Annotated in this window: 118 protein-coding genes, 2 tRNA genes and 1 pseudogene (1 of these 121 only partly in view); 60 read left to right on the top strand and 61 right to left on the bottom strand. The window is 58.1% G+C overall.

What is annotated here, in order from left to right; all coding sequences use genetic code 11:
• A protein-coding gene (locus SHM7688_RS08825; protein ID WP_058239567.1) for a class I SAM-dependent methyltransferase crosses the window boundary here: on the top strand, positions 1-588 show its 3' portion. It extends 153 nt beyond the left edge of the window; the window shows 588 of its 741 coding nt (coding positions 154-741); its start codon lies off the left edge, out of view; its stop codon occupies positions 586-588.
• A 15-nt stretch (positions 589-603) separates the two neighbouring features.
• Here SHM7688_RS08825 and SHM7688_RS08820 read toward each other — a convergent pair whose 3' ends face one another.
• The gene (locus SHM7688_RS08820) at positions 604-2,202 is read right to left on the bottom strand and encodes a hypothetical protein (protein WP_058239566.1); all 1,599 of its coding nucleotides are present in this window, start codon (positions 2,200-2,202) and stop codon (positions 604-606) included.
• A gap of 443 nt (positions 2,203-2,645) precedes the next feature.
• Between SHM7688_RS08820 and SHM7688_RS08815 the strand changes: the two genes are divergently transcribed.
• From SHM7688_RS08815 to SHM7688_RS08765, 11 genes are all read left to right on the top strand, one after another.
• The gene (locus tag SHM7688_RS08815; RefSeq protein ID WP_058239565.1) at positions 2,646-3,206 is read left to right on the top strand and encodes a F0F1 ATP synthase subunit delta; all 561 of its coding nucleotides are present in this window, start codon (positions 2,646-2,648) and stop codon (positions 3,204-3,206) included.
• Positions 3,206-4,744 (top strand): F0F1 ATP synthase subunit alpha, encoded by a 1,539-nt coding sequence (atpA, locus tag SHM7688_RS08810; protein ID WP_058239564.1) that lies wholly within the window; start codon positions 3,206-3,208, stop codon positions 4,742-4,744. The genes SHM7688_RS08815 and atpA overlap by 1 nt, the downstream gene beginning before the upstream one ends.
• A 12-nt stretch (positions 4,745-4,756) precedes the next feature.
• On the top strand, positions 4,757-5,629 hold the full coding sequence (locus tag SHM7688_RS08805; protein WP_058239563.1) for a F0F1 ATP synthase subunit gamma: 873 nt from the start codon (positions 4,757-4,759) through the stop codon (positions 5,627-5,629).
• Between the two features lie 16 nt (positions 5,630-5,645).
• A complete protein-coding gene (atpD, locus tag SHM7688_RS08800) occupies positions 5,646-7,070 on the top strand; it encodes a F0F1 ATP synthase subunit beta (protein ID WP_058239562.1) in 1,425 nt (474 codons plus the stop codon).
• A 110-nt stretch (positions 7,071-7,180) separates the two neighbouring features.
• Entirely contained in the window at positions 7,181-7,576 is a 396-nt protein-coding gene (locus SHM7688_RS08795) for a F0F1 ATP synthase subunit epsilon (protein ID WP_058239561.1), read from the top strand.
• 114 nt (positions 7,577-7,690) lie between these two features.
• On the top strand, positions 7,691-8,044 hold the full coding sequence (locus SHM7688_RS08790) for an H-type lectin domain-containing protein (RefSeq protein ID WP_058239560.1): 354 nt from the start codon (positions 7,691-7,693) through the stop codon (positions 8,042-8,044).
• Positions 8,045-8,326: 282 nt separating this feature from the next.
• The gene (locus tag SHM7688_RS08785; protein WP_058239559.1) at positions 8,327-9,088 is read left to right on the top strand and encodes an SDR family NAD(P)-dependent oxidoreductase; all 762 of its coding nucleotides are present in this window, start codon (positions 8,327-8,329) and stop codon (positions 9,086-9,088) included.
• 3 nt (positions 9,089-9,091) lie between these two features.
• The gene (locus SHM7688_RS08780; protein ID WP_058239558.1) at positions 9,092-9,982 is read left to right on the top strand and encodes a 2-dehydro-3-deoxygalactonokinase; all 891 of its coding nucleotides are present in this window, start codon (positions 9,092-9,094) and stop codon (positions 9,980-9,982) included.
• Positions 9,983-10,151: 169 nt separating this feature from the next.
• A complete protein-coding gene (locus SHM7688_RS08775; protein ID WP_058239557.1) occupies positions 10,152-11,012 on the top strand; it encodes an SMP-30/gluconolactonase/LRE family protein in 861 nt (286 codons plus the stop codon).
• Between the two features lie 97 nt (positions 11,013-11,109).
• Positions 11,110-11,577, top strand: coding sequence for a MarR family winged helix-turn-helix transcriptional regulator (locus SHM7688_RS08770; protein ID WP_058239556.1), 468 nt, complete (start codon positions 11,110-11,112; stop codon positions 11,575-11,577).
• Entirely contained in the window at positions 11,577-12,473 is an 897-nt protein-coding gene (locus SHM7688_RS08765; protein ID WP_058239555.1) for an alpha/beta hydrolase family protein, read from the top strand. Before SHM7688_RS08770 ends, SHM7688_RS08765 begins: the two co-directional genes overlap by 1 nt.
• 108 nt (positions 12,474-12,581) lie before the next feature.
• On the opposite strand, the gene SHM7688_RS08760 is transcribed toward SHM7688_RS08765, so the two are convergent.
• Together SHM7688_RS08760 and SHM7688_RS08755 are read right to left on the bottom strand one after the other, a co-directional pair.
• A complete protein-coding gene (locus SHM7688_RS08760) occupies positions 12,582-13,496 on the bottom strand; it encodes a manganese-dependent inorganic pyrophosphatase (RefSeq protein ID WP_058239554.1) in 915 nt (304 codons plus the stop codon).
• Positions 13,497-13,621: 125 nt separating this feature from the next.
• Positions 13,622-14,623 carry a TraB/GumN family protein gene (locus tag SHM7688_RS08755; RefSeq protein ID WP_058239553.1) on the bottom strand — a complete coding sequence of 334 codons (1,002 nt, stop codon included), beginning with the start codon at positions 14,621-14,623 and terminating at the stop codon, positions 13,622-13,624.
• A gap of 95 nt (positions 14,624-14,718) precedes the next feature.
• Here SHM7688_RS08755 and SHM7688_RS08750 point away from each other — a divergent pair, with 95 nt between their 5' ends.
• Positions 14,719-15,378 carry a DUF2161 domain-containing phosphodiesterase gene (locus SHM7688_RS08750; protein WP_058239552.1) on the top strand — a complete coding sequence of 220 codons (660 nt, stop codon included), beginning with the start codon at positions 14,719-14,721 and terminating at the stop codon, positions 15,376-15,378.
• A gap of 209 nt (positions 15,379-15,587) precedes the next feature.
• On the opposite strand, the gene SHM7688_RS08745 is transcribed toward SHM7688_RS08750, so the two are convergent.
• The 6 genes from SHM7688_RS08745 to SHM7688_RS08720 form a co-directional block, all read right to left on the bottom strand.
• Complete coding sequence (locus SHM7688_RS08745) at positions 15,588-15,968, bottom strand: VOC family protein (RefSeq protein WP_058239551.1); 381 nt, start codon at positions 15,966-15,968, stop codon at positions 15,588-15,590.
• A gap of 67 nt (positions 15,969-16,035) precedes the next feature.
• Complete coding sequence (locus SHM7688_RS08740) at positions 16,036-16,776, bottom strand: helix-turn-helix domain-containing protein (RefSeq protein WP_058239550.1); 741 nt, start codon at positions 16,774-16,776, stop codon at positions 16,036-16,038.
• 67 nt (positions 16,777-16,843) lie between these two features.
• Positions 16,844-17,038, bottom strand: coding sequence for a DUF1289 domain-containing protein (locus SHM7688_RS08735; RefSeq protein ID WP_058239706.1), 195 nt, complete (start codon positions 17,036-17,038; stop codon positions 16,844-16,846).
• 192 nt (positions 17,039-17,230) lie between these two features.
• Complete coding sequence (gene groL / locus SHM7688_RS08730) at positions 17,231-18,874, bottom strand: chaperonin GroEL (RefSeq protein ID WP_058239549.1); 1,644 nt, start codon at positions 18,872-18,874, stop codon at positions 17,231-17,233.
• 38 nt (positions 18,875-18,912) lie between these two features.
• A complete protein-coding gene (locus SHM7688_RS08725) occupies positions 18,913-19,200 on the bottom strand; it encodes a co-chaperone GroES (RefSeq protein ID WP_058239548.1) in 288 nt (95 codons plus the stop codon).
• A gap of 226 nt (positions 19,201-19,426) precedes the next feature.
• Entirely contained in the window at positions 19,427-19,642 is a 216-nt protein-coding gene (locus tag SHM7688_RS08720) for a hypothetical protein (protein ID WP_144432530.1), read from the bottom strand.
• A gap of 627 nt (positions 19,643-20,269) precedes the next feature.
• Here SHM7688_RS08720 and SHM7688_RS08715 point away from each other — a divergent pair.
• From SHM7688_RS08715 to SHM7688_RS08690, 6 genes and pseudogenes are all read left to right on the top strand, one after another.
• Positions 20,270-21,154, top strand: a complete 885-nt coding sequence (locus tag SHM7688_RS08715) for an alpha/beta fold hydrolase (RefSeq protein WP_058239546.1) — start codon at positions 20,270-20,272, stop codon at positions 21,152-21,154.
• 204 nt (positions 21,155-21,358) lie between these two features.
• Positions 21,359-22,459 carry a ribosome small subunit-dependent GTPase A gene (gene rsgA / locus SHM7688_RS08710; RefSeq protein ID WP_058239545.1) on the top strand — a complete coding sequence of 367 codons (1,101 nt, stop codon included), beginning with the start codon at positions 21,359-21,361 and terminating at the stop codon, positions 22,457-22,459.
• 135 nt (positions 22,460-22,594) lie between these two features.
• Positions 22,595-23,161, top strand: coding sequence for a chalcone isomerase family protein (locus SHM7688_RS08705; protein ID WP_144432529.1), 567 nt, complete (start codon positions 22,595-22,597; stop codon positions 23,159-23,161).
• Between the two features lie 185 nt (positions 23,162-23,346).
• Entirely contained in the window at positions 23,347-24,192 is an 846-nt protein-coding gene (locus SHM7688_RS08700) for a DMT family transporter (protein ID WP_058239705.1), read from the top strand.
• A 200-nt stretch (positions 24,193-24,392) separates the two neighbouring features.
• Positions 24,393-25,040 (top strand): annotated as a pseudogene (locus SHM7688_RS08695) (alpha/beta hydrolase); the annotation flags it as partial.
• 175 nt (positions 25,041-25,215) lie between these two features.
• Positions 25,216-26,355 carry an alpha-D-ribose 1-methylphosphonate 5-triphosphate diphosphatase gene (locus tag SHM7688_RS08690; protein WP_083498999.1) on the top strand — a complete coding sequence of 380 codons (1,140 nt, stop codon included), beginning with the start codon at positions 25,216-25,218 and terminating at the stop codon, positions 26,353-26,355.
• Positions 26,356-26,447: 92 nt separating this feature from the next.
• Here the strand turns inward: SHM7688_RS08690 and SHM7688_RS08685 are convergent, their stop codons facing one another.
• From SHM7688_RS08685 to lgt, 6 genes are all read right to left on the bottom strand, one after another.
• Positions 26,448-27,521: a 5-(carboxyamino)imidazole ribonucleotide synthase gene (locus SHM7688_RS08685; RefSeq protein ID WP_058239543.1), complete on the bottom strand. Its 1,074-nt coding sequence runs from the start codon at positions 27,519-27,521 to the stop codon at positions 26,448-26,450.
• Positions 27,514-28,005 carry a 5-(carboxyamino)imidazole ribonucleotide mutase gene (gene purE, locus SHM7688_RS08680; RefSeq protein ID WP_058239542.1) on the bottom strand — a complete coding sequence of 164 codons (492 nt, stop codon included), beginning with the start codon at positions 28,003-28,005 and terminating at the stop codon, positions 27,514-27,516. Before purE ends, SHM7688_RS08685 begins: the two co-directional genes overlap by 8 nt.
• A gap of 172 nt (positions 28,006-28,177) precedes the next feature.
• Positions 28,178-28,318 carry a hypothetical protein gene (locus SHM7688_RS19860; RefSeq protein ID WP_188128115.1) on the bottom strand — a complete coding sequence of 47 codons (141 nt, stop codon included), beginning with the start codon at positions 28,316-28,318 and terminating at the stop codon, positions 28,178-28,180.
• 160 nt (positions 28,319-28,478) lie between these two features.
• A complete protein-coding gene (gene pgeF, locus SHM7688_RS08675) occupies positions 28,479-29,237 on the bottom strand; it encodes a peptidoglycan editing factor PgeF (protein ID WP_058239703.1) in 759 nt (252 codons plus the stop codon).
• Positions 29,234-30,292 carry a class I SAM-dependent methyltransferase gene (locus SHM7688_RS08670; protein WP_058239541.1) on the bottom strand — a complete coding sequence of 353 codons (1,059 nt, stop codon included), beginning with the start codon at positions 30,290-30,292 and terminating at the stop codon, positions 29,234-29,236. The genes pgeF and SHM7688_RS08670 overlap by 4 nt, the downstream gene beginning before the upstream one ends.
• Positions 30,289-31,158, bottom strand: coding sequence for a prolipoprotein diacylglyceryl transferase (gene lgt / locus SHM7688_RS08665; RefSeq protein WP_058239540.1), 870 nt, complete (start codon positions 31,156-31,158; stop codon positions 30,289-30,291). The genes SHM7688_RS08670 and lgt overlap by 4 nt, the downstream gene beginning before the upstream one ends.
• A gap of 121 nt (positions 31,159-31,279) precedes the next feature.
• Here lgt and SHM7688_RS08660 point away from each other — a divergent pair, with 121 nt between their 5' ends.
• Positions 31,280-31,519: an accessory factor UbiK family protein gene (locus SHM7688_RS08660; RefSeq protein ID WP_058239539.1), complete on the top strand. Its 240-nt coding sequence runs from the start codon at positions 31,280-31,282 to the stop codon at positions 31,517-31,519.
• 62 nt (positions 31,520-31,581) lie between these two features.
• Here SHM7688_RS08660 and SHM7688_RS08655 read toward each other — a convergent pair whose 3' ends face one another.
• Positions 31,582-32,409 carry a PhzF family phenazine biosynthesis protein gene (locus SHM7688_RS08655; protein WP_058239538.1) on the bottom strand — a complete coding sequence of 276 codons (828 nt, stop codon included), beginning with the start codon at positions 32,407-32,409 and terminating at the stop codon, positions 31,582-31,584.
• Positions 32,410-32,672: 263 nt separating this feature from the next.
• Here SHM7688_RS08655 and SHM7688_RS08650 point away from each other — a divergent pair, with 263 nt between their 5' ends.
• Genes SHM7688_RS08650 through SHM7688_RS08635 form a run of 4 tightly spaced genes read left to right on the top strand, consistent with a single transcriptional unit; the run spans position 32,673 to position 35,317 of the window.
• Positions 32,673-33,173, top strand: coding sequence for a type III secretion system chaperone family protein (locus SHM7688_RS08650; protein WP_058239537.1), 501 nt, complete (start codon positions 32,673-32,675; stop codon positions 33,171-33,173).
• Between the two features lie 32 nt (positions 33,174-33,205).
• Positions 33,206-34,021 carry a pyrroline-5-carboxylate reductase gene (gene proC / locus SHM7688_RS08645; RefSeq protein WP_058239536.1) on the top strand — a complete coding sequence of 272 codons (816 nt, stop codon included), beginning with the start codon at positions 33,206-33,208 and terminating at the stop codon, positions 34,019-34,021.
• Positions 34,014-34,367 (top strand): tRNA-binding protein, encoded by a 354-nt coding sequence (locus tag SHM7688_RS08640; RefSeq protein WP_058239535.1) that lies wholly within the window; start codon positions 34,014-34,016, stop codon positions 34,365-34,367. Before proC ends, SHM7688_RS08640 begins: the two co-directional genes overlap by 8 nt.
• Positions 34,364-35,317, top strand: coding sequence for a 2-hydroxyacid dehydrogenase (locus SHM7688_RS08635; RefSeq protein ID WP_058239534.1), 954 nt, complete (start codon positions 34,364-34,366; stop codon positions 35,315-35,317). The genes SHM7688_RS08640 and SHM7688_RS08635 overlap by 4 nt, the downstream gene beginning before the upstream one ends.
• 29 nt (positions 35,318-35,346) lie before the next feature.
• Here the strand turns inward: SHM7688_RS08635 and SHM7688_RS08630 are convergent, their stop codons facing one another.
• Entirely contained in the window at positions 35,347-35,964 is a 618-nt protein-coding gene (locus SHM7688_RS08630) for a thymidine kinase (protein WP_058239702.1), read from the bottom strand.
• 392 nt (positions 35,965-36,356) lie between these two features.
• On the opposite strand from SHM7688_RS08630, the gene SHM7688_RS08625 reads away from it, so the two are divergent.
• Together SHM7688_RS08625 and SHM7688_RS08620 are read left to right on the top strand one after the other, a co-directional pair.
• Positions 36,357-36,815, top strand: a complete 459-nt coding sequence (locus tag SHM7688_RS08625) for a hypothetical protein (RefSeq protein ID WP_058239533.1) — start codon at positions 36,357-36,359, stop codon at positions 36,813-36,815.
• Between the two features lie 3 nt (positions 36,816-36,818).
• Positions 36,819-37,694, top strand: a complete 876-nt coding sequence (locus SHM7688_RS08620) for a helix-turn-helix transcriptional regulator (protein WP_058239532.1) — start codon at positions 36,819-36,821, stop codon at positions 37,692-37,694.
• Between the two features lie 414 nt (positions 37,695-38,108).
• On the opposite strand, the gene SHM7688_RS08615 is transcribed toward SHM7688_RS08620, so the two are convergent.
• Together SHM7688_RS08615 and truA are read right to left on the bottom strand one after the other, a co-directional pair.
• Positions 38,109-39,230, bottom strand: a complete 1,122-nt coding sequence (locus SHM7688_RS08615; protein ID WP_058239531.1) for a beta-ketoacyl-ACP synthase III — start codon at positions 39,228-39,230, stop codon at positions 38,109-38,111.
• 249 nt (positions 39,231-39,479) lie between these two features.
• Positions 39,480-40,244 carry a tRNA pseudouridine(38-40) synthase TruA gene (gene truA / locus SHM7688_RS08605; protein ID WP_058239529.1) on the bottom strand — a complete coding sequence of 255 codons (765 nt, stop codon included), beginning with the start codon at positions 40,242-40,244 and terminating at the stop codon, positions 39,480-39,482.
• Positions 40,245-40,391: 147 nt separating this feature from the next.
• Here truA and SHM7688_RS08600 point away from each other — a divergent pair, with 147 nt between their 5' ends.
• Both SHM7688_RS08600 and SHM7688_RS08595 read left to right on the top strand, forming a co-directional pair.
• Positions 40,392-41,804, top strand: a complete 1,413-nt coding sequence (locus SHM7688_RS08600) for a YcjX family GTP-binding protein (RefSeq protein WP_058239528.1) — start codon at positions 40,392-40,394, stop codon at positions 41,802-41,804.
• Positions 41,801-42,805, top strand: a complete 1,005-nt coding sequence (locus SHM7688_RS08595; RefSeq protein ID WP_058239527.1) for a YcjF family protein — start codon at positions 41,801-41,803, stop codon at positions 42,803-42,805. The genes SHM7688_RS08600 and SHM7688_RS08595 overlap by 4 nt, the downstream gene beginning before the upstream one ends.
• Before the next feature lie 6 nt (positions 42,806-42,811).
• Here the strand turns inward: SHM7688_RS08595 and SHM7688_RS08590 are convergent, their stop codons facing one another.
• Positions 42,812-43,219 (bottom strand): group III truncated hemoglobin, encoded by a 408-nt coding sequence (locus tag SHM7688_RS08590; protein ID WP_058239526.1) that lies wholly within the window; start codon positions 43,217-43,219, stop codon positions 42,812-42,814.
• 310 nt (positions 43,220-43,529) lie between these two features.
• On the opposite strand from SHM7688_RS08590, the gene SHM7688_RS08585 reads away from it, so the two are divergent.
• The 3 genes from SHM7688_RS08585 (at position 43,530) to SHM7688_RS08575 (ending at position 47,556) form a co-directional block, all read left to right on the top strand.
• Positions 43,530-43,727 carry a hypothetical protein gene (locus tag SHM7688_RS08585; protein ID WP_058239525.1) on the top strand — a complete coding sequence of 66 codons (198 nt, stop codon included), beginning with the start codon at positions 43,530-43,532 and terminating at the stop codon, positions 43,725-43,727.
• Between the two features lie 364 nt (positions 43,728-44,091).
• Positions 44,092-46,992 carry an isoleucine--tRNA ligase gene (gene ileS, locus SHM7688_RS08580; RefSeq protein ID WP_058239701.1) on the top strand — a complete coding sequence of 967 codons (2,901 nt, stop codon included), beginning with the start codon at positions 44,092-44,094 and terminating at the stop codon, positions 46,990-46,992.
• A gap of 111 nt (positions 46,993-47,103) precedes the next feature.
• Positions 47,104-47,556 (top strand): methylated-DNA--[protein]-cysteine S-methyltransferase, encoded by a 453-nt coding sequence (locus SHM7688_RS08575; RefSeq protein ID WP_058239524.1) that lies wholly within the window; start codon positions 47,104-47,106, stop codon positions 47,554-47,556.
• Here SHM7688_RS08575 and SHM7688_RS08570 read toward each other — a convergent pair whose 3' ends face one another.
• From SHM7688_RS08570 to SHM7688_RS08450, 25 genes are all read right to left on the bottom strand, one after another.
• Positions 47,557-48,252: a CDP-alcohol phosphatidyltransferase family protein gene (locus SHM7688_RS08570; protein ID WP_058239700.1), complete on the bottom strand. Its 696-nt coding sequence runs from the start codon at positions 48,250-48,252 to the stop codon at positions 47,557-47,559.
• 123 nt (positions 48,253-48,375) lie between these two features.
• A complete protein-coding gene (locus SHM7688_RS08565) occupies positions 48,376-49,200 on the bottom strand; it encodes an NAD(P)-dependent oxidoreductase (RefSeq protein ID WP_058239699.1) in 825 nt (274 codons plus the stop codon).
• A 38-nt stretch (positions 49,201-49,238) separates the two neighbouring features.
• Positions 49,239-50,639, bottom strand: coding sequence for a PepSY-associated TM helix domain-containing protein (locus SHM7688_RS08560; RefSeq protein WP_058239523.1), 1,401 nt, complete (start codon positions 50,637-50,639; stop codon positions 49,239-49,241).
• Positions 50,640-50,714: 75 nt separating this feature from the next.
• Positions 50,715-51,080, bottom strand: coding sequence for a hypothetical protein (locus SHM7688_RS08555; protein ID WP_058239522.1), 366 nt, complete (start codon positions 51,078-51,080; stop codon positions 50,715-50,717).
• 3 nt (positions 51,081-51,083) lie between these two features.
• Positions 51,084-51,737 (bottom strand): ribosome biogenesis GTP-binding protein YihA/YsxC, encoded by a 654-nt coding sequence (gene yihA / locus SHM7688_RS08550; protein WP_058239521.1) that lies wholly within the window; start codon positions 51,735-51,737, stop codon positions 51,084-51,086.
• Complete coding sequence (locus SHM7688_RS08545; RefSeq protein ID WP_188128114.1) at positions 51,737-52,480, bottom strand: MOSC domain-containing protein; 744 nt, start codon at positions 52,478-52,480, stop codon at positions 51,737-51,739. Before SHM7688_RS08545 ends, yihA begins: the two co-directional genes overlap by 1 nt.
• On the bottom strand, positions 52,480-54,297 hold the full coding sequence (yidC, locus tag SHM7688_RS08540) for a membrane protein insertase YidC (RefSeq protein WP_058239519.1): 1,818 nt from the start codon (positions 54,295-54,297) through the stop codon (positions 52,480-52,482). The genes SHM7688_RS08545 and yidC overlap by 1 nt, the downstream gene beginning before the upstream one ends.
• A 161-nt stretch (positions 54,298-54,458) precedes the next feature.
• Complete coding sequence (locus tag SHM7688_RS08535) at positions 54,459-56,012, bottom strand: putative bifunctional diguanylate cyclase/phosphodiesterase (RefSeq protein ID WP_083498998.1); 1,554 nt, start codon at positions 56,010-56,012, stop codon at positions 54,459-54,461.
• 61 nt (positions 56,013-56,073) lie between these two features.
• Positions 56,074-56,943 (bottom strand): tRNA 2-thiocytidine(32) synthetase TtcA, encoded by an 870-nt coding sequence (gene ttcA, locus SHM7688_RS08530; RefSeq protein WP_058239517.1) that lies wholly within the window; start codon positions 56,941-56,943, stop codon positions 56,074-56,076.
• Positions 56,944-57,266: 323 nt separating this feature from the next.
• A complete protein-coding gene (locus tag SHM7688_RS08525; protein WP_223229225.1) occupies positions 57,267-57,770 on the bottom strand; it encodes a hypothetical protein in 504 nt (167 codons plus the stop codon).
• A 91-nt stretch (positions 57,771-57,861) separates the two neighbouring features.
• Positions 57,862-58,122, bottom strand: coding sequence for a membrane protein insertion efficiency factor YidD (gene yidD / locus SHM7688_RS08520; RefSeq protein ID WP_058239697.1), 261 nt, complete (start codon positions 58,120-58,122; stop codon positions 57,862-57,864).
• 65 nt (positions 58,123-58,187) lie between these two features.
• Positions 58,188-59,495 (bottom strand): DUF8689 domain-containing protein, encoded by a 1,308-nt coding sequence (locus tag SHM7688_RS08515; RefSeq protein WP_058239516.1) that lies wholly within the window; start codon positions 59,493-59,495, stop codon positions 58,188-58,190.
• Positions 59,496-59,618: 123 nt separating this feature from the next.
• Positions 59,619-60,152: an A24 family peptidase gene (locus tag SHM7688_RS08510; RefSeq protein WP_058239515.1), complete on the bottom strand. Its 534-nt coding sequence runs from the start codon at positions 60,150-60,152 to the stop codon at positions 59,619-59,621.
• 26 nt (positions 60,153-60,178) lie between these two features.
• Positions 60,179-61,027, bottom strand: coding sequence for a tetratricopeptide repeat protein (locus SHM7688_RS08505; protein ID WP_058239514.1), 849 nt, complete (start codon positions 61,025-61,027; stop codon positions 60,179-60,181).
• A gap of 30 nt (positions 61,028-61,057) precedes the next feature.
• Positions 61,058-61,621, bottom strand: a complete 564-nt coding sequence (locus tag SHM7688_RS08500; protein ID WP_058239513.1) for a tetratricopeptide repeat protein — start codon at positions 61,619-61,621, stop codon at positions 61,058-61,060.
• Between the two features lie 29 nt (positions 61,622-61,650).
• Positions 61,651-62,625 carry a type II secretion system F family protein gene (locus SHM7688_RS08495; RefSeq protein WP_058239512.1) on the bottom strand — a complete coding sequence of 325 codons (975 nt, stop codon included), beginning with the start codon at positions 62,623-62,625 and terminating at the stop codon, positions 61,651-61,653.
• A gap of 11 nt (positions 62,626-62,636) precedes the next feature.
• A complete protein-coding gene (locus SHM7688_RS08490; RefSeq protein ID WP_058239511.1) occupies positions 62,637-63,605 on the bottom strand; it encodes a type II secretion system F family protein in 969 nt (322 codons plus the stop codon).
• Positions 63,606-63,610: 5 nt separating this feature from the next.
• Positions 63,611-65,083, bottom strand: coding sequence for a TadA family conjugal transfer-associated ATPase (locus SHM7688_RS08485; RefSeq protein ID WP_058239510.1), 1,473 nt, complete (start codon positions 65,081-65,083; stop codon positions 63,611-63,613).
• A 15-nt stretch (positions 65,084-65,098) separates the two neighbouring features.
• On the bottom strand, positions 65,099-66,337 hold the full coding sequence (locus SHM7688_RS08480) for a CpaE/TadZ family protein (protein ID WP_058239509.1): 1,239 nt from the start codon (positions 66,335-66,337) through the stop codon (positions 65,099-65,101).
• Between the two features lie 280 nt (positions 66,338-66,617).
• Complete coding sequence (locus SHM7688_RS08475) at positions 66,618-67,274, bottom strand: OmpA family protein (RefSeq protein WP_058239508.1); 657 nt, start codon at positions 67,272-67,274, stop codon at positions 66,618-66,620.
• Positions 67,275-67,288: 14 nt separating this feature from the next.
• Positions 67,289-68,689: a type II and III secretion system protein family protein gene (locus SHM7688_RS08470; RefSeq protein WP_058239507.1), complete on the bottom strand. Its 1,401-nt coding sequence runs from the start codon at positions 68,687-68,689 to the stop codon at positions 67,289-67,291.
• Positions 68,690-68,931: 242 nt separating this feature from the next.
• Positions 68,932-69,801, bottom strand: coding sequence for a Flp pilus assembly protein CpaB (gene cpaB, locus SHM7688_RS08465; protein ID WP_058239506.1), 870 nt, complete (start codon positions 69,799-69,801; stop codon positions 68,932-68,934).
• Positions 69,802-70,069: 268 nt separating this feature from the next.
• A complete protein-coding gene (locus SHM7688_RS08460) occupies positions 70,070-70,273 on the bottom strand; it encodes a hypothetical protein (RefSeq protein ID WP_058239505.1) in 204 nt (67 codons plus the stop codon).
• 86 nt (positions 70,274-70,359) lie between these two features.
• Positions 70,360-70,575: a hypothetical protein gene (locus SHM7688_RS08455; RefSeq protein WP_058239504.1), complete on the bottom strand. Its 216-nt coding sequence runs from the start codon at positions 70,573-70,575 to the stop codon at positions 70,360-70,362.
• Positions 70,576-70,651: 76 nt separating this feature from the next.
• Positions 70,652-70,867 (bottom strand): hypothetical protein, encoded by a 216-nt coding sequence (locus SHM7688_RS08450; RefSeq protein ID WP_058239504.1) that lies wholly within the window; start codon positions 70,865-70,867, stop codon positions 70,652-70,654.
• 347 nt (positions 70,868-71,214) lie between these two features.
• Between SHM7688_RS08450 and SHM7688_RS08445 the strand changes: the two genes are divergently transcribed.
• Positions 71,215-72,051, top strand: a complete 837-nt coding sequence (locus SHM7688_RS08445; RefSeq protein WP_058239503.1) for a lytic transglycosylase domain-containing protein — start codon at positions 71,215-71,217, stop codon at positions 72,049-72,051.
• A 34-nt stretch (positions 72,052-72,085) separates the two neighbouring features.
• Here SHM7688_RS08445 and SHM7688_RS08440 read toward each other — a convergent pair whose 3' ends face one another.
• Positions 72,086-73,459, bottom strand: a complete 1,374-nt coding sequence (locus tag SHM7688_RS08440) for an L-serine ammonia-lyase (RefSeq protein ID WP_058239502.1) — start codon at positions 73,457-73,459, stop codon at positions 72,086-72,088.
• Positions 73,459-74,166: a glutathione S-transferase family protein gene (locus SHM7688_RS08435; RefSeq protein WP_058239501.1), complete on the bottom strand. Its 708-nt coding sequence runs from the start codon at positions 74,164-74,166 to the stop codon at positions 73,459-73,461. Before SHM7688_RS08435 ends, SHM7688_RS08440 begins: the two co-directional genes overlap by 1 nt.
• 219 nt (positions 74,167-74,385) lie before the next feature.
• On the opposite strand from SHM7688_RS08435, the gene rpiA reads away from it, so the two are divergent.
• The 5 genes from rpiA (at position 74,386) to SHM7688_RS08410 (ending at position 78,824) form a co-directional block, all read left to right on the top strand.
• Positions 74,386-75,174: a ribose-5-phosphate isomerase RpiA gene (gene rpiA, locus SHM7688_RS08430; protein WP_058239500.1), complete on the top strand. Its 789-nt coding sequence runs from the start codon at positions 74,386-74,388 to the stop codon at positions 75,172-75,174.
• A 14-nt stretch (positions 75,175-75,188) separates the two neighbouring features.
• The gene (gene gor / locus SHM7688_RS08425) at positions 75,189-76,544 is read left to right on the top strand and encodes a glutathione-disulfide reductase (protein ID WP_058239499.1); all 1,356 of its coding nucleotides are present in this window, start codon (positions 75,189-75,191) and stop codon (positions 76,542-76,544) included.
• A gap of 81 nt (positions 76,545-76,625) precedes the next feature.
• Complete coding sequence (hflK, locus tag SHM7688_RS08420; protein ID WP_058239498.1) at positions 76,626-77,756, top strand: FtsH protease activity modulator HflK; 1,131 nt, start codon at positions 76,626-76,628, stop codon at positions 77,754-77,756.
• A gap of 1 nt (position 77,757) precedes the next feature.
• Complete coding sequence (gene hflC / locus SHM7688_RS08415) at positions 77,758-78,627, top strand: protease modulator HflC (RefSeq protein ID WP_058239497.1); 870 nt, start codon at positions 77,758-77,760, stop codon at positions 78,625-78,627.
• Complete coding sequence (locus tag SHM7688_RS08410; protein WP_058239496.1) at positions 78,627-78,824, top strand: DUF2065 domain-containing protein; 198 nt, start codon at positions 78,627-78,629, stop codon at positions 78,822-78,824. Before hflC ends, SHM7688_RS08410 begins: the two co-directional genes overlap by 1 nt.
• 55 nt (positions 78,825-78,879) lie before the next feature.
• Here the strand turns inward: SHM7688_RS08410 and SHM7688_RS08405 are convergent, their stop codons facing one another.
• Positions 78,880-80,052, bottom strand: a complete 1,173-nt coding sequence (locus SHM7688_RS08405) for an acetyl-CoA C-acyltransferase (RefSeq protein ID WP_058239495.1) — start codon at positions 80,050-80,052, stop codon at positions 78,880-78,882.
• A gap of 191 nt (positions 80,053-80,243) precedes the next feature.
• Between SHM7688_RS08405 and SHM7688_RS08400 the strand changes: the two genes are divergently transcribed.
• The 4 genes from SHM7688_RS08400 to SHM7688_RS08385 all read left to right on the top strand — a co-directional run bounded on the left by SHM7688_RS08400 (position 80,244) and on the right by SHM7688_RS08385 (position 83,128).
• Positions 80,244-80,573 carry an STAS domain-containing protein gene (locus SHM7688_RS08400; protein WP_058239494.1) on the top strand — a complete coding sequence of 110 codons (330 nt, stop codon included), beginning with the start codon at positions 80,244-80,246 and terminating at the stop codon, positions 80,571-80,573.
• 33 nt (positions 80,574-80,606) lie between these two features.
• Positions 80,607-81,041: an ATP-binding protein gene (locus tag SHM7688_RS08395; RefSeq protein ID WP_058239493.1), complete on the top strand. Its 435-nt coding sequence runs from the start codon at positions 80,607-80,609 to the stop codon at positions 81,039-81,041.
• A gap of 119 nt (positions 81,042-81,160) precedes the next feature.
• Positions 81,161-82,738, top strand: coding sequence for a gamma-glutamyltransferase (gene ggt / locus SHM7688_RS08390; protein ID WP_058239492.1), 1,578 nt, complete (start codon positions 81,161-81,163; stop codon positions 82,736-82,738).
• 3 nt (positions 82,739-82,741) lie between these two features.
• Complete coding sequence (locus SHM7688_RS08385; RefSeq protein ID WP_058239491.1) at positions 82,742-83,128, top strand: rhodanese-like domain-containing protein; 387 nt, start codon at positions 82,742-82,744, stop codon at positions 83,126-83,128.
• A 45-nt stretch (positions 83,129-83,173) separates the two neighbouring features.
• Here SHM7688_RS08385 and hspQ read toward each other — a convergent pair whose 3' ends face one another.
• Positions 83,174-83,500, bottom strand: a complete 327-nt coding sequence (gene hspQ, locus SHM7688_RS08380; protein WP_058239490.1) for a heat shock protein HspQ — start codon at positions 83,498-83,500, stop codon at positions 83,174-83,176.
• Positions 83,501-83,583: 83 nt separating this feature from the next.
• Between hspQ and SHM7688_RS08375 the strand changes: the two genes are divergently transcribed.
• From SHM7688_RS08375 to SHM7688_RS08360, 5 genes are all read left to right on the top strand, one after another.
• Positions 83,584-84,465 (top strand): AEC family transporter, encoded by an 882-nt coding sequence (locus SHM7688_RS08375; protein WP_058239489.1) that lies wholly within the window; start codon positions 83,584-83,586, stop codon positions 84,463-84,465.
• A 74-nt stretch (positions 84,466-84,539) separates the two neighbouring features.
• Positions 84,540-85,127 (top strand): transglycosylase SLT domain-containing protein, encoded by a 588-nt coding sequence (locus tag SHM7688_RS08370; protein ID WP_058239488.1) that lies wholly within the window; start codon positions 84,540-84,542, stop codon positions 85,125-85,127.
• A 194-nt stretch (positions 85,128-85,321) separates the two neighbouring features.
• Positions 85,322-85,480, top strand: a complete 159-nt coding sequence (gene hemP / locus SHM7688_RS19410) for a hemin uptake protein HemP (RefSeq protein ID WP_144432528.1) — start codon at positions 85,322-85,324, stop codon at positions 85,478-85,480.
• 8 nt (positions 85,481-85,488) lie between these two features.
• Positions 85,489-85,992 carry a hypothetical protein gene (locus SHM7688_RS08365; RefSeq protein WP_058239487.1) on the top strand — a complete coding sequence of 168 codons (504 nt, stop codon included), beginning with the start codon at positions 85,489-85,491 and terminating at the stop codon, positions 85,990-85,992.
• A gap of 274 nt (positions 85,993-86,266) precedes the next feature.
• Positions 86,267-87,679 carry a Do family serine endopeptidase gene (locus SHM7688_RS08360; RefSeq protein ID WP_083498997.1) on the top strand — a complete coding sequence of 471 codons (1,413 nt, stop codon included), beginning with the start codon at positions 86,267-86,269 and terminating at the stop codon, positions 87,677-87,679.
• 142 nt (positions 87,680-87,821) lie between these two features.
• On the opposite strand, the gene SHM7688_RS08355 is transcribed toward SHM7688_RS08360, so the two are convergent.
• Positions 87,822-88,385 carry a peptidoglycan-binding domain-containing protein gene (locus SHM7688_RS08355; protein WP_083498996.1) on the bottom strand — a complete coding sequence of 188 codons (564 nt, stop codon included), beginning with the start codon at positions 88,383-88,385 and terminating at the stop codon, positions 87,822-87,824.
• A 270-nt stretch (positions 88,386-88,655) separates the two neighbouring features.
• On the opposite strand from SHM7688_RS08355, the gene SHM7688_RS08350 reads away from it, so the two are divergent.
• Together SHM7688_RS08350 and SHM7688_RS08345 are read left to right on the top strand one after the other, a co-directional pair.
• Positions 88,656-88,979 (top strand): 2Fe-2S iron-sulfur cluster-binding protein, encoded by a 324-nt coding sequence (locus tag SHM7688_RS08350; protein WP_058239485.1) that lies wholly within the window; start codon positions 88,656-88,658, stop codon positions 88,977-88,979.
• Between the two features lie 23 nt (positions 88,980-89,002).
• A complete protein-coding gene (locus tag SHM7688_RS08345; protein ID WP_058239484.1) occupies positions 89,003-89,710 on the top strand; it encodes an FG-GAP repeat domain-containing protein in 708 nt (235 codons plus the stop codon).
• Positions 89,711-89,781: 71 nt separating this feature from the next.
• Here SHM7688_RS08345 and SHM7688_RS08340 read toward each other — a convergent pair whose 3' ends face one another.
• Together SHM7688_RS08340 and purD are read right to left on the bottom strand one after the other, a co-directional pair.
• On the bottom strand, positions 89,782-90,393 hold the full coding sequence (locus tag SHM7688_RS08340; protein WP_058239483.1) for a LuxR C-terminal-related transcriptional regulator: 612 nt from the start codon (positions 90,391-90,393) through the stop codon (positions 89,782-89,784).
• A gap of 78 nt (positions 90,394-90,471) precedes the next feature.
• Complete coding sequence (gene purD, locus SHM7688_RS08335; RefSeq protein WP_058239482.1) at positions 90,472-91,734, bottom strand: phosphoribosylamine--glycine ligase; 1,263 nt, start codon at positions 91,732-91,734, stop codon at positions 90,472-90,474.
• A gap of 83 nt (positions 91,735-91,817) precedes the next feature.
• On the opposite strand from purD, the gene xseA reads away from it, so the two are divergent.
• Positions 91,818-93,356, top strand: a complete 1,539-nt coding sequence (gene xseA / locus SHM7688_RS08330) for an exodeoxyribonuclease VII large subunit (protein WP_058239481.1) — start codon at positions 91,818-91,820, stop codon at positions 93,354-93,356.
• Between the two features lie 3 nt (positions 93,357-93,359).
• On the opposite strand, the gene SHM7688_RS08325 is transcribed toward xseA, so the two are convergent.
• Positions 93,360-93,761, bottom strand: coding sequence for a hypothetical protein (locus SHM7688_RS08325; protein ID WP_058239480.1), 402 nt, complete (start codon positions 93,759-93,761; stop codon positions 93,360-93,362).
• Positions 93,762-93,799: 38 nt separating this feature from the next.
• Positions 93,800-94,831: an alkane 1-monooxygenase gene (locus tag SHM7688_RS08320; RefSeq protein ID WP_058239479.1), complete on the bottom strand. Its 1,032-nt coding sequence runs from the start codon at positions 94,829-94,831 to the stop codon at positions 93,800-93,802.
• A 207-nt stretch (positions 94,832-95,038) separates the two neighbouring features.
• On the opposite strand from SHM7688_RS08320, the gene rpmG reads away from it, so the two are divergent.
• Together rpmG and SHM7688_RS08310 are read left to right on the top strand one after the other, a co-directional pair.
• A complete protein-coding gene (rpmG, locus tag SHM7688_RS08315; RefSeq protein ID WP_007814563.1) occupies positions 95,039-95,206 on the top strand; it encodes a 50S ribosomal protein L33 in 168 nt (55 codons plus the stop codon).
• A 115-nt stretch (positions 95,207-95,321) separates the two neighbouring features.
• A complete protein-coding gene (locus tag SHM7688_RS08310; RefSeq protein ID WP_058239478.1) occupies positions 95,322-95,849 on the top strand; it encodes a GNAT family N-acetyltransferase in 528 nt (175 codons plus the stop codon).
• Between the two features lie 101 nt (positions 95,850-95,950).
• Here the strand turns inward: SHM7688_RS08310 and SHM7688_RS08305 are convergent, their stop codons facing one another.
• Both SHM7688_RS08305 and SHM7688_RS08300 read right to left on the bottom strand, forming a co-directional pair.
• Entirely contained in the window at positions 95,951-96,727 is a 777-nt protein-coding gene (locus SHM7688_RS08305) for a Bax inhibitor-1/YccA family protein (protein WP_058239477.1), read from the bottom strand.
• Between the two features lie 155 nt (positions 96,728-96,882).
• Positions 96,883-97,092 (bottom strand): DUF1127 domain-containing protein, encoded by a 210-nt coding sequence (locus SHM7688_RS08300; protein ID WP_058239476.1) that lies wholly within the window; start codon positions 97,090-97,092, stop codon positions 96,883-96,885.
• Positions 97,093-97,251: 159 nt separating this feature from the next.
• Here SHM7688_RS08300 and SHM7688_RS08295 point away from each other — a divergent pair, with 159 nt between their 5' ends.
• Positions 97,252-98,145 carry a LysR family transcriptional regulator gene (locus tag SHM7688_RS08295; protein WP_058239475.1) on the top strand — a complete coding sequence of 298 codons (894 nt, stop codon included), beginning with the start codon at positions 97,252-97,254 and terminating at the stop codon, positions 98,143-98,145.
• On the opposite strand, the gene SHM7688_RS08290 is transcribed toward SHM7688_RS08295, so the two are convergent.
• Positions 98,138-99,100 (bottom strand): NADPH:quinone oxidoreductase family protein, encoded by a 963-nt coding sequence (locus SHM7688_RS08290; RefSeq protein WP_058239474.1) that lies wholly within the window; start codon positions 99,098-99,100, stop codon positions 98,138-98,140. The genes SHM7688_RS08295 and SHM7688_RS08290 overlap by 8 nt on opposite strands.
• Before the next feature lie 329 nt (positions 99,101-99,429).
• Here SHM7688_RS08290 and SHM7688_RS08285 point away from each other — a divergent pair, with 329 nt between their 5' ends.
• The 3 genes from SHM7688_RS08285 (at position 99,430) to SHM7688_RS08275 (ending at position 102,145) form a co-directional block, all read left to right on the top strand.
• Positions 99,430-99,798 (top strand): helix-turn-helix domain-containing protein, encoded by a 369-nt coding sequence (locus SHM7688_RS08285; protein WP_058239473.1) that lies wholly within the window; start codon positions 99,430-99,432, stop codon positions 99,796-99,798.
• A gap of 58 nt (positions 99,799-99,856) precedes the next feature.
• Positions 99,857-100,648 (top strand): histidinol-phosphatase, encoded by a 792-nt coding sequence (gene hisN, locus SHM7688_RS08280; protein ID WP_058239695.1) that lies wholly within the window; start codon positions 99,857-99,859, stop codon positions 100,646-100,648.
• A 150-nt stretch (positions 100,649-100,798) separates the two neighbouring features.
• A complete protein-coding gene (locus SHM7688_RS08275) occupies positions 100,799-102,145 on the top strand; it encodes an 8-oxoguanine deaminase (RefSeq protein ID WP_058239472.1) in 1,347 nt (448 codons plus the stop codon).
• Between the two features lie 154 nt (positions 102,146-102,299).
• Here the strand turns inward: SHM7688_RS08275 and SHM7688_RS08270 are convergent.
• Positions 102,300-102,374 (bottom strand) — tRNA-Gly (locus SHM7688_RS08270).
• Positions 102,375-102,575: 201 nt separating this feature from the next.
• A tRNA-Gly gene (locus SHM7688_RS08265) sits at positions 102,576-102,650 on the bottom strand.
• 150 nt (positions 102,651-102,800) lie between these two features.
• Here SHM7688_RS08265 and SHM7688_RS08260 point away from each other — a divergent pair.
• From SHM7688_RS08260 to SHM7688_RS08240, 4 genes are all read left to right on the top strand, one after another.
• Positions 102,801-103,163: a hypothetical protein gene (locus tag SHM7688_RS08260; protein ID WP_144432527.1), complete on the top strand. Its 363-nt coding sequence runs from the start codon at positions 102,801-102,803 to the stop codon at positions 103,161-103,163.
• 39 nt (positions 103,164-103,202) lie between these two features.
• On the top strand, positions 103,203-104,099 hold the full coding sequence (locus SHM7688_RS08255; RefSeq protein ID WP_058239470.1) for a YHYH protein: 897 nt from the start codon (positions 103,203-103,205) through the stop codon (positions 104,097-104,099).
• 324 nt (positions 104,100-104,423) lie between these two features.
• Positions 104,424-106,097 (top strand): cytochrome c oxidase subunit I, encoded by a 1,674-nt coding sequence (ctaD, locus tag SHM7688_RS08250; protein WP_058239469.1) that lies wholly within the window; start codon positions 104,424-104,426, stop codon positions 106,095-106,097.
• Between the two features lie 316 nt (positions 106,098-106,413).
• Positions 106,414-106,914 (top strand): DUF2244 domain-containing protein, encoded by a 501-nt coding sequence (locus SHM7688_RS08240; protein WP_058239467.1) that lies wholly within the window; start codon positions 106,414-106,416, stop codon positions 106,912-106,914.
• Between the two features lie 238 nt (positions 106,915-107,152).
• Here the strand turns inward: SHM7688_RS08240 and SHM7688_RS08235 are convergent, their stop codons facing one another.
• Complete coding sequence (locus SHM7688_RS08235) at positions 107,153-108,229, bottom strand: Mrp/NBP35 family ATP-binding protein (RefSeq protein WP_058239466.1); 1,077 nt, start codon at positions 108,227-108,229, stop codon at positions 107,153-107,155.
• Between the two features lie 244 nt (positions 108,230-108,473).
• On the opposite strand from SHM7688_RS08235, the gene SHM7688_RS08230 reads away from it, so the two are divergent.
• Complete coding sequence (locus SHM7688_RS08230; protein ID WP_058239465.1) at positions 108,474-108,689, top strand: DUF1127 domain-containing protein; 216 nt, start codon at positions 108,474-108,476, stop codon at positions 108,687-108,689.
• Positions 108,690-108,879: 190 nt separating this feature from the next.
• On the opposite strand, the gene SHM7688_RS20030 is transcribed toward SHM7688_RS08230, so the two are convergent.
• On the bottom strand, positions 108,880-109,398 hold a 519-nt coding region (locus SHM7688_RS20030), incomplete at its 5' end, for a hypothetical protein (protein ID WP_233486603.1).

Below are 109,398 nucleotides of genomic sequence, written 5' to 3'. Positions count from 1 at the left end.
CGGCCTTATCTGGCAGAAGCGCGGCGGGTTGTTGGGCTGATGCCGGCACCGCAGGGGGTGATGCCCTGGCCTGCGGGCATGGCGAATGTCTCTGTGTTATGTGAGGAAACGCTCTGGCCGATTGAGACCGGACATGTGGACCGGTTGGTGATGATGCACGGGCTGGAAACCAGTGACCGACCCGGCGATGTGCTGGATGAGGCGCAGCGGGTTCTGGGCCCCGGAGGGCGGGCTTTGTTTGTGGTGCCACATCGCTCCGGCCTGTGGTCGCGCAGCGATAAAACGCCCTTTGGATTCGGTCGCCCCTATTCCACCACGCAGTTGGAAACACAGCTTAAGCGTCACGGGTTCATGCCGGAACGCCATCGCGCCACGCTTTATCAGCCGCCCAGCCACAAGCGGTTCTGGCGTAAAACAGGCGCGCTTTGGGAAGGGTTCGGCAAAACCGTGTCGCCGGTCATGGCGGGGGGCGTGTTGATCGTGGAAGCCAGCAAGCGCGTGCATGCGCCCAGCGGGCCCGGTGTACGCAGCCGTGTGGCAAAACCATTGGGGGTGCTGGCGCCGACGCCTGAGGTGGCCCCGGCCTAGGCTTGGCTATTTCGATCAGAGAGCAGCGTCGCGTATGATGGTCAGCCTTGGATCATTTTCAGCAATGCCCACCCCATTGGTGAAGTCTTCTTCCATCAATTTCAGGATGGGGGTGTCCCCAATCAGAACCTCGGAATAGACCACTTCAAAGCCATTGCTGTAGGTGTGATTGAGAATGTGCAGCTCGCCCTCAAGCTCAGGTGGTATATTGATGGTCAGGTGGTTGCCCGTGAGCGCATCAAGCACCGCAGGCCCCTGAGCGAGCGCATCCGGGTGGACATTGAGGGTCAGCGTATCTGCCCCTGCATTGCCTTCGACGTAGTGGCCAAGGCCGAATGTGATGGTGTCGTCGCCCTCGCCGCCAATCAGAGCGGTGTCGTTGTTCTGGATCTTATCAGCGGTGATCACATCGTCACCTTCGCCGCCAAAGAGCTGCGCGGCGCCGTTGTCATCGCTGTTGACGATCATAGTGTCGTTGCCTTCGCCGCCATAGGCCAAATGGCTGCCGCCGGTGATGGTGAGCGTGTCGTCACCCCCTTTGAGGGTTGTGGCGGCGCTGTCGCTTAGCGTGATGTCATCTGTCCCAGCAGTGCCTTCGATTGGGGTCAAGGCAAAGAGGCGATGGGCCGCTGCGCCGGCCGTTTCATCGTCAGAATGGGCGCTGTCAGGATCAAACACGCTGGTGAGCTGTACCGCCCCTGCGGAGAAACCTGTCACGCCATCAAGCCGCATGGTGCGGATTTCAACATTGTCGGGATTGAGCGGGTTGGTCCATTTGAAGTGGACATCGGTGTAGGCCCCATCGGGATCTTCGGTGGTGGTGACCTCTGGCATAGGCAGATCATCCACATCCTGCATGTTGGTGGCAGCGCCGATGTCGAGCAGAAGCATGTCTTCGTCAGGATCAAAATCGGTGATGCGGGCGACGATCTGATTGTCGCCTTCCGCACCGTCGCGCACAGAGATGGCGCTATCGATGTCAAGCGCATAGACGTCAGCCCCAGCGCCGCCCGTCAGGATGTGGGCGACGTTGTCTTCGGGCAGGCCAGAGAGGGGTTTCATCACGAAGGTATCATCCCCATCGCCTCCGTCAGCGACAGCCGGGCCGCTGAGCGCGGATTGCGGGGCTTTGAGAATGAAAGTGTCGTTGCCAAATCCGCCAAAGGCTGCGCCTGCGTCGGAAATGTGCATATAGTCTTCGCCGAGGCCGCCATAGCCCTTCGCCGTGCCTCCAATTTCCATCATATCGTTGCCTTCGCCCCCCAGCAGAGTGCCGGAGCCACGGGAACTCAGCGTATCGTTGCCTTCACCTGCGTCGATGTTTTGGGTGCTGCGCGCTGTGAGCTCATCGGCTTCATCGGTGCCGTGTAATGTCGGACCTTTCAGCTCTTCAGGCTGGACCGCGTTTTGCCCTGAGGATGAACCGCCGTCTTGATCTTCTTCACCGGTGTCTCCGGCGCCATCAATCGGCCCCATGCCAAGATCCTGATCTTCATCGTCATTGGTGTCATCTTTGACATCCAATGCGTCAGAGTCATCGGAGTCGCTCATCACGTCGACAAAGGCAGTTGCCGCGCCAATCCCCAGCAGCGACAGAAGTACAATCGGACCCATAGTTACCCCCAGATCTCAGAATCAGACTCATTTCCCCAAGATCAGTAGGGCGGAGGTTTCATTGATATTTCGTTGACGGCACCGCGCTGGGCAAATCTGGCGGCGCTTTTTACGGACATTTGAGCGCAGTGGGTGCGGCAAATGACCCCGAGTCACATGTGAAAAATGCGCTTAGATGGGGTGCGGATGTGCAGAAAACGAGCTTTTAAGACATATTTTTTAACGAAGGTTTAATAGGCAAAGGGTCGCACCTACGTCACAGCTTTAAAAATAAGGGCTTATGCCCGGTGTGAGAAACCTGCAAACAATGTTGCTAGCTGCGCACTCCTCTGCTACACCCGCGACGGATTTTAATGCCTCGTTAGTCCCGAGGCCATGAAACGCCCTCGTATGTCGCATACCATGGTATGCAATGTGCGAGGCCAGCAAGCGGAAGGGTGGACGTGTCCGAACCAGCTTCGATCTCCTCCGGCATTGCAGAACGCTATGCCGCTGCGGTCTTTGAGATCGCTCAAGAGAACAATGCGCTCAGCGAATTGGAAGGTAGCCTTGAAGGTTTGAGCGCGGCGTTGGCCGACAGCGAAGACCTGCGCAACCTGATTCATTCGCCGTTGATCAGCCGTGATGAGCAGGGCGCCGCAATCGCGGCTGTGGCTCAGAAAATGGGTGTGCAAGATGTGCTGGTGAATGTTCTGAGCCTGATGGCCCAGAAACGTCGCCTGTTCGTTTTGCCTCAGCTGATTGAGCACCTGCAGGCGATGATCGCCGAGCATAAGGGCGAAGTGACAGCCGATGTCACCACCGCCAAAGCTTTGACCAAAACCCAAAGCGAAAAGCTGGCAAAGACGCTGGCCGCTCGCATTGGCAAAGATGTCAAAATCAACGCGACCGTCGACGAGAGCCTCGTGGGCGGTCTTGTAGTTAAAGTGGGCTCGAAGATGATCGACACCTCGATCCGCTCCAAGCTCGCTTCCCTCCAGAATGCAATGAAAGAGGTCGGATAATGGGTATCCAAGCAGCCGAAATCTCTGCGATCCTTAAGGAGCAGATTAAAAACTTTGGCCAAGAGGCCGAAGTGGCCGAAGTCGGCCGTGTGCTTTCCGTCGGCGACGGTATTGCGCGCGTCTACGGTCTGGACAACGTTCAAGCCGGTGAGATGGTTGAATTCCCTGGTGGTATTCAAGGCATGGCGCTGAACCTTGAGAACGACAACGTTGGTGTTGTTATCTTTGGTTCTGACCGTGACATCAAAGAAGGTGACACTGTTAAGCGCACCAACTCCATCGTGGACGTTCCGACCGGTGACGGCCTGCTGGGTCGCGTTGTTGACGGTCTGGGCAACCCGCTGGACGGTAAGGGCCCAATCGAGTCCTCCACACGCGGTGTGGCCGACGTGAAAGCGCCAGGCATCATCCCACGTAAATCCGTGCACGAGCCAATGGCAACCGGCCTGAAATCCGTGGACGCGATGATCCCAATCGGCCGTGGCCAGCGTGAGCTGATCATTGGTGACCGTCAGACCGGTAAAACTGCCGTTGCTCTGGACGCGATCCTGAACCAGAAATCCTACAACGACGCCGCAGGCGACGATGAGAGCAAGAAGCTGTACTGCGTATATGTCGCAATCGGCCAGAAGCGCTCCACCGTGGCACAGCTGGTGAAGAAGCTCGAAGAAACCGGCGCGATTGAATACTCCATCGTTGTGGCTGCGACCGCTTCTGACCCTGCGCCAATGCAGTTCCTGGCACCTTATGCCGCGACCGCGATGGCCGAGTACTTCCGTGACAACGGCAAGCACGCTCTGATCATCTATGATGACCTGTCCAAGCAGGCTGTGGCCTATCGTCAGATGTCCCTGCTGCTGCGTCGTCCACCCGGCCGTGAAGCTTATCCTGGTGACGTTTTCTACCTTCACTCCCGTCTGCTGGAGCGTTCCGCGAAGCTGAACGAAGACTTCGGTGCAGGCTCGCTGACCGCGCTGCCAATCATCGAAACCCAAGGTGGCGACGTTTCCGCGTTTATTCCAACCAACGTGATCTCCATCACCGACGGTCAGATCTTCCTTGAAACAGAACTGTTCTACCAAGGTATCCGCCCTGCTGTGAACACCGGTCTGTCGGTTTCCCGTGTGGGCTCCTCCGCGCAGACTTCCGCCATGTCCTCTGTGGCTGGTCCGGTGAAACTGTCCCTCGCGCAGTATCGTGAGATGGCAGCCTTTGCTCAGTTTGGTTCCGACCTTGACGCCGCAACTCAGCAGCTGCTGAACCGTGGTGCGCGTCTGACCGAACTGATGAAGCAGCCGCAGTACTCCCCGCTGACCAACGCGGAAATCGTCTGCATCATCTTTGCAGGTGTGAACGGGTATCTGGACAAAGTGTCCGTATCTGACGTGGGCCGCTTCGAAGAAGCTCTGCTGGCGTTCCTGCGCGGCAAGCACGCGGATCTGCTTCAGTGGATCACCGACGAAGATCCGAAGATCAAAGGTGACGCAGCTGACAAAGTGAAAGCCGTTCTGGACGCGTTCGCTGCTGACTTTTCATAAGGGGTTCGGACAATGCCTAGTCTGAAGGACCTAAAAAACCGGATCGAGAGTGTGAAAAACACTCGTAAGATCACCAAAGCCATGCAGATGGTTGCCGCGGCGAAGCTTCGCCGCGCGCAGGAAGCTGCTGAGCAGTCGCGTCCTTACACAGAACGGTTCAATGCCGTTCTGGGTGGGCTCGCGGCCTCGGTCGGCGGCTCTGAAACTGCACCAAAGCTGCTTGCGGGCACCGGAAGCGATCAGACCCACCTGTTGGTGGTGATGACTGCGGAACGTGGTCTGTGCGGTGGCTTTAACGCAAACATTGCAAAGTTGGCGCGTGCGAAAGCCGCGGAGCTGAAAGCTGAAGGCAAAACCGTTAAGGTTCTGACCGTCGGCAAGAAAGGCCGTGACGCGATCAAACGTGAACTGGGTGATGACTTTGTAGGCCACGTGGACCTCACCGAGGTGAAACGCGTGGGTTACGACGACGCTCAGGGCATTGCCCGTGACATCCTCGTGCGCTTTGACGCGGGCGAATTTGATGTTGCAACGATCTTCTATGCGAAGTTCGTGAACGTTGTGAGCCAGATTCCAACCGAACAGCAGATCATCCCAGCTGCCTTTGAGGCCGCAGAAGATGGCGCAAGCTCTCTGTATGACTACGAGCCCAGCGAAGAAGCCCTTCTGGCTGACCTGCTGCCGCGCGGCGTCGCAACACAGATCTTTGCGGCCCTGCTGGAAAACGGTGCCTCTGAGCAGGGCGCGCGGATGTCCGCTATGGACAACGCAACCCGCAACGCAGGCGACATGATCGACAAGCTGACCATCGAGTTCAACCGCTCGCGTCAGGCTGTGATCACCAACGAGCTTATTGAAATCATCTCGGGCGCTGAAGCGCTCTAAGAACCGGAGACGAAACATGGCAAACGCACAAGGTAAGGTGACTCAGGTCATCGGCGCTGTTGTCGACGTACAGTTCGACGACGCTCTGCCGGAAATCCTGAACGCCCTGACCACCGAAAACAACGGTAAGAAACTGGTTCTGGAAGTATCCCAGCACCTGGGCGAAAACACTGTTCGCTGTATCGCAATGGACGCAACCGAAGGTCTGGTTCGCGGCGCAAAAGTGGAAGACACTGGCGCTCCGATCTCGATCCCGGTTGGCAACGCGACCCTCGGTCGTATTCTGAACGTGGTTGGTGAGCCCATCGACGAAAAGGGTGAAGTTGCTGCAACTGAAACCCGCGCGATCCACCAGCCAGCTCCAGAATTTGCTGAGCAGGCGACTGAATCCGAAGTTCTCGTGACTGGCATCAAAGTGATCGACCTTCTCGCACCTTACTCCAAAGGTGGTAAGATTGGTCTGTTCGGCGGTGCCGGCGTGGGTAAAACCGTTCTGATCATGGAACTGATCAACAACATCGCAAAAGTGCACTCCGGTTACTCGGTGTTCGCGGGTGTTGGTGAGCGGACCCGTGAAGGGAACGACCTGTACCACGAGATGATCGAATCCAACGTGATTAAGCCAGACAACCTCGAAGAGTCCCAAGTGGCTCTGGTGTACGGCCAGATGAACGAGCCTCCCGGTGCGCGTGCCCGTGTTGCTCTGACCGGTCTGACCCTGGCGGAACAGTTCCGTGACCAATCGGGTACCGACGTTCTGTTCTTTGTGGACAACATCTTCCGCTTCACACAGGCAGGTTCTGAGGTGTCCGCGCTTCTCGGCCGTATCCCGTCTGCTGTGGGTTACCAGCCAACACTGGCAACCGACATGGGCGCGATGCAGGAACGCATTACCTCTACCAAATCCGGTTCGATCACCTCGATCCAGGCGGTTTACGTTCCAGCGGACGACCTTACCGACCCTGCACCGGCAACCACCTTTGCTCACTTGGACGCAACCACCGTTCTGTCCCGTGCGATCTCCGAACTGGGTATCTACCCAGCTGTTGACCCGCTGGACTCCTCTTCCCGTCTGATGGATCCGTCCGTTGTGGGTGAAGAGCACTACGGTGTTGCTTCTGACGTTCAGCAGATCCTTCAGCGCTACAAGTCGCTGCAAGACATCATCGCCATCCTCGGCATGGACGAACTGAGCGAAGAAGATAAGCTGACTGTTGCGCGTGCGCGTAAGATCCAGCGCTTCCTGTCTCAGCCGTTCGACGTGGCGAAAGTCTTCACCGGTTCTGACGGTGTTCAGGTTCAGCTGGAAGACACAATCGCGTCGTTCAAAGCTGTTGTGGCTGGCGAATATGATCACCTGCCCGAAGGCGCCTTCTACATGGTTGGCGGCATCGAAGAAGTGATCGCCAAAGCCGAGAAGATGGCTGCTGAAGCGGCTTAAGCGTTGTCGATTTGAAATGAATTGGCTGGCGTTGTCTGAAATCAAGAGTTTCAAGACGCCAGCCGGTCCAAACAGTTTCAGACAATCGAAACGCTTTAAGGAGGCCCAAAATGGCAAACGTGATGCAATTTGATCTGGTTAGCCCAGAACGGAGCCTTGCTTCGTTTGAGGCGACCGCTGTGCAGATCCCTGGTGCGGAAGGCGATTTGACCGCCATGCCAGGCCACTCGCCCATGCTGACCTCACTGCGCCCTGGCGTTGTGCGCGTTCAGACGGCGGATGGTGAGAAAGACTATGTGGTGACCCGCGGTTTCGCGGAAATCTCCGCAGATTCGATCTCTGTGATCGCTGAGCATGCCCACAAAGGGGAAGAGATCACCAAAGCGGACCTTGAGGATGTCATCGCTGACGCCCGCAAGGCAGCGCAGGAAGCGCCTGAAGAGCACAAGGTTGGTGCGGAGAAATTCGTCTCTGACTTGGAGCACCTGGCGGAAAACATGGTCTGATCGCGGTATCAGAAGACATCAAGAGGCCCTGCCGCCACAGCGGTGGGGCCTTTTCTATTTAATCTGTGAATTTCCTCTTGATCGGGACGAATTTCACCTTTCACATTACGTACGATGAAACGGATTAGAAACAATCACGTCGGAGTGGATCAGGGCGATGAAGTCCTGTTCTCTGATTTTGAAGATGGCGGTGAAATGTGGACCGGCAACGGGCCGCGTGAGAGGCGCAAGCTGGTCAAATTTTCGGCCAGATACCGGGTTCCGCCATCGGTACATGTCAGCCTGTCTCTTTGGGATATGGACACTCAAGCCAACCTGCGGGCCGAAGTGGTGGCCGAGGAGGTTACCAATCTCGGGTTTCATTTGGTGTTCCGCACTTGGGGCGACAGCCGGATTGCGCGCGTGCGCATGTCCTGGCTGGCGATTGGTGAATTGGGGTTCGCGGACGATTGGGTGATTGAGGATTGACCTCAGCAGACCGACCGCGGGCGACTGGCCTGTGCTTCCCAAACGGCTGCGCGATATGCAAACTGCCCGTAACCGCAGAGGTTTTACGATTGATTTTCCGACTTTGAAGAGCGCGGCGATTTACCTGTTGCCGTACATCAGCTTCTGGTGTTGAAGACCCGTGGTGCATGAAGCCTGTGACACGCGGTGTAAGGGCTTAGGTGCTTTTTCTGCCGGAATGGGCGCGTATGCGGTGCCTTTTTCGGACAAAGTCATAGAACCCGTATTCAGGGAGAGACATTGATGAGCGGAACGATTTTTCCGGACCTTAAAGGGAAGTCAGTTTACATCACCGGTGGCGCAAGTGGGATTGGCGCTGCGTTGACCGATGGGTTTATGGCGCAGGGGGCCAAAGTAGCGGTCATTGGGCGCAGTCCAGCAGAGGCCTTCATTGCGGAAATGGAGACCAAACATGGCGCAACGCCTTTGTTCATGCAGTGCGATATCGCCGATGTGCCAAGGCTGCGCGAAACCATCCAACAGGCCGTTGGCGAACATGGCGGGCTGGATGTCTTGGTCAACAATGCTGCCAATGATCAGCGGCACGCATTGGATGAGGTGGACGAAGCCTTTTATGACTGGATGCAGGCCGTCAATCTGAAGGCCTATTATTTTGCCTGTCAGGAGGCCGCCCGTCAGATGGACAATGGCGGCGCGATCATCAATTTCAGCTCCATCAGCTATATGATGGGCAATACGGGTTATTCGATCTACACCACCGCTAATGCAGGCATTACAGGCATGACGCGCAGTCTCGCAAGAGAGCTTGGCCCGAAGGGGATCCGTGTGAATGCGCTGGCTCCGGGATGGGTGTTGACGCAAAAGCAGCTGGATATGTGGGCCGACCCAGAGGCTCTGGCGGGCCATATGGAGCGACAATGTCTGAAAGAGCACCTGAAGCCCGAAGACATGATTGATCCGACGCTTTATCTGGCGTCGCAGGCGAGCCGGATGATGACGGGGCAATGCATGGCCGTTGACGGCGGCGTGGTGGTGTCGGGGTAGGGCATGTCTTTGAAGGCGGAATGGATCGCGGTGGCGTGGGGTAGGTCGATGGTGCGTGCCTGGGCCATGAATGATGGCGAGGTGATCGCGCAGGCGCAGTCCGACGCTGGTCCAGCATGTCTGACGGCGGAAGCCTTTGAGGAAGCATTGCTGGCGCTGATTTTCGGCTGGTTGAGCGATGCGCCAACGGATGTTGTGATCTGCGGGATGGAAGGCGCACCGCAGGGTTGGGTAGATGTCCGCTATGGGGCGGTCCCTTGTCCCGCGCTGGCGGAGCAGCTTCAAGCGCTCCCTTGCAAAGATGCCCGGCTGCGAGTGTACCTTGTGCCCGGTATGAAACAGACGCAGCCCGCTGATGTGATGCGCGGCGAAGAAACCCAGATGGCGGGCTTCCTTTCTCAAAACCAGAATTGGGACGGGGTGATCTGCCTGCCCGGCCTCCATACAAAATGGGCCCATGTCAGCGCGGATGAGGTTGTCAGTTTTCGCAGCTTCATGACCGGTGAGATGTTCAAACTCCTGACCCAGCAATCTGTGCTGCGCCATTCTGTGGGGGAGGGCTGGAACGCAGAGGCGTTTCAGGCCGGGCTGGATATGACCCTGTCGCGCCCTGAAAGCCTGGCCAGTGAGCTGTTTTCGATCCGGGCCGGGGATCTTCTGCTGGGCACATCGACTGATGTCGCAACCGCGCGGCTGTCAGGGCTGCTGCTGGGCGCAGAGCTGGCGGCGTCACGCCCCTATTGGTTGGGGCAGCAGATTGCCGTGATCGGGGAAAGCAGCCTGGCAGGCGTTTATGCCGAGGCGCTCAAGACTCAAGGCGCTTGGGTGGAGGTTGTTGACGGTGACGCCATGACCCGCGCTGGATTGCAGGCCGCCCGCGCACAGGTGATCTGAGGCGGCCCGGTTTTCTGTGTATTTACCGCCAAGAGGCAATCGCCCCTTGAAACACCAAAGGCAGCACCGCAAGCTCAGCGCCATAATTGGGGGTGTTGGGGCCGCGCCTGAAAGGGGTGCCATCTTGTAGCGCCACTGGGTTATTTGAAGCATCTGATAGGGTATTTGCATGAGCACTGTATTTGACACCCGCGTGTGTGAATTGGGGGAGGGGCCGCTTTGGCACCCGAAACGCGCGCAGCTTTTCTGGTTTGATATCATGGGCAAGCGGATGCTGAGTCAGAGAGAGGGCGTTGCAGAGGAATGGACTTTTGAGGAGCATTTTTCCGCAGCCGGGTGGGTGGATGAGACCACATTGCTTCTGGCGTCTGAAACGGGGCTGTGGCGGTTTGACCTGATCTCCGGCACGCGTGTGAAGCTGATTGATCTTGAGGCGAATAACGCGCGTACGCGGTCCAATGATGGGCGCGCGGATCCTTGGGGCGGGTTTTGGATTGGTACTATGGGCAAACGTGCAGAGCCCGGTGCCGGGGCCATTTACCGTCTCTATGAAGGCGTTTTGCAGACCGTGACGACGGAGATCACCATCTCCAATGCGATCTGTTTTGATGCGGCTCGTGCCTGTGCCTATTACACCGACACCGTCACCAAACAGGTGATGCGTGTGGCGCTTGATGGTGAAACCGGTACGCCGATTGGGGAGGCCTCTGTCTTTCTTGATCTGACGGCAGAGGGGCTGAACCCGGATGGTGCGGTGACCGATGCACAGGGCAATCTTTGGATCGCGCAGTGGGGGGCGGCACGCGTCGCAGCCTATGACAGCGAAGGCCATTTCCTGCGCGCGGTGGACGTGGGGGGGCAACATGCCTCCTGTCCGGCCTTTGGCGGGCCTGACTTGCGTGATCTCTATGTGACAACCGCGGCCGAAGGGCTCTCCCAAGACGTGCTGGCGCAGGCTCCGCAGAATGGCATGGTCTTTGTGCAAGAAGACGTGGCGCAGGGGCTGGCAGAACCGCAGGTGCACCTCTGACCCTCTGTGAACGCCTGTCGCGACGTCAGGCACAAGGGGTGTTGCTTTCTACATAAGTTCGCATACGAATTAACTGAAGTAATTCGTGTGCGAACAAATGGCCAAATCTCCCAAAATCTTCTTACTCATGAACCGGGCGCATGCTGCGATGACACGTGCCGTGGAGCAAAAAACACAGGCTCTTGCGGGATTGTCTATGCCGCAGCTCGGGGTTCTTGCACTCTTGTCTCAAAAAGACGGGCAGGCGGTGTCTGACATGGCGCAGGCGCTGTCGATGCGCAAATCCAGTCTCAGCGGTTTGATCGACCGAATGGGTGAGCGTGGTTTTGTGCGGCGGATGCGGGGGGCAGAAGACGGGCGGATTGTGCGGATTTTCCTAGAGCCCTCAGCACTTGATCTTGTGCGGCGTGTGGACCCTCTGGTGCGCACAGCCAACGCGCGGTTACTGGATGGCTTCACGGAGGCGGAGCAAGCGGTGATTGGGCGGTTTTTGATGCATATAGCGGATCAGGCTGAAGAGATTATCGCCGCAGTGCCAGTTTCAGAGCAGGAGAAGGCAGAGTGATGTTGAAGGCTGCGGAAGTGACGGTGCAGGATGTGCGTATCCGAACCGAAGATGGCTGGGATCTGGCGGGCACGCTTTATCGCGCGGAGGCCCCCACGTTGGCGATTTTGATCTCGGCAGGCACAGGGTTTCCACGCCGGTTCTACCGCCATGCAGCGGCCTATTTTGCAGCGCGGGGGGCGACGGTTCTGACCTATGACTATCGCGGCATTGGGGAGTCTAAACCGGAGGATCTGGCCGGCTCAGGGATTGATTACCCCCATTGGGGCCAACGGGACATGTCTGCCGCGCTGGCCTATCTGGCGGCTGCGGCACCGGGGGCGTGGCTGACCACGCTGGGGCATAGTATCGGCGGGCAATTGGTCGGGTTCGCCAAGCCTGAGCTTCAGGTGTCCCGTCATGCCTTTGTGGCGGTGGGGAGTGGGTTCTGGGGCGTGCACAAGCTGCGCAACCTGCCCATGGAATGGTTTTTCTGGTGGCTTTATGGCCCCCTCTGTTTGGCGCGGTACGGCTATATTCCAGCTGGGGGGCTTTGGGGCGGGGAGGCTTTGCCACCGGAGCTGTTTAAGACCTGGCGTCGGTGGAGTGGGCGACGCAGCTATCTTTTGCCGGATCTGGAGAGTGGGCGGTATATGCATCATTTTGATGCGGTGGAGGGGCCGATCTGTGCCTGGGTGCTCAGTGACGATCCGATTGCTACGAAGACGGCCTGTGAAGATACATTAAGTCATTATCCCCAAGCGCAAAAACACCTCGTCGTGCGCCAGCCGCAGGATTTGGCGCAGCGAAAGGTTGGTCATGAAGGCGCGTTTCGCAAAGGTCATGAGGCGCTTTGGCAGGAGCTTTGGGCGTGGCTCTCTGAGGGGGACTTGCCTCAGGGGGGCGGGGGGCGGTGATCCCGCAAGGGAATAGGTAAAGGTGCGCAGTGAGTGCGCACCCTACGGGGCCAACAAAAAGGCCGGTGTGAGGTCACACCGGCCTTTCGCTTTAAGATATACGCGCGATCAGACCTTGAGGTTCGGAATGATCTGCTTTTTGCGGCTCACAACGCCGGGCAGCACAACGCTGTCGCCCTCGGCAGTGGCGTCAAAGGACTTCGCGGCAACGGTTTTGACCAGATCGTTTGGCACCAGCAGGGTGCTTTCTTCGTTCAGGATGTCCACAACGAAGAGCAGAACCTGATCGACGCCGTCCTCGGAGGCCACGGTGGACATGGTTTCCATCAGGGAGGCTTTGCGATCCAGCACGATGGCAGGAGAGGTGGTTTCCAGAACGGAGACGCGGAATTTGGTGCCGTCGACTTCGTATTCTTTGGAGTCCATGCGCAGCAGCTCTGCGTCAGAGAAAGAAGACACGTCGGATTTTGCGGCAAACATCTCAGCAGCATAGGATGGGATGTCGATGCCCAGATCTGCGGCCAGTTTCTCGGCCACGGCTTTGTCGTGATCCGTGGTTGTTGGGCTGCGGAATTCCAGCGTGTCAGACAGGATGCAGGTCAGCATGGTGCCTTTGATCCAGTCTGGCATCTCGATGTCGCCCATCAGATCGTGCATGATGGTGGCGGTGCAGGCCACGGGGCGGATGGTGATGTCGATCGGGCCTTTGGTTTCCAGACCGCCCACCAGCTTGTGGTGGTCGATGATGGCCTGAACGTCTGCGCCATTGATGTTGGCGGGCAGCTCGGCTGGGTTGTTGGTGTCAACAATCACCACGGCGGCGTCATCTGCCACGTCGGCAATGATCTCAGGCTTGGTCAGATCCCAGCGCTCCAGCAGCCATGCGGCTTCGGTGTTGGGCTCGCCCAGCAGCTTTGCTTCGGCAGCGGTGCCTTTGATTTCAGAGAGATACCACGCCCAGATGATTGGGGAGCCTGTGGAATCAGTGTCTGGGGATTTGTGGCCAAAAACCTGAATGGTCATGTCATGAGGTCCTTAAAAATAACGGTGTTCTGTGTGGTTGCGCGCCTTATAGAAGGGCGCGCTGCTTTTGTCACGAGGCCAGGGTCAGATGCGGCTTTGGGGCGCGGTTGACCGTGGCTTGACGGTCAGAAATGCAGGCGAGTGAGTGTGAAGCCCGCATTTTGCAGCTGTGCGAGCACGCCGTGTTCCCCGGGCAGATGTAGCGCCCCGACCGCGACCAGCGCGGAGGTCTGCGACAGCGCGGGTGCGAGTTTTTCAACCCATGCGGTGTTGCGCGCGGTCAACAGGCTGTCTTCGACCTCCTGCATCATTGTAGCCATGCGCTGCGCATCTGCATTGCCTTCGGATTTTATGCGCAGATCCGCTTGGTTCAGCTCCCATATCAATTGAATGCGCTCTTGCAGATACAGGTCAATCACGGTGGGGATCATTTCTGGTGCGGCGAGATCCTCTTGAAGACGCAGGCTCCATTTCAGATCGTCCAGCTGCTTATCCAAAGGCTCGCTTGCCAGAATGTCGATCAGATGTTCTGTTGTGTCCAGAGAGTGAGCAGACCAATCCATTTCAGCGGCCATGGCTTCGATCTGAAGATCAAGGCCCTTCTGGCCGCTTTTGACGATCTCCATGGCGCAGGGCGGCATCATCAGGGTCATGCCAAGAAACCACGGCTGATAGCGGGCCGCGAGAAAAGGAGGCATGCCCCGCGCTTTCAGTTGATCCGCGACTTTGGGCCAGAGTTCTGGGCCGAGGCGATCAATCAGGCTGTCTCCTTCCTGAATGAGGAAGAGGGACGGATTGGTTGTGAGGTGGCGTTGAAATCCCAACTGATCTTCTGCGGTCAGCTCCATGAAAAGCTGGGTTGGGGCCGGGCGCAGACCACGTAGGTGATCCACCATTGCGGCATGTTCTGGCAGATGTACGTGAAAGGTGCCGATGATGTAGGAGGTCACGCCGTTTTTCTCAACCTGCCAGAGAATGCCCTCGTGAAACGGCACCTCTGCGGCTTTGACAAGCAGTGTCTGCTGGTCGGATTGCGGGCGGGTTTCAAACAGGTTGGGGCCTGTGCAATTGGCCGAGGCGACGGTGCAAAACCCAAGGAGAAACAAAAGACTAAGAAGAAGACGCATGGGGGCCTCACGTTGATTTGTCGCCACAGTAGCAAGCCTGTGAGTGGCGGCAAGTGCCGGTAGGCAGGGCTTTGGAATGAGGCTATGACTTAAGTATGAGCAAGATCGCGGAAACAGAGCTATATGCGCCCATCAAAGCCTGGCTTCAGGCGCGGGGGTTTGAGGTGAAAGCCGAAGTGGGTGCGGCGGATGTGGTGGCGATCAAGGCTGGGCAAGAGCCGGTGATTGTTGAGCTGAAAACCGGGTTTTCGCTCACGCTTTTGCAACAGGCAGTGGCGCGGCAGGCGGTGACCGATGCGGTCTATGTGGCGGTGCCACGATGGAAAGGGCGCGCCGGATGGAAGGCGTTTTCTGGCAATATTGGCCTATGCAAGCGGCTTGGCATTGGGGTGCTGTCGGTGCGGTTGAAAGACGGCGCGGTGGAGGTGCATTGTGACCCGGTCCCGTTTCAGCCGCGCAAGTCAAAGCGGCGCAAGGCGCAGTTGTTAAAAGCTTTTGCCCGGCTGGACGGCGACCCGAACACTGGCGGGATGCGGGGCGAGAAGGTGACGGTGTATCGCCAGGATGCCGAAAAATGCGCCGCCTTTTTACGCCAGAATGGCCCCAGCCGGGGGCGGGATGTGGCCAAAGGCGCTGGCGTGGAGAAAGCCACAACGATGATGCGGGACAACCATTATGGTTGGTTTGAAAAGGTGGAGACAGGGGTCTATCAGCTGAGCGACTCCGGTGTGGTGGCCCTAGCGGATGCGGACTAAGCGTTGCGCCGGGACGGTGCGTTCATCTGCAAACGGCGCCCTGTTGGCACGTCGGTATCGGGTCGGTATTGCGACTGTTTCGCGACGGTGGAATTTTTGGGGCTTGAAAGGTTAACGCGGCGACGTGGTTTTGCGTTTTTCGGTGAAGAGACTGAGGCGGTCTCTTGGGCATCGTGGGGGCATATTTTGATGAACCCCCACGTCACAGCTTACGACAGAGAACTCAAGCCAAACACATTGCCTTCGCTGTCCTGACAGAGCGAGACAAAGCCAAATTCGCCGATGGAAAATTTGGGCCGGAGGACTTGGCCGCCAGCTTCGTTGACGCGGGCTTGCTCGGTCGCGCAGTCTTCGCAATTGAAATAGACCACTGTGCCGCCAGCGCCTGGGCGGGCGTGGGGGCTATGTGAGATCGCGCCGCCCGCGCCGTATTGGGTCATCTCTGTCGGGAAGGCGCGCATTTGCATTTCGCCAGTGGGGTCGCCGATGGTTTCAAGCGTGCAGCCCAGCACGGTTTCGTAGAAAGTGACGGCGCGGGCGAGATCATCGGTGTAGATGTCAAACCAGCCGATGGCGTTCATTCTGGGCATGATCCTGTCCTGTGTTTTTGGTCATGCCGGGAGGTTAGGGCGCAGGAGCGGTGGTGTATTGTAGATTTCAGACATCGAATTTGCGGGCGTATTGGCCGGGTGTGTAGCCCGTGGCCCGGCGGAAAGCGTGAATGAAATGGGATTGGTCGGCGTAGGAGAGCGAGGGCTCGCCGCCAAGGGATTGTTGCAGGCGCAGGACTTTGAGGAAATCGTGCGGGGTAAAGCCGGTGGTTTGTTTCAGTACACGCTGGAGCTGGCGGGAGGAGAGCTGCGCGATGGCGGCCATGTCGGCCACAGAGTGGATACCGTCGATCTGTGCAAAGATCTTTTGCGTGATGAGGTTGGCGACGAGAATGCCACGGGCCTGTAGGTCTTCGACAAAGGAGATGAGCGTGGTGCGCTGGGTGTCGGGATGTTGGTCGATCAGCGTTGCGTTTATATCTTTCAGCGGCAGGGCGCCGGTGTAGGGCTGATCGATCTGACCAAAAGACAGCGGTGCTCGGTCACGTTGCCAGACACCGGGGAGAAAGCGAATGTTGAGGAAATGAAAGCCGCGGCCAAGGTTCAGCTCTTCGGCGGAGGCGCTGAGGCGTGTGACGCCGGTGATCTCCGGGCTTTGCTGGTCAAAAATGATGTAGGTGCAGGCGTCGGGCAGGGCGTGGAAGCGGTAGTCTGCGGGCAGAGGAGCTGGCGTGCGCAGCGATAGGAAACGGTGGACGATGCCGCGCAGGTGTTCGGGCGGCTCAGCTTCGGTGAACAGGACGCCGTCGGTGGTTTTGTCTTTACTGTTGCCTTTGGGGTCGTACATGGAGCGCTCGCAGGGAGAGACGTTTCTAACAAAATGCTAAATGACAGCCTGTTGCTGCCCATAGAGTCTACGACGCTTTAGGTGGTGTTGCGGTGATCTTTGCCATGCGGCGGGTCAGGTCCTTTTCAATGATTTTTACTTCATAGGGTTTCATTTTTTTCCACTTTGCGCATTCCGTACGTGTGCGGCCACAGCCAAGACACCAGCCACTTGGGCCGTTAAATTCACAAACATCTGTGCAGGGGCTTTTGCGCTTTTTCATATTTGGCACCTTCAAAGTCATGCTTGTTACAGAGCTTGCAGTTTAAGCCTTCAATGCGCTCATATGCATCATTTAAAGAAAAAGGCCGCCTGGAGGCGACCCTTTGAAACTTGTCTGGCCAGAGCTTTCGGCAGATTGGCCCGAAGGCCAATCGCCTGACGCTGAGACAGAACTTTCTTACGAAAGTTCGTCTTACATCATGCCGCCCATGCCGCCCATGCCGCCCATGTCAGGCATTGCAGGTGCGCCGCCGTCTTTGGCTGGCTTGTCAGCAACCATCGCTTCAGTCGTGATCAGCAGGCCTGCAACAGAGGCTGCGTCTTCCAGAGCGGTGCGGGTCACTTTGGCTGGGTCGATCACACCGAAGGAGAACATGTCGCCATATTCTTCGGTCTGCGCGTTGAAGCCAAATGCGCTGTCGTCAGATTCACGGATCTTGCCCGCAACAACCGCACCGTCCACACCGGCGTTCTCAGCGATCTGACGCAGAGGCGCTTCGATGGCTCTGCGCACGATGGTGATACCTGCGTTCTGGTCAGCGTTTGCGCCTTCCAGACCTTCCAGAGCTTTGCCGGCCTGAACCAGAGCAACACCACCGCCAACGATCACGCCTTCCTGCACAGCTGCGCGGGTTGCGTTCAGAGCATCGTCCACACGGTCTTTGCGCTCTTTCACTTCCACTTCGGTCATGCCGCCAACGCGGATCACAGCAACACCGCCTGCCAGTTTGGCAACGCGCTCTTGCAGCTTCTCACGGTCGTAGTCGGAAGAGGTTTCTTCGATCTGAGTGCGGATCTGAGCCACGCGTGCTTCGATCTCTGCTTTCTCGCCTGCACCGTCAACGATGGTGGTTTCGTCTTTGGTGATCTCGATTTTCTTAGCAGTGCCGAGCATGTCCATGGTGACGTTCTCGAGCTTCATGCCCAGATCTTCGGAGATAACCTGACCGCCGGTCAGGATGGCGATGTCCTGCAGCATGGCTTTGCGGCGGTCGCCGAAGCCAGGGGCTTTCACAGCCGCAATTTTCAGGCCGCCGCGCAGTTTGTTCACAACCAGAGTGGCCAGCGCTTCGCCTTCCACGTCTTCTGCGATGATCAGCAGAGGCTTCTGGGACTGGATCACCTGCTCCAGCAGAGGCACCATTGGCTGCAGGGAAGACAGTTTCTTCTCGTGCAGCAGCACCATGCAGTCGTCCAGATCAGCGATCATTTTGTCTGCGTTGGTCACGAAGTAAGGGGAGAGGTAGCCGCGGTCGAACTGCATGCCCTCAACAACATCGGTCTCAGTTTCCAGACCTTTGTTTTCCTCAACGGTGATCACACCTTCGTTGCCCACTTTCTGCATCGCGTCTGCGATCTGCTGACCGATTTCGGCTTCGCCGTTGGCGGAGATGGTGCCAACCTGTGCCACTTCGTCGGAGTCTTTGACTTCGCGCGCGGAGGAAACGATGCCTTCAACCACTTTGGCAGTTGCCAGGTCGATGCCGCGCTTCAGGTCCATCGGGTTCAGGCCAGCTGCAACCTGCTTCAGGCCTTCTTTGACGATGGCTTGTGCCAGAACGGTCGCGGTGGTGGTGCCGTCGCCCGCTTCGTCGTTGGTGCGGGAAGCGACTTCCTTCACCATCTGTGCGCCCATGTTCTCGAACTTGTCTTCCAGCTCGATCTCTTTGGCCACGGACACACCGTCTTTGGTGATGCGTGGGGCGCCGAAGGATTTGTCCAGAACCACGTTACGGCCTTTCGGGCCGAGGGTCACTTTCACTGCGTCTGCGAGAACGTTCACGCCGCGCAGCATTGCATTGCGGGCATCGGTGTCGAATTTGACGTCTTTTGCCATTTTATAGGCTCCTAAATTCGTATTTTGCGGTCAGACGATCAGGCAATGATGCCCATGATGTCGGATTCTTTCATGATCAGCAGCTCTTCACCGTCAACGGTGATTTCGGTGCCGGACCATTTGCCGAACAGAACTTTGTCGCCAGCGGACACGTCCAGTGCAACGCGGTTGCCAGCGTCGTCACGCAGGCCTGCGCCCACGGATACGATTTCGCCTTCGGCTGGTTTTTCTTTGGCGCTGTCTGGAATGATCAGGCCGCCTGCGGTTTTCTCATCGCTTTCGACGCGGCGTACAAGCACACGGTCGTGCAGAGGTGTAAATGCCATGGTTAGGTTTCCCTAATAGAGTTGTCTCCCTGACTCCTCAGCGGAGCCGTTATCACTCCCTGTCGGCGAGTGCTAACGGCGAAAGAGTTAGGCAGTGCATCGGAGGGAGTCAACGCCGTTGCGTCAAATTTTTTTGCTAGAGCCGCTCTACTGATCAGGTGGAGCCTCTTTGCGTTTGTGTATCTGTTAGGGCGTCGTAAGGGGAACGGTGAAAAGTAGTGCTTTCTTATGAAAGCAAAATCACCATGATCGTAACAGTGAAAGTCCCGATCAACATGCCAAAGAGAAATCCATGTTTTCCTTGAATGTTAACTGTTCTTTTACCGTGCTGGTAGGAAACTAAAAAATGTGCTGACTTCTCTATTTCGGCAACGTCATCGGACTGTTGAGTTGAGGTTTTGGCAACGGGCTTCTTAGATGTGATATGATCGGATTGTGACATGTGTAAGTCCTTATGCATGTTAAGGCTGGAGGGAGGTTTTGTTGGCGCTTGAGCTCCCTCCGGTCACCTTAATGCTAAAGTTGTCGATATTTAGTTAAGCGATCGTACACTACTCACTAGGGCGGTAAGTCAGATGCTGAGTTCGGAAAAATAAAATTCTATTTTGTAAAGCGTTAGCTCCTAGTGGGAGGAGCGGCAGTTCCCGAACACTTTAGACTTTTTCAACAAAGAACTGGAAAAATGAGCTTTGAACTGGTGCTCATGGTCGTTTCTGGTGGTGCGCCGTGTTGGTTGCCTCTCCATTGAACCTATTACTTTAGATAGGAAATTATAGGCTGCTTAGGTAAGCCAACACATTAGAAACGCACGACCCATACATCTTAGGATGTTTGCAGCAAAAACGCAGAAACACCACGCTCAAGTAAATGAGCTGGTGAGTCAGTGATGAGAGTTTTACTTTACCTCTGACAGCGTCTCACTAAACATCAAATGGTTCAACGAAATTTTGTTAACTTGATATCTTTTTCCATTTGGTCACATTCTCTGCGTGTCTACGTAAATTCCGCTTTGGCTTGGATTTACTTTCTGTGGTCTTGGCCTACTGTGCCTCTCAAAAGGAGGCATCACATGCAGATCGCTGCCAATAGCATTCAGATTGAAGTGGAGACCTTTGGACCCAAAGACGGCGTGCCCTTGGTGCTTATTCGCGGGCTGGGCTCGCAGCTGATCCATTGGCCTGACGCGCTTTATGAAGGGTTGGCGGAGCTTGGCTATCACGTGGTGATCTTTGACAACCGTGATGTTGGCCGGTCGCAGCGTTGTCCCAAGGAAGGTGTGCCCAGCGGGGCGGAGGAGATCACCGCGCGGGCGTTGGAGGATGGCAAGGTGCCACCGGCCTATCGGCTGGATGATATGGCCAAAGATGTGGTCGGTGTGATGGATGCGCTTGATATTGAGAAGGCGCATGTGTTTGGCATGTCCATGGGCGGCGCGATTGTGCAGCTATTGTGCCTTGATCATGCCGAGAGGCTGCTGAGTGCGACGATTGTGATGGCGACGGCGCGGCCTTTTGCAGAGCGTGCTGGCAGCGCTGCATGGCTGGCGGCCCTATTGGCGCGGCCGGTGGATCGGGCCACATTCATCAATAATGCTGTTACAGAATATGCGGGCTGGGGCAGCCCGGCCTATCCTATGACCGAAGCAGAGCTGCGCGCGCAGGCGACGCAGGCCTATGATCGCGCGTTTGATCCCGAAGGCGTCAACCGGCAGGTTCTGGCGGTGATGGCTTCGACGGATCGCCGTGAAGATCTGCGCCACGTGGCGCTGCCTTGTCAGGTCATTCACGGAGAAATGGACACGTTGATCCCTCCGGAGGCGGGGGCAGAGATCGCCGCTTTGATCCCGGGGTGCGCGCATCATCCGATTGCGGGTATGGGCCATGTGATCACGCCCAAACAGGCACCGATGCTTGTTGAAATGATGCAAGCGTTTGTTGGCAAGTTGGCGGTTTAAGACGCGTTTTTATGGCTCAGAACATGGATGCCTGATCATGGCGGGTGACAGAACGCTCGCCCGATGTGCAAAGGAAACAAAGAAGGTCTGGCACGCGAGCTGCGCCGGGCTTCTCGTTTGTGCCTGTGCTTTTTTCTGATAGTTTGCGGCCAAGCCAAAGCCAAGCCGGAGAGGGTGCGGCCCTCCCATGAGAGTGACCCAAGAATGACACGGGACTATTCCCAATTTTTGCCCACAGACGCGCAGACACCCGCGCAGACACCAGAGCCTGCAAAGCGCGCGATGCTGGATATTTTAGGCTGGCAGCCATTTTTTGCCCAACAGCTGGCCCTTGAGACCCTCACGCAGACACCGCCGGTGCGGGTGGTGGAAGTGCACCGCAATGGCTTGCAGGTGCGCGGCGCGGATCTGGAGGCACTGGTGCCACCGGGGCCGGAGGCCACGGTGGGGGACTGGCTGCTTTATGATGCGGAGCTGCCAACACGCAGTGTCGTACTGGAGCGCAAGAGCCTGTTTAAACGGCGGGCGGCCGGGCATGATCGCTCGATCCAGATGATCGCGGCCAATGTGGATACGGCCTTTGTGGTGACCAGCTGCAATAACGATTTCAATGTGGCACGGCTGGAGCGGTTTTTGGCGCTGGCCTTTGAGGCAGAAGTGGCGCCGGTGATCGTGCTGACCAAGGCAGATCTGTGTGAAGATCCCACGCCGTTTGTCGCAGAGGCGCAGAAAATTTCGGCGCGGGTGCCAGTGGTGCTGCTCAATGCCAAAAGTGAGGAGCCTGCGCAAAAGCTGGCCGATTGGTGCGCACCGGGGCAGACCATCGCCTTTCTCGGCACCTCCGGTGTGGGTAAATCCACCTTGGTGAATGCCTTGTTTGGCAGTGAGCAGGCAGAGACCGGCGCGATCCGGGAGGACGACAGCCGGGGGCGTCATACCACCACCAGCCGGCAGTTGCATTTTACGGACAGTGGTCTGGCGATTCTGGATACGCCGGGCATGCGAGAGTTGCAATTGGCGGAGGCCGGCGATGGTGTGGCGGATCTTTTCTCTGATGTGGTTGAGATTGCAACGCAGTGCAAATTCAGAGACTGCGCCCATGAGAGTGAGCCGGGATGTGCGGTGCGCGCTGCGATTGCCGATGGTACGCTGGAGGCGGAGCGGTTTGAACGCTGGCGCAAGCTGGAAGCAGAGGAGCGGCACAACACCGCGTCGTTGGCGGAAAAGCGCGCCTATGACAAAAACTTCGGCAAGATGGTGAAGAGTGTGACCAAAGCCCATAAGGGGCGCAAAGGCCGACGCTGACCGGCGGCGACACCTTCGTAGAAATCTCAAAAAGTGACCGCGCGTGGAGTGATCCGCGCGCGGTTTTTACACGTACCCCATGCAAAGAAACAAAAATTGTAAAGACAACAGCTTCGCACAGGGAGGCGCAAAGACATGCACGTGAGATTGCCAATTCGTGAAAGGGTTTTGATGGCTGCCTTGGCGCTGGCAGTTGCGCTGGGATATGGCGCCTCGGTGAAAGCGGACACAGGCCCAGATGCGGCACCGGAAGTGCGCAGTCTGTTGGGCGCACCGCAGGCTGTTGGAGCAGGCCAGTTCCGCTACCTTGGCCTGAAGGTTTATGATGCGCAGATGTTTGCGCCCCAAGGGCAGGGCTTTGAGGAAGAAGGCCTCTATGCGCTGGAGATTGAATATGCCCGCAAGATCCGCCGCGCGGTGCTGCTGCGGGCCTCACTGAGCGAAATGGAACGCATTGAGGGCGCGCGCAGTGATCATGCCGAAATCATGCAAAAGCTTGAGGCATGTTACCGCGACATCCGGCCTGGCGATCGGATTGTGGCGGCGCCAGAGGCGTCTGATGCACTGAAATTCTGGGTGAATGGCACCCGTACATGCACGTTGCGCCATCGCGATATTCGCGACCGTTACATGGCAATCTGGCTGAGCGACAAAGCCCGTGATCGTCAGTTTGCGCAACAGGTCATGGCCGCACGGAACTAGCGGGCTTTAAGGCTCCCCCAGCTGCGCAGCATCGTGCTTCCGCTTTATGTGATGTTGCAAAAGCCGCATATGTTCTGTTTGGCCTTGGCCATTCAAGCACTGGGACTGGTCCTGCCGGTGCTTGAGGGCCAGCGCATGGTCGGGATGGCTTGCCCCGCCCGACCATGCGTGTCACCAAGACCGCCATGAGACTTTTTCTACTGACAGCCCTCACCATGGCGGCCTTTGCCGCAAATTCCGTGCTCAATCGCGCTGCGGTTGGAAGCTTTGGCATGGATGCCATTACGTTTGGCGCAATTCGCCTGACATCTGGGGCCTTGGCGCTGGCTCTGTTGATTGTATGGCAGCGGCGTGGATTTGCGCTGGGCGGTTGGGGACGCGGTGTCGCCGTGCTTGGATTGCTGGCCTATATTTTTGGGTTTTCGCTGGCCTACCGTGGACTGGAATCCGGGCTGGGCGCGTTGATCCTGTTTGGCGTGGTGCAGATCACCATGTTTGGTGGCGCTGTGCTTGCACGTGAGGAGATGCCAATGGCGCGCTGGCTGGGTGCTGGGCTGGCATTGGGGGGGCTGATCTGGCTGCTCGCGCCTGGTGCTTCGGACACAGGTGGGGCGGCGGTTGCTCTGATGCCTGCGGTGGCCATGGCGGCGGCCGGTGTTGGCTGGGGTGTCTACTCCCTGCAGGGACGACAGGAGCGCGATGCGACGCAGGCAACAGCGATGAATTTTATGCTCGCGGCGCCTATTGCGCTGATGGGGGCACTTTGGATGAGTGACAGCGCGGCGCTGAGCATGGGCGGCGTGACGCTGGCGGTGATCTCAGGCGTACTGACCTCTGGGATGGGGTACGCGCTCTGGTATGCGATCCTGCCCGCGCTGGGCGCAAGCCGCGCGGCGGTGGCACAGCTGACGGTGCCGGTGATTGCCATGGCCGGGGGCATGCTGTTTTTGGCGGAACCGCTGACATGGCGATTTGTCGGGGCAGCGGCGCTGGTGATCGGGGGCGTCTTGGTGTCGATGCGCCGCGCCTAGGCGCGCAGCTCGGCATGATGCTGCTTTCTGACAGGTTTGTGCTTTTGTCGCGCGCGCGCAGCGCGTATCTCAGGGGCATGAGAAATTTCACGAGATGGGCCGTCTTGGCGGCATTTGGGCTGTCGCTGAACACATATGCGACGGATGCGTCTGCGCAGAGTGCTGCGTCTACGCGTACCGCAGAGGCTGTTCAGGAGACCTTGCCGCAGGACTGTGTGGTGCTGCTGCACGGGCTAGCGCGCACGGAAAGCTCCTTTCTGGTGATGGAGCTGGCGCTTAAACGGTATGGATTTGATGTGGTGCGGCAGGGCTATCCCTCGACCGAAGAAGACATTGCGGATCTCGCATATAGCACCCTCCCTGAAGCCGTGGCGCAATGTGGCGACCGTAGGGTGCATTTTGTCACGCATTCGATGGGAGGCATTCTGACACGGGTCTGGTTCATCAATCACAAGCCGGAAAACCTTGGCCGCGTGGTGATGTTGGGGCCGCCCAACAAGGGCAGCGAAGTGGTGGACGAACTGGGCCCGATCCCGGCCTTTGAGTGGCTGAATGGCCCGGCCGGTATGCAGCTGGGCACGGATGGCCTGCCCAGTCATCTGCCGCCGGTGGATTTTGACCTTGGGGTGATTGCGGGGAACCGCTCGCTTAATCCCTATTTCTCCAGCCTGATCGAAGGGCCGGATGATGGCAAAGTCTCGGTGGAGAGCACCAAAGTGGCTGGCATGAAGGATCATATCGTGCTGCCGGTGACCCATACTTTTATGATGAACAACCCGATGGTGATTGTGCAGACACGTGAGTTTCTCACCCATGGGGCCTTTGATCACGCGCTGCGCTGGGGCGATGCGCAGGCGGCGCTGCGGGAGTTGCAGCGTCTGGTGGATGACGATTGTGGCCCTAATGGCTGCGCCGAAGGGGACGGTGTCGAACAGGATGGCGATGATTTCTTCGACTGGATCGAGAAATACACTGACTGGGATGGGGACGGCGATCTGGACGCCGATGATGCGGGCGTAGAAGGTGACTGATCTGGAGCTTGTTGGCGCAGAGGTGCTGCGACCGGAAGGGATGGTGCAGGGGCCTCTGTTGGTGAAGGACGGCGTGATTGCCGCCGCGGGCAGAGGGCGTCAGGTGGATCTGAGCGGCTATCGCATTTTGCCCGGAATCGTGGATTTGCATGGAGACGGGTTTGAGCGCCATCTGGCGCCGCGCCGTGGGGCAATGAAAAACTTGGGCGACGGGCTGGCCTCTGTGGATGCGGAGCTGGCGGCCAATGGCATCACCACAGCTGTGCTGGCGCAGTTCTGGAGCTGGGAAGGGGGCATGCGCAGCCCGGAGTTTGCACGCCGCTTTCTGGACGCACTGAGCCAGACCGAAGGGCTCTTGACGGAGATGCTTGTGCAACTGCGGTTTGAGAGCCATCTGCTGTCAGACTATGCGGCGTTTGAGGCTGCCGTTCAGGCCCATGCGGTGCCCTATGTGGTGTTCAATGATCACCTGCCGCATGCCGCTTTGGACAAAGGCAAAAAGCCCCCCCGGCTGACCGGACAGGCGCTGAAGAGTGGGCGCAGCCCTGAGGCACATCTCGCCCTTCTCAAAGAGCTGCACGCGGCGCGTGACGCGGTGCCAGAGGCGGTCGCTAAGCTGGCGACGCGATTGGCGGCGCAGGATGTCCGTCTGGGCAGCCATGATGATGACACTGCGCAGGCACGTGATTTCTGGCGGGCGCGGGGGCTCACGATCAGTGAATTTCCCGAAAGCCTTGATGCCGCCCGCTCGGCCCATGCGGCCGGGGATCCGGTGATCATGGGCGCGCCAAATGTGGTGCGTGGAGGCAGCCATTCTGGCAAGGTCAGCGCAGCGGATTTGGTGGCAAAAGGCTATGTGGATGCGCTGGCTTCAGACTATCATTACCCGGCCCCGCGACAGGCGGTGATGCGGCTTGTGGCGGATGGGGTCTGTGACCTTGCCGCCGCATGGGCGCTGGTGTCTGCGCGTCCTGCACAAGTGCTGGGCCTGACGGATCGGGGCAGTCTTGAGGCGGGCAAACGGGCGGATCTGGTGGTGATGGGGCCGGATGGCCGTATTGGCGCGACGCTGGTTGCAGGCAAGGTGAGCCATATGAGCGGCACGGTGGCGGCGCGGTTTATGGCTGGGTGAGGGAGGGGGCGTTGCCCCCGTCATCGCGGGCGATGACTCCCCCAGGATATTTGGATCAAGAGGAAGGCGCAGGGTTGCACTGCGCCTTTTGTTCATGTGTCGCGGGTGATGCGATTGATATGGCCCATTTTGCGGCCCGCTTTGACTTCGGCTTTGCCGTAGAGATGCACAGCAGTGTCGCGCGCATTGAGCAGCTCTGGCAGGCGGTCCATATCCGCGCCAATCAGGTTTTCCATCACCACATCATTTTGCCGCTGACCATCGCCCAGAGGCAGGCCCACCACGGCGCGGATGTGCTGTTCGAACTGATCCACGGTGCAGCCGTTTTGGGTCCAGTGGCCGGAGTTGTGCACGCGCGGGGCGATTTCATTCACAATCAGACCCTGTGCGGTGACAAACAGTTCCACTCCCATCACGCCGACATAATCGAGTTTGTTGAGGATATTGGCCGCCAGCAGCACCGCATCCATGCGCTGGCCAGCAGTCAGTTTCGCAGGCACGGTGGTGGTGCGCAGGATGCCATCCGCATGTACGTTTTCACCGGGATCAAAACAGGCGACCTGACCGTCGATGCCGCGCGCGGCAATCACGGAGACCTCATGTGAGAAATCCACAAAGCCTTCCAAAAGCGTAGGCGCACCGGCCATATCGGCGAACGCGGCCTCTGAATCGGCGGCGGTTTTTAAGCGGGCCTGCCCTTTGCCGTCATAGCCGAAACGACGGGTTTTCAGGATCGACGGGGCGCCAATCTCTGCCACCGCTTTGGCCATGCTGTCAGCATCGGTGACATTGGCAAAAGGCGCGGTTTTCAGGCCCAGATCGTTCAGGAAGGTCTTTTCTGTCAGGCGATCCTGGCTAACGCGCAGAGCTTCGCGACCGGGGCGAATGGGGCGATGCGCCTCCAGAATGTCCAGTGCGGAGGTGGGGATGTTTTCAAACTCATAGGTGATCACATCCACAGCTTCTGCAAAGGCGCGCAGCGCCTCGGCATCGTCATAGCTTTTCTGGAAGTGGTAATTCGCCACATGGCTGGCCGGGCAATCGCCACCGGGTTCATAGATGCAGGTTTTATAACCCAGACGGGAGGCCGCCACAGAGAGCATGCGGCCCAACTGGCCACCGCCGAGGATGCCGATCGTGGCGCCGAGGGGAAGCGGTTCAGTCATCTTGGGGCTCATCCGGGATAGAGGCAGACAGCGCGTCGCGCCAGGCATCAAGGCGGGTGGCCAGATCCGCATCCTGTAGCGCCAGAATGCCTGCGGCCATCAGGCCCGCATTGGCGGCACCCGCTGCACCTATGGCCATGGTGGCCACGGGGAAACCTTTGGGCATCTGCACAATGGAATAGAGGCTGTCGACACCAGACAGGGCGCGGGTTTGCACTGGCACGCCCACCACGGGCACACGGGTCTTGGAGGCCATCATGCCGGGCAGATGGGCGGCCCCGCCTGCGCCTGCAATGATCACCTGCAGCCCGCGATCTGCAGCCGCTTTGCCATAGGCCCAGAGGCGATCTGGCGTGCGGTGGGCGGAGACAATTTTCTTCTCGTAGGAAATGCCGAGCTCTTCGAGGATGGTGGCGGCTTCTTTCATCGTGGGCCAATCCGACTGGCTGCCCATAATGATGCCAACTTGAGGTGTGTCCGTCATATGCGCCTCTGAGATGGGAATTTGGCGAGGGTTATAGACGGTTCAGGGATTTAAGCAATGCGGCGCAGGGTTTTGACAGCCTGTGCGCAGGATGTTTGTGCAAAACGCAAAAACATCCTGCTGGAGGGCAGGATGCTTTGCGAAAAACGAGGGGTCGGGGAGATCTGTGGCCTCAGGCGGCTCGCTTGAGGATGGCCCCTTTGCGCTTGGCAATAAAGGCGGCGCGGCGTGTGCCGCGGGCCCATGGCATTTGCGGCGTATCGGCCTTGGATGCGGCAACCACGGATTTGATGAAGCGGCTTTGAGTTTTCATGTCTGCTCTCCTGGGCTCTGGCCTCTTTGCAGTGTTCTACGGGCCGATTGTTTCCAACTTGCGATCAGTCTCGTTGGGAAATGCGGCGCAGATGCGGCAGGATTGGTCAGATTTAAGGAAAATGTCGCGACACTTTGGCGGGTCTTGAAAAGCCTTTAACTTACAGGCGGATGCAGGAAATCAACCGGCCATAATCCGCTTCTTTCGCATGGGTGGTGCGGCGGTAAGAATAGAAACGATCCGGGTCGGAATAGGTGCAGTGGCGGGTCCATTCCGCCTGTCCGATGCCCGCGCTGTGCAGCCGGTGCAGCCCGTAGCCGGGCAGGTCAAACAACAGGCGATCCCCTGTGCCTTGAGCAAAGAAACGGTGATTGTCTGCGTCCTGCGCCAAAAAGCGATCCAGGAATTCCGGGCCCACTTCATAGGCGGATTGGCTGATGCAGGGGCCAATGACGGCGTGGGTGTTGGCGCGGCTGGCTCCGAGGGTTTCCATGGCCTCCAGCGTGGCCTCCAAGACGCCGCCCAAAGCACCTTGCCATCCGGCATGGGCCGCACCGACCACACCGGCCTCCGCGTCGGCAAAGAGAACCGGCTGACAATCGGCGGTGAGAATCGACAGGGCCAGACCGGGCGTGGCTGTCACAAGAGCATCCGCGCGGGGGCGTTCTCCGGTCAGTGGCGCGACGGCGATATGCACGTCGGCAGAGTGGTATTGATGCACCCCTGTCAGGTGGGCGGGGGTCACCTGCATGGCGTCGGCCACGCGTTGGCGATTTATGGCGACAATTTCAGACTGATCAGAGCTGCCGGTGCCACAGTTGAGGCCGTGAAAAACACCGGAGGAGGCTCCGCCGCGTCGGGTGAAGAACCCGTGGTGCAGAGGGGCAAGCAGATCAGAGGTGAGAATCTCAAGCGTCATGTCAGGCATCCTGGTGGGGGTGTGCAGGTCTTGGGGAAGAGAGCGAGCACTTTGAACAGGTTTCCCATTTCCTCTGGATGCGTCAAGCGCCGATGCGCCGCGATATGACTTTCCAGAGCGGCCCCCGTGAGGTGGGGGACCAGGGATTGCGCGCGGGGGGTGATGCCGAGGTGTTCCAGAAAGACGCCCTGTGGGGTCAGCTTGGCATGGGCACAGGGCGCGGCCTGCGCGAGAGCTTCAAAATCCACATGCGCCGTGAGATCGCTCTCTCCGGGCGCTTCCAAAGGCGCAATAAAGGTATGGTTTTTCAGGGCCTGAAGCGTATCCCCCTTGGAGCGCCAATCGCCATAATCGATGATCAGGGCCGCGCCGCCATGATCGCGCAGGCGCGCGCCAATCTCGGAAGCAACCCCCAGAGCAGGCGCGCAGGTTTCCACGATCATATCCTGTGTGGTGTCGCTCAGCCGGTGTTCGAGCTGCGGCTGTGGCAATTCGGGGCCAAAGGCAAAGCTCAGCGCGCCGTCGCGCATGGCGATCAGGCGCTCATGCCAGCCGGTGGGTCCGCGTTGGAACTGGCGGATGGGCAGGGCGTCGAAGAACTCATTGGCCACCAGAAACAGCGGCTGTTGGGGTACTGTGTCGATGGTGTCGTGATGGGTGATCTCGGTCGGGATGGTATTGCGTTGTTTTCTGCGTAGGGTGGGGGAGGCCTCAACCAGATGCAGCTCTGCGGCGGCGTGAAAGCCGGGCACGGCGCGGGTGGCGCGCAGGATGTCCGCCATGAGCGTGCCGCGACCGGGGCCCAATTCTGCGAGGGTGAAAGGCGCGGGGGCCCCCTGATCCAGCCAAGTTTGCGCCAAGGCAAGCCCGATGAGCTCGCCAAACATCTGGCTGATTTCTGGCGCGGTGGTGAAATCGCCCGCCGCCCCCAAAGGATCGCGCGTGGTGTAATAGCCCAGAGTGGGGTGCAGCAGCGCCTCTGTCATGAAATCAGCCACAGTCATCGGGCCGTGGGCCTCAATGCGGGCCAGCAGATGTTGCGTGAGCCCTGTCATGTGCGGCGCGCGCGGATCACGAGGTAAAGGCCAAGGGCGATCATCGGCAGCGATAGGAGCTGACCCATGGTGCAACCATAGCCTCCGATGTGCAGGGCGAGGCCCAGCGGGTTGCCCTCAGAGATAAACTGCGCATCCGGCTGGCGGAAGAATTCAACAATAAAACGCGCGCTGCCGTAGCCCATCAAAAACACGCCAATCAGGGTGCCGGGATGTTTGAGCGCGCCGCGACGATAGGCGAGGTAGAGCATCACTGCGCCAAGGACCAGCCCTTCCATCAGCGCCTCGTAAAGCTGTGAGGGGTGACGTGCGCAGAGGCCGACAAGCTGACCGCAGTCCTGTGCGGCATAGCCGGGGAAGACCACGCCCCATGGCAGATCGGTGGGGCGTCCCCAGAGTTCGGCATTGATGAAATTGGCAATGCGCCCAAGGAACAGGCCAATAGGCACGCCAAGGGCCATGGCATCCCCCACCTGAAGCGGGCGCAGGTCGTATTTGCGACAATACAGCCAGCCTGCGAGGATCACCCCCAGCATGCCGCCGTGAAAGGACATGCCGCCGTCCCAGATGCGAATGATGTCGGCGGGGTTGGCGATGTAGAAAGCCGGCTTGTAAAAGATCACATAGCCCAGACGCCCGCCGGCGATCACGCCAATGATCACCCAGCTGAGCAAGTCCTCGACCTGACGGGGGGTGATCGGGGCGGTGTCATTGGGCCAGAGCGCTGCGCGTTTGACCGTGGCCACTACAATGCGCCAGCCGATCAGGATGCCAACGATATAGGCCAGCGCATACCAGCGCAGGGCAAATTCCATACCAAAGAGCGAAATCGAGAAGATCTCTGGCGAAATATTGGGAAATGGCATGAGCGGCTCGCGGGCTTATGGATTTGCGCCACAAGTGGCCTTGGTGGCGCGACAAAGTCAACCTTGTGTCTGAGCGGCTTGGTGCCCATATAGGGGGCAGGATCATTTAGCGGAGAGTGCGATGCAAACCCGGAACAAGTTCATGGATGATATGTCCCAGTTGATGACCAATGCCATGGGCGTGGCGCAGGGTGCCAAGGACGAGGCCGAAAACGCGATGAAATCGCTGATGGACCGCTGGTTGGCGGACCGTGATTTCGTGACCCGCGAGGAATTTGACGCGGTGCGTGCCATGGCGCAGAAGGCACGCGAAGAAAACGAAGCGCTCAAGGCCCGCATTGAAGCGCTGGAAGGCAAGTAAGCCACAAGCGGTTTTTGAGTCGACGAGAGGCTGGCCTTCGGGTTGGCCTTTTTCTTTGGCGTCTACAGCGTGATTGTGCCCTCAATGCAGCTCTGCACTGCGCCACCCACCCAGATTTCTCTGCCCTCCTGCACCACATGCACGCGGCCCTTGCGGCCAAGAGCGGTGCCCTGTGCGGCCACATATTGGGTGGGGGCGATGTCTGCTGAGATCAGCCATTGGGCAATACCGGCATTCAGGCTGCCGGTCACCGGATCTTCAAATCCGCCAGCGGAAAAGCCGCGCACTTCAAAATCAATCCCGGCCTCTGGTGAGGGCGCGACAATGCCAATGCGCATGCCGTTGAGGATCGCGTAATCGGGTGTGAGCGCCATGGCGCGGCTGTGATCGTTGAGCAGAAGCGCGGCCCAGCCGGGGCCATTGTCGACCCAGGCCGACGCGGCGAGTTCTGCGGTATCGAGGCCAAGACCAGCGCAGGCGCGCGCGACAAGATCTTGCGCCAAAGGCCCGCTGCGCAACAGAGGTGGCGCCGTGAAGAAGAGCTTTTGAGCGTCCGGACGGATGCGGATCAACCCAGCGGCGCAGTCTTGCACTATATCGTGGCCTTTGGGCTGCCCTCCTGCCGTGAGCCATGCGTGACAGCTCCCCAATGTGGGATGCCCGGCAAACGGCAGCTCTTGCGTTGGCGTAAAGATGCGCAGGCCATAGTCGGCCTCTGGCGTGCTCGGGGGCAGCAGAAAGCTGGTTTCGCTGAGGTTGGTCCAATGCGCCAGCTGCGCCATCTGTGTGTCGCACAAAGCCGCTGCACCATGCACCACCGCCAACGGGTTGCCACATGTTGGCGTGTCGGTGAAGACATCCACCTGCGCGAATGCAAAGCTGCGGGGCATGGCCTGAAGTCCTTTAAATTGGAGGTATTTAGGGTGCCGGACACAGTCGTTCTAGGGGCCTGCGCCCATCTGGCGAAGACTTGTGCTTAAGGTATAGTAATCCACAACTTATTGCGTTATCCACAGATATTTTGCTTTACACTGATGAGTCGGCGCACCACCATATGTTGTTAGGGGGGTCGAGTTATCCACAGGCCCTAGAGCAGACACCAAGCGCTAGGGAGCTGCCAATCCCATAGCGTGCAGATAAATGAGGTGGCGCTATGGCATTATCAGAACAGTTTCTTGAGGAAGATTTGCACCCGATCGACATCGTGGAGCATCTCGCCGAGGGGCGCGACTGGAACTTCGACCGGATTGCAGATGATCAGATCGCTATGGCCGTGGAAGGCCAGTGGAAGACCTATTCGATCACTCTGGCTTGGTCCGCCTTCGATGAGACCCTGCGGATGGTCTGTTCCTATGAGGCAGAGCCGCCGCGCAGCAAGCTGCCGCAGCTCTATGAGGCGCTCAATGCGGTGAATGACGAATGCTGGGGCGGGGCTTTCACCTATTGGGAGCAGCAGAAGCTGATGATCTATCGCTATGGTCTTGTGTTGAGCGGTGGGCAGATGGCGAGCCCGGATCAGATTGACACCATGATCCGCACCGCCATTGAGAATGCAGAGCGCTTTTATCCGGCCTTTCAGCTTGTGGTTTGGGGCGAGCGAACTGTGAAAGATGCAATGCAAGTAGCCATTGCAGAGGCCTACGGGCGGGCGTAACACTGGCCCCCAAAACCACAAAGGGGGCTTTCATGGACATGACTTTTGTTGCCGAGCGCGGTCTGGTGCTTTTGGGGTGCGGCAAGATGGGATCTGCCATGCTGCAGGGGTGGCTGGCGGATGGTCTGCCGTCTGCATCTGTGTGGGTGCAGGATCCCAACCCGAGTGACTGGGTGCGCCAAAGCGGCGTCCATGTGAATGCTGACTTGCCTCAGGCCCCGGCCGTGGTGTTGATTGCGGTCAAGCCACAGATGATGAGCGATGCCCTGCCTGTGCTTAAGGAAATGGGCAATGGGGACACGCTGTTTGTGTCTGTTGCGGCTGGTATTTCCATTGCCACCTATGAGGACATTCTTGGGGCGCTCACCCCGATTGTGCGCGCCATGCCCAACACGCCTGCGGCTGTGGGCAAGGGTATTACAGCGATTGTGGGTAATGGACCTGCGGGTCTGACCGGGCTGGAAGCGGCAGAGGCGCTGCTGCAGGCGGTTGGGCAGGTGGTGCGTCTTGAGCGGGAAACCCAGATGGATGCGGTGACGGGCCTATCGGGCTCCGGCCCGGCCTATGTGTTTCACATGATTGAATGTATGGCGGCGGCAGGCGAGGCGCAGGGGCTGTCTCCGGAGTTGGCCATGGCTCTGGCCAAGGCAACGGTAGCGGGCGCAGGCGCGCTGGCAGAGCAGGCCGAGGAGGCACCTGAGCAACTGCGCGTCAATGTGACCAGCCCAAATGGCACAACGCAGGCAGGCCTTGATGTGCTGATGGATCCGGCGGTGGGATTGCCTCCCTTGATGATCAAGACCGTTGGGGCCGCTGCCGACCGTAGCCGGGAGCTGGCCAATGGCTGAGATTGCGTTTGAGGATTTCCTGAAAGTGGACATCCGCGTGGGCACGGTGGTGCAGGCGGAGCCCTATCCGGAGGCGCGTAAACCGGCGATCAAACTCTGGGTGGATTTTGGCGGTGACATCGGCGTGCGCAAAAGCTCGGCGCAGATCACGGCGCATTACACGCCTGAGGGGCTGATTGGTCAGCAGGTGATGGCGGTGGTGAACTTCCCGCCGCGCCAGATTGGCACATTCATGTCGGAGATATTGGTTCTGGGACTGTCCGATGAAAACGGTGAGATCGTGTTGATCGGGCCGGATGGCACGCGCAAAGACGCCGTTGTGCCTAATGGAGGGCGTTTGCATTGAAACGGTTGTTGATCACGCGCCCGCTGCCCGATGCTGTGGTGGCTGCCGCTCGCGACGCGTTTCATGTCACTGTGCGGCTCAACAATCTGCCAATGCAGTCAGATGAGCTGCGCGATGCGCTGCGCAACTTTGATCTTGTCTTGCCGACTTTGGGGGACGTGTTTGATGCGGGCGTGTTTGCAGATGTAGACACACCGCGTTGTAAGCTTTTGGCCAATTTTGGGGTGGGGTATAATCACATCGACGTGGCCGCGGCAAAGGCGGCTGGCATTGCGGTGAGCAACACACCGGGCGCTGTGACTGACGCCACAGCGGATGTGGCATTGACCCTGATCCTAATGAGTGCGCGTCGTGCAGGCGAAGGGGAGCGGTTGGTCCGCTCTGGCGGTTGGAAGGGCTGGCATCCCACGCAGATGCTGGGGCTGCATGTGACGGGGAAAACCGTTGGTATTGTTGGTATGGGCCGTATTGGCCAAGCCATCGCGGCCCGGTGTCATTATGGCTTCAACATGCCGGTGAAATATTGGAACCGCTCTGCCAAAGACCTTCCGTTTGAGGCCACGCGCGTGGAGCGCCTCGCGGATCTGGCGGGGCAGGTGGATGTGCTTGTGGCGGCTGTTCCCGGTGGGGCGCAAACGCATCATCTGTTTGATGCAGATATTTTTGAGGCCATGCAGAGCCATGCGCATTTCATCAATATTTCCCGTGGGGAAGTGGTGGATGAAGCGGCGCTGGTTGCAGCGTTGCAGGCGGGCAAGATTGCAGGGGCTGGCTTGGATGTCTATGAGTTTGAGCCGCGCGTGCCAGAGGCGCTGCGCAAGCTCAATACGGTGACGCTGCTGCCGCATCTGGGCACGGCCGCACTGGAGGTGCGCAGTCAGATGGGTATGATGGCCGTTGACAACTTGCTGGCCTTTGAGCGTGGAGAAACACCGCCCAATCAGGTGTGATACCAGCGCGCCCTGAGAGGCGCGCATGTTTAGGGTGAAGCGAAGTCTGCCACGCTGTCACCTGAGAGGCTGTCTTCCATTGCTTCGCGCCAGTGGCGGCGGCAGAGAGAGACGTAGCTTTCATTGCCACCGATCTGCACCTGTGCGCCCTCTCGAAGCACCTGTCCGCTTTCATCCTGACGCACCACCATGGTGGCTTTCTTACCGCAATGGCAGATCGTGCGCACCTCCCGCATTTCATCGGCTAAGGCGAGCAATGCCGCGGAGCCTGGGAAAAGCTGGCCCTGAAAATCCACGCGCAACCCATAGCACATAACGGGCACCTTCAGATCGTCCACCGCACGTGCCAGTTGCCAGACCTGTGCCTCGCTCAGAAACTGCGCTTCATCAATGAAGACACAGGCGAGCGGGCCTTGGGACAGGCGAGCGCTGATCTGAGCAAAGAGATCGGAGGTGGCGTCAAAGGTGTCTGCGGGTTCTGAAATTCCAATGCGGGACGCAATCCGACCTTCACCGGCACGATTGTCAAACCGCGCGGTCAGCAGGTAGGTCCGCATGCCCCGCTCGCGGTAATTGTGAGAGGCCTGCAAGAGCACTGTCGATTTGCCGGCGTTCATCGTCGAGTATTGAAAGTAGAGCTTGGCCATGGCCGCCTGATAGGCTGCATCGCCCCGGTCACGCAAGGGGGGGATGGTTCTGTTGGACGAAAACAATCCCGTTTGCCGGGTGTAAGGTGGCGGTGGGTCTTGCACAAAATCAGAAGCACGGCCCGTCCCATCGTGGCCAAGGCCAATGGGGATGATAGGGTCAGGCCGTGCGGCTCAATTGCCGAACAAGGCGCAGGTGACAGGCTGCGCAGCGCTCTTCCTGTAATCCGGCCCACCCGCCGGAAACTGATACCGCCGGACGAAACGCATCCGGTCTTTCTCAAATGCCAGATTCAGGGTAATTCAAGAAATGGGAAAATTTTGCACGTCTTCCCCTCAAATGGGAAATCTGGGAAAGAGGTGCAGCAATAATGAGAAGTTGGGACAAGTGCATGACCGTGGTGGACAGCTATCTGAAGAAGCATTCTGAGGCTTTGGTCAAGGACGTAGGTATTGAAGCGGCCTGTGCGCTGACAGGGAAATCCAAGGCGACATTGGGACGCTATTATTCCACCCACGACGAACATGCGGATCGGTTCATGCCAATTGATGCGGTGGCGGCGCTGGAAGAGGCGGCCTCTTACCCGCATGTGACGGCCGCACTGGCCGAGTTGCGCGGAAATTCGCTCAACCTTGAGGGGCGTCGCCGCAACTCTGACGACAAGGGCGGCGTGAATTCAGATGTCATTGCTCTCAGTCAGCGCTTTGCCATGTTGATGGCGGAATACAATCAATCCATCGAAGATGGGATCATCACGGTTGCGGAGGCCAAGCGGCTTTTGCAGGAGACGGTGGCGCTGCAGCGGGTCCTGGTGGACATGAAGCTGCATCTGGAAGAGGAATCCGTTTAAGCCATGGCGGGGCCACGCCAGCGACGGCCGTTGCTGGCGGCCGAGCGACATACCCCTGATCTGTTGCAGGGGTTTTTGACAGATCTCGAAGCCACACAGAGCTCTGCGGAAGTGTGGGGTTTGATTGTGGAGGTGGGGCGCGCACTCAATCTGCCCTACATCGATTTTATTTGTGCAGATAACTTTGCCAATTGGAAACGCACGCTTTTTATTCGGACCTCCTATGACAGCACGTGGTTGAACACCTTTAACGAAGATCCGGATGTGGCCAAATGGAGCTATTTTCGCACGCATGCGGTGCATCATCTGACCCCTATTGCTGTCGGATTGGAGTTTGTCGATGAGTATCATCATATGCCCGAAGCTCGGCATGCGGTGTTGCGCGAAGCCGCCGAGCGGGGACTGAGGGCGGGGTTTTCTGTGCCTTTGCGCCTGCATGCGCCGCCGCAGGCTGCTCTGATCACCTTCTGTGGGGACCACTCAAAGCGCGAAATGCGCCACATCATTCAGACCCATGGCTGGGTGCTCAACGCGGTGGCGATGATGGGGCATCAGCGATATCAGACCCATTTTGCCGCCGAGTTTACACAGCGTAACAGCATCTCTGACAAGCAGCGGGAATTGCTTGAGATGATTGGAGCTGGCCTGCAGGACAAGGTGATTGCCGAACAGCTTGAGATTTCGGTTTCTGCGGTGCGTCAGCGGATGAACAACCTGTTGGCCAAGACTGGTTTGGCCAACAGGGCGGATCTGGCAGCGCTGGCCATGAGTGTTGGGCTGGTGCAGGACCCCCTGCATCGGATGAACCAAAAAGTTGGCGGCGTTTTGGTGGAAATGGGCGTGCCGCATGGCAGCACTTTCCGGTACAGAAAAGACTGATCTTTGCTAGGGTCTTGAAGGCTGCCAAAACCGCGATGTGAGACGTGCATGAAATAAGGGTGTTCTGGAAGCCAGAACACCCTTGCATCATAAAATGACCTACGGGAATATTTGTGCACGGGTGTGCATTGAAACCTCTGTACGGGACAGCACAGAGCGGACGGGGATTTGCGGAAATCGCGCCTCGAACCTGTTGTCTCAGGACACCTGGGGTAGCGCCACGATGAGACAACAGCTCCATCCACCTATGATGGTAGCCCATCGTGATGGGGAGTTTTGTGTCAGGACTTTAGAAAGTTAGGTTAACAAAGCTGTCAATTTTAACAGTTTTTTGAATTTCAACTGTCATAAATGATAGGTGCCAGGGGCTTCAGCCCCGGCACACTCGAATCATTGTGACCAAATGTGACTGGATCAGCGGCGCTTTAGCAGGACCGAACCAACCGAATATCCGGCGCCAAAGGAACAGATCACGCCATAGTCGCCGGGAGTGAGGTCGTCTGAAAATTTGGAGAAGGCGATGATGGATCCTGCGGATGATGTATTGGCATAGTCTTGCAGAATGTTGGGCTGCTCCCCGTCTTCGGGTGTGCGTCCCAGCACCTTTTTGCCAATGAAATCATTCATGGATTTGTTGGCCTGATGCAGCCAGAGGCGGCTCAGTTGATCAGCGCTGATGCCCTCCTCTGCGATATGGGACAGCATATGGGTGGAGACCATGGGCACCACCTCTTTGAACACTTTGCGCCCGTTTTGCATGAACTGCATATCGCGGCGGTCGATCACCCCGTCCGGGCGTGAGCGGCGCAGGAATCCGTTGTTGTTGCGGATGTTGTTGGAGAATTGCGTCGCACAGCGGGTGGAGATGATTTCGAAATGCGCGCCTTTGGCGTCTTCGCTGCGCTCAATCACCGAGGCTGTGGCCACATCCCCAAAGATGAAGTGACAGTCACGATCGCGCCATTCCAGGTGGCCGGAACAGATTTCCGGGTTGACCACAATGGCTTTGCGCACAGAGCCCGCGCGCACCATATCTGCCGCAGCCTGAATGCCGAAGGTGGCAGAGGAGCAAGCGACGTTCATGTCAAAGGCAAAGCCGCCCGCCCCCAATTCTTTTTGAATTTCAATGGCAATAGCCGGATAGGCCCGCTCCATGTTGGAGGCGGCGCAGATCACCAGATCGATCTCTGACGCCTCCACCTGTGCCTGAGCCAGTGCCTTTTTACAGGCGTCCAGTGCCATTTCGGTCATCACACCGGGCTCATCATCGTCCCGCTGGCGCAGTTGCGGGTGCATCACATCGGGATTGAGGACGCCTTCTTTGTCCAGCACGTGCCGTTGTTCGATGCCGGAGGCTTTGACAATGAATTCGCTGGAGGAATGTTGCAGGGGCGCCATCTCGCCGGCGTCAATGGCCTTGGCGTTCACTGCGTTCATTTTGTCGGCGTAGGCGTTGAAGCTGGCGACCAGCTCGTCATTGGTGATGATGTTCTCAGGTGTGAAGACACCGGTTCCGGTGATCGCGGGCTTAAACATAACTGGGCCTTGAGTGGTTCTGGTGGCGCGCAGCTAGCCTTATTTTTGAACAGAACGTCAAGGGTTGACCTATGGTCAATTTCCTTGGTGGCCTTGTTTTATGGGCGGTCGCGGGTTTTTCCTCTGGGTGCAAAATGGGCACAGGCTCAGCGCAGCTGAGCCGGGCCCAAGCGAAAGCCTCATCTGTGATGAGCGCTTTGGTGCGGGAGCCCTGCTTGGCGCCATAAACATCGCGCGGGTGAAAGGCCCTTAGAACGGTGCATCCGGATAGGTGACCCCGGCCAGATAGAGCCCCTGTGGGGGACAGACCGGGCCACAGGCGGCGCGGTCGCGGGCCTGCAGGGCCTGTGCCACGTCCTCCGGTTGCCAGCCTCCTGCGCCCACGCGCTCAAGCGTGCCGACAAAACTGCGCACCTGATTATGCAGGAAAGAGCGCGCACGCACATGGAAGCGGATCTCCGGCCCGCCAAAACCGTCGACTTGCTCAACTCTGAGCTCATCAAGCGTTTTCTGCGGGCTGGCCGCCTGACAGATCGAGCTGCGGAAGGTGGTGAAATCATGGTTGCCAATCAGGTGATCCGCGCCCGCTTGCATGGCCGCAACGTCCAGATCGTGTTTCACCTGCCATACGAGGCCAGCCTGATGGGTGGCGGGTGCCCGCCGCATCAGGATGCGAAACAGATAGCGCCGCTCAGTGGCGGAAAACCGGGCGTGCCAGTCGTCAGCCACCTTCGCGCAGTTCACAATGGCAACGGGCGCGGGTTTGAGCTGAAAATTCAGCGCTTCGGACAGCCGGAATGGATCCCAGTCGTTCTCCATGTCGCAATGGGCCACCTGTGCCAGGCCATGCACGCCCGCATCTGTGCGACCGGCGGCCGCGATGGTGTGGGCGCGTTGCTCAAGCTTGGCCAGCGCCGCCTCGATGGCCCCCTGTACAGAGGGCTGATCGGCCTGTCGCTGCCAGCCTGCAAAGGGGGCACCGTGGTATTCAACTTGAAGAGCATATCTGGGCATGCGCCTCAGGTAGCCGATTGCCACAGCAATTTGAAGAGCGCGGTTTTGCGCTGGGGCAGTGGCGGGGAAATTTGGCGCTATTGTCCCCACTGGAAATGCCCCGGCGGCGGGCTTAGGTTCTGTTTGAAGCAGGCAAAGGGGCCACAATTGGTCATTTCCACAGTTGCAGAGGGTCTGGCGCGCCAGATTGAAACAGTCACAGAGACGGTGACGGGGGCGTTTGATCCGGTGATCCGTCTGGGCGTTACGGGGCTCGCGCGGTCTGGCAAGACGGTCTTTATCACCTCCTTGGTGGCCAATCTCCTGGACAGGGGACGGATGCCACAGCTTGCCGCCTGTGCAGAAGGGCGGATTGAGGCAGCGTTTTTACAGCCACAGCCAGATGATCTTGTGCCGCGCTTTGACTATGAGCGCCATTTGGCGGCCATGACGGGCAGCGCGCCGGTCTGGCCAGACAGCACGCGCGCGATCAGCGAGTTGCGCGTGTCCTTGCGGGTGCGTCCCAATGGGCTGTTGTCCGGTTTTCAGGGGCCGCGCACCGTGCATCTGGATATTGTGGATTATCCCGGTGAATGGCTTCTGGATCTGGGGCTGATGGACAAGAGCTTTGCCACTTGGAGCCGCGAGGTGCTGGCGCGCACCGAGGGGCGGGATCTTGCCCGCGGCTATCATGAGCTGCTGCGCGACACGGATGTGCTGGCCCCGCTGTCAGAGCCGCAGGCACAGGCGCTGGCGGCGCAGTTTACCACCTATTTGCAGGCGGCGCGTGAGGCCGGGTTTTCAGATTGTACACCGGGGCGGTTTTTGCTGCCCGGCGATCTGGCCGGATCGCCTGTTTTGACATTTGCGCCTTTGCCTGAGGCGGGCAAAGCGCAGCGCGGATCGTTGTGGCGGGTGTTTGAAAAACGCTTTGAAGCCTATAAGGCACAGGTGGTGAAGCCATTTTTCCGCGACCATTTCGCGCGCATCGACCGGCAGGTGGTGCTGGTCGATGTGCTGGGGGCCATTCATGCCGGACCGCAAGCTGTGGAAGACATGCGTGCTGGTCTGGCCGACACGCTCGCCGCTTTTCGCCCGGGGCGGAACGCCTTTCTTGCAAGGTTGCTGCGGGGCAAACGGGTGGAGAAAATCCTCTTTGCGGCCACCAAAGCGGATCACCTGCACCATCGTCAGCATCCGCAGTTGACCAATATCATGCAGGCGCTGACGCGTGAGGCCGCAGATCGCGCGCAGTTTGCTGGGGCCAAGACCGACGCCCTGTCGCTTGCCTCGCTGCGCACCACGGTGGAGGAAACGGTGGTTCATGAAGGGCGTCAGTTGGACTGTGTGCGCGGACAGTTGCTGGCGGATCGACGGCAGGCGGCCTTTTATCCCGGTCACTTGCCAGAGGACCCGACGGTCCTGCTCAATGCGGCCCGCTCTGGTGCAGCCAAGTGGCTGGATGACGACTATCAGGTGATGAAGTTTGCCCCCGCCGCCAACACATTGCGCCCCGGGAGCGGCCCGCCACATATCCGCGTGGACCGCGCGGCGCAGTTTTTGATTGGAGATATGCTGTGAGCTCCGAACCAAGCAAAACCGGGCCCGTTCTGATCGAATGTGACGATGGCGTCGACGTGACAGAGGCGGCTCCGGTGCCTGATCTGATGGCACCAGCCCCGACAGGTCAGGCAATGCAGGTCACAGCGCAATTGGCAGCGCGCAGGCCCAGCCGGTTGACACGGTGGTTCTGGGCGCTTGTGGGGCTGTTCGTGAGTGCGGCTGTGTCCATGGCGGCTTGGGATTTTGCCACCGGGCTGGTGGCGCGCAATCTCTATCTTGGATGGGCCGTGATGGGGATCGGAGCGGCGGCGCTTTTGCTGGCTGTGATGATTGTTCTGAAGGAGCTGGCCGGTTTGGCGCGTCTCAAGCGTGTGGATGGCTTGAAGATGCGTGCAGAAGCGGCAGTGCAGGCCCATGAGATGGGACAGGCGCGGAGCATTGTGGACGCGCTGTTGCAGTTCTATCGCGGACGCGAAGATCTGTCTTGGGGGCGTGACAGTCTCAGGCGGCAGCGCGACGAGGTGCTGGATGCGGATGCTCTTCTGGCTTTGGCCGAAATCGCATTGATGGCACCTTTGGATAAGGCCGCGCAGCGTGAAGTGGAGGCAGCGGCCCGGCAAGTGGCGGCGGTGACCGCCTTGGTGCCGCTGGCCTTAGCGGATGTGGTGGCGGCATTGACGTCCAATCTGCGCATGATCCGGCGGATTGCGGAGGTTTATGGCGGCCGGTCCGGCACGCTGGGCAGTTGGCGCCTGTTTCGCGCGGTGATGACGCATCTGGTGGCCACGGGGGCTGTGGCGGCGGGCGATGATCTGATTGGGACCATCGCGGGCGGCGGCGCGCTGGCCAAAGTAAGCCGCCGGTTTGGCGAAGGCATTGTGAATGGCGCTTTGACCGCGCGTGTTGGCGTTGCTGCAATGGAGGTGTGCCGACCGCTGCCTTTTGGGGAGGGGCGTCGCCCCTCTGTGGCGGGGCTGGTGAAACGGGCTCTGACCGGTCTGTTCTCTAAAGAGAGGTGAGCTTGCTCACCGCAAGATCGGCACGCCCCCGGGGCCTTTCACCTTTTCCACAACACCTGCGCGCAGACTGCGGCCAATGCGATGGGCCAAGGCCGACCAGGCCGCCGCCTGTGTCTCAGAGAGCTCGCGTTTGAGGGTCATGTCAAACAGGGCCAGCCAAGCCTCGAACATTCCCGGGCGCACATTGCCAGCGTCGCGGTGCACCTTAAGCGGATTGCCGTCATAGCTGCGCTCATGAAGAATGGCATTGGCCCAAAAATCTACAATTTTAGCTTCATGCCCCGGCCAATCTTCTACATGCACGGCGAAAACCGGGCCAAGCCCGGGATGCTGGCGCACCATTTCATAAAAGGCGGCCACGACCCGGGCGATGTCATTTCGGGTTACATCAAATTTGGGAGGCAGAGACGCCATGTGCCGAACTCCTTTTTTTCCTACCTAAAATCGCGGTTGAGATCTTGCAACTGCAAGACAGTCGCACCCGGTGCCAGATGTGAGTGATTTTGTCGGATTTTTGGTAAGCAAAATACTCGGATTTTGTTGTTGAGTAAATCAATCAACCAATTGAAAGTAAACAAAAATTCTTGAAACTAGAATCATTCTGATCTAAGCCTAGGGCAAGAACTCACTCAGGTGAGTCGACAGAAAACACATCAGCCATCAGGCGGACCCAGCCAGCCAAACGCCAGCCACGTCTTTTCCTGAACAGCAAAAGGAGAGAACCATGACCGATAAAGCCTGTAACGTTTGCGCCTTCTTTGACAACGCAGCTGTGAAAGAAACCTCTGCGAAAGAAACCGGTGGCCTCTGCCGTTTCAGCGCGCCAACCTTCCTCACCGAAGAGGAAATGCACGGCGACGCACATTGGCCAGTTGTGAAAAGCAACGACTGGTGCGGAAGCTTTGAAGGCCAGGCCGCTTAACTCACGGAGCGCCTGAAAGAACGGGCCGCTTACGTACAGTGACCAGCAAGCCAGGTCCAGCAACGCAGCCAGCCATAGCGCCAGCCACGTAGCCAGGTCCAGCCAGCCAATCATTTAAGCGGGAAGAGGGTACGCATTGCGTGCCCTCTTTTTTGTCGTGCGCAGGCAGGCGGGGTGCCTTGTCCTTATGGCTTTACCCTGTGCGTGCTGCGGCCTATAAGGCGGGTATGACGCAGATATTCGCAATTATCATTCGAATTATCAGCCCGGCGCTCTAACTGATCGAGCCGCCGGGACAAGGCGTATGGAAGACCGCGCCGCCCTCTCTCATTCCAAATATGACCGCCTGAAAAGGACCGGACACATGTGTGCCGATACACCTGAATACAAAGATACGCTGAACCTGCCCAAAACCGATTTCCCAATGCGCGCGGGGCTGCCCAAACGTGAGCCAAACTGGCTCGAACGCTGGGAAAACATGGGCGTTTATGACCGTCTGCGCGAAAAAGAAGATCGTAAGCCTTTTATCCTGCATGACGGCCCGCCCTATGCCAACGGCCATCTGCACATCGGTCACGCGCTGAACAAGACCATCAAGGATATGATCGTGCGCTCCCATCAGATGATGGGCCATGATGCGCGTTACGTGCCGGGCTGGGATTGTCACGGTCTGCCGATCGAGTGGAAGATCGAAGAGCAGTATCGCAAAAAGGGCAAAGACAAAGACGCAGTGGATGTGGTGGAGTTCCGTCAGGAATGCCGCAAGTTTGCCGAGGGCTGGATCGACATCCAGCGCGAGGAATTCAAGCGTCTGGGCATCACTGGCAACTGGCCAAACCCTTACATCACCATGGATTATCACGCTGAGGCGGTGATTGCCGATGAGTTCATGAAGTTCCTCATGAACGGCACGCTCTATCAGGGGTCTAAGCCTGTGATGTGGTCGCCGGTTGAGAAAACCGCGCTGGCGGAAGCTGAGGTGGAATATCACGATCACCAGAGCCACACGATCTGGGTGCCGTTCTCCTTCCAGAACGCCGAAGGTGATCTGGCTGAAGCACATGTTGTGATCTGGACCACAACGCCATGGACCATCCCTTCCAACCGTGCGGTGGCTTATGGCAATGGTATTGCATACGGCCTGTACCGCGTGGAGACGACCGAAGAGGAAAGCTGGACCAAACCCGGCGATCTCTACATCTTTGCGGATACACTCGCTGAAGACTGTCTGCAGAAGTCTCGGGTGACCGAGTTCACCCGTGTGCGTGATGTGGCACCAAGCGAGTTTGACGGACTGCTCTGCGCGCACCCCTTCAAAGGTATCGATGGCGCGGATGGCTTCTGGGACTACGATGTCCCGATGATTGACGGCGATCACGTCACCGATGATGCCGGGACAGGCTTTGTGCACACGGCACCAAGCCATGGTCAGGAAGACTATGAGGCCTTTGTGGCGCGCAACTGGCTGGAGCGGATGACCCACAATGTGGGCGAGCAATCCGAATTCCTGCCGCATGTGCCGTTCTTTGCCGGGCTGCAGGTGATCGACCGCAAAGGCAAGGAAGGCAAAGCCAACAATGCCGTCATCGCCAAGCTGGTGGAGGCCGGTGGCATCATTGCGCGTGGCCGTATCAAACACAGCTATCCGCACAGCTGGCGCTCCAAGGCGCCGATCATCTATCGCAACACGCCGCAGTGGTTTGCCTCTGTGGATCGCAAGCTGGATGACGGCAAAGGTGAGATGGGGGATAGCATCCGCGAGCGTGCGCTGCGCTCGATTGATGAGCTGGTGAAGTGGACCCCACAAAAAGGCCGCAACCGTCTCTATTCCATGATTGAAAACCGCCCGGACTGGGTGCTGTCCCGTCAGCGCGCCTGGGGTGTGCCGCTGACCTGTTTCACCAAGAAAGGTCTGTTGCCCACCGATGAAGGCTTCTTGCTGCGCGACCCGGAGGTCAATGCCCGCATCAAGGCGGCCTTTGACGCAGAAGGCGCGGATTGCTGGTACTTTGACGGGGCCAAAGAGCGTTTCCTTGGCGAAGCTTACAATGCAGACGAGTGGGAGCAGGTTTTTGACGTGCTCGACGTTTGGTTTGACTCCGGTTCAACCCATGCCTTTGTGCTGCGTGATCGTGAGGACGGTACCGAGGACGGCATTGCCGACGTCTACATGGAAGGCACCGACCAGCACCGGGGATGGTTCCACAGCTCATTGCTGCAGGCCTGTGGCACCAAAGGCCGCGCGCCTTATCGCAATGTGGTGACCCATGGCTTCACGCTGGACGCCAAGGGCAACAAAATGTCCAAGTCGCTTGGCAATACCATCGTGCCAGAGAAGGTGGTGAAGCAATATGGCGCTGATATTCTGCGCCTGTGGGTGGCGCAGACCGATTACACCGCCGATCAGCGCATCGGGGATGAGATCCTCAAAGGTGTTGCCGACAGTTATCGTCGCCTGCGCAACACCATGCGCTTTATGCTGGGCTCGCTTGCCGATTTCACCGAGGCGGATCGGATCGAAGATCCGATGGACATGCCGCCACTGGACCGCTGGGTGATGAGCCGTATGGCGGAGCTGGATGAGGTGGTGCGCAAGGGCTATGCGTCCTTTGATTTCCAAGGGGTGTTCAGCGCGGTGTTCACTTTTGCCACGGTGGATCTGTCGTCTTTCTACTTCGATATTCGCAAGGACGTGCTCTATTGTGACGGGGATACGCTGCAGCGGCGTGCCTGCCGGACGGTGCTGGACCACCTGTTCCACCGCCTGACAACCTGGCTGGCACCGATTTTGGTGTTCACCATGGAAGAGGTCTGGCTGGAGCGGTATCCGGGCGAGGACAGCTCTGTGCATCTGGTTGATTTCCCGGAGACACCGGCGAGCTGGCGCAATCTTCAGAACGAAGAGAATGTTGCGCGGGTGCGTGTGGTGCGCCGTGTGGTGACCTCTGCGCTTGAGGTGCAGCGCCGTGACAAGGTGATCGGCTCCAGCCTTGAGGCGGCGCCTGTGGTGCATGTGGCCGATGAGGAGACCCGTCGCCTGCTGAGCCTGATCGACATTGATGAACTGTGCATCACCTCTGGTCTTGTTGTGAGTGACGCGCCTGCGCCGGAAGGCGCGTTTACGCTGGATGAAGTGGCTGGTGTTGGCGTGGTCTTCAAGACGGCAGACGGCGATAAATGTCAGCGCTGCTGGAAGATCCTGCCTGACGTGGGCAGCCACAGCCATGAAGGCGTGTGTGGCCGCTGTAACGACGCGCTGGGCTGAGGCTTTGCGAATGAGATCGAAAGGGCGTCCGGTTTTGGGCGCCCTTTTTCATGGCTATAGGAGCTGCGCTGTGGCCTTGATTCCGGGCGGGGGAGGCGGCATCGTGCGCCCATGTTGCAGACCACCGTTGAAACCCCGACCGGCCCGATGACCCTGACCGAAGAGGACGGGGCCATCACCCGTGCTGAATGGGGGCAGGGAGGTGTGGGCGACACGCCTTTGCTAAGAGAAGCGGCGGCGCAATTGGTGGCTTATTTTGACGACCCTGTGCGCGGGTTTGATTTGCCCCTGCGGGTGGAGGCGTCAGAATTTCAGCAGAAAGTCTGTGACGCGATGCTGGCAATCCCATTGGGGGAGACGCGGACCTATGGGGATCTGGCCAAAGAGATTGGTGTGCCCGCGCAGGCGATCGGGCAGGGCTGTGGCGGCAATCCGATACCGGTGATCATCCCTTGCCACCGCGTGTTGGGCGCCAATGGGCTTGGCGGGTTTTCAGGCGAAGGTGGCGTGGAGACCAAGGTCTGGCTGCTCAAGCATGAGCGCGCCGCCGGGTTGCTGATCTGATCAGAGCTGCTCACGGTAAATGAGCTGCTGTGCCGCGCCGGCGCAGAGCAGATAGGCCGAGGTGGCCACAAGCCCCCAGAGGGCCCAGCTTTCGGGATGGAAATCCACCCAGGCGGCCCAGCCTGCAAAAAGCGTCCAGGCCAGAGCCAGCGGCAGCGACAGCCAGCGCCAGCGCGCGGTGCGTACGGGGTGGATGAATTTGATCGGCAGGAACATCGCCACAGCCAAGACGGTCACAAGCGCGAGGCTGACCCAGAAATTTGGTTCCACCGCAAAAATCACGATCACCAGCATATTCCAGCATCCGGGAAAACCGGAGAAGGAATTGTCTTTGGTTTTCATACGGGTGTCGCAGAAATAAAGCGCGGAGGTGAAGGTGATCACAATGATGGCAAACCAGCCGGTCCAGCCATCCATCAGCCCGGATTTGAAAAGCGCAAAGGCCGGGATGAAGACATAGGTCAGGTAGTCGATGATCAGATCAAGCAGCACACCGTCAAATTCGGGCGCGTTCTTCTTAACATCATAGTGCCGCGCCAGTGGTCCGTCGATGCCATCGACAATGAAAGCAACCACCAACCAGAGGAACATCAGGCTCCATTTCCCATCCACAGCGGCCAGCATGGCGAGCATGGACAGGACAGCACCGGTTGCGGTGAAGAGATGGACGGCAAGGGCACGGGCACGAATAGTCATTTGTGTGTCATGCAGGAATTGGCGCGTGAGTGCAACGGTGGAGCGCGCAGTTTGGTGCAGGCCTGCCCTCAGATGTGGGATGCCTCCGGCGGGGATATTTGAGGTCAAATGAAGCGGACTGGCTCATTGGCGTGGTTTGAGGGCAAAAATGGCGGCGCGAACGGCCTCTGGCAGAGTGGTGTCGCTGTGCTCTGGCGCGGCGTCCAGGGCGGAGGCCACGTCTTTGGTGAGAATACCAATGGTGTTGTCTTCTGCCCAGCCATCGCGGGCGAACTCAATCTCGTCAAAGCCTGAGGCGAGCCAATTTTGCCCTGAGGAGGTATGGATCAGCTTGAGAAGGGCGGCCTCGTCAATGTTGCTTTGGTCCGCCCAGTCCAGCACCATCCGGGTCATTGCTGTATTGGTCGCCGCCAGCAGGTTATTGAGCACCTTCGCCTGCATGCCTGCGCCGAAGGGCCCCATGTGGTGGAAATGCGCGCCCATAGCGTCAAACAGAGGCTGATGCTGTGCCAGCGCGTCGATTTCGCCGCCAAGCATGAAGGACAGACGGGCTTCTTCGGCGGCGATGGTTGCGCCGGACATGGGGGCAGCGATGAGCGTAATATGGCTCGGGACCTTGTCGCGCAGCGCGCGCACATATCGCGGTGAGAGGGTGGAGGAGATGATGACAGTGGTCAGATGAGGGGTTGTGTCGATCAGGTTTTGCACGTCAAACAACAGATCATCTGTTTGAGATACATCTCGCACCACGGTGATCAACACGCGCAGATCCGCTGCAAAATCGGGCAGGGACAAAAGTTGTTTTGCGGGAAGTGTCAGAACGCTGGCCGGGCGAATGTCGAAGCCTTTTGCATCAAAACCCGCATGGCGCAGTGCCATCAGGATCGGCCCGCCCATACGTCCGCAGCCTGCGACGCCGATGCCAGTTGTTGCAAAATCGTGAGGCATGTGGCCCTCCGCACAGGGATGCGCAGAGGGCATCCGGTTTAAGAGAAGGCGCGTTTCAGCGCAGGTATGTTGGATAGGATTAGCACGTCAAAGGCGAGCACGGCCAGAAAAGTCACACCGACCAGCGGGAAGGCCACCGACACCAGCGCAGCGATCAGCAGCGCGCCTTTCCAGAGTGGCATTTCGGCAGGCGCAGGCGGTGCTGCCAGACGCAGCGCGTTTTGTGGTCGGCGTTTGACCCACATCACCACGCCGGAGACGCAGACAAAAATCACCGCAAGACAGAAGACCACATTGAGGAGGAGGTTCCAAAGCCCCATCAGCCCCATGTGGAAGGGGATGCTGACCGCCATGGATTTCCCTGCCAGTGAGTAATCCGCAAAGCGCACTTGGGCGAGGATCTTGCCGCTGTACTGATCCACATGCACGGTGACATCGCCCATGGGGTCGGTGCTGTCGCTGCTCATGCTGTCGCGGTTGATGGTCCAGACCCCTGTGTCGCCGCGCGGATAGGCCACGCGGAAGCGGCCCTCAAGGCCAAGACTGCGCCCCAATGCAGTGATGCTGTTGATATCCACCGCGGCACCCGCAGCGGTGCCTGTGACGCCTACGTCTGAGCCAGAAGCAGGCATGGGTGTCTGCTCCAGCGCCCATGGCACGTCGTTTTGATTGCCATGGCCCATGCTGGCGTGGGTTTCGTCAGACAGAGGGACATTATTCCATTTTTCTGCCGGAAAGGTCGACCAGGCCTGCACAAACTTCCCGCCCCAGATGCCGGTCCATGCCAGCCCTGAAATCAGGAAGATCACCATCAGCAGTGAAATCCAGAAGCCGACCACCGCATGCAGGCTTTTCCACAGCGCGCGGCCGCGTGCCGCGAGGTTGGGGATCAAGACGGAGGTGGCATTGCCGCGCGGCCACCACAGGTAGAGTCCTGTGAGCACCAGAACGAGGCCAAGCCCGGCGGCAATTTCGATCAACCGATCACCGGTGTCTCCGAGTAAGAGAGAGCCGTGAATGTTGTCGGCCAGATCATAGAGCCCTGCACGACGGTTCCAGCTTTCCAGCACGTTACCGCCATAGGGATCGACGGCCACCATCATCTGATCCGTGTCGGTTTGGACGCGAAACACTGCCGCAAGCGCGTCGGTCTTCGGCCCGATATATTCGACCACTTCGCCGGGCACCGCGGATGTGGCGGCGGCGGCCTGATCGCTGATCGACAACGCGGTGCCTGTGGGGGTAACGGCAATTTTCTCCCCGTCGCGGCCGTCAAACTGTGTGAGGGCCATCATCAGCAGCCCTGTGACTGAGAGCATGATCAGGAAGGGGATCACGTAGAGACCGGCGTAGAAATGCCAGCGCCATACGGCGAAATAGAGTTTTTGAGACAGCTTACTGGAGGCGGCATCGCCGCTTGGTTGGCTGGTGTGTGCCATGAGAGGACTCTCCTAAGGAGCCGCACCCGAGCTTTTGCGGGGCGGTCAATGTTTCGTCTGAAATGTGAGATGAAATCAGGAGAGAGCGGGGGGACCGCGCGCGTCATAGCGACGGTGGAAGCCGGCGCTTTCATGGGTGAAACCTTCGGTCTGCCAGCGCGCAGTGCGCAGGCTGTGCAGAGGCAGAGGGAAAGGGCCGTGCATCACCAGATTGGCCTCTGCCACGACGGAAAAGGCACAGGGGGGACGTTTGTCGTCAGTCTGTTCCTGCAATGGCACCGGTGCCCCGGTGTCATCCACGATCAGCTCGACCATGTCCTCCCCAGTGCAGATGACCAGCACCATATGCCCATCTGGCAAAGCCTTTGGCATCCAGCCGGCCGGAACGGCGGCGGAGACCAGTACGGCCAGCAGAAGAGCACAGGTGGTCAGCAGGCGCATGGATTATTCAAGACCTGCGATAATCGCGCGCAAAGTGGCAATGCCATCGCCTTTTTCCGAACTGGTCAGAACCATTTCCGGATAGGCGGCGGGGTGTTTCGCCAGCTTTTCGCGCACCTGTTTGAAGATCTTGGCACGGTCTTTTTCTTTGACCTTATCCGCCTTGGTCATCACCACCTGAAAGGTGACAGCAGAGCTGTCCAGCAAGGACATGATCTCTTCGTCCACATCTTTGACCCCATGGCGGCTGTCAATCAGCACAAAGGCCCGGCGCAGGTTGGCGCGGCCAGACAGATACTGTTTGAGCAGGCGCTGCCACTTTTCCACCACCGGCAAAGGCGCATTCGCATAGCCATAGCCCGGAAGATCGACCAGATAATGGCTTTCGGTCAGGGTGAAGAAGTTGATTTCCTGTGTGCGCCCCGGCGTGTTTGAGGCGCGCGCAAGACGGGTGCGGCCCGTCAGCGCATTGATCAGGCTGGACTTTCCAACATTGGAGCGGCCGGCAAAGCAAACCTCCACACGGTCGCCCGCAGGCAGGCCATCCATGGCCACCACACCTTTGAGAAAGTCGGAGTTGGCACCGTTAAAGAGCTTGCGTCCACGTTCCAGTGCGATGGGTTCTGGATCTTCGACAAATGGAAAAGGAAGCTGCATCAAAGCACCTCTGCTGTATCGCCCACCGAGATGGTGCCGGATTTTGTCACAACGCCATAGACGCCAAAGTCACGATGATCGTTCAGGGCTTTGAGCGCACCCAGTGTATCGGCATCGCGTATGCCGGTTTCGGGGTTGGATGCGGTGGCAAGGCAGCGGGTGATCTGCTCGCGCACTTCAATTTCCGCGGTGCCAATGCGCAGGGTTTTGCCCAGCCAGTTGAATTCCTCAAAGGCCTCGAACCCGGTGAGCCAGATGTTGCCGCGCCAGCGTTCGGTGGACAGGCTTTCGCCCAGATGTTGCTCTACGGCTTTGTGGCTGGCTGTGGTGTGAATGGCGATAGAGGGGAAGTTGCTGTCGGTCATGCCCACGTCCCCCGCAGGCACCAGTTTGGTGCTGGCCGCGCGCTCCTTGGGCATGATGGGGCGCACCCAATCGATCAGCTTGTCGCCCTGTGTTTCGGGATCAAAGGTCAGCTCCCAGAGATCGGGATGCTGTAGGGTGATTTTGCCGCTGGCCTCATCCACTTTGGCGGTGATGGCCATGAGCGAGGGGGCGCCAGCCGCGCGGGAAAAATTGCGACAGGAGGCCCATTCGCCCCCGTCGGTCTTTGCGGCCTCATGGGCCACGGCGTAGCGGCGATCCCAGGGGAAGGTTTGGCCTTCCTCCAAAGAAATCTGACCCACGGACTCGCGTCCGTGGGCCTTGATTGGGTGCCGCCAGAGAGCTGCTACGCTGCCCATTATTTGGCGTCCTCTTTCTGTTTTTTCTTAAAGCTGGCTTTGATGTTGCCAAAAACGTCCGGTTTGTAACCGTGATGCCGCATGATGGCATACTGCTGTGTGAAGGTGATCACGTTGTTGGTGATCCAGTACACAACCAGGCCAGAGGCAAAGCTGCCAAGCATGAACATGAAGACCCATGGCATCCAGGCAAAGATCATCTGCTGGGTCGGATCCGTGGGGGCTGGATTCAGTTTCTGCTGCAGCCACATGGAAATCCCCAGCAGGATCGGCAGGATGCCAAGGCTGAAGAGTTCAAAGAAGCCCAGATCCGGTACGGCGAAAGGCAGCAGGCCAAACAAGTTGATGATCGAGCTTGGGTCCGGCGCAGAGAGATCGTTGATCCAACCAAACCAAGGTGCGTGGCGCAGTTCCAGCGTGACAAAGATCACTTTGTATAGCGAGAAGAAGATCGGGATTTGGATCAGGATCGGCAGACAGCCCGCCGCCGGATTGACCTTCTCTTTCTTGTAAAGCTCCATCATGGATTGCTGCATTTTCTGACGGTCGTCGCCGGCCGCTTCTTTCAGCTTTTCCATCTGTGGCTGGAGCTCTTTCATCTTCGCCATGGAGGCATAAGATTTATAAGCCAGCGGGAAGACGATGATTTTCAGGATCACGGTCAGACCGATGATGGCCCAGCCCATGTTGCCGATAAAGCCATTGAGCCAGTGCAGCAGGGCAAAGATCGGCTTGGTCAGGAAGGCAAACCAGCCCCAGTCGATGGACTCCAGAAAGCCAGTCACGCCGCCTTCGTTCTGATAGGTACGGATGGTGGCCCATTCTTTCGCACCAGCAAACAGCTGGCTGTTGGCCTCTGCTGTCTCGCCCTCGGCCACGGTCAGCGTGCGCATCACCGCTTCGGCCTGATAGATGTCGCGGGCGGCATCGTATTTGGAAACCGATTTGAAACCCGCATCGCCGCCGGGGATCAATGTGGCCATCCAATAGTGATCGGTGAAGCCGATCCAGCCTTCGCTTTCGACCTGTGTGACCTCAGCAGCCGCGCCTTCACGCTGATCATAGCTGTAGTCGGTCATATCGTCATAATCAACTTCTGCCAGTTCGCCGTCCGCCATGGAAATCAGGCCTTCGTGCAGAATGAAGAAGTTTTTCAGATCTTCGGGTTCCCCATAGCGTGCGAGCACACCGTAAGGCGCAAGGGACACGGTGCCTGCGCCGGTGTTTTCCACGGTCTGTGCGACGGAGAACATGAAGTTTTCATCCACAGAAATGGTGCGGCGGAAGGTCAGGCCTGCGCCATTGTCCCAGGACAGGGTCACAGGGGTCTCGTCGGTCAGGGTCTCGCCACTCTCCACGGACCAAAGCGTGTTGGAGCCGGGCACCTGATCCAATGTGAGCCCTGCGCCCGGCGCCCAGCCATACAGCGCGTAGTAAGCGTTGGGTTCGCCATTGGGAGACAGCAGCGTCACGATTGGCGCGCCCTCATCGAGGGTTTCGCGATAGTCGTTCAGCTTGAGATCATCAATGCGGCCTCCCAAGAGGGAGATAGAGCCGGTCACGCGATCGGTCGCGATGTCCAGACGCGGCGCGTCCGCTGCGGCGGTGGGCTCTATCGTGGTGGCCGCGCCTGCGGTCGTGCCCGCGGTGGAAAGCGCAGGCGCCGTCGCTGGCGTGCCTGCCTCAGTGCTTTCGGCCACGGCCGGTGCATTTGGGTCTTCCACTGTCTCTGGGGGTGGAAACAGGAGGAACCAGATCAGGATGACGCCAAAGCTGAGCGCCGTCGCGAGGATGAGGTTCTTGTTCTGATCGTCCATTGCCGCAAGCCATCTGTCGTTGAAACGTTGGGGAGGTTCAACAGAGGTGGGGGGCAAAGGTCAAGGGGATTCGACCGCAACGCCACGAATGCGCGGCAGGCGTTGCTCTGGTGTTAAAGCTTTCAGAAGGTCGCCGACCTGCGCAAGAGACTGCGCTGGTCTTAGCTTGGCTTGTTGCCAATTTTCAGCGCCGGGCCGATTTTTTCCTGATGGGCCGTCATCCATTTCAGAGTTTCATGAAACGGCATCGGGCGGGCAATGCCAAACCCTTGCACGTGCGAGCAGCCCAATTGCGCCAGCATGGTATGCTCGCTCGGGTTCTCCACACCTTCGGCCAAAGTTTCCAATCCCAGACGCTCCGCCATTGTGACAATCGCGGCGATCATGCGCTGTTGTTCAGGGTCGCGGTCGATATTGGTCACAAAAGAGCGGTCAATTTTGATGCGTTTCACCGGTAGGCGACGGATAGAGGAGATCGAGGCATGGCCGGTGCCAAAATCGTCAAGATCAATGGAGCAGCCAAGCGCGCTGATGGCCTCAACATTGCGCACAACCATGTCATCTGGCGTGCCTGCAACCACGCTTTCAAGCACTTCGATGCCAAGGCGGCTTGCGTCGAGCTCGGTACGGTCCAGCTCCCATTGAATACGTTCCACCAGAGTTGGGCTGCGCAGTTCTTCCCCTGCGAAGTTCACGCCCACCATCGGCACTTTGAAGCCCGCATCATCCCAGGCCCGCACGGCGTCCAGAGACTGGCGCAGCATGAGATCGGCCAGTTGGCCCATCTGGCCAGTCTGATGCAGCACATCAAGGAACTGGATCGGTGCCAGAATACCGCGTTCTGGATGCTCCCAACGTGCCAGCGCTTCAAAACCGGTGACAAGGCCGGTGTCTGTCGAAACCTGCGGCTGAAACCAGGCCCGAATTTGGTCACGTTGCAGAGTGCGCGCTGCCTCGCTTTGGGTTTTGCGGCGGGATATCACCTTACGCCCCATATCCGTGGAATAGGCGCGGATATTGCTATCGCCCGTGAGTTGGGCCTCATGCAACGCCATATCGGCGGCTTGTATCATCGCTGTGGCGCTGGGGCGGTTGAGGCGGGAGGACAGGCAGAAGCCAACGGAACAACTGACATAGATGGAGGCCATCTGCAGAGGGATGGGTTCTTCAAGGGCGGTTTGAAACCGGGTGGCCATCTGTACGCCGCTGTCTACGTCGATATGTGAGACAGGTTCCAAGGCAACAGTAAAGGCGGCATCTCCGGCACGGGCCACCAGATCACCGTTGCGCAGCGCACTCTTGAGGCGGTCCGCAACGTAGCGCAGCACCTCTTCGGCCGCTTGATCACCATGGTTTTCCCGCAAACGCGCGAAATTGTCGATCTTGAGTGCGAAGCAGGCAGTGGTCTGACCGTCTTCGTCAAGGGTGACCAGTTTCTCCTGCATGCGATGTTCAAAGCCCGCCGGGGTGAGCAATCCCGTAAGCCCGTCAATCTCTGCCCGGAACCTACGCTTCGTGCCCGAGAATACCGAGGCCGCAATAAGCAGGGGCAACGGCAAGAAAAACACACAGATCAGAAGCCCGATTTCGCCAAAAGCGTACCAGGCCCCAAGACATATGGCAGGTATGAGGACTGGAAGCGCACGTCTCAAAGCCGTTTCACGGGTCCAAAACGCCCGGAGAGAGGATGACAGAGAGTCCAATCGCGACTGCATATGAAATGTCCCGTACGGCATTAATTCCAATCTAGTGTCATCGATTCTCTTAAGTGATCCGTTAACGCAGCTGCGGAATACCGTCGCTCTCTTGCTCAAATTTTAAGGGATCTCGCAGGAGGCCGGCAAAATCGAACAGTTTCGGGTCCATCATGTGGCTGGGTCGAATGTTGGTAAGTGCTTTGAACATCACCTGACGACGTCCCGGGCTGTTGGCCTCCCATTGGTCCAGTATTTGCTTGACTTGCTGACGTTGAAGGCCGTCCTGAGACCCGCAGAGATCGCAGGGGATAATTGGATAATTCATTGCCTTGGCGAACTTTTCGCAGTCCTCTTCGGCGACATGAGCCAGTGGCCGATACACAAAAAGATCGCCTTCTTCGTTTACCAATTTTGGTGGCATGGTCGCCAGTCGGCCACCATGGAAAAGATTCATAAAGAAGGTTTCCAGAATGTCGTCACGATGATGGCCCAGAACAACGGCGCTGCAGCCTTCCTCACGGGCAATACGATAAAGATTGCCACGGCGCAGACGGGAACACAGGGCGCAATAGGTGCGACCAGCGGGCACTTTGTCTTTCACGATTGAATAGGTGTCCTGATACTCCACCCGGTGGGGCACCTGCATGCGCTCCAGAAACTCCGGCAGGACCGTGGCGGGGAAATTCGGCTGCCCCTGATCCAGATTGCAGGCCAAAAGCTCTACCGGCAGCAGCCCACGCCATTTCAACTCGTGCAGCACCGCAAGCAGCGTATAAGAGTCTTTGCCGCCGGAGAGGCAGACAAGCCATTTGGCGCCCCGCTCAATCATCCCGTATTGCTCAATCGCTTCGCGCGTTTGCCGCACGATTCTTTTGCGCAACTTCTTGAAGTTCGCAGAAGAGGGCGCGTCGTGAAACAGCGGGTGTATATCGTTCAAATCGTCTAGCATGCCGTGCCTTACGCAGAGTGCTTCGCAAAGGTCAATCTATCCCCAAAGATATCCACAGGTTTACGCAAGGTCGCAAGACTTGGTTTTGAAAAAGCGAGGTTTCTGCTGTGCGATTGATTTTAATGGTCTTTTTCTCGTCGTTCTGTGCCGGAGAAGTCACAGATGCCATGAAAATTCACACCTTCTGCTGCGTCTGATGGTCAAACTGTCCCAGCCTCATCAAGGCAGGCATGCAACAGCCACATAGCAACCAAGCCTGAACGCAAAACGCCCATGGCAGAGCCACGGGCGTTCCTGTCCAATTGGACAACACGACGCAGGTATTACTGCAGCTGTTCCTGATTGCATTTACGCGCCAGATCGAGCGCCTTGGCGGTGCCGCTCAGATCAACGGTGAAGGCATATTCTTCTTCGGGGAAGACTGTCATGGTGTAGGAGCGGCTGATATCTTCGAAAACCTTGGGATTATCGGTCAGCACATAGCCGCCGCTATAGCCCTTGGTGATGTTGCCGCGCATGCCGGTGGCTTCACCAACATAGATGTCATCGCCAATCAAAAGCGCCACGCCGGATTTTTTACCGGTGCGCACGTTGGTCTCTTCTTTGGTGAAGACGCCAATATAGGCAATGCCGCGATCATCCGTCAGACCCATCTGAATGACGTTGTCGAAATCATCCTTGGTCTCCACCATGCAGGAGTTCTTTTCAGTGTCGATATAGACATTCCAACCTTCGATGGCGCCGTAACCGATAAACTTTTCGGCCATGGCCGCAGTGGCACCGAGGGACAGGGAGAGAGACAGGGCAAGGAAACGGGAAGAACGCATGGGAATGCTCCAAAACAAAACGATGACCGCAGGTTAGTGTTGAGACGCTACACTGTCCAGAAACCTATGCGGGAAATGCGCGTAGACTTGCTCAAACCTTCGGCCGTGGCCCGCTGTCGCTTTCATCGTGTTTTGGGGGAACAGGATCATATCCACTGCCGCCAAAAGGATGGCAGCGTCCTATCCGGCGTATGGTCAGCCAGCTGCCCTTGAGAGCACCATGTTTTTCAAGCGCTTCCAGCGCATACGCAGAGCAGGTGGGCTGATAGCGACAATTATGTCCGACCCAAGGGCTGAACATCAAGCGATAGGCGCGGACCGGCAGCGCAGCGATATGGGCGAGAGGCGACATGGCTGACATGTATGGTGCGTGGCGGCTGAAGGGAAGGGACGCTTTGTCTCAGGGCGCTGTGGCCTTTACTTCACGATGTGCTCGTCTTTGACAAACATATTGGCCCACGCGCGGTCGATCAGATCTGGACGCATCTGATAGGGAATGCCTTCGAACTCGCAGATCGAAATGATCTGATCGATCAAAAAAACCGGCTGATAATTGGCGTAGACGTTGTTTATGGTCGGATATTTCTCTTTGAGCAGGTGAATGAGAGAGGCTTCGTTCAGCGGGAGGCCCTTTTTCTTAGCGACAAGCGCGAAAATTTTCAGGAAGTTTTCCTGACTCGGGCCATCAATTTTGATCTTGTAAAAGATCCGGCGCAGCGCCGCCTGGTCGAAGATCTCATTGGGGTGAAAGTTGGTTGAGAAAATCACGAGGGTGTCAAACGGCACCTCAAACTTTTCACCAGATTGCAGGGCGAGGATGTCTTTGCTTTCCTCAAGCGGCACAATCCAGCGGTTGACGAGTGCCTGAGGCGGCTCTTCCTGACGGCCCAAATCGTCCACGATGAAGATGCCACCGGTGGATTTGAGCTGCAGCGGTGCCTGATAGGTGCGCGCGGTGGGATTATACACCAGATCCAGCATGTTGAGGGAGAGTTCCCCCCCGGTGATCACCGTGGGGCGATCACATTTCACATAGCGGCTGTCAAAACGGGCGGTGCGGCGCAGGCTATTCATATCCTGCTCATCCGCCTCTGCGGCGGAGTGTACAATGGGATCGTAAACGGTGATCACCTGACCGGCATATTCAATGGCGTGGGGCACATAGACCTTGTCGCCCATCGCGTCACGAATGCCGTTTGAAATTGAGGATTTCCCGTTGCCGGGCGGGCCATACATGAGAATGGAGCGGCCAGATCCTACCGCTGGGCCAAGCTGGTCGAGCAGGTCAGGGGGCAGGATCAGGTGCCCCATGGCATTGGTCAACTGGTCGCGGGTGATCTGAATATTGCGAATGGACTGGCGTTTGACCTGCTCACGGTAGACCGAGAGTGGCACCGGCATGGCACCAAAATACTCTGATTGTGCCAGCGCATCCTGCGCGCGGGATTTGCCCGCATCGGTGAGCTGATAGCCCATTTCATTGCCACTGTTGGCATTGAGTGTGCCCGTGGCCTCAAGCAGTTTCTGCTCTCGTGCCATATCCACGATCTGTTGTGTGACCGCGAGCGGCAGGCAGACGGCTTTGGCAATGTCACTCACCATGTCCACATTTTTGCGGAAAATGGTTTTCAGCAGGATGTCCCGCATCATGACAACAGGAAGTTGCATGTCCTCAAGCCGTTTTGGGGCTGGTGGGGCTGTCACATTGGCGGTCTGCATGTTCATGAACGCAACTCTCCTGAAGGGGGCGTGCACAGGCCCCGGTCGTTCCACTCCGTTTCTATGGGGTAGACACACAAAAGGTGGCGGTTTTGGGGCTGCTTCGCGCCATCAAGGTGAAGCTTGCTGTTAGATCCCGTAGAGCGTGCCCAGCACGAGGTAGGTGCAAAGCGCGAGGCCAATGCCCGTGCCCATGGGCAGGGTCATCTGATCCCCGGTTCCAACATTGATGTCATTTTCAGAGGCTTTGATGCGCCAAGCGGCCCAATCCGGTGCAAGACGTCGCAGGGGACTGTTGCGCACGATCAGCGTTGCGACGGTGGCGGCAAGGATGGATCCGAAAGTGATGAAGAGCATGGCGCGCGCGTCTGCGGCGGAGACAAACAGGGCCGCCACAGCCGCCATTTTCACATCACCCGCCCCCACCTGACGCAGCATCCACATCAGGATCAACACTGCAAAAACAACAGCATAATTGGCAAACCGCCAGGCAAACTCTGTGAACGGCAGCGTGAGCAAACCTACGGCAACAAAGACCGCGAAAAGGGCCCAGACCGACAGGTTGCTGATCCTCTTGTGCTTCATGTCCATCCAGAAGATGTAGACACAGAGCGGCAGCGCAAAGATCAGCGACCACAGGGCAAAAGTTGCGGAAACCTGCATGGCTGGCCCCTTATCAAGCGCGTGGTTCAGGAATTCTCCAGAGCATCCAATGCGCGCACAGCGGCTTCGAAATGCTGCGGGTGGGTTTCCACGGCTTCGCGCAGGAGCACTTTGCCGGTTTCTGTATCCCCTTGTTTGATCGCAGAAAGCGCCAGCGTATGCAGAAGCTGTGCCCGCTCAGTCTGAACCATGGGGATCACCGGAAGCGTGTATTTGCGCTGCGCCCCACGGGCCAGAACCATATTGTTCTTGGCGGTGAACAACGTGCTGTCCTGTCGGATGGCTTCGCCAAACAGCCGTTCCGCTTCGGCGTATTCGCCGCGGGTCAGCTTGGAATAGCCCCAGTTGTTCATCACTCCTGCCGGGCGGGTGGTGAGACCCACGGCAATCTCATAGAAACTGTCGGCGCGGTTCCACTCTTTGTTGCTGTCCGCGATCATCGCCTCAAGCCGGTAGCGCTTGAAGGTTTCATGGGTCGGCGGAATGCTGTCCAGCGTCTTCTCTGCCGCATCCCATTGGCCAGCGCGAATTTGGGAATCTGCCAGATCCACCAGATCGTTTGCGGTGCTTTCCTTATGCTTGGTCACGCGAGACCATGCCGGGACCGCTTCGGTGTAGCGTTTGGCCCGCACATAGGAAATTGCCAGACCGCGCTGAATATCAATGCGATCCGGATTATTTTTCAACGTGCGCTGAAAGTATGAAATGCCTTCATTGGGATCCGCCACAGTCAGCATCACATCTGACAGGTTGGATTCATCCACGGCATTCACGTCTTGAATGGCGCGCTCTACGCTTTCGTCAGTCTTATCTGAGCAGGCGGTCATCGTAACCAGCCCGGCCAAACAGATTGTCCCCAACACAAAATGGCGCATGTTTGCGTCCTTTGCTGCTCTAGCTCTCAATTATGGTGTTGGCCTGATGAGATAGTCGCTGCTGCCCCGCCGTACCAACTTATATTCTTGTGATTTTTGCTCACCATAGCTGGGCTGAACTGAATTTGCGAGTGCTAAGCGTAAATTATCGCGGATTGCGTCACTTTCGCCATTGTCCAGCGCATAGGCCTTTCGCAGGATCTGTTCGGCCTCGGGGAATTCCCCTTTCTCCATGAGAACAACGCCGAGATTATTCCAGGTTTCGGCCTGACTGTCGTCGGCTTTCAGGGCTTCGCGAAGTTTGTCCTCAGCCTGTCCCAGCCGCCCCATGGCCAGATTGACGGTGCCCACTGCGGCCAGAATTTCTGGTGTGCGCCCCTGTTCCACGCCGGCGCGAATGAAGGCATCCATCGCGAGCTCATATTCGCCCGCGTCCATGAGGCGCCATCCCACCAGCACGCCGTCCACCGAAGCGGCAGATCTGTCCACATCTGGGGCATAGGGGCTGCCATTGGAGAGGTCAGGGCCGCCTGTGGTGCAGGCGGCCAGACAAAGAATGCAGCTTGTGAGGGCATAGGCCCGCAAACGTGTCATGAAAGGGTCGCTTATTGCTCGTTTTTGCCTCACTGGCCGAGCGAAGTGATCCCGATCACAGACGGGCTGACCAGAATGATCAACAGCGGCGGCACAGTCAGAGCCATAGTGGCCAAAGTCATCTTTGTTGGCAACTTGTTTGCCGCCTCTTCCGCGCGCATCACACGTTTGTCACGCATTTCCCCCGCATAGACTCGCAGGGCTTCGGCGATGGAGGTACCAAAGGTGGCAGATTGGATCAGAACGGTTGTGAAAGAGGACACATCCTGCACGCCACAGCGTTCGCCCATATCGTTGAGCACTTGCGATTTGTCCTTACCGGCCTTCATTTCCTGCGCGACGATCTCAAATTCCTGGGCCAGAGCCGGGTAGGAGGCCCGCAATTCGGCGGCGACACGCACAATGGATTGGTCCAGTGATTGCCCTGCCTCTACGCAGACAAGCATCATATCAAGGCTATCCGGGAAACCTGCGGTGATCTCCTGCTTGCGCTCTTCCACGCGGCGGGTGACCCAGTATTTTGGCATGAAATAGCCTGCTGCACCGGGGCCCAATGTCCACATCAGCATGTCGGAGGTGGTGGATTCCGGGGTCTGCTTAACGAAGATGAAATAGCTCACACCAAGGATTAGAAGCCCAACACCAAGCACCATCTGCGCAAGGTGATACGCGCGCACCGCATCGCGGGAGGGATAGCCCGCCTGCATCAGTTTGAGCCGTACAGAGCTGAGCTCTTCTTCGGTTTGGGGTTCCAGAAAGGCTTTGTATTTGTCCAGCTTGGCATTGGCAGCTTTGCGGCGCAGCTTGTCCTGCTGGTCTTTCTTCTTGGAGCTGTTGGCCGACTGGCTGCGTTTGAGCTTTTCGATCGGGTCATCCTGGCGGGCAACCATGATCGCGAAAATCAACAGGGCAAAGAAGCCGCCCAGAACCAGAACCGCAAGCAATGGGCCTTGCGGGCCAAGCATGTCGGTCAACATCTGATTGATGGCTTGCATCGTGGTCATGGCGTGTCTCCTCAGACCTTGATGTTGGTCAAAATTTTCATGACGATCAGGTTCACACCCAGGAACATGCCAACGGCGATGCAGCCGGGGATGTAGAGCCAGTGGTCTTTGACGTCGTCATAATAGTTAGGGTCCATCACGTTGATCACGATCAGAGCGAGAACCGGGAAGGCGGACAGGAATTTGCCTGACCATTTGGCTTCTGCCGTGATCGCTTTCACGCGGCGGAACAGGCGGAAGCGGGCGCGGATCACCTTGGACAGACCGGCCAGAATTTCGGCCAAGTTACCGCCGGATTGCTGCTGGATGGTCACCGCCACAGACAGGAAGCGCAAATCCTGCATATCCAGACGTTCGGCCATATCCTTGAGCGCTTCCCCCAAATCGCGACCGTAGGCGGCTTCATCGGCAATCATGCCAAATTCCGAGGCAAGCGGATCATCAATCTCTTTGGAAACGATCTGAATAGCCGAAGAGAAAGGGTGGCCAACGCGCAGCGAGCGCACCATCAGTTCAATGGCATCCGGCAATTGCTCTTCGATCATGGCAATGCGTTTGCCCGCTTTCATGGAGACCCATGTGTAGACGCCGCCCACACCCATCATAATGGCAATGGCTGCGCGGGTGATCGTGCCGGTTTGCGTGCCAACCGTCAGCCCGACAAAGGCAAACACAGAGACGGCGATCATGATCATGATCAACTGCTGAGGTGTGAAGGCAATGGCGGCTTTCTGCGCCTTTTCCGCCAGCATGGAATAAAGCGGAATGCCACGGTTTTCGCCGTGCTGCTTCATCTCTTTGCGGAGCTGTTCAAGGACTTCTTCGCGTTTGGCGCCTTTGTCCAGCATCTCAAGGCGGCGGTTCACACGGCTGTTGAGGCTGATGGATTTGCCAAAAACGGTCAGATAGACGCCTTCCACAAGCACGAAGACGCCAACAAAGATAAGACCATAGACGATGAGTTCGGGTGAGAATGGCATGTCTGTTACCCCGCAGACGGTTCGTAGATTTCTGGCGGAAGATCATAGCCCCAGAGGCGGAAACGCTCTGAGAAGTGGGATCGCACGCCAGTGGCCGTGAAGTGGCCAATGATCTTGTTTTCCGGCGTCAGGCCGGTGCGTTGAAAGCGGAAGATTTCCTGCATGGAGATCACATCCCCTTCCATACCGGTGATCTCGGTGATGGAGGTCATGCGGCGGGAGCCATCCTGAAGGCGGGAGGCCTGAACAATCAGGTTCACAGCCGAAGAAATCTGGCTGCGCACCGCTTTGATCGGCATTTCGATCCCGGCCATGGCAATCATGTTTTCCAAGCGAGAAATACCATCACGCGCGTTGTTGGCGTGGATGGTGGTCATGGAGCCGTCGTGGCCGGTGTTCATTGCTTGCAGCATGTCGATGACTTCCTCGCCACGGGTCTCGCCCACGATGATGCGATCCGGGCGCATCCGCAGCGCGTTTTTCAGACAGTCGCGCGGGGAGACTTCGCCTTTGCCTTCCACGTTGGGCGGGCGGCTTTCCATCCGACCCACATGAGTCTGTTGCAGCTGAAGTTCCGCCGTATCCTCGATGGTGAGGATGCGTTCGGCGTTGTCGATGAAAGAGCTGAGCGCGTTGAGCGTGGTGGTCTTACCTGAACCTGTACCACCGGACACAATCACATTGAGGCGCGTGGCCACAGCGGCCTGAAGATAGGCGGCCATTTCCTCAGAAAACGCGCCAAACCGCACCAAATCGTCAATGCCAAGCTTGTCTTTCTTAAACTTACGAATGGACACCAGCGAACCATCCACCGCAATCGGGGAGACCATGGCGTTGAAACGCGAGCCATCCGCCAAACGGGCGTCCACATAGGGGTTGGATTCATCCACACGGCGTCCAACGGCGGAAACGATCTTGTCGATGATCCGCAGCAGGTGGCGCTCGTCTTTGAACACGATGTCGGTCAGTTCAAGTTTGCCTGCGCGTTCCACAAAAATCTGTTTGGGGCCGTTCACCAGAATATCGTTGACGGTTTCGTCCTGGAGCAGGGTCTCAAGCGGACCGAGGCCCGTGACCTCATCGTAGAGTTCCTGAAATAGGGTGGTGCGTTCTTCGCGGTTCAGAACGATGGCTTTGTCCTGTAATACCTCGGTTGCGATGGCGGTAATTTCTGTACGCAGTTCCCGCTCAGAGGCCTTGTCCAGTGCGGCCAGGTTCAGATTGTCGAGCAACTCACGGTGAAGCTCAAGCTTGATCTCCCCCAGGCGTTCCTTACGGCGGCGTTCCTTGTCGCCTGCGACAGCTTCCGCAGCCGCTTGTGGAGCGGGGCGGCGCATGACGCGTTTTGGTTCTGGAGCTGCGCTGGCCGTGCTTGCCGCAGGGGCGGCCTTGGCCACAGGCTTGGGCGCCGTTTCCGCCGCTTTTTGTGCGACGGCGGTATCTGTCTTGGCGTCGGCTTTTTTGTAGCGTGAGAACATGCGCTATGTCCCTCCTCAGGCGGCTTTGTCGTCGGATTGGTCCAACGCGTGAAGGCTGTTGGCGAGTTTTGCGATCTCTTTGCGCAGCGGGTTTTTAGCGGCGGCAACCGCCAATGGCTGTCCGTGGTCTGCGGCTTGCAAAACCTGCTTGCCGCCATCAGGCAGATGCAGGTCAATGCCAATGCTCAGGCTTTCCGCCAGACGTTTGACGCGGCTTTTGCCCGCCAGATCGGTGAATTTTGGCGCGCGGTTCATGACATAGCGCAGCTTTTCAAACGGCAGGTCTTCGGCCTGCAGCGCGCGCTTGAGCCGCATGGCGTTCTGCGCAGAGCGCATGTCGATTTCCATCGTCGCAAAATAGACATGAGCGGCCTGAAGCACCACTTCGGACCATTGCACCAGCGTCGATGGCATGTCGACGATCACGTAATCATAGTGTTTGCGCGCCATTTCGATCACGCGTTCCACATCCTCCGGACCAATCAGATCCAGCGGGATGATATCAGAGGGCGCGGTCAGCACATGCAGCTTCTCTTCATAGGTCTGAAGCGCTTGCCCAAAGCTTTCACTGTCCATGCTTTCTGTATCTGTGATCAATTCAAACACCGACTCCGGGCGCGGAAGGTCGAGATACGTCGACATGGTGCCAAATTGCAGATCCAGATCCAGCAGGCAGACGCTGGGTGGTGTTTTTGAAATTGTGGCCAGTTCCCAGCCCAGATTTGTGGCAAGGGTTGTGGCCCCTGTCCCCCCCGCCAGACCATGCACAGCGATCACCACGCCTTCGCGGGATTCTTCATTGGCGGCAAGTTTCACCTGCGGCGCCTGAGACGGCTCAGGCGTATTGGCGCGGATGCGGATTTTTTCGATTGCCGCCTGCAACTCTCCGGGTGGCAGCGGGTAGGGGATGAACTCATCTGCCCCATTGCGCAGCAGATGGTGCAGGGAGGCTGGCGTCACATCCTCGGCAATCAGAAGTGTGCGGATGTTGCGATTGCGGGCTTCGGTGATGATTTCTGTGAGATCATCAAGCGCATCCTCATCCATGTCATCAATGGCAAGGGCGATAAATTCCAGATGTTCGGCGTCGGGTTGCTCCATAAACGGCACAGCGTCTTCCAGCCCCAGATCGCCCCATTGCTCTCCGAGTGCCTCTTCCATGTCGACAATCAACAGCTCAAAATTCTGCACATCGCGGCACACGGTACATGCCAGGATTTGACTTTGATCTGCCTGCAGCGCTTCGCTACCCATATTCAGCCTCTAGTTACTCTTGCGCATACTCAGCGCGTTGTTTTGAAGAGGTGCCCACCTCAGTGAGGCAGGGTTTGTCCCCATATCTGTCCCTCATGTCAGAGGGCACAGTTTGCCTCAGCTCCGAACATCTCCCTCAACTGGGGCAACATTGGGGCCAAAAAGCCGAAATTGTGCGGAATTGTGCGACGATCCTGCGTCCTTGCGGCGATCGTTTCCACGGCATGAAAAAAGCCGACCCAAGGGCCGGCTTTGTTTAAGTGATTGTAGCTGCGTGGTTTTATCCGCCGCTGTCGCCGCTGATCGACAATCCGCTGATGGATGCGGTTGGCACGGCACTGGAGACATATTCACGGTACACCACGGCGGCGTATTTGCCGTCCAAAATATTGGGGTGGTTGTCTACGAAGCCTGTCACCTCTGTGACGGTGCGGCGATTCTTGCGCTCCCGCCCTTGTGTCACAACCAGTGGCTGGGATTTGCCCAGTGACACCACCGCTTCAAGACGATTACGCTCCACGCCTTGCGTTGTCAGATAGGCAACGACGGCACGTGCGCGGCGCAGTCCCAAGGACTTATTATAGGCGTTTGAACCAACAGCATCCGTATGGCCATAGACTTTAAAGCGCACTTCCGGGAACTGATTGATCCAGATGGCCTGCTGACGCAGGATGGCGCGGGCCTCCTGATCCAGCGTCGCGCTGTCAAAGCCAAAGTTCACCATGGTTGGCACCTCTTCGGCAAACCGCGTGGCAAGGCTCAGCACATAGGTGCGGTCGCCATTCTGAAGCCCGAGATTGTTGGAGGTCGCCTCGCCATATGTGCCCGGATCCACGACAGAGCCAGCCTCACGCACCCATGAGGGAAGCGCGCTGCTGTCGCCATCAGAGCAGGCGCTCATGAGCAGGAGGGCGAGGGCGGCAAGTTTTTTGAACATATCTCTGCCCTTCCTCAGTCCATCACATAGCCGTAAGAGCCGGAGAAATCGTGTTTTGCGACTTCACCAGCGGCACCGCGCTGTTTTTTCACGTTGCCGGTCGTGTGACCCAGCAGGAAGAGTTCCTGCTCTGTGGGCAGTTTGACACGATCGGTTGGCAGAGCCAGCGCTTCACCGCGTGTTGGCGTGACCAGATGCGCGGTGACGATCACCACCAGTTCTGACTGAGATCGCTCGTAGTCGGCACTGCGGAAGAGTGTGCCAAGCACCGGCACGTCGCCGAGCCAGGGCACCTGAGAGTTGTTGTCGAGGAAGTCATCCTGAAGCAGGCCGGAAATGGCAAAGCTCTCACCGTCGCGCAGCTCCACCGTGGTGGAGGTTTCACGGCGGCTGAAGGCGGCGATGTTCAATGTGCCGTCAGAAAAGCCATTTGCGGTATCCAACGCCGACACAGCGGTGGCCAGCTCAAGGTTGATCAAATCGCCATCAATCACCCGTGGAATGAAGTTCAACTCCACACCGAAGGGTTTGAATTCCACAGAAATGGTGCCTTCTTCCTGCGCCACCGGAATAGGATATTCCCCGCCTGCCAGGAATTTGGCTTCCTGACCTGACAGTGCTGTCAGATTCGGCTCTGCCAGGGTACGTACGACACCTTTGGTTTCCAGCGCCTGCAGCAGAAGGTTGATCTCAAACGCGCCAGCGCTGAGATTGAAAAAACCTGCGCCGCGTGAGTTGGGATCAAGATTGCGCGTGCCATCATCGTTGGGGCGCTGGTTGAAAATCCCGGTGCGCAGAGTGATGTCGTCATTGTTTGTGATGTTGAAGTCGGTTGTCAGCGCTTTGGACACGCTGCGCTGCATCTCAGCAAAGCGGACTTTGAGCGTCACCTGCTGCACGCCGCCGACCACCATCAGGTTGGACACGCGCTCGGGCGCATAGCGTTCCGCCAGATCCAGCGCGCGTTGCAGCTTCTGGGCCGAGGAAACAGTGCCGGACATGACGATACCGTCATTGGCGGAGCGGATCTCAATTTTTTCATTTGGAAGGATCTGCTGAAGCCGTTCCTTGAATTCACTCAGATCTGGCGCCACGCGCACTTCCACGTTGGTGATCAACTTGCCGGTTGCGTCCAGCAAGGTCAGTGTTGTCAGGCCGGGCGATTTCCCCAGAACGTAGATTGTGCGGTCCGACAGAGAGGAAATATCCGCAATCGCCGGGTTGGCGATGGAAAGCTCCGCAAAGGGCACATCACTTTCCACAACCACGGCGCGGTTCATCGGAACCCCCAGTGTGGAAGACGTACCACTGCGCACAACGCGCAGCGTTTCCGCGTTACTTGGGGTCGCCACGAATGGCATAATCCCGATGGCGACACCCAGCAGGGCCGCCCCAAACAGTCTTTTCATAGTCATGTGACCTGCCTCTCGATCACGCCTCAGTTCGTGGATCTTTCGCCCACAGTTTTTTGTACTGTGCGCCAATTGGCGAATTATTGCAAGAATCAATGGTTTCAGCGGTGTTTTGAATGCTCAGTCTGTGGAGGCATGGCCACATTCTTTCTGAGGTGGATGTCGGTTTTTCTCATAAAATAAAGGCGCCCGAGATGCGGGCGCCTTTCGAAAAACGATGTTGTGAACCGCTGCGTGACGCAGTCTTAATTGGTACAGGGGATCGGGATTTCGATCACTTGGCCCGCCTTGCGGTTCTTGATGGTGCAGACCCGTTCCGGTGCGACCTGCACGATTTCACGGGCGACCGGCTGCGCCTCTTCCTGCAGACCCAGTAGGGATTTTTGATCCACTTCGATCACTTCCGCGACGGTGTCATCCCCCGCGCCGACCAATGACAGGGACAGGCGGCCAGAGCTTTGAGCGAAGTTCAGGGAGGGGACTTCTTCTGATGTGACCGCCACGGTCACGGTCCGAGCGATGCCGCCGCCTTTCATCTCTTCATTCACGGATTGGTCCACCGCGATCAGCTTTACATTGGGCTGGATCAGTTTGGTGAAGTCACCACGGCCAGAGCGGTCGTTGTCTGCACGACCCGTCCAGTAGACGTCGACACGATCCCCGGGGCGCAGCAGGCCAGAAACGCCGCTGGTCACGTCCACTTTGATAGTGAAGGCGCGCTCACCTTCCTTAAGGCGCGAGCGAATGCCTGCTTCCTGGCCGGGTTCGGTCAGTTTGGCGGCAATCAGAACTTCGCCTTTTTCCATGGTGCGCAGGATCACGCGCTGTTGGTTGTCCCCATCCGGGAACAACACCTCGGCGTCGGTGAACATGCCGTCCACCACGGCTGCTTTGGGCCATTTCACGCGGCGCACGTCTTTGATGGCGAGCTTTTCGCCAAATTTCATTTCACGCGCAACGATGAAGCCATCAACCAGATCAACGGCGGGGGGCGCATTCTTGCGCGCCATCTCAGCCTGACGGTCCAGTTCTTTGATGTAGTTCTGCGCCATGTAGACCGCGAATCCTGCGATCCCCAGTCCGATCAACAAAACGGCAGCGAATATAGCACGCATCGGTTCTACCTCGTGTTTGTGTTCCCGGCCTTTGGGCGGTGTGCCCGCGCCGAGAATGGGTCATCTGACAGTCTTGTCCTGGAATGTGGCAACTTCGGGGTGGGATAGAGCAGCTTTCGTGGCTTTTAGATCCAATCCGGCTTCCGTCCACATTGCTCCCGTATTGAGGCCGCGCAGCATGTCAGAAAATTGATACAGGCGCTCCTGATCGGGCGCCGGTATCGCGTTCAGATTTGGTGGCCTGATCTCAGGCCCGCGCTCGTGGTGACTATTGCGGGACAACAACCGCGTCGGTTGCAGCATCCGCATCATTGAGTACCACGGCAGCAGCACGCACAGGTTCATCTGTGACGGCTTCGATGGCAGCAAAGGCAGCGACAGCCAGCCCCACCACAGCCGCGGTCAACACAACCCAGTCAACAGTGACTGCGCCGGCTTCTTCGCGACGGAATGTGGAAAGAGAAAATTTCATGGCAGCCTCTCGTCTCGGATAGGAGGACATCCCCCAGTTAAGTGAAAGAGGGCGCAGATGCGCCCTCATGTCGTAGGCGGCTAGGCTTAGCTGTCAGCCGCTGCGCCAGGAGCGATGGTTGCGGTTGCAGCGTCTGCACCGTTGAGCGCGCCAGCCGCTTGGCCTGTCAGCGTGGAGGTGGATGTTTCGATGGCGGTGAATGCTGCCACTGCGAGGCCAACCACGGCTGCGGTCAGAACAACCCAGTCAACAGTTACGGCGCCAGCTTCGTCTTTGCGGAAGTTTTTGATGAATTTGATCATGGTGTCTCTCCAAAAATAGATGTGTCAGGTGAGCGCGGCAGGATATGTTTTCTGCCTGCGCTCAGAGGGTCTGGACTTAGCTGTCAGCCGCTGCGCCAGGAGCGATGGTTGCGGTTGCGGCGTCTGCACCGTTGAGCGCGCCAGCCGCTTGGCCTGTCAGCGTGGAGGTGGATGTTTCGATGGCGGTGAATGCTGCCACTGCGAGGCCAACCACGGCTGCGGTCAGAACAACCCAGTCAACAGTTACGGCGCCGGCTTCGTCTTTGCGGAAGTTTTTGATGAACTTGATCATAGTGTGTCCCTCCAAAGGATCAGTTGGTTTTGCCACCCTGTCAGGCGTTAGCGGCGTGTCTCTCTCTTGCCTGCCCGACTTGGTATGACAGCAATATCCCCCTCGAATGGGGCGGGAATTGGGCGCAAGTGGTTCCATTTTGGATCAAATGCGAAATGTTGAATTTCCCATGGTAAGTTATTGTTTTTGAATGATTATGATTTTAATTTTGCCTTAACCTTAGTGCTTGCGCTGCATTTGATCTTCACGAATCGCATCCGTTTTCAGGGGATTGGGGCCGCGAAACTGGCTTCAAAATGAGAATTCTGCCAAACTCCGCGAAAAGGATCCGAGCAGGGTGTCAATAAATGCGTAAAAACAGTGTGTGGGCTTCCTTTGCCCTGTGGTCTCTGTTGGTTTCGACCTTAGCGTTGGGCATCGCCTCTGCTGGTTTGGCTGAGGGGCCCAAGCCGTTTCCTGATTTTTCTGCAAAGCGAGTCACGCCGCCAAAGCCGGGGCAATCCAAGCGCATCACCGTTCAAATCGCACCCAAGGATCCTCTGGCCGTTCAAACACCCGAAGCAGGCCCCCCTCAGTCAAAAGGGCAGAAAGCACCAGCCGTTGTGGCATGGTTTTGGGAGGATGTGTCTCCTGACTTGGATGCCAGCGGGCCGGGACGTCTGGAGCCTGCGTTGCAAAGCCTCTCCAATCCACCACAAGGCGAAGCTGTGCCTGCGCCACGACTGGCCACCCTGCAGGGGATCGTGCAAGCACATGGCACGGACATTCTGATTGCCACAATCGGTAAGCAGGTCTCTCCGGCTTTGGTGCTCGCGGTGATAGCCGTGGAATCCGGGGGGCGTGTCGAGGCCCAGAGTGGTGCAGGCGCGCAGGGCTTAATGCAACTGATGCCTGCCACGGCGGCGCGTTTTGGTGTGGTGGACAGTTTTGATGGCGCCGCCAATATTGCGGGGGGAGCGTTGTTTCTGGATTTCCTGATGCAGAAGTTCGAAGGTGACCCGATTTTGGTGCTTGCCGGATACAATGCAGGGGAGAATGCGATTGCGGAGCATAGCGGTGTGCCGCCCTATGCTGAGACACGCGCATATGTGCCCAAAGTGCTGGCCGCGTTTCAGGTGGCGCGCGCGCTTTGCATGACGCCACCTGAACTGATCACAGATGGATGTGTGTTCGCCAAACCATGAGGCCGAGTGGCGCGATGGCTTAACGCGCGTTGCCTTAACAGTTGGGCACGTTGACAGCGAGGCCGCCCAGCGAGGTCTCTTTGTACTTCTCGTGCATGTCCGCACCCGTTTGGCGCATGGTTTCGATCACCGCGTCCAGAGGGACAAAGTGCTCTCCATCGCCGCGCAGGGCAAGCGAGGCCGCAGACACCGCTTTGATCGCGCCCAGACCATTGCGCTCAATGCAGGGCACCTGCACCAGCCCTTTGACAGGGTCACAAGTCATGCCAAGGTGATGTTCCAGTGCGATCTCTGCGGCATTCTCCACCTGTGCGGGGGTGCCCCCCATCACAGCACATAGTCCCGCGGCCGCCATAGCAGAGGCGGATCCCACCTCGGCCTGACACCCCGCCTCAGCGCCGGAGATGGAGGCGTTGAATTTCACCAGCCCGCCGATCGCTGCCGCGGTCAGCAGGAACTCGTCGATCCGTGAGGAGGTCGCGCCGGGCACGTGGTCCAGCCAATAGCGGATCACCGCAGGCAAGACGCCCGCCGCGCCATTGGTGGGGGCTGTGACCACTTGACCACCGGCGGCGTTTTCCTCGTTCACCGCCATGGCATAGGCGCTCATCCAGTCATTGATCGTATGTGGCGCATTGAGGTTCATGCCTCGCTCCGCCTGCAGCGCGTCATGAATGCCTTTGGCGCGACGGCGCACATTGAGGCCGCCGGGCAGGGTGCCATCGGTGGTCAGACCGCGATCAATGCAGTCGTTCATCACTTGCCAGATGCGCGCGCAGCCTTTGCTGAGACTGTCAGGGCATCCGCGTGCCACCTCGTTGGCCTGTTTCATGGCGGCGATGGATTTGCCGGAATGCTCCGCCATGTCCAGCATCTCAACCGCGCTTTTGAACGGGTAGGGAACGGGGGCGCCTTCGTCGGTTGCCTTGCCGTCGTTGAGTTCTGCTTCGGTGACCACAAAGCCCCCGCCGATGGAATAATAGGTCTCCTGCAGGATCACATCGCCCTGCGCATCGGTGGCCATGAGGATCATACCGTTGGCATGGCCCGGCAGATTGGGGCCGAAGTCAAACTTCAGATCTTGGCGGGGATCAAAATGCAGGGCGGGCAGACCTTCTGGATGCACAAGGCCCGTGTCGCGGATCTCGGCCAGAGCCGCTTCGGCTTTGTCATTGTCATAGCTGTCAGGTTGAAAGCCTGCCAATCCAAGAATTGTAGCCCGGTCGGTTGCGTGGCCGACGCCCGTAAATGCCAGAGACCCATGCAGGCTGCCGCGCAGCCCATGCACCTCAAAGGGAGAATTGCGCAGCACATCCAGAAAACGTGCAGCGGCCACCATGGGGCCCATGGTATGTGATGAAGAGGGGCCAATGCCCACTTTGAACATGTCAAAGACGGAGAGGAACATTAGGTCGCAGATCCTTCTGGCGGAGTGGCTAGGATGGGGGCGGTGAAGGGGGTTGGGCCAAGCCCTTCTGCCTGTTGCGCGGCATGTGTGCTGGCACGTGCTTCTGCGCGCAGGCATATTGCATGCAGGGTTGGGTAAGTATCAAGTTGGAACCATGGCTGCTCTGGCATTTCGGCATAGAGCTTGGTCCAGCGCAGCAGGCAGGGCACATAAAGGTCCAGAAGTGTCGGTGTCACATCGCCCGCAAGGCCAGATGTGTCTGATAGCCCTTGTTCCAGAATGTCTAAGTCCTGTTTCAGCCGGGTCTGAAACACGCGGCGCAGTTGCGCCTGATGGTCGGGGTCCGCACCAATGACTTTTTCAGGATAGAACAAATGGCGCAGATCAATCTGGAAGGTGTTGGAGCACCATAGCATCCATTTCAAAAAGGCCGCACGGTTCTCTGTGCGCGCAGGTGGCGCGAGCTTGCCAGTGGTCTCCGACAGCCAAAGAAGAATCGCAGCGGTTTCAAAGAGGGGGCCGTCTGGCGTCTCCAGAACCGGAATGGTGCCATTGGGATTAAGGGCAAGGTACTCGGGAGATTGTTGTGCGGTCTTGCGCCGATCCACCAGCAGAGTCTCATAGGGCAAACCAAGCTCCTCCAGTGCCAGCCGGATGATCAGCGAGGCATTGTCAGGTGCATAGTGAAGGCGATACGGATCTGTCATACTAAGATTTCTAACGGTCGTAGAAACGGGCTGGCGGCGCAAAAGCGACGTTTCCGATCGGAAACACGCAGCCCGGCCCTGGTCAAGCTGGCAAACCCGTGTTGAAAACAGGTTTCAGGCCCGAAAAGCGTAGGATCTCTGGGGATTTCCCGCAATCGGCTCTCGCCCCCGGCGGCCATCTTTTCTATAAAGTGACAAAAGATGCAGGGAGTTGCCACAATGACCGGAGAATTGTCGCCCATCGACAAGGCCAAATTTGTCGCCGCTAAGCGTGCCACCGACTATGTCGAGGATGGTATGCGGGTGGGATTGGGCACCGGATCCACTGCGGCATGGCTTGTGCGCTGCCTTGGGGAAATGGTGCGCGATCAGGGCCTGCGCATCAAGGGCGTGCCCACATCTACACGCACGGCGCAGCTTGCGCGGGAGGTTGGCATTGATGTCATCAGTCTGGATGAGGCCAAATGGCTCGATGTGACGATTGATGGCGCAGATGAATTTGACGCCGATCTCAATCTGATCAAGGGCGGCGGTGGCGCGCTTCTGCAAGAAAAGATTGTGGCCACTGCTTCTGATCAAATGGTTGTGATTGCAGATGTCGGCAAAGAGGTGGAGACGCTGGGCGCTTTCCCTTTGCCGGTGGAGGTGGTGCCCTTTGGTTGGCAGACCACACAGGCCCTGATTGAGGAAACCCTTGTCAGCATGGATGTGCTGGGTCGCTCCAGCACCCTGCGGATGAATGGTGCCGCGCCTTTTGTTACCGATGAGGGCAATCATATTTTAGACCTGCACCTGAACCGCGTCGGTGATGCGCGTCAGCTTGCGTTGGCCATCAACCAGATGCCGGGCGTGGTTGAAAACGGGTTGTTCATCGATATCTGTGATGCCGTAGTGGTCGGCTATGGTGACGGGCGTGTAGAAGTGCGCGATATCAACGCTGGCACAATCGAAGAGGCGATGCTCGACTTCGCGGAAACAGACAACCTGTTCACGGATCTTGTGGACTAACAAAAAGGCAAATCATGTCCTTTGATTATGATCTCTTTGTCATCGGCGGTGGGTCCGGTGGTGTACGGGCTGCCCGCGTTGCGGCGGCCGAAGGTGTAAAAGTCGCGCTCGCAGAGGAAGACCGCTATGGCGGCACCTGTGTGATCCGGGGCTGTGTTCCCAAGAAGCTGATGGTGTTTGCCTCTGAATATGCGGGCATGGTCGAAGATGCGCAGGCCTATGGCTGGGATATTCAGCCGGGCGCGTTTGACTGGGACGCCTTCAAAGGCAAGCTGCACGCCGAACTTGACCGTCTGGAAGGCATCTATCGCAATCTGCTGAAAAACAGCGGTGTGGAGAGCTTTGATCAGCGCGCCAAAATGGTGGATGCGCATACTGTGGAACTCTCAGACGGCACACAGAAAACCGCCAAACATATCCTGCTGGCCATGGGCGGGCGTCCGGTCTGGCCGGATCTGCCCGGCGCGGAACTGGGCATCAGCTCCAATGAGATTTTCCATCTGGAAAAACTGCCGGAGAGCATCCTGATTGTGGGCGGGGGCTACATCGCCTCTGAATTTGCCGGGATCATGAACGGCCTTGGCGTGAAAACCACGCAATTCTACCGCGGTGCGCAGATCCTGCGCGGCTTTGACGATGAGGCGCGTGGTCTGGTTGCCGAAGAGATGCAGCAGCGCGGTGTGGATATCCACTGCGGCACCAACGTGCTGGAGATGCGCAAAGAAGGCGACAAGATCTGGGTCAAGGCGACCAACGGCGAAGAGCGTTTGTTTGATCAGGTGATGTTTGCCACCGGGCGGGCGCCCAACACTGACAATATGGGGCTGGCAGAGATCGGCGTACAGTTGGGCCGTAAGGGCGAAGTCATCGTTGATGACTATGGCCAGACCGGCGTGCCTTCAGTGTTTGCTGTGGGCGACGTGACCGACCGCGTGAATCTGACCCCTGTTGCCATCCGCGAAGGCATGGCCTTTGTGGAAACCGTGTTCAAAGGCAATCCAACGCCGGTAGATCACGAGTTGATCCCAACCGCGATCTTCACGCAGCCAGAAATGGGCACCGTGGGGCTCAGCGAAGAAGAAGCTGCCGAGCAGGAGCCGATTGAGGTTTACGCCACCAGCTTCAAACCGATGCAGCAGGCCTTCGCAGGCCGTGCGGAGCGCGTTCTGATGAAGCTCATCGTGAGCAAGGCCACCCGCAAGGTACTGGGCTGTCATATCGTCGCGCCGGGTGCGGGAGAGATGATCCAGCTTGCGGGAATCGCCGTAAAAATGGGCGCAACCAAAGAAGATTTTGACCGGACCGTGGCGGTACACCCCACCATGTCTGAAGAGTTGGTCACAATGAAAGCGCCCGTGCGCAGCCTGTAAGGCGGCATGGGTTGATTTTTCTGGCGTAACCCTCAGGTTTATGGGGACGCCAGAGACTTATTGAGAAAGGGAAGATCCCGCATGGCAGGAAACAATGGCGGCCCCTGGGGAGGGGGCGGCGGCAACCAGGGCGGCGGCGGAAATCGCGGCAACAACAATGGCGGCGATCAGCGCCCGCCGCAGGGCGACGGGCCACAGATTCCCGACATCGATGACCTGATGAAAAAGGGTCAGGATCAACTGCGTGTGCTGATGGGCGGTCGCGGTGGAGATGGCGGCAATGGTCAGACCGGCGGCGGCGCGGGCGGCCCGGGCATCAGCAAAGGCATGTTGCTGATTGGTGCCGTGGTTGCTGTTTTTGCTTGGGGCGCAGCGAGCCTCTACAGGGTTCAGAACTTTGAACAATCTGTTGAGCTGTTCCTTGGGGAATACTACCGCACCGGCACAGAAGGTCTGAACTTTGCACCTTGGCCCTTGGTCTCGCGTGAAGTTCTTCCTGTGACCCGCGAACAGACCGAAGATATGGGCGGCGCGCGCCGTGGCGAAGACGGCCTGATGCTGACCGGCGATGAAAATGTTGTCGATGTTGACTATCAGGTGGTTTGGAACATTTCCGACCCTGCCAAATATCTCTTCAACCTTGCCGATCCGCCCCAGACCATCCGGGCGGTTTCTGAATCTGCGATGCGCGAAATCATCGCGCAGTCTGAGCTGGCGCCGATCCTGAACCGGGATCGTGGTGTGATCGCGGATCGTCTGCAAGAGCTGATCCAAGACACGCTCGACAGCTACGACAGCGGTGTGAACATCGTGCGTGTGAACTTTGACCGTGCGGATCCACCCGCCAGCGTGATTGACGCTTTCCGCGATGTTCAGGCTGCTGCGCAGGAGCGTGACCGTCTGCAAAACGTGGCGGACGCTTATGCTAACCGGGTTCTGGCCGAAGCGCGCGGTGAAGCTGCGCAGGTGCTGGAAGAAGCCGAAGGTTATCGTGCACAGGTCGTGAACGAAGCGCAGGGTGAAGCCAGCCGCTTTACCGCTGTTCTGCAAGAATATGTCAAGGCTCCTGATGTGACCCGCAAGCGTCTCTATCTGGAAACCATGGAAGACGTTCTTGGCGACATCGAAAAAGTGATCATCGATGAGGGAGCAGGCGATCAGGGGGTGGTGCCATACCTGCCGCTGAACGAACTGCGGAAGGGGAGCAACTGATATGAACAAGTCTACATATCTTCTGCCGATTGTGGTGATTGTGATTGCCGGTCTCCTGTCCTCGATCTTCATCGTGGATGAACGTCAAAAGGCGCTTGTGCTGCAATTTGGTCGGGTTGTCTCCGTGAAGGAAGATCCGGGTCTGGCGTTTAAGATTCCGCTGGTTCAGGAAGTCGTCACCTATGACGATCGCATTCTGTCCATTGATGTCGGGCCGATCGAAGTCACCCCGGCGGATGACCGTCGTCTTGTTGTGGATGCCTTTGCGCGTTTCCGCATCGCAGACGTGGTTCAGTTCCGTCAGGCTGTTGGTAACGGTGGTGAAGTTGTTGCGGGGCAGCGGCTTGACCGCATCCTGACAGCAGAAACCCGCGAAGTTCTCGGCACCGTGTCCTCCAAGGATATCCTTTCGACAGACCGTGCCGCGCTTATGTTGCGCATTCGCAATGCCGCCATTGCGGAGGCGCGCGCGCTTGGTCTCGAAGTGGTCGACGTGCGTCTGAAGGCCACCGATCTGCCACCGCAGAACTTGGAAGCCACCTTTGAGCGGATGCGTGCAGAGCGTGAACGTGAGGCAACCGATGAGCGGGCCCGTGGTAACGAAGCGGCGCAGCGTGTGCGTGCGCAAGCGGATCGTACCGTGGTGGAACTCGTCTCCGAAGCACGTCGTGAAGCGGAAATCACCCGTGGTGAAGCCGATGCAGAACGCAACGCGATCTTTGCAGACGCCTTTGGCGCGGACCCGGAGTTCTTTGAATTCTACCGGTCGCTGAATGCCTATCGTGCGGCGTTGCAGTCCGGCAATTCCACAATGGTGCTGTCACCTGACAGTGATTTCTTCAACTACTTCAAGGATGTGCAGGGCCGCTGATGGTGGAAACTGCGCTTCTGGCCCTTGGGCTGGTGTTGATTGTCGAGGGGCTGGTGTACGCACTGGCCCCTTCGCTTGTTGAGGAGCTTTTGGCAATGCTGCGGGCCATTCCCGAACAGCAACGCCGCTTGGTCGGGCTGGCCGCTTTGGCCTTTGGGCTACTCGTTGTCTGGATTGCGAAGGCGCTGGGCGCCTGAGCGTATCAGACCGCCGCGCCGTCAAAACGCGCGGCGGTTGCTGTTTGTCGAAGTCTTAAGGTCGCTCGATGGCGATTGCGGTGCCTTCGCCGCCGCCAATGCAGATGGCCGCCACGCCGCGTTTCAACCCGCGCTTTTCCAGCGCGTTCAGAAGCGTCACCATGATCCGCGCGCCCGAGGCACCAATCGGATGGCCCAAAGCGCAGGCCCCCCCGTTCACATTCACAATATCGCGACTCAGCCCCATTTCATGCATGAACGCCATGGGCACCACGGCAAAGGCCTCATTCACCTCCCAAAGATCCACATCCTCTTTGCGCCAGCCGATTTTTTGCAGGAGTTTCTGCGTGGCGGGCACAGGTGCGGTTGTGAACAGACCCGGAGCCTGCGCGTGGCTGGCATGCCCCACAATATGGGCGCGGACATTCAAACCCTGCGCTTTGGCAGCCTCCTCAGCGGCCACCACCAATGCGGCGGCTCCATCGGAGATGGAAGAACTGTTGGCCGCTGTCACGGTGCCATCTTTGCGAAACGCCGGTTTCAGCTGTGGGATTTTCTCCGGGCGGGCGTTGCCGGGTTGTTCATCCTCATGAATTTCGATCTCTCCCTTGCGGGTAGAGATCGTCACAGGCGCAATTTCCCCCTCAAAGGCCCCGCTTTTCTGCGCGTTCAGGGCATTGGAGAGCGATTTCAGGGCATAGTCATCCTGTGCTTCGCGTGTGAACTGAAAGCTTTCGGCGCAGTCCTCAGCAAAGGTGCCCATCAGGCGTCCTTTGTCATAGGCGTCTTCCAGCCCGTCCAGAAACATGTGATCAACCACCTGTTGATGGCCGATGCGCGCGCCACCGCGCATCTTTGGCAGAACGTAGGGTGCATTGGTCATGCTTTCCATGCCGCCTGCGATCATCAGATCCCGATCCCCAAGTGCCACGGCGTCATAAGCCATCATCGCTGCCTTCATGCCAGAGCCGCACATCTTGTTGAGCGTGGTTGCCGGTACCTCTTCGCCCAGACCGCCTTTAAAGCCCGCTTGACGCGCCGGGGCCTGACCTTGGCCGGCTGGCAGCACACAGCCCATGAGAACTTCATCTACGCTTTCTGTGCGCGCATCTGACAGGGCAGCACGAATCGCCGCGCCGCCAAGCTCCGCCGCTTCAACGCCGTCGAAAGCGCCCTGAAATCCTCCCATAGGTGTGCGGGCCGCTCCCGCAATCACAACTTTCCGCATTGCTGTGCTCCTCTTCAGCCACGAAATATTATTTCTCCATGGCCTTGCACGACAATCTTTGCAAGGATGTTACAACCCCCTCCCTCAGGGTGCGCGCTGTGGTAAATCAATCGTTCACAGGGGCGCGCTCACTTCTTGGTAACGATTAGGGGATAGAGTTCGTCTTGGACGAAAGTGAAGGAGAGGTCAGAATGAATGTGTCGAGTAAGACAGAGGGCGATGCTCTGATTGTGTCCGTGCATGAGACGCGGATTGATGCCTCTGTGGCGATTCAGTTCAAAGACCGCATGCGTGAAGAAACGGACGATGTCTCCGGTCGTGTGATCCTAGACCTTTCCGAAGTGGATTTCATCGATTCCAGTGGATTGGGTGCAATTGTTGCAGCCATGAAGCAACTTGGGGGCAGTCATCCTCTTGAATTGGCTGGTCTCAATGAAAATGTTGATAAAGTTTTCCGTTTGACCCGTATGGACACCGTATTCAGAATTCACAATTCTTTGACTGACGCGATTGCTATCTGATCGCTTCGTCGCACTTAAAGGGCACACAGAAGAGTGACCAACCCGCAGGCTGATATTCATATTGAGCTCGAAGGCACACCCCAAGAGGTGCGCAATGCTCTGGAAACGCTTCGGCACAAGCTGACGGCTCAGGAGTTTGCGGCCTGCAATGCCGGCGTGCTTGAAATTGTGCTCGCAGAAGTGCTCAATAATGTTGTCGAACATGCGCTGGCCGGGCGTCAGGATGGGCAGATTGTGATTGCCTGTAATTATTCCGATCACTGCTGGTTTGTTGAGGTGCGCGACAATGGCGCACAGATGCCTGAAAATAAATTGCCAGATGGTCAAATGCCTGATCTTGAACGCGATCTCTCCGATATGCCTGAGGGCGGCTTTGGGTGGGGCCTCGTGCGTTCTCTGGCACAAGATATCGACTATCAGCGGCGTGCCACAGGGCATAATCGCCTGAGTTTCCGCGTCCCGGATTGACGCTTCCCTCCCGCATTACATCATCACATCCCCGCACGCGGTTCCATCTTATGGATTTGCGCGCTTGCATCGTTTGCTGGCCTGATTAAAGTTCACATGTGAACAAAGGAGGCTCCTGCATGCGCGATTTTCATTTCCCCGGCCGCTCACCTGTGATGGCCACCAATGGCATGTGTGCCACCTCTACGCCATTGGCCGCTGAAGTCGCCGTGAGCATTCTGCGGCAGGGGGGCAATGCAATGGATGCGGCCATTGCTGGCTCTGTGCTGCTCGGGATTTGCGAGCCTGCGTCCACGGGCATTGGCGGGGATTGTTTTACTCTGGTGTCGCCTGCTGGGAGTGATGAGGTTCTGGCCTTCAATGGATCAGGCCGCGCGCCACAAGCGGCCAAAGCTGCAGATCTGCGGGCACGCGGGCTTGAGGCTGTGCCGCTCTTTGGGGTTGAGGCGGTGACCATTCCCGGCGCGATTGATGGCTTTTGCTCTCTTTCTGAAAGATTTGGCAAGCTTGGCATCGCCGACAGCCTCGCTCCGGTCATCCATTACGCCGAAGAGGGCATTCCCGTCGCACCACGGGCGGCCTTTGACTGGCAGTCCTGCCAAGGCAATCTGCAAGGCCATGGCCGCCGTCATTATCTCAAAGACGACCAGCCTTTGTCCAAAGGAGATATTTTCCGCGCGCCAGGTCAGGCTGAGGTCTTGCGCCGTGTCGCCGCACAGGGGCGGGATGCCTTCTATACCGGTGAAATTGCCGAAGACATGGTCAACACTTTGCGGGCGATGGGCGGTGTGCACACGCTGGAGGATTTTGCGGCCACCAAGGGCAATGAGACGACGCCGATTGGGGGCACGTATAAAGGCGTGGAATTGTTGGAGCATCCGCCCAATGGTCAAGGCGCCACGGCGATCCTGCTGCTCAATATCCTGAAGCATTTCGATATCGCTGCCATGGATCCCTTTGGCGTCGAACGCACGCACATTGAGGCAGAGGCCGCCAAATTGGCCTATGACGCGCGGGATCGGCTGATTGCGGATCCAGATCACACCATCCGCACGGCGCATATGCTGTCTGAGGAAACAGCTGCAAAGCTCGCGGCCCTGATTGATCCCAAACGGGCCATGCCCGCTGCGGCCCCGCTCACCGAAGCGGTGCACAAAGACACAGTCTACCTCTCCGTGGTGGACAAAGATGGCATGGCAGTGTCGATGATCTATTCGATTTTCCACGCCTTTGGGTCCGGCATTGCCTCCGACAAATTTGGCATTCTGATGCAAAACCGCGGCGGAGGGTTCACGCTCCAGGAGGGGCATCCAAATGAAATGGCCGGGGGCAAGCGCCCGATGCATACGATCATTCCCGGTATGGTGCGTCGCAATGGTCGCGTGGAGATGCCCTTTGGGGTGATGGGCGGGCATTATCAGCCCAACGGCCATGCACGTGTGCTTTCCAACATGGAGGACTTTGGCATGGATCCGCAGACCGCGTTGGATTCGCCGCGCTCTTTCGTGGAGGACGGCGTATTGAAACTCGAACGCGGCTATGGGGACGAGGTCAAGCAGGCCCTGACCGATATGGGCCACAAGGTGGTGGTGCCGGATGCGCCAATCGGTGGGGCACAGGCGATTCGCATTCATGAAAGCGGCGTGCTGGAAGGCGCGTCTGATCCGCGCAAAGACGGCGCCGCGATAGGATACTGACACATGGCTATCACCCCCATCAAAGACCTTGTCAACGCGGCCAAATCTGAAATTCGCAGCCTCAGTCAGGAAGAGGCCGCCGCGATGGTTGCGGCGGGCGAGGCCCTGTTTGTGGATATTCGTGATCCAAGGGAACTTGAGCGCGAAGGCCGCATCGAAGGTGCATTTCACGCGCCGCGTGGCATGTTGGAGTTTTGGATCGCCCCTGACAGCCCGTATCACAAACCAGCGCTTGCAACAGATAAGACACTGATCCTGTTTTGTGCCAGCGCGTGGCGCTCTGCGCTGTCGGTCAAGGTGCTGCAAGACATGGGCGTGACCAATATCGCCGAGATGGAAGGCGGCTTCTCAAGCTGGAAGAAACGTGGCGCTCCGATTCTGGAGAGCTGAAAAAACGCCGGCTGCAGAGGCCGGCGTGTCTTCATCTTGATCTGATCAGTTCAATGCGTAGTGCAAAGGATAGGCGCCATCTTCAAACGGCCCAAACATCTCATCCAAATCCGGATGGCTGACCGGTTCACCGGAATAGTCTGCGATCAGATTCTGCTCAGACACATAGGCCACATAGTAGCTTTGGTCATTTTCGGCGAGCAGATGGTAAAACGGCTGATCCTTCACGGGACGGCTGTCCTCAGGGATGGCCTCATACCATTCTTCGGTATTGGAAAACTCTGGGTCCACATCAAACACAACGCCGCGAAACGGGTGTTTGCGGTGACGGACGACCTGACCGAGGTAATATTTTGCACGTGTTGTAAGCATGTATTGCAGCCCCTACTCCTCAAAGTTAGACCCTGCAAGGGGGCTTTGTCCAACTTTCGGCGATTTTTAGCAGGAAACAGTCTGTGAACTTGATCTTAACAGTGTTGGAAATCGTGGCGCCAGTCTTCTTGGTGGCTGGGGTCGGTTTTGCCTGGGTGAAGGCGGGATTTGAGTATCGCATTCAATTTGTTACGCGACTTGGCGTGAACTTGGCTGTGCCCTGTCTGATCTTCACGGCGCTGATGAAGTCTGATGCGGATCTCAATGAATTGGGGCGGCTGACACTTGCAGGATTTGCAGGATATTTGCTGATTGGTGCTGTGGGGTGGAGCCTTTTGAAGCTCTTGAAGCTCGATATCCGTTCCTATCTCGCGCCGTTTATCTTCGGAAACACCGGCAACCTCGGCGTGCCCATGGCGCTTTTTGCCTTTGGGCAAGCAGGGCTTGATGGGGCGGTAGTGCTCCTGTCGATCACTGCGCTTCTCTCTTTCACATGGGGGATTTGGCTGGTCGCAGGGGAGGGCGCCCTTGGCAAAATGGCGCAGGAGCCGATGATCTGGGCGACCCTGCTGGGCGCGTTGTTTTTGGCCATGGGGTGGGAAACGCCGGGTTTTGTGACCGACACGCTGGAACTGATCGGGCAGATGGCGATTCCTCTGATGCTGCTCACGCTTGGTGTGGCCGTGGCACGCCTGACACCGGGCCGGGTTGTCACCGCCGTCGGGCTGTCCGTTGTGAAGTTCGCCCTATGTGCTCTGATCGGTTACGCGATGGCACGCGCCTTTGGCCTGAGTGGGACGTTGTTTGGTGTGTTGGTGTTGCAAATGGCGATGCCCGTTGGCGTGAGCAGCTATTTGCTTGCGGAGAAATACGAAGCGGATTCCGGCGCAGTGGCAGGTTTTGTTGTGGTTTCCACACTTGTATCCGTGATCGGATTGCCTCTGTTGCTCACGATGCTTGTCTAGCCAAGCAAATGTGATTGTCGCCTCTTGCGGATATCGGCTAGGCTGCAAAAAAAACAGAATATAGCGAGAGGCAGATGAGCAGACTTCTCTTCGCGTTGGTGATGTTGGCATTTGTTGCGGCCTGCGGCGGCAAAGATACCAGTGCGCCGCGCAATTTGGACAACGCGTGTGCGATTCTCAAAGAGAAGCCGCACTTTAAACGTGCATTCACAGCCACCAAACGTAAGTGGGGCGTGCCTGTGCACGTTCAGATGGCGGTGTTGTATCAAGAAAGCAAATTCATTTCCAACGCCCGGACGCCGCATAAATATGCGCTGGGCATTCTGCCGATGGGGCGTCAAAGCAGCGCGTATGGCTACGCCCAAGCACTTGACGGCACATGGGATGAATACCGTCGTGAGACCAGAAACCGGGGCGCGCGTCGCGACGATATCAAAGATGCCTCAGACTTCATGGGCTGGTATTTCCATCAGTCGCGGGATCGCAATGGCGTGTCACTACACGACGCGCGTGCGCAGTATCTCAATTATCACGAAGGGCATACAGGATACGCACGGGGCACATATCGCAACAAGGCCTGGCTGATGCGGGTTGCGGATGATGTGGCCAGCCGGTCGGCGCGGTATCAGGCACAACTGAAGAGCTGTTCGCGCATCTGGTGAGCGTGAGGCAGAATTCAAAAGCAAAAAGGGCGTCCCATCGGGGCGCCCTTTTTGCTTTTGGGGGGGATTCTGAAGGTTATTTGGAATGCTGAACAGGGCTTTAATTTGGTGGGTTGACAATTCCGACAAAAATAATCAGAAATAAGCCAGCGCTCCGGAGTGGAGCATCCCAACGTAGATTTTGGAGAGCCCAAATGACCATGCAAGCCCAAGCCGCTGACTATGTGAATGCCCTGCCTGTACATGACGCCCGTATCCTGACTGGTGAAAATGGACTGGCCCACATTCGTCTGAACGACCAGCTCTATACGCTGCGCATCACCCGCGCGGGCAAATTGATCCTGACCAAGTGAGCCCTGCCATGTCGGTCGGAGCACAACGGGTTGGCTGGATTGATGATCTCGGGCATGTGGAGCGCTTTGCCGTGCGTTGGTTGCGCCACTGGGAGCGTGATCCCAGCGGCCAGGCACAGCTGCAAGAGGCTCTGGCCACTGGCTTTGGTGAGGCACGTGCGCGGAATGTGACAGCTGTTTTTGCTGATCTCATGGAGCTGGCGCATGTATATGGGCGTCGCAAACTGTGTCGGCACGCCTGCCATTGTCAGTGTCTTGGTGCAGATGAGGCAATTTTCGCCCATCTTGTGGAGACCGCAGCGAATGGAGATGCAGAGGATGCAGCCATGTTGGCCGCTCTGATGGTGCGTCCGGATATGGCCATGTGTTTCGCCGGTCTTGCCGCCGAGTTTGGCATGGCTATGGCGGCACTGGCGCGATCCCTGCCGGCCCGACCCAGCCGTCCGTCGGCTCAAAACGCCTCGCGCTCGGACTCCCCTGCGAAGCAAATGATGAGCCGCATGTTGCACTGACCGGCTCTGTTACAAAGCTTTGGGTTGTGCACCTCAAAAGGGGGCATGACCCAAAAGCGCCTTGCGAATAAAGGACTATTTGGTCCACAATTTCACACAGGCTCACGCGCAATTGTGCCGAAGAGACAGGCGCAAGGTTGCACTCATTCCCCTAAACGCACATGTTTTGCTCAGAAGCCGACGCGCTGTCGGCCCGTTGTGAAACACCAAAGGAGAACCGATCGTGTTTTCTGACACTTTTACGGACAGGCGTCCGAACGCATCCGCTGTACGGATGCTTTTTCTCGCGTTGATGAGCACTGTCGTTGTCTTGGCGCAAGCCGTGACCGCACAGGCCCGCCCCGAAAGCTTTGCGGATCTGGCAGAAAAGATCAGCCCCGCAGTTGTGAATATCACCACCTCCACCGTGGTCGAAGGGCGCACAGGCCCTCAGAACATCGTGCCCGAAGGCTCGCCGTTTGAAGATTTCTTTCGGGAGTTTCAGGATCGTCAGGGCAACGGAGAACGCCCCCGCCGTTCCTCGGCACTTGGCTCGGGCTTTGTGATCTCTGCGGATGGTTTTGTTGTGACAAACAACCACGTCATTGAAGGCGCCGATGAAATTCTGGTGGAGTTCTTCGAAGGCGGAGAGCTTCCTGCCAAGGTGATTGGCACGGACAAGAACACCGACATCGCCTTGCTGAAAGTCGAATCTGACGAGCCTCTGGCGTTTGTCGAATTTGGCGACAGTGACATGGCGCGCGTGGGGGATTGGGTGATTGCCATGGGCAACCCGTTGGGACAGGGCTTTTCTGTCTCTGCCGGTATCGTGTCTCAGCGCGGCCGTGCTCTCGCCGGTGCCTATGACGACTACATCCAGACCGATGCAGCGATCAATCGGGGCAACTCCGGTGGCCCACTGTTTAACATGGATGGCGAAGTGGTTGGCGTGAACACGGCGATCCTGTCTCCCAATGGCGGCTCCATCGGCATCGGCTTCTCTATGGCCTCCAATGTGGTGACCCGCGTTATCGACCAGTTGCAAGAGTTTGGCGAAACCCGCCGTGGCTGGCTGGGTGTGCGCATTCAGGATGTGACCGAGGACATGGTGGAGGCCGTTGATGGTCTGCAAACTGCTTCCGGCGCCATGATCACGGATGTGCCGGAGGGCCCCGCCATGGAGGCCGGGATGCAGGCCGGTGATGTGATCATGACCTTTGATGGCCGCACTGTCGAAGATGTGCGGAGCCTTGTGCGCAGCGTTGGCAACACCTCCGTTGGCAAGACCGTGGATGTTGTGGTGCTGCGTGGCGGTGAAGAGGTGACGCTGGCTGTGACGCTGGGCCGCCGCGAAGAAGCCGAAGGTGCGGTGCCTGCAAGCCAGCCTGTGCCCTCCGAAGATCCAGTTGAAAAAGAGGTTCTTGGTCTGACCGTGTCTGTGCTCACGGATGACATGCGCGCCGAGATGGATCTCCCTGACAGCACCGAAGGGCTGTTGGTGAGTAATGTGGATGAGCTCTCCAAAGCCTATGAAAAAGGGCTGCGTGCCGGGGATGTCCTGACCGAAGCAGGCCAGCAGAAGCTGCGATCTGTGGCAGATCTCGAAGACCGCATCGAAGAAGCCACAGAGGCTGGTCGCAAATCCTTGCTGCTCTTGGTGCGCCGGGCAGGGGAGCCTCGTTTCGTGGCCCTCAATATCGAAGAGTAAGCTGACATCTTATGAAAAAACGACGGGCGCCTCCGAAGGGGGGCGCCCGTCATGGCAATCCGGCACTCGGCGTGCGCGTTGCGGCTGGCTGTTTGAGAGCCTGTCCCAGTGACGGTCAATGAAGTGACGGTGAGCGAGAGGGTTAAATCGTGTCTCTGGGCACGGCAATAAGGCCAAGGCGACGGGCACTTTCCATGGAGAGGATGGCACTGTCGAGGCCGCCAGTGTTCTGATAGCGCCGGATAGCGGCGCGGGTGCGCCCGTCTCGCGTGCCTGTGACGGGCCCGTAATAATGTCCCCGGACCTTAAGCGCGCGCTGCAAAGAGGCTGTGAACTCTTCGGTCCAGATCTCCTCACAAGGGCTCTCAAACCACAGCTCCCGCCGCTCTTTGAGAATGCGCTGTTGTGTCTCTGTGCGAAAAATCCCCGGTGACAGAACCGTGCCATCGGCCAGAACTTCTGGCGGTTGCACCATGATCTGCTCACTGACGGTTTCCACAACGGCAGGCGTCACATCCCGCCCCCAGCAGCTTCCGGGCCTCGCCCCGGGGGGGGCTCCGGCATCCTCTGCGCGCAGAATTTCTGGTTCACTGAAGGCCGCAAGATAGGGCGCATCGGCAATGGTTTGTTGACAGCCGCTCAGGCACAGCGTGGATGTGAGCGCTGTGACGGCAAAAACCGATCGTGCGACAAAATATGCGGGCATGCTCGCGCCTCATGTGTTTTGCCCGTTGTAGCGCCTTTTGTCGCGCAGCGAAACTCTGTCATGTTGTTGAGAGCAGGGCTCTTCTGGTGCAGGCCGTGGTGGTGTTCCAATGCGGGCCACTGAAGGGGCTACGCAACATTTGAGGGAACAAATGAAGAAAATCTGCGACCTGTCGCAAGGGGACATAACAGATGTCGCAAAAGGGGGTGGAAGCAGCAGCCCCCCTTGACTAACTAGAAATGCGAACAGTTTCACCTAGAGGAGCCAGACATGGCAAAAATCACCTATGTCGAGCATAACGGAACCGAACATGTTGTAGAGGTCGCCAACGGGCTGACCGTCATGGAAGGCGCGCGCGACAACAACATTCCGGGCATTGAAGGCGACTGCGGCGGCGCCTGTGCCTGTTCGACCTGCCATGTCTATGTGGATCCGGCCTGGGTGGAGAAGATCCCGGCCAAGGATGACATGGAAGAAGACATGCTGGATTTTGCCTATGAGCCCGATCCTGCCACCTCCCGTTTGACCTGTCAGATGAAAGTCACAGACGCCATGGATGGTCTGGTTGTGAAAATGCCAGAGAAGCAAATCTGATGGTGAGGAAGGCGCGCCGTTGCATGCGCCGCGCATGGCCAGTGCTGTGCGCGGGGCTGATGGTGGCGGGGGCGCCTGCCACAGCAGAAATCACTGCTGCCCGCTATCAGCAGGAAACCACGCGCTACGCCCATGGCGTGCTTGGAGATGCGATTGAATATGGCGCTCTAGAGCTGACCTTGCAAAACGGCCAGCGCCTTTTGATCACCTTGCCCCAAGATCGCGTGTTTGAGGACATTGCGCCGCGCCTCTTCGATATGGATGGGGACGGCGCCCCCGAAGTGATCGTCGTGGAAAGCAGTCAGAGCGCAGGGGCGCGTCTGGCGATCTATGATGCCAAAGGGCTGCGCGCCGCCACGCCCTATATCGGTCAGCGCAATCGCTGGCTTGCCCCCATTGGGGCCGCAGATCTGGACGGCGACGGCGCTGTCGAGATCGCCTATATTGACCGACCTCATCTGGCCAAAACCCTGCGTGTCTGGCGCTTTCAAGACGATCAGCTCACCGAAGTGGCCAGCCTGACGGGGCTGACCAATCACCGCATCGGTGAGGATTTCATCTCCGGCGGCATCCGCGATTGCGGTCAGGGGCCTGAGATGATCACGGCAGACGGCGCCTGGCGCAGTGTGGTTGCCACCGGCTTTGACGGCACGGGGCTGAGCGGCGAGACACTCGGCCCTTTCACCGGTCAGGCCGCTTTCGAAGCCGCGCTCACATGCGCCTCCCGCTGATTTCATATGGCCGGAAATATCCCGGGGTCAATTGATCGCCGCGCGCTCAAGAGGGGCTGGCCCCTCTGCCTCTACCGCATCGTGCCATCACTGGCGGAATAGATGTGGCGCGTGCCAATGGCACCCAGCGACTGAAACAGGCTTGTGGTGTTGGAGACGCCAAACTTCTTGAGCAACTTGCCCCGGTGGACTTCCACCGTACGGTTGCTCATCTCCAGCTTGAGCGCGATTTCCTTGCTGGTCAGCCCTTCCGCCAACAATGAAAACACTTCCCGTTCGCGTCGCGTAAGTGCCTGATAAGGGCGGGTGTCGGAAATGTCGGCAAAGCTCCAGACAGCGCGCTGCAAAGGTTCTTCCGGTGTGAACGTATGGCCGCGCACCCGACACCAGAACATCTCACCACCGCGCCGCATCATAACGCGTTCATCCCAATAGAAGTTGCCCTCTCGCAGCTCCTGGACACCGCGATTGCGAATATTGGTGAATTCTTCCTGTGTGGGATAGAGAATGGCAAAAGTGCTGTCTTTGAGCGCCGCGCGCTCATAGCGGAACATCTCCGCGAAAGTGTCGTTGCAATCCCGGATGACCCGGTTTTCCGTCACCACGATGCCCACGGGTGCGAAGCTGAAGGCCAGCTCCACAAAGTCGCCCGAGGCGTAGGCCTCTGCCACCGAAATGGTCATGTCTTCTCCCCCTGATTGTGGGGAGGATAGGGCGCTGCTCCTCTTGGTGCAACGCCCGCACTACTACCTACCCTTGGCTCAGAGCGCGCGCCAGCCGATGTCGCGGCGGTAAAACCCACCGGGCCAGTCAATCGCAGCGACCATCGCATAGGCCCGGTCGCGCGCCTCCTGAAGACTCGCCCCGCGTGCCGTAACGTTCAAAACACGGCCTCCGCTGGCTGTGATCTGCCCATCTTTGACGGTGGTGCCTGCGTGAAACACCATGTTTTTGCTGTCCTGTGGCAGCGCGTCCAGCCCGCCAATCACAGAGCCTTTTTCATAGGCACCGGGATAGCCATTCGCCGCCATCACCACGGTGATCGCATGATCATCGGCCCAGTTCACCTGCGCCTCATGCAGGCGTTCTTCGGCTGCAGCCTGCATCAGATCCAGCGCCTGCGCGCCAAGACGCATCATCAGCACCTGACATTCCGGGTCGCCAAAGCGCACGTTGTATTCCACCAGTCGGGGCTGACCGTCTTTGATCATGAACCCGGCATAGAGCACCCCTTGGTAGGGCGTGCCGCGCTTGGCCATCTCATCAATGGTGGGTTGCACAATCTGATCGAGCGCTTTCTGGGCCACATCATCTGACAGAACCGGCGCAGGCGAATAGGCCCCCATGCCGCCGGTGTTGAGCCCCGTGTCACCTTCACCCACACGTTTGTGGTCTTGCGCGGTGCCAATGGGCAGCGCGGTCTTGCCGTCACACAGAATGAAGAAAGAGGCTTCTTCGCCCTCCATGAATTCTTCGACAACCACTTCAGCACCGGCACCACCAAAGGCACCACCGAACATGTCATCTACAGCGTCCAGCGCGGTTTGCAGATCCATCGCCACGATCACGCCTTTGCCTGCGGCCAGACCGTCTGCCTTCACCACAATCGGCGCGCCTTGGTCGCGGATATAGGCTTTCGCGGCATCTGCAGCGGTGAAATGCCCATAGGCTGCGGTGGGCGCGTTGGCGGCGTCACAGATTTCTTTGGTGAAGCTTTTGGAGGCTTCCAGCTTGGCGGCCGCTTGTGAGGGGCCAAACACCAGCACGCCTGCCTCGCGCAGCCGATCGGCCACGCCTGCGGCCAAGGGGGCTTCTGGCCCGACAATGACAAAATCAATCGCATTGGCGACCACAAAGGTCACAACCTCCGCGCCATCTTCGATGTCAAAGCTTGCGCATTCCGCAATCTGCGCAATCCCAGCGTTGCCCGGCGCGACAATCAATTTATCGCATTTGGGGTTCTGCATCACTGCCCATGCCAGCGCATGCTCACGTCCACCGCTGCCCAGAATAAGAATGTTCATAATGCCGCCTTCCGCTTGGCCTCCGCTTGTGGGCGTTCTAAGGTGGGTGCGCACAGGAAACAAGGGAACTGAGCGCCGCATCCATGTCAGATCTGATCGACGACCCGAGAGAGGGCGAAAACGCTCCGGAATTTAGCGTCACCGAATTGTCCGGGGCGATCAAACGGATGATTGAGGGCGAGTTTTCCCATGTGCGCATCAAAGGCGAGGTGGGGCGTGTGTCCTTCCCGCGCTCCGGCCATGTTTATCTCGATCTCAAAGATGATCGCTCCGTGATTGCCGCCGTGATGTGGAAAGGCGTTGCCGCCCGCGTCTCCACGCGCCCCGAAGAGGGGATGGAAGTGGTCGCCACCGGGCGTCTTACCACCTTCCCCGGTCAGTCCAAATATCAGTTGATGATTGATGACATCAAGCCAGCGGGTGTGGGCGCGTTGATGGCGATGCTAGAAAAGCGCAAAGCCATGTTGCAGGCCGAAGGTCTGTTCGCGTCGGAGCGTAAGAAACCTCTGCCCTTTCTTCCTGAAATCATCGGTGTGGTGACCTCGCCCAGTGGGGCGGTGATCCGTGACATTTTACATCGTCTGCGCGATCGCTTTCCGCGCAAAGTCCTGCTGTGGCCGGTGGCTGTTCAGGGCGAACAATGCGCGACGCAGGTGGCCAATGCCATTGAGGGCTTTAACAAGCTCACGCCCGGCGGGGCCATGCCGCGCCCGGATTTGATCATTGTAGCGCGTGGTGGCGGCAGTCTCGAAGATCTCTGGGGCTTTAACGAAGAGGTGGTGGCGCGCGCGGCTGCGGCCTCTGACATTCCGCTGATCTCTGCGGTGGGCCATGAAACCGACACCACATTGATTGATTTTGTGTCTGACAAACGGGCCCCCACGCCCACGGCGGCGGCAGAGCTTGCCGTGCCGGTACGGCTTGAACTGCTGGCTTGGGTTGAAGAGCAGGGCGCCCGCCTGACGCGTGGGTTGGAGCAGGGTTTGCGCCAGCGGGATCAGCGTCTGCGCGACCTGTCGCGCGCGCTGCCGCGCGCTGATGCGCTGCTGCAAACGCCCCGCCAGCGGCTCGACACCGCCGCAGATACTTTGCCACGGGCCCTGCAATCCGGCGTTCAGTCGCGTCGGGTGGCTCTGGCAGAGAAAAGTGGTGGCCTCAGCGACAGAACCCTGCTGCGAATGATTGAAATTCAGCGCCAGCGGCTGGGACGCTCTGCTGACCGCCTGTCCCCTGAGGCGCTTGGGCGTGACATTCGCCAAAAGAAAGACAAGCTTCAGAGTACGGTACAGCGGCTCCAGTTTCTGGGGGAACGCCAGACCAGCAAACTGCGCGGTCAGTTGGACAGCCTCGCAGGGCTGGCAGAGGCTTACAGTTATACCAATACCTTACAGCGCGGCTTTGCCTTGGTCCGTGGGGATGGGGCGCTTGTCAAAACGGCAGAAGCCGCACGCGCGGCGCAGGTTCTGGAGCTGGAATTTGCGGATGGCCGTATGACCGTCGGGCAGAGCGACACGCCTCCGCCAACGCCACCTACGGCCCCTGCCAAACCTGCGGAAAAACCCGCGCCCAAGACCGCGCCCAAGGCCAAAACGCTTCCTCCAGAGCAGGGCAGCCTGTTTTAAGCGTCACACGCCCACGTCCGGTCCCAAGCAAATCATCTCGTCACCGGCGGCTTCCAGTTCATAAAGCACAGTCCCGTCAGGGTCGTTTTCAAACTTCGCTGTCAGCCCGTCGGCCCCTGCATAAAAGCTCCAGCATTGCGGGGCTGTGGTGTCCTCATACAGAAAGCAGATCTGCCCGCTGTCTTCATACCAGAAGCCGTCTTTGCATTGCTGTTTCCCATCCAGGAAAGACCAGCGCACGCGGCGGTTGGGCAGATATTTTTCCACGCCGTATTTGCCGCCGTCCGCTTCAAAAAATAGCGTCTTGCCTGCGGTATAAGCTTCAAACTCCGCAGCCGTCATTGCCTCTTGGGCAAGGGCCGGGCCGCTCAACAAGCTGGCCAGAAAAATCCATCGTATCATCATGAGCGTATGCTGCCTTAGCTTGGTCCGTCAAGCCAGCCTTATCGTTGTGATGCGCGCAGTTTTGCCACACGCGCGTCCATCACCCGCCGCCACATGCGCGGCCAGAGCGCCAATGTGGCCATGAGCGGCAGCGAGCGTGGCAGGATTGGCATGCTGACCACGTCCAGTTTGAGCGCCGGGTAATCGCGGCTCGGCGTGGTGTGATGGTCAGAATGGCGCGGGGCATTGAGCATAAGGGCGGAGGTATAAAGCTGCGGCGCGTTCCAGCTGTGGCTTGGCCCCACCGGCTCCGGTTTGCCGCTCTCTCGTAGTTTACGGTGCAGGCCATAGTGTTGCACGTAATCTGACAACAACAGCTGCATCGTGCCATAACTTGCCAGCGTGATATAGGCCACGACAGCCGCTGCCCCGCCCACAAACGCTGCCAGCAACAGAAATCCTGCGGCCCCTCCGACATAGAGCACATAGGGATGCAGCCCCAATGCCCGCGCGCCCGCGCGCCCGCGCAAGGTGTTTTCCGCCTCCAGCCCCGCTGTGAAAGAGCCGATCCAGGCGCGTGGCCAGAACTGATAAAAACTTTCTCCATCGCGCGCGCTGTTTGGGTCCCGCTCTGTTGCCACCCACACGTGATGCACCTTGGTATGTGCCGAAGTATGATGCCCAAACAGCAAAGAAATATAGACCCACATGCCCAATCGGCGCGGCAGGCGGGCAGGTTTGTGGATCAGCTCATGGGCATTGGCATTGCTCACCTGCCCAAAGAAAAGACCAAACGCCAGAAAACAGCAAAGCTTCGCGCCAAGGCTTATGCCGGTCAGCCCAGCCAGCGCGCCCACTGCGATCCCCATAAGGGGGAAATGCGCCAGCCCTAGAAACAGCGACAGCCTGAGGCCAGAGGGGAACTCGCCATCCTCCCCGGTCTTCGCCGCAGCGCCCTGCACCAGCCGATCCATCACATGCACAAGCAGCCCCATATACAGCAGCGCAGCCACGGCCCAAGGGCCGCCCATCAGCCCGGCCAGCGCCAAAAGCACCACGGGAATCGTTGTAGCGATCCAGAACCAGACCATGATATATTCCCTCCAAAGCGCTGCGGTCTTTCACCGTGCCGGAAAATTATCTGCAGCTTGTGGCAGTGCAAAGCCATGCGATACGGATATTTCCAGAGATTGCACATTTTTCTTAGGGAATCTTATTGACTCGGCCCAAACCATCTTTAAAAGGCGGGCTTCAAGAGATTTACACGGGGAAACTGTACCCCGCGCAGGAGAAGCACAATGGCGAAGCCGACGACCATCAAGATCCGTCTGAACTCGACAGCGGGCACTGGCCATTTCTACGTGACCAAGAAGAACGCACGTACCATGACCGAAAAGATGGTCGTACGCAAATACGACCCGGTGGTGCGCAAGCATGTCGAGTACAAAGAAGGTAAGATCAAATAAGATCCCCCTCTGAGACACATGCAAGAGCCGCGCCAGACCAAGGCGCGGCTTTTTGCTTTGAGGGGAGCCGCGCCTGAGAAAAACACTAGAATCGTTTTCTTCAGGAGGGTCCCCCATGCCCCGCCCATTCTTTATTCGCCCCGCATCCAGTGATGATAGCGCGGCGCTTTCCAGCCTCTATCAGAGGTCCTATCCCGAGCTGCTGCCTGCGGATTATTCCGATGAAGTCTTGGCAGGAGCTTTGCCGCTTTTCGAAACAGCCCAGACCGCGCTCTTGTCCTGTGGGACTTATTTTATTGCGGAATGTGCCGAGACGGACGCTATTGTCGGGGCAGGCGGTTGGACCGATCTCTCCCCCTCTCGTGGCGTCAGTGGCACAGACCTTGGGCATATGCGCCATGTTGCCACTCGCCCAGATTGGCTGCGGCGTGGCGTTGCGCGGGCGCTGATTGATGTGGCCTTGGCTTCTGCTGAGGCGCATGGCATGCGCCAGATGAGCTGCATGAGCACCTACACAGCCCGCCCCTTTTATGAGGCCATGGGATTTGAAGAGGCTGCTGAGGTGGAATTGACACTCGCACCCGGAGTGCATTTTCCGGCCGTGCAGATGACCCGCCGCCTTGCGGATCCGTGCTTGGCCTGACGCGGGTAGGGGACGTTCTGCGCGCCTATTAAAGTGTTATAGTGGCAAGAAAAAAGGCCGGTCACAATGACCGACCTTTTCCTGCTTCATATCTGATTGGCTTACTCGCGGTTGCCGAACAGCTGCAGCAGCATCATGAACATGTTGATGAAGTTCAGATAGAGGCTCAGCGCGCCCATGATGGCGGATTTGCCCAGCCACTCGCTGTCACCGTGGTGCGCATGTGCCAGATAGGTGTTCTTGATGTTCTGCGTGTCATAAGCGGTCAGGCCAGCAAAGATCAGCACGCCGATCACGGAGATTGCGAAGGACATCGCAGAAGAGGCGATGAAGATGTTCACAATAGACGCCACGATCAGACCAATCAGACCCATGATCAGGAAGGTGCCGATTGGGCCAAGATCACGCTTGGTGGTGTAGCCGTAAAGAGACAGGCCCGCGAAAGCGATGGCCGTGATCAGGAAGACCTGCACGATGGACTCGCCAGTGAACACCAGGAAGATGGAACTGATCGACAGGCCCATAACGCCGGCGAAGACATAGAACACCAGCTGCGCTGCGGCGGCAGACATGCGGTTGATTGCGGCGCTGAAGCCAAAGACAAACAGCAACGGTGCAAACATGATCACCCATTTCAGGGGGGAGCCATAGATCGCATAGCCGAAGGACGTCAGGAATTTATCTGCGGACAGCTGTGCCACGGCAGCGCTTGGATCTGCGGTGACGGCCAGACCGGCCACGGCCCAGGCGGCGGCAAATGTGATCAGCATGCCCACGGACATGGTGCCGTAGACTTTGTTCATATGGGCGCGCAGGCCCGCGTCAATATCTGCTGTGCGCGCGCCAATGCCGCTGCGCAATGTGTCGAATTCAGCCATCAAAGCCTCCGAGTTACCTTTATTGTACCCAAAACAACGGTTTCGGGTGTTTCACGGCTAAATATCGGTGACGGGAGCTGTAAATTCAAGGATTTCCGGTGTCAGCGCGGGCGAAAAACCCGCGCTGATTTTAGGCAGTGCGTATTGCGGCGGTGTTAGCCCTTCCAATGGGCAGGCACGTCCCAAGCGGTACGCTTCAGTTCTTCTTGCACATCGGCATTTGTGAGGCCGAGGTCATCGAGGGCAAAGCTGTCTAGCTGTGCCAACTGGCGCCGTTGACGCCGCACAGCGGCCGCTTGTTTCAGGCGGGAGAGAATAGATTTACCTGCGGCAGGGGCTGCTGAGGGGATGCTGATGAAAGCCATGAGTCGCTCCTTTCCTAAATTGCGATTGTTTTCGTAGTCTGCATCAAATTACTTGATGTATATGGTGCGACAGGTGTATCTTGAAAGCGAATGTTTGTGACGAACTTCATCACGGATCATGATGTATGATCAAGAATACTGATTTTAATGAGGAAATTTATGCGAAATCTTGATGTCACCACGCTCAGAAGTTTTGTTGCGGTTGCGGATATGGGCGGCGTGACCAAGGCCGCAGGCTTTCTGCATCTCACCCAATCGGCCGTGTCCATGCAGCTTAAGCGGCTGGAAGAGTTGATTGGGGTTTCCTTGTTGGACCGTTCTGGGCGCGGCATCGCGCTCACCCCTGAGGGGGAGCAGATGCTGGGGTACGCCCGACGCATGGTGACCTTGAACGATGAAATCATGCGCCGCCTTTCCGACGATGAGTTTGAAGGCGCGATTTCGCTTGGCGTGCCGCATGACATTGTCTACCCGGCCATTCCCCGCGTGTTGCAACAGTTCAGTGCGGCCTACCCACGGGTGAAGGTGAACCTGATTTCTTCCTACACGCTGCAACTCAAAGAGATCTTTGAGAAGGGCGAGGTTGATCTGATCATCACAACAGAGTCCAAGACCCCTGAAACAGCGGAGGGGCTCTGTGCGCTGCCTCTGGTCTGGATTGGTGCGCCAGGCGGAGCAGGGTGGCGACGGCGCCCACTCCCTTTTGCTTCTGCGCGGCAATGTGTGTTCCGTCAGCGCGCCATTGCAGCCTTGGACAAAGCTGGCGTGGAGTGGGAGTCAGCACTGGAAACCGAATCTGATCGCACCGTTGAAGCCACCATCGCCGCAGATCTCGGGGTGGGCGAGATGATCCTTGGCACCGAGCCACCGCATCTTGAGGTGATCGAACACGGTGGTGCTTTGCCCGAACTGGGAGAGCAGCACATCAACATGTATGGTGCAGAGCAGGCCAAGGGCGATGTTGTCGCCCATTTGGCCGAGTTGTTGCGCAAGAGTTTCCAGCCGATGCGCCCGCAGATCGACGCCCCGGTGCGCTTGGGAATCGTCAGTTGACGGAGACAACCACCTTGCCGGTGGATTTGCGACTGCTCAACAGATCGTAGGCGGCTGCTGATTCTGACAGTGGCAACACATGGCTGACGTGCGGTGACAGCTTGCCCTCGCCATACCAGCCAAAGAGGGTGCGCATGCTGTTGGCGATGACCTGTGGCTTAAAGGCCATATATCCTCCCCAATATAGGCCCATCACGGTGAGGTTCTTCACCAAAAGGTGATTGGCCGGGATCTGGGGAATATCGCCAGAGGCGAACCCAATGGGCAGCAGGCGCGCCTCAGGCCGGCAGGCGCGGAAGGCGGCCTTGAACTGCTCGCCGCCCACCGGATCATACACAACATCCGCACCACCCAAGGCTTTGACCTCCGCACGGATGTCGGCATCGGTGGCGTCAATCAGGTGGTCCGCACCAGCAGACTTTGCAACCTCAAGTTTATCTCGCCCACGTGCGCAAGCAATCACATTGGCCCCCATTAGCTTGCCCAGCTCCACCGCTGTCAGACCCACGCCCCCGGCGGCGCCCAGTACGAGCAGGTTTTCACCCGGTTGCAGGCGTGCGCGATAGTCAAGCGCGACATGGCTGGTGCCATAGGCCACAGGGAAAGCGGCGGCATCTTCAAAACGCATGTTATCGGGAATGGGCACCGCGCCAGCAGCGTCATAAACGCCATATTCTGCGAGGCCCCCGCTGCCGCCAAACACCAGAACGCGGGTGCCAATGGCGGGCCCTTTTACGCCGTCGCCAAGCGCGTCCACTTCTCCGGCAACCTCCATTCCCAGCGTAAAGGGAACCGGCGGTGTGGCCTGATAGGTGCCCTTGATCATCAGCAGATCACCGAAGTTCAATGCGCAGGCCCGGATCTTCACACGGATCTGACCAGGGCCGGGGTCCGGCACCGGCAAATCAACCAATGAGGGTGGGGCGTCGTGGGATGTGACTTGGAATGCGCGCATGGTTCTCTCCTCGTGATAGGGCGATTACACATCCTAACGCGCGCAAGTCAAAGATGACGCTGTGAAAACCGCTGATTGTGACTTCACGTCACGGGGATGCGGGTCCTTGTGCGAATAGGCGGCAAACTGGAGACAATTCATGCGTGTAAAAGCCAGCAAATGCTTAACTTTGACAGCAATTTGGAGCTCTTGATTATAAGGCCAGAACTGCTAAGGTGAACCATCGCGAATGGGATGCGCGAGAACTTCACTTGTAATTGCAGTGCCGCCTTCGGGCGTACGCGAAGTTGTTGTGCTATCCTGCTAAGAGATTCTTAAGGAGACGTGGGATGACACATCCGGTGGACGTACATGTTGGGAAGAAGATCCGGCAGCGTCGTTGGTTGACGGGGATGACCCAACAGCAATTGGCGGAGCAGGTCGGGATCAAGTTCCAGCAAATCCAGAAGTACGAGACCGGGGCCAATCGGGTCAGCGCCTCTCGTCTCTGGGACATTTCCGATGCTCTGGATGTTCCGGTGAGCTTCTTCTTTGAAGGTCTGGAAAATGACAAAGATGGCGGCGGAACACAGTCGGTGCCCTCTGACATTATGGGTGACAAAGAAGCGCTGGATCTGATCCGCAGCTACTATGCGATCCCGGAAAACCAGCGTCGTCGCCTGTTTGAGCTTGCGCGAGTGCTGAGCGACGTTGCTTGAGTTTGATTCCGCTCTGAGCTAGGTCCTTGGCGACCAGCTCAGAGTGGAGATGAACCTCATGACCTACGATCGTGATGCATTGGTAGCCGTGGCTGACGCCATGGCGGATGCGGCGAGATCTGCCATTCTTCCCCATTTTCGCAACCGCGGCCTGACAGCTGACAACAAGCTGACGGGCGGGTTTGATCCGGTGACCGTGGCTGACCGCGCCGCAGAACAAGCCATGCGCGCCGTGCTGCAAGAGCAGCGCCCGCAGGATGCCATCTTGGGAGAAGAGTTTGGCAATCAGCCCGGCACAAGCGGGCTGATCTGGGTGTTGGATCCGATCGACGGCACGCGGGGCTTCATCACCGGAACGCCCACTTGGGGGGTGTTGATTGCTGTGTCTGATGACAATGGTCCCATCTATGGCGTCGTCGATCAGCCCTATATCGGGGAGCGATTTCGCGGCGGCCTCGGTGTGGCCGAGGCGCAAGGCCCCATGGGCACGACAGCCTTTCATACGCGGCAAACGGCGCAGCTTTCGGAGGCCACGTTGTTTTCCACCTTCCCCGAAGTGGGGACCGAGGCAGAACGTCAAGCCTTTGAGCGCGTGTCTAAAAATGTCAAACTGACCCGCTATGGCATGGATTGCTATGCCTATGCGCTTGTGGCGGTGGGGCAGGTGGATCTGGTGATCGAGGCGGGGTTGAATGCTTATGATATTCAGGCGCCGATTGCCGTGATCGAAGCCGCTGGCGGGCTTGTGACCAACTGGCAGGGTGCGCCGGTCCACATGGGTGGTCAAGTGGTGGCTGCCGCCAATGCCGAACTTCATCAGCAAGCTCTGGAGCTTCTTAACGCGGGGTGAGCCGCCCGGGCTGACACCTCTGGGCTTGATTGCATGGTCTGCTGCCCTCTATGGTAGCTGCGCGCTGCGAGTCCTTTGCCCGTATTCTGTCGCTGCGCCTCAGGAAACGCATCCGAATCGGGCCATATTTTTGGCCCTAGGAGTGCGCATATGTCCGCAAGCAACAGTTATCTGATCACCGCAGCACGGATTGTGGTCACCATGGATGATGACCGGCGTGAGTTGCCTGATCAGGATGTGCGCATCGCCAATGGTGTGATCGCTGAAATCGGCCCCAATTTGGACCCGCAGGGCGCAGAGGTGATCCGCGCAGAGGGCTGTGTGGTGACGCCCGGTCTGGTCAACACCCACCACCACCTCTACCAAACCCTGACCCGTGCGGTGCCCGGCGGTCAGGACGCTCTGCTGTTTGGGTGGCTAAAAACCCTCTACCCAATCTGGTCGCGCTTTGGCCCAGAGGAGATGCATGTCTCAGCTCTGGTCGGGTTGTCAGAGTTGGCTTTGTCCGGCTGCACGCTGACCTCCGATCATCTTTACCTGTATCCCAATGGGGCGCGCCTGGATGACACGATCGCCGCAGCGGGCCAGATTGGCATGCGCTTTCATCCAACACGCGGTGCCATGAGCATCGGAGAAAGCGACGGCGGTCTGCCACCGGATATGCTGGTGGAAAAGGAAGCAGATATTCTGGAGGATGCCATTCGACTGATCGACCTGCACCATGATGCTGCCGAGGGTAGCATGGTGCGCGTTGGAATCGCGCCATGTTCTCCCTTCTCTGTCAGCCGCGATCTGATGCGTGAGGCTGCTCTCTTGGCGCGAGACAAATCTGTCATGCTCCATACGCACCTCGCTGAGAACGACGAAGACATCGCCTATTCCCTTGCCACCTTCGGTTGTCGTCCCGGACAATACGCCGAAGAGCTCGGCTGGGTGGGGGAAGATGTGTGGCACGCCCATTGCGTGAAACTTGACCAAACGGAAATTGATCTCTTTGCCCGCACCAAGACAGGCGTGGCGCATTGCCCATGTTCCAATTGTCGTCTGGGCAGCGGCATCGCCCCGGTTCGCGCCATGCGGGATGCGGGGGTGCCTGTAGGATTGGGGGTGGATGGGTCTGCCTCCAATGATGCGGGCAATCTGATTCTTGAGGCCCGTCAGGCCATGTTGTTGCAACGTGTTGCGCGGGGCGCAGATGCCATGAGCGCACGGGAGGCGCTGGAGATTGCCACGCGAGGTGGGGCGGAGATTCTGGGACGTCACGACTGTGGTCAGATCGCGGTGGGCAAGCGTGCGGATCTGGCGCTCTGGGATGTGTCGGGCATCGAAGCTGCAGGGAGTTGGGATCCGGTGGCCCTTCTGCTGGCGGGGCCGACGACGGTGCGGGATCTTTTTGTTGAGGGCCGCCAAATCGTGCGCGATGGTCAGGTGACGACCCTTGATCTGCGGGCTGTGATTGCCCTGCAAAATGCTTTGGCCCGCGCATTGGCGGAATAAAGCGTTTCGGGTTTTACCTATGGCAGTGTCTTCGCGTCTCAAGCTAAGCCCGAAACGCGACAGGCCTTGGGCCTAGGCAAGCTTACGGTTCTATGGGGTGCGAAAAACGAAAGGCGCTGAGAGTTCTCTCAGCGCCTTTTCGGTTTGATCCAAATGGAGCGGGCGAGGCGATTCGAACGCCCGACCCTAACCTTGGCAAGGTTATGCTCTACCCCTGAGCTACGCCCGCACCGTTTGGATGGCCGTGATTTACCCATCCCGCCGGGGGACCGCAAGAGCAAAAATCACAGAAATTCCCCCTGAGGGGCGATTATTTTTCAGAGCGTCTTATTGTGAGCAGGGCAGTCAGAAACGCGAAAAGGCGCGGATGCTTCCACGCCTTTTTCACAAGTTCCCTAGGAAATTCCATTCTCTCCATCTTGGGAGATTTTGGAGCGGGCGAGGCGATTCGAACGCCCGACCCTAACCTTGGCAAGGTTATGCTCTACCCCTGAGCTACGCCCGCTTCCTTGGGTGAGGCGTGAAATATAAAGACTCGCGGTGGGCTGCAAGAGGAAAATGCACTTGGGTGAAAAATATTTGGATTTCTTGTGCCGGAATTCATGACACCCTGCGTTTTACCTTTCACAGCCAACTCAAAGTGATGCTTACAGTTATGAACCGACGTAAACTCCTCTTGGCCTTTCTGGCCTGCCCCATCTTGGCCGCTGCCCCGGCCTTTTCACATGAGGGCCATGGCGTGTCTCATGTCAAAACCAGCGTTACGCTGCGCAAACGTCGGGGGCGGACCCTGCATTTGATCGTGACTTTCCTCAATCAGGGGCGCGATGCGGTGATGCTGGAGACTGTGGCAGTCGAAAACGCGCAGGTGCTGAATGCGGTGAAAACCGCTGTGCCAGCAGGTGCTTTGGTCGAGGCGCCCGTTTCGCTGCGCTTTCACGACGATGTGCCAGGGATTTTCACGCTCATGCTGGACTTTGGAGAACACGGCAAAGGACCGGTGACGGTCACGCTATAATAAGAGAGGTGGGAAATAATAAGAGAGGTGGGAAATCGGATGTCCTTCACGGGAGATGCAAAAATCGCTGCTTTGGTGCTGGCCCTTGCATTGGGATTCGTGGCGAAAGCGGAGGCACAGGGGCGCCCACCTCTGCGGGTTCATACCGCCACGCAATCCCAGACCCTCGCGCTTGTGGCTGCCACCCGCTCCGCCGGGCGCGCGTTGGTCAAGATTACAGAGCAGGGCACCTCCCGGATCATCAAAGCCAATGGCGTGCCCGATCACAAAATTGGCCGGTTCCCCAATCGCGGCAACCCACATCGGATCAAAGCACAGTCCTATCGCTTTGCGGTGCCGCTGAAACCAAATCCTCAGGGTGCGGCGGCACGCCCTCTAAAACGCTCTCTATTTGGTGTGGCGCTGAACGGGGTGCCTTTTGACCCGGCAGCGGCAGAATTCTGGCAAGGCAATCCGCGATCCGGCTGGCAATACGAAGCCTTGGGCGGCGCTGTGCCGCTCGGGCTGGATGCCAACTATGGCCATGTGCAACCCAATGGCGCCTATCACTATCATGGCTTGCCCATTGGCTTGCTCAACCGTCTCGGCTGGTCGCCCCGTCAACCGTCGCCATTGGTCGGCTATGCCGCAGACGGTTTTCCGATTTATGCCATCACTGCCGTCCAGAATGGCCAGTTGGTGGAAATGACAAGTTCCTATCAGCTCAATCCGGGCCGCCGCCCTGCGGGTGGCCCGCCCGGGCAGCATGACGGCACTTTTGTGCAAGACTATATATATGTCGCAGGATCGGGCCGTCTGGATGCTTGCAACGGCGCGGTTGTGACCACGCAAGAGACCCCGCAGGGCACCTATGCTTATTTCCTCACAGAGGCGTTTCCGGTGATTCCCCGCTGCCACAAATGCACGCCTGACCTCAGTTTTCGAAAGCGACGCTGACCGGCCGCGCGGCGAACAGGAGCCGCGCAGGGGGCTGGCCCGTCAAATAATGAGAGTTGCGCGGATCACCCCCCAGCCCCCCTATTAGAGGTCCGCTTCAAACATGTTCTTGGGGTTTTTGATCTATATCATTGATTTTGTTTATAAAATCAAGATTTTATGTCCATTCCGTGCCCGTCGGTCGTGCCTAGGGTGCGACATTTTATTTTGATCTGCGTCAAATACGGAGATTGCGAGCACCGGCAGAGCCAACTAAAACGGCTGGGAACAGGCGGCATCGGCGAGATTCCGCGAGCCAGTAAACATACCAGCAGGAGGCGAGGCATGGCAGACGCAGCCATTTCAGGCCACGACCATGAAGACGAGCGAGGGTTTTTCACTCGTTGGTTTATGTCCACCAACCATAAAGACATTGGTCTTCTCTATCTGATCGTCTCGGCCCTGGCCGGTTTGATCTCAGTTTTCTTCACCGTATTGATGCGCATGGAGCTTATGGATCCAGGCGTGCAATACATGTGTCTGGAAGGCGCGCGCTTCTTTGGCGGTGGCGAAGGCCCCTGTACGCCAAACGGCCATCTCTGGAACGTTCTGATCACCTATCACGGCGTTCTGATGATGTTCTTCGTGGTGATTCCCGCGCTCTTCGGTGGCTTTGGCAACTACTTCATGCCGCTGCAGATCGGTGCGCCGGACATGGCGTTCCCACGGATGAATAACCTCAGCTTCTGGCTCTATGTCGCTGGTACCGCGCTGGGTGTGGCCTCCATGCTGGCGCCGGGCGGCAACGACCAATTGGGCTCTGGTGTGGGTTGGGTTCTGTATCCACCGCTCTCCACCAATGAAGGCGGCATGTCCATGGACCTCGCGATCTTTGCGGTCCACGTCTCCGGTGCCTCCTCCATCCTGGGTGCGATCAACATCATCACCACCTTCCTGAACATGCGTGCCCCTGGCATGACCCTGTTCAAAGTGCCTCTGTTTGCATGGTCCATCTTCGTGACCGCATGGCTGATCCTTCTGGCGCTGCCAGTTCTGGCCGGTGCGATCACCATGTTGCTGACAGACCGTAACTTCGGCACCACCTTCTTTGATCCTGCTGGCGGCGGTGACCCGATCCTGTATCAACACATCCTGTGGTTCTTCGGCCACCCGGAAGTGTATATCGTGATCCTGCCGGGCTTCGGCATCATCTCTCACGTGATTGCCACCTTTGCGCGTAAGCCGGTCTTCGGCTACCTGCCAATGGTCTGGGCGATCATCGCGATTGGCGCGCTGGGCTTTGTTGTCTGGGCACACCATATGTACACCGCCGGCATGTCCCTGACCCAGCAGTCCTACTTCATGCTGGCCACCATGGTCATCGCGGTGCCGACGGGTGTGAAAATCTTCTCTTGGATCGCCACTATGTGGGGCGGCTCCATCGAGTTCAAAACACCCATGCTCTGGGCCTTTGGTTTCCTCTTCCTCTTCACCATGGGCGGCGTGACCGGCATCGTGCTGTCGCAAGCCTCTGTGGACCGCTACTACCACGACACATATTATGTGGTGGCGCACTTCCACTATGTGATGAGCTTGGGCGCGGTCTTTGCGATCTTCGCTGGCATCTACTTCTACTTTGGCAAAATGACCGGTCGTCATTACCCAGAGTGGGCCGGCAAGCTGCACTTCTGGCTGTTCTTCATCGGCGCCAACCTGACCTTCTTCCCACAGCACTTCTTGGGCCGTCAGGGCATGCCACGTCGTTACATCGACTATCCGGAAGCCTTTGCATATTGGAACAAGATCAGCTCCTACGGCGCGTTTATCTCCTTTGCGTCCTTCCTGTTCTTCTTCGGTGTGGTGTTCTACTCCCTGTTCGCAGGTCGCCGCGTGACCGAGAACAACTACTGGAACGAATACGCAGACACTCTGGAATGGACTCTGCCGAGCCCACCCCCAGAGCACACCTTCGAAATCCTGCCCAAGCAGGAAGACTGGGACAAAGGCCACAGCCACTAAGCTGACGCTGTTTCAGGATTGAGATTGAAAGGCTCCGATTGCACAGGCATCGGGGCCTTTTTCTTTGAGCGCTCTGCCGCGCCTGTGGGCGGTTCTTCTGCCCACAGATCGTAAAACAACCGCGCGCTGATCCGGCCTGTGTCTCTAATCGTAACGGAAAAGAGCAGGCAGAGTGGGGGCAGAAACTGTGGCATGTCGTGGGGGCGGTCCGCGTGCTTTGAGGCTTGAGCATCTTGGCGTAAGGTCCGCAAAACAGGGCAGGGGGGAGCGCAAACCACCTGATCGCGCCCTACCGTTTTTGAGAAGAGATAAACCGATGCCGTACCGCTGGACAGAAACCGCGTCTCCCCAAGGTCCCGCCCTGACCTTGTGGCCACACCGTTCATTGCCGCGACGGGGATTTGCCGCGATGGTGCTCTTTGCCTTTGTGATGGGGGTCATCCCATTGTTCGGCGTGTTGGGAACGGTTCTGTTGTGGGGGATTCTGCCGTTTATTCTGGTGATGGTGGCCGGGCTCTGGTGGGGGCTGGAGCGCTCTTACAGGGATGGGGACATTCTGGAGGAACTGACACTGTCAGGAGATGAACTGCGCCTTTGCCACAAGCCCGCCCGTGGCACCGCTCAGGAATGGGCGTGCAATATCTATTGGGTCAGGGTGGAGATGCATGTGACCGGTGGCCCCGTGCCGCATTATGTGACCCTGTCTGGAAATGGACGTCAGGTTGAGATCGGCCGTTTCCTCTCTGAGGAGGAGCGCAAACAGCTCTATGGTGAGCTGGACGATTTTCTGCGCCGGAGCGTTGCTGCTTCGCGTTGAGCTGCGGTCGGTGTCTTAACACATAGGGCAAACCGCGCTGTTTTGAGGGCGAGGAAACACCACCTCCGCACTACCGTTGGAATACCGACGCAATACCGACATGTGAAATCCCCCGATTCGGAGGCGCTGAATAGCTTAACAGGGCACCATTCAAAGCAGGCGGAAGCTCCCGCCGCCAGAGCTGCGCAGCAAGCTGCTTGTCTGGCGTTGGGCGTGGCTCAAGGCTGACGCCTTGAGCCTATGCCATCCCGCCACGAATCAACCCTTCGGCTATCCGGCCGTAGGCTGCGGCCATATCACTCTCGCCTGCTGCAATGGGCGTGCCCCCATCACCGGCAAGGCGCGTGTCCAGATCGATCGGCAGGGCGCCCAACAAAGGTACGCCAAGTTTCTCAGCTTCAGCAGCCACACCGCCGTGGCCAAAGATATGAGATTCGTGACCACACTTGGGGCAGTGAAACAGGCTCATGTTCTCGACCAGCCCAAGCACAGGTGTCTTCAATTGATCAAACATGCCAAGGGCTTTGCGGGCGTCCAGGAGAGCAACATCCTGCGGCGTGCTCACCACAATTGCACCGGTCAGTTCCGTCTTTTGACAGAGCGTCAGCTGCACGTCACCTGTGCCCGGAGGCAGATCGACGATCAGCACATCCAGCTCGCCCCATTGCACCTGCGTGAGCATTTGTTGCAGGGCCCCCATCAACATAGGCCCCCGCCACACGACCGGTTTGTCCTCTTCCAGCATCAAGCCGAGGGACATCACTGTTACGCCATGTGCCTTTAGAGGCATGATGGTTTTGCCATCCGGAGAGGCCGGGCGTTTGTGCACGCCCATCATGCGCGGCTGGCTTGGCCCGTAGATATCAGCGTCCAGGAGGCCGACTTTGCGCCCCTGTTTGGCAAGGGCGACGGCCAGATTGGAACTGACGGTGGATTTGCCAACACCGCCCTTGCCAGATCCAACCGCTAAGATACGCGCCACCCCAGCCACCTTCATCGGCCCAGCCTGCGGTTTTGGATGGCCGCCGATTTTCAGGCTCGGGGCCGCAGGCTTGGCGGAGGGTGCCTCCGTATGTGCGGTCACCGCAACCTGCACCGAGTCGACACCGTCCAACGCGGCAACGCTTGCTTCTGCAGCTTTGCGCAGCGGCTCCATCAGTCGGGCAATTTCTGCGTTCGGTGCTTCGATGACAAACTGCACATTTTTTTCGCGAATGCTTAGGGCGCGAACAAAGTCTCTGGAAATAAGGTTTCCACCACCTGGCAATTCCAATTTAGCCAAAATAGCCTGAATTTCGTCCTTAGTGATTGGCATGCTGAACTCCTATGCTGCAAGTGCAAAATGCGAGCAAAATCTCGTTTATCATGTAGTAAAAATTTCACATTTCTTCAACCAAATCCGCATCTTGCTCATTTTTTGCGCAGTTTACCTTAACGTAACTTCCGCTATACCCTAGGTGCATAACTGCTTTGCGAGACCGTCTATTGTGCAGTCGCAGCATAACCCTATATCACCAATCACAAGACAACAGACGATACGCCTGACTGAGAGAGACGACATGGCATATGTAGCAAATCACGCTGAAACAGCAGTTTCCAAGGCATCCGGCCTTTCGGTCTTTTTCGCAAATGTTGCGGAGCGTGTTCGCAAACATCGCGTCTATCGCGAGACCGTTAGTGAGCTGAGCGCACTGTCTAACCGTGAGCTGGCAGACCTTGGTTTGCATCGCTCCATGATCCGCCGCTTGGCCCTCGAAGCCAGCCGCGACGCATAAGACTTTCGGAGAACCATTCCTCCCTTTTGGTTCTCCATGACTGCGACGATGCCTCTCCTCCTCCCTGGTGTCGTCGTAGGGAACACCGGACCAGAAAGGTCCAAACCAGATCAAGTCTCTCCTCTCCTCCTCCCTGGAGTGGCTTGAACAAAGCGACGATGCCTCTCCTCCTCCCTGGTATCGTCGCAGCTTATTCGGGCTCAACGCCCACCGGAATCAAGCGGTCTCTCTCCTCCTCCCTGAGACCTCTTGAGACTAGAGCGACGGCACCTCTCCTCCTCCCTGGTGTCGTCGCGCAGAATTCGGGCTTAACGCCCACCGGAATCAAGGGATCTCTCTCCTCCTCCCTGAGATCTCTTGAGACTAGAGCGGCAGCACCTCTCCTCCTCCCTGGTGCTGCCGCACTTGAAATTCGCCTCCCGCGAGGCACCGGTATCAAAGGGCTCTTTCCTCCTCCCTGAGCCTTTTGTGTGAAGCGCGGCGACATCTCTCCTCCTCCCTGATGTCGCCGCTGCTCCCCTTCAACATCATCAGTTGCCAATCCTGAAGCGGTTCCTCCCAAGCTGCGCACAGCAAAAGACGCTCCGAAGAGCGCCTTTATGTTCTGTTCGTGAAATCTGGTTGACCCAGCCCCCTGAAATCGGGCCATTGAGATGTTAGTAATCCGTCCAAGCAAAGGATGGACAATGAAACGCAGATTTTCGGACGA

The sequence above is a fragment of the Shimia marina genome (assembly GCF_001458175.1).
In the GTDB taxonomy this organism is placed as follows: domain Bacteria; phylum Pseudomonadota; class Alphaproteobacteria; order Rhodobacterales; family Rhodobacteraceae; genus Shimia; species Shimia marina.
This window is presented reverse-complemented; position numbering and strand designations above follow the sequence as displayed.

What these genes read in the sequence shown, in the direction of transcription:
- SHM7688_RS08820 (WP_058239566.1), bottom strand. Translation starts at nt 2,202, where the DNA reads ATGGGTCCGATTGTACTTCTGTCGCTGCTGGGGATTGGCGCGGCAACT.
- atpA (WP_058239564.1), top strand. Translation starts at nt 3,206, where the DNA reads ATGGGTATCCAAGCAGCCGAAATCTCTGCGATCCTTAAGGAGCAGATT.
- SHM7688_RS08805 (WP_058239563.1), top strand. Translation starts at nt 4,757, where the DNA reads ATGCCTAGTCTGAAGGACCTAAAAAACCGGATCGAGAGTGTGAAAAAC.
- atpD (WP_058239562.1), top strand. Translation starts at nt 5,646, where the DNA reads ATGGCAAACGCACAAGGTAAGGTGACTCAGGTCATCGGCGCTGTTGTC.
- SHM7688_RS08795 (WP_058239561.1), top strand. Translation starts at nt 7,181, where the DNA reads ATGGCAAACGTGATGCAATTTGATCTGGTTAGCCCAGAACGGAGCCTT.
- SHM7688_RS08790 (WP_058239560.1), top strand. Translation starts at nt 7,691, where the DNA reads ATGAAACGGATTAGAAACAATCACGTCGGAGTGGATCAGGGCGATGAA.
- SHM7688_RS08785 (WP_058239559.1), top strand. Translation starts at nt 8,327, where the DNA reads ATGAGCGGAACGATTTTTCCGGACCTTAAAGGGAAGTCAGTTTACATC.
- SHM7688_RS08780 (WP_058239558.1), top strand. Translation starts at nt 9,092, where the DNA reads ATGTCTTTGAAGGCGGAATGGATCGCGGTGGCGTGGGGTAGGTCGATG.
- SHM7688_RS08775 (WP_058239557.1), top strand. Translation starts at nt 10,152, where the DNA reads ATGAGCACTGTATTTGACACCCGCGTGTGTGAATTGGGGGAGGGGCCG.
- SHM7688_RS08770 (WP_058239556.1), top strand. Translation starts at nt 11,110, where the DNA reads ATGGCCAAATCTCCCAAAATCTTCTTACTCATGAACCGGGCGCATGCT.
- SHM7688_RS08765 (WP_058239555.1), top strand. Translation starts at nt 11,577, where the DNA reads ATGTTGAAGGCTGCGGAAGTGACGGTGCAGGATGTGCGTATCCGAACC.
- SHM7688_RS08760 (WP_058239554.1), bottom strand. Translation starts at nt 13,496, where the DNA reads ATGACCATTCAGGTTTTTGGCCACAAATCCCCAGACACTGATTCCACA.
- SHM7688_RS08755 (WP_058239553.1), bottom strand. Translation starts at nt 14,623, where the DNA reads ATGCGTCTTCTTCTTAGTCTTTTGTTTCTCCTTGGGTTTTGCACCGTC.
- SHM7688_RS08750 (WP_058239552.1), top strand. Translation starts at nt 14,719, where the DNA reads ATGAGCAAGATCGCGGAAACAGAGCTATATGCGCCCATCAAAGCCTGG.
- SHM7688_RS08745 (WP_058239551.1), bottom strand. Translation starts at nt 15,968, where the DNA reads ATGCCCAGAATGAACGCCATCGGCTGGTTTGACATCTACACCGATGAT.
- SHM7688_RS08740 (WP_058239550.1), bottom strand. Translation starts at nt 16,776, where the DNA reads ATGTACGACCCCAAAGGCAACAGTAAAGACAAAACCACCGACGGCGTC.
- SHM7688_RS08735 (WP_058239706.1), bottom strand. Translation starts at nt 17,038, where the DNA reads ATGAAAAAGCGCAAAAGCCCCTGCACAGATGTTTGTGAATTTAACGGC.
- groL (WP_058239549.1), bottom strand. Translation starts at nt 18,874, where the DNA reads ATGGCAAAAGACGTCAAATTCGACACCGATGCCCGCAATGCAATGCTG.
- SHM7688_RS08725 (WP_058239548.1), bottom strand. Translation starts at nt 19,200, where the DNA reads ATGGCATTTACACCTCTGCACGACCGTGTGCTTGTACGCCGCGTCGAA.
- SHM7688_RS08720 (WP_144432530.1), bottom strand. Translation starts at nt 19,642, where the DNA reads ATGTCACAATCCGATCATATCACATCTAAGAAGCCCGTTGCCAAAACC.
- SHM7688_RS08715 (WP_058239546.1), top strand. Translation starts at nt 20,270, where the DNA reads ATGCAGATCGCTGCCAATAGCATTCAGATTGAAGTGGAGACCTTTGGA.
- rsgA (WP_058239545.1), top strand. Translation starts at nt 21,359, where the DNA reads ATGACACGGGACTATTCCCAATTTTTGCCCACAGACGCGCAGACACCC.
- SHM7688_RS08705 (WP_144432529.1), top strand. Translation starts at nt 22,595, where the DNA reads ATGCACGTGAGATTGCCAATTCGTGAAAGGGTTTTGATGGCTGCCTTG.
- SHM7688_RS08700 (WP_058239705.1), top strand. Translation starts at nt 23,347, where the DNA reads ATGAGACTTTTTCTACTGACAGCCCTCACCATGGCGGCCTTTGCCGCA.
- SHM7688_RS08685 (WP_058239543.1), bottom strand. Translation starts at nt 27,521, where the DNA reads ATGACTGAACCGCTTCCCCTCGGCGCCACGATCGGCATCCTCGGCGGT.
- purE (WP_058239542.1), bottom strand. Translation starts at nt 28,005, where the DNA reads ATGACGGACACACCTCAAGTTGGCATCATTATGGGCAGCCAGTCGGAT.
- SHM7688_RS19860 (WP_188128115.1), bottom strand. Translation starts at nt 28,318, where the DNA reads ATGAAAACTCAAAGCCGCTTCATCAAATCCGTGGTTGCCGCATCCAAG.
- pgeF (WP_058239703.1), bottom strand. Translation starts at nt 29,237, where the DNA reads ATGACGCTTGAGATTCTCACCTCTGATCTGCTTGCCCCTCTGCACCAC.
- SHM7688_RS08670 (WP_058239541.1), bottom strand. Translation starts at nt 30,292, where the DNA reads ATGACAGGGCTCACGCAACATCTGCTGGCCCGCATTGAGGCCCACGGC.
- lgt (WP_058239540.1), bottom strand. Translation starts at nt 31,158, where the DNA reads ATGCCATTTCCCAATATTTCGCCAGAGATCTTCTCGATTTCGCTCTTT.
- SHM7688_RS08660 (WP_058239539.1), top strand. Translation starts at nt 31,280, where the DNA reads ATGCAAACCCGGAACAAGTTCATGGATGATATGTCCCAGTTGATGACC.
- SHM7688_RS08655 (WP_058239538.1), bottom strand. Translation starts at nt 32,409, where the DNA reads ATGCCCCGCAGCTTTGCATTCGCGCAGGTGGATGTCTTCACCGACACG.
- SHM7688_RS08650 (WP_058239537.1), top strand. Translation starts at nt 32,673, where the DNA reads ATGGCATTATCAGAACAGTTTCTTGAGGAAGATTTGCACCCGATCGAC.
- proC (WP_058239536.1), top strand. Translation starts at nt 33,206, where the DNA reads ATGGACATGACTTTTGTTGCCGAGCGCGGTCTGGTGCTTTTGGGGTGC.
- SHM7688_RS08640 (WP_058239535.1), top strand. Translation starts at nt 34,014, where the DNA reads ATGGCTGAGATTGCGTTTGAGGATTTCCTGAAAGTGGACATCCGCGTG.
- SHM7688_RS08630 (WP_058239702.1), bottom strand. Translation starts at nt 35,964, where the DNA reads ATGGCCAAGCTCTACTTTCAATACTCGACGATGAACGCCGGCAAATCG.
- SHM7688_RS08625 (WP_058239533.1), top strand. Translation starts at nt 36,357, where the DNA reads ATGACCGTGGTGGACAGCTATCTGAAGAAGCATTCTGAGGCTTTGGTC.
- SHM7688_RS08620 (WP_058239532.1), top strand. Translation starts at nt 36,819, where the DNA reads ATGGCGGGGCCACGCCAGCGACGGCCGTTGCTGGCGGCCGAGCGACAT.
- SHM7688_RS08615 (WP_058239531.1), bottom strand. Translation starts at nt 39,230, where the DNA reads ATGTTTAAGCCCGCGATCACCGGAACCGGTGTCTTCACACCTGAGAAC.
- truA (WP_058239529.1), bottom strand. Translation starts at nt 40,244, where the DNA reads ATGCCCAGATATGCTCTTCAAGTTGAATACCACGGTGCCCCCTTTGCA.
- SHM7688_RS08590 (WP_058239526.1), bottom strand. Translation starts at nt 43,219, where the DNA reads ATGGCGTCTCTGCCTCCCAAATTTGATGTAACCCGAAATGACATCGCC.
- SHM7688_RS08585 (WP_058239525.1), top strand. Translation starts at nt 43,530, where the DNA reads ATGACCGATAAAGCCTGTAACGTTTGCGCCTTCTTTGACAACGCAGCT.
- ileS (WP_058239701.1), top strand. Translation starts at nt 44,092, where the DNA reads ATGTGTGCCGATACACCTGAATACAAAGATACGCTGAACCTGCCCAAA.
- SHM7688_RS08575 (WP_058239524.1), top strand. Translation starts at nt 47,104, where the DNA reads ATGTTGCAGACCACCGTTGAAACCCCGACCGGCCCGATGACCCTGACC.
- SHM7688_RS08570 (WP_058239700.1), bottom strand. Translation starts at nt 48,252, where the DNA reads ATGACTATTCGTGCCCGTGCCCTTGCCGTCCATCTCTTCACCGCAACC.
- SHM7688_RS08565 (WP_058239699.1), bottom strand. Translation starts at nt 49,200, where the DNA reads ATGCCTCACGATTTTGCAACAACTGGCATCGGCGTCGCAGGCTGCGGA.
- SHM7688_RS08560 (WP_058239523.1), bottom strand. Translation starts at nt 50,639, where the DNA reads ATGGCACACACCAGCCAACCAAGCGGCGATGCCGCCTCCAGTAAGCTG.
- SHM7688_RS08555 (WP_058239522.1), bottom strand. Translation starts at nt 51,080, where the DNA reads ATGCGCCTGCTGACCACCTGTGCTCTTCTGCTGGCCGTACTGGTCTCC.
- yihA (WP_058239521.1), bottom strand. Translation starts at nt 51,737, where the DNA reads ATGCAGCTTCCTTTTCCATTTGTCGAAGATCCAGAACCCATCGCACTG.
- SHM7688_RS08545 (WP_188128114.1), bottom strand. Translation starts at nt 52,480, where the DNA reads ATGGGCAGCGTAGCAGCTCTCTGGCGGCACCCAATCAAGGCCCACGGA.
- yidC (WP_058239519.1), bottom strand. Translation starts at nt 54,297, where the DNA reads ATGGACGATCAGAACAAGAACCTCATCCTCGCGACGGCGCTCAGCTTT.
- SHM7688_RS08535 (WP_083498998.1), bottom strand. Translation starts at nt 56,012, where the DNA reads ATGCAGTCGCGATTGGACTCTCTGTCATCCTCTCTCCGGGCGTTTTGG.
- ttcA (WP_058239517.1), bottom strand. Translation starts at nt 56,943, where the DNA reads ATGCTAGACGATTTGAACGATATACACCCGCTGTTTCACGACGCGCCC.
- SHM7688_RS08525 (WP_223229225.1), bottom strand. Translation starts at nt 57,770, where the DNA reads ATGCGTTCTTCCCGTTTCCTTGCCCTGTCTCTCTCCCTGTCCCTCGGT.
- yidD (WP_058239697.1), bottom strand. Translation starts at nt 58,122, where the DNA reads ATGTCGCCTCTCGCCCATATCGCTGCGCTGCCGGTCCGCGCCTATCGC.
- SHM7688_RS08515 (WP_058239516.1), bottom strand. Translation starts at nt 59,495, where the DNA reads ATGAACATGCAGACCGCCAATGTGACAGCCCCACCAGCCCCAAAACGG.
- SHM7688_RS08510 (WP_058239515.1), bottom strand. Translation starts at nt 60,152, where the DNA reads ATGCAGGTTTCCGCAACTTTTGCCCTGTGGTCGCTGATCTTTGCGCTG.
- SHM7688_RS08505 (WP_058239514.1), bottom strand. Translation starts at nt 61,027, where the DNA reads ATGCGCCATTTTGTGTTGGGGACAATCTGTTTGGCCGGGCTGGTTACG.
- SHM7688_RS08500 (WP_058239513.1), bottom strand. Translation starts at nt 61,621, where the DNA reads ATGACACGTTTGCGGGCCTATGCCCTCACAAGCTGCATTCTTTGTCTG.
- SHM7688_RS08495 (WP_058239512.1), bottom strand. Translation starts at nt 62,625, where the DNA reads ATGACCACGATGCAAGCCATCAATCAGATGTTGACCGACATGCTTGGC.
- SHM7688_RS08490 (WP_058239511.1), bottom strand. Translation starts at nt 63,605, where the DNA reads ATGCCATTCTCACCCGAACTCATCGTCTATGGTCTTATCTTTGTTGGC.
- SHM7688_RS08485 (WP_058239510.1), bottom strand. Translation starts at nt 65,083, where the DNA reads ATGTTCTCACGCTACAAAAAAGCCGACGCCAAGACAGATACCGCCGTC.
- SHM7688_RS08480 (WP_058239509.1), bottom strand. Translation starts at nt 66,337, where the DNA reads ATGGGTAGCGAAGCGCTGCAGGCAGATCAAAGTCAAATCCTGGCATGT.
- SHM7688_RS08475 (WP_058239508.1), bottom strand. Translation starts at nt 67,274, where the DNA reads ATGTTCAAAAAACTTGCCGCCCTCGCCCTCCTGCTCATGAGCGCCTGC.
- SHM7688_RS08470 (WP_058239507.1), bottom strand. Translation starts at nt 68,689, where the DNA reads ATGACTATGAAAAGACTGTTTGGGGCGGCCCTGCTGGGTGTCGCCATC.
- cpaB (WP_058239506.1), bottom strand. Translation starts at nt 69,801, where the DNA reads ATGCGTGCTATATTCGCTGCCGTTTTGTTGATCGGACTGGGGATCGCA.
- SHM7688_RS08460 (WP_058239505.1), bottom strand. Translation starts at nt 70,273, where the DNA reads ATGAAATTTTCTCTTTCCACATTCCGTCGCGAAGAAGCCGGCGCAGTC.
- SHM7688_RS08455 (WP_058239504.1), bottom strand. Translation starts at nt 70,575, where the DNA reads ATGATCAAATTCATCAAAAACTTCCGCAAAGACGAAGCTGGCGCCGTA.
- SHM7688_RS08450 (WP_058239504.1), bottom strand. Translation starts at nt 70,867, where the DNA reads ATGATCAAGTTCATCAAAAACTTCCGCAAAGACGAAGCCGGCGCCGTA.
- SHM7688_RS08445 (WP_058239503.1), top strand. Translation starts at nt 71,215, where the DNA reads ATGCGTAAAAACAGTGTGTGGGCTTCCTTTGCCCTGTGGTCTCTGTTG.
- SHM7688_RS08440 (WP_058239502.1), bottom strand. Translation starts at nt 73,459, where the DNA reads ATGTTCCTCTCCGTCTTTGACATGTTCAAAGTGGGCATTGGCCCCTCT.
- SHM7688_RS08435 (WP_058239501.1), bottom strand. Translation starts at nt 74,166, where the DNA reads ATGACAGATCCGTATCGCCTTCACTATGCACCTGACAATGCCTCGCTG.
- rpiA (WP_058239500.1), top strand. Translation starts at nt 74,386, where the DNA reads ATGACCGGAGAATTGTCGCCCATCGACAAGGCCAAATTTGTCGCCGCT.
- gor (WP_058239499.1), top strand. Translation starts at nt 75,189, where the DNA reads ATGTCCTTTGATTATGATCTCTTTGTCATCGGCGGTGGGTCCGGTGGT.
- hflK (WP_058239498.1), top strand. Translation starts at nt 76,626, where the DNA reads ATGGCAGGAAACAATGGCGGCCCCTGGGGAGGGGGCGGCGGCAACCAG.
- hflC (WP_058239497.1), top strand. Translation starts at nt 77,758, where the DNA reads ATGAACAAGTCTACATATCTTCTGCCGATTGTGGTGATTGTGATTGCC.
- SHM7688_RS08410 (WP_058239496.1), top strand. Translation starts at nt 78,627, where the DNA reads ATGGTGGAAACTGCGCTTCTGGCCCTTGGGCTGGTGTTGATTGTCGAG.
- SHM7688_RS08405 (WP_058239495.1), bottom strand. Translation starts at nt 80,052, where the DNA reads ATGCGGAAAGTTGTGATTGCGGGAGCGGCCCGCACACCTATGGGAGGA.
- SHM7688_RS08400 (WP_058239494.1), top strand. Translation starts at nt 80,244, where the DNA reads ATGAATGTGTCGAGTAAGACAGAGGGCGATGCTCTGATTGTGTCCGTG.
- ggt (WP_058239492.1), top strand. Translation starts at nt 81,161, where the DNA reads ATGCGCGATTTTCATTTCCCCGGCCGCTCACCTGTGATGGCCACCAAT.
- SHM7688_RS08385 (WP_058239491.1), top strand. Translation starts at nt 82,742, where the DNA reads ATGGCTATCACCCCCATCAAAGACCTTGTCAACGCGGCCAAATCTGAA.
- hspQ (WP_058239490.1), bottom strand. Translation starts at nt 83,500, where the DNA reads ATGCTTACAACACGTGCAAAATATTACCTCGGTCAGGTCGTCCGTCAC.
- SHM7688_RS08370 (WP_058239488.1), top strand. Translation starts at nt 84,540, where the DNA reads ATGAGCAGACTTCTCTTCGCGTTGGTGATGTTGGCATTTGTTGCGGCC.
- hemP (WP_144432528.1), top strand. Translation starts at nt 85,322, where the DNA reads ATGACCATGCAAGCCCAAGCCGCTGACTATGTGAATGCCCTGCCTGTA.
- SHM7688_RS08365 (WP_058239487.1), top strand. Translation starts at nt 85,489, where the DNA reads ATGTCGGTCGGAGCACAACGGGTTGGCTGGATTGATGATCTCGGGCAT.
- SHM7688_RS08360 (WP_083498997.1), top strand. Translation starts at nt 86,267, where the DNA reads ATGCTTTTTCTCGCGTTGATGAGCACTGTCGTTGTCTTGGCGCAAGCC.
- SHM7688_RS08355 (WP_083498996.1), bottom strand. Translation starts at nt 88,385, where the DNA reads ATGCCCGCATATTTTGTCGCACGATCGGTTTTTGCCGTCACAGCGCTC.
- SHM7688_RS08350 (WP_058239485.1), top strand. Translation starts at nt 88,656, where the DNA reads ATGGCAAAAATCACCTATGTCGAGCATAACGGAACCGAACATGTTGTA.
- SHM7688_RS08345 (WP_058239484.1), top strand. Translation starts at nt 89,003, where the DNA reads ATGCGCCGCGCATGGCCAGTGCTGTGCGCGGGGCTGATGGTGGCGGGG.
- SHM7688_RS08340 (WP_058239483.1), bottom strand. Translation starts at nt 90,393, where the DNA reads ATGACCATTTCGGTGGCAGAGGCCTACGCCTCGGGCGACTTTGTGGAG.
- purD (WP_058239482.1), bottom strand. Translation starts at nt 91,734, where the DNA reads ATGAACATTCTTATTCTGGGCAGCGGTGGACGTGAGCATGCGCTGGCA.
- xseA (WP_058239481.1), top strand. Translation starts at nt 91,818, where the DNA reads ATGTCAGATCTGATCGACGACCCGAGAGAGGGCGAAAACGCTCCGGAA.
- SHM7688_RS08325 (WP_058239480.1), bottom strand. Translation starts at nt 93,761, where the DNA reads ATGATGATACGATGGATTTTTCTGGCCAGCTTGTTGAGCGGCCCGGCC.
- SHM7688_RS08320 (WP_058239479.1), bottom strand. Translation starts at nt 94,831, where the DNA reads ATGGTCTGGTTCTGGATCGCTACAACGATTCCCGTGGTGCTTTTGGCG.
- rpmG (WP_007814563.1), top strand. Translation starts at nt 95,039, where the DNA reads ATGGCGAAGCCGACGACCATCAAGATCCGTCTGAACTCGACAGCGGGC.
- SHM7688_RS08310 (WP_058239478.1), top strand. Translation starts at nt 95,322, where the DNA reads ATGCCCCGCCCATTCTTTATTCGCCCCGCATCCAGTGATGATAGCGCG.
- SHM7688_RS08305 (WP_058239477.1), bottom strand. Translation starts at nt 96,727, where the DNA reads ATGGCTGAATTCGACACATTGCGCAGCGGCATTGGCGCGCGCACAGCA.
- SHM7688_RS08300 (WP_058239476.1), bottom strand. Translation starts at nt 97,092, where the DNA reads ATGGCTTTCATCAGCATCCCCTCAGCAGCCCCTGCCGCAGGTAAATCT.
- SHM7688_RS08295 (WP_058239475.1), top strand. Translation starts at nt 97,252, where the DNA reads ATGCGAAATCTTGATGTCACCACGCTCAGAAGTTTTGTTGCGGTTGCG.
- SHM7688_RS08290 (WP_058239474.1), bottom strand. Translation starts at nt 99,100, where the DNA reads ATGCGCGCATTCCAAGTCACATCCCACGACGCCCCACCCTCATTGGTT.
- SHM7688_RS08285 (WP_058239473.1), top strand. Translation starts at nt 99,430, where the DNA reads ATGACACATCCGGTGGACGTACATGTTGGGAAGAAGATCCGGCAGCGT.
- hisN (WP_058239695.1), top strand. Translation starts at nt 99,857, where the DNA reads ATGACCTACGATCGTGATGCATTGGTAGCCGTGGCTGACGCCATGGCG.
- SHM7688_RS08275 (WP_058239472.1), top strand. Translation starts at nt 100,799, where the DNA reads ATGTCCGCAAGCAACAGTTATCTGATCACCGCAGCACGGATTGTGGTC.
- SHM7688_RS08260 (WP_144432527.1), top strand. Translation starts at nt 102,801, where the DNA reads ATGAACCGACGTAAACTCCTCTTGGCCTTTCTGGCCTGCCCCATCTTG.
- SHM7688_RS08255 (WP_058239470.1), top strand. Translation starts at nt 103,203, where the DNA reads ATGTCCTTCACGGGAGATGCAAAAATCGCTGCTTTGGTGCTGGCCCTT.
- ctaD (WP_058239469.1), top strand. Translation starts at nt 104,424, where the DNA reads ATGGCAGACGCAGCCATTTCAGGCCACGACCATGAAGACGAGCGAGGG.
- SHM7688_RS08240 (WP_058239467.1), top strand. Translation starts at nt 106,414, where the DNA reads ATGCCGTACCGCTGGACAGAAACCGCGTCTCCCCAAGGTCCCGCCCTG.
- SHM7688_RS08235 (WP_058239466.1), bottom strand. Translation starts at nt 108,229, where the DNA reads ATGCCAATCACTAAGGACGAAATTCAGGCTATTTTGGCTAAATTGGAA.
- SHM7688_RS08230 (WP_058239465.1), top strand. Translation starts at nt 108,474, where the DNA reads ATGGCATATGTAGCAAATCACGCTGAAACAGCAGTTTCCAAGGCATCC.